An 88,018-nucleotide genomic window follows, 5' to 3' on the forward strand; every position below is an offset into this window, starting at 1 on the left:
AGCTGGCGGCGGCTGCGGCCCTACAATAGTCAAAGTCGTATGCATACTTCAGTGATCCAAAAAGTTGGATATAAGGCGTTGAAAAAGATCAGATTTCTCCGCATGAAGCGCGTGGGCGCAGGCCGGTACGACTGCAAGCGATGTACTGGGGATCGCTTCCCACAGTTTATGAATTTGGCTCCACGGATATGTCCGATCTCGATCGCCCCAAAGGACGAGAGTTTCCGGTTGGATTTGGGACAGGTTCTGTTCCCCTGACCAAGCTTGCATCGCGTCTAGACCGGCCTCCAGGGCCGGCAGCTTGGCTTGAGCGGCAATCGCGGCGCAGTGTTCATATCCGAGTGCAGCTTCGCGATCCAAAAACCAAGTTGCTGCGATCCGACGCGCGGTGGCCGCCGCGCCGTCTTCCGCGGCGCGCTTTTTACTTTGCTCAATGGTCTCGAACCGCCCCGGCAAAATACCAACCGCGCCGGTTGCGTAAAGGACAAGGCGGTTAATCCTTTCACTATCTCGCAAAGCAATTTCCTGAGCGATCATGCCGCCCATGGAGTGACCCAGCAGATGATATTTCTCGACGCCAAGGCCGCGGAGGTGCTGGACCACCCAATCTGCATATCCGTCAATACTGTTAATTGGCAGTAGATGGGCATTTGCTCCGAACCCGGGCAGGTCGACCGCAATCACATCTGCATGCCGCTGCAGGGTATCTCGACACCCATCCCATTGTGCGCTGCCCCCCATGAAACCATGAACAAGGACAAGGGGGGTCACTTTCGCTGACCTTGAACGATCCGATCAAGGATCATCGCGCAGAAGAGAATGGCAAAACCCGCGAGAATACCCTGACCCACATTGGCGTATTGCAGCGCCTCGAGAACGTCTTCACCCAGCCCTTTCGCGCCGATAAGCGAGGCCACCACTACCATGGCCAGCGACAGCATGATTGTCTGGTTGATACCCGCGCGAATGGAGGGGCTGGCGAGCGGCAGATCGACCTTAGTGAGAAGGTACCACTTGTTGGCGCCAAAACTGATCGCGGCTTCACGTACGCTCTCAGGAACACCGCGCAGGCCCAAAACTGTAAGGCGTACCACGGGTGTCCCGCCGAAGATCATGGTGACGATGACTGCCGCTGGCTTGCCAACCCCGAAAAAGGCAATCACAGGCACCATGAAGACAAAGGCAGGCATGGTCTGCATGAAATCCATGATTGGCTGGATGAAGGCGTAGAACCGCGGTCGACGCGCAGAGAACATGCCCAAAGGAATGCCAATCACGATGGAAAGCAGCGCCGCTGTGCCGAGAAGCGCCAAAGTGGTCATAGCTTTTTCCCAAAAGCCGAGAAGGCCCATATAGGCCAGAAAGGCGCCAGACCATATAGCCATGCGCAAACCAGCCGTGAGCCATGTCAACAGAACGATCAGCGCGGCCACCACGATCCAAGGGGTCTGAACCAACGCAACCTCCATGGCATCCAGCAACCAGCGAATGGCCGCGGTGAGCCCGTCAAAGAATGCCACACTGTTGGCGACGCACCAGGCGATAAATGCTTCTACGCTGTCAATACTGGCCAGGCGAATTGAGTTATCTGTCGGGAATTCGCTAAGAAATGAAAAACGGCCCGGGAAACTATAGTGGACCATTGCAGTCGCGACCAGCAGGATCATAAAACCTGCGCTGAAGACTATCTGGCTGACCGGCATGCCGGAGCGAATGGTGCGGTCTGAGAGCCAGTCAGAGAACCGGGCCTCCAGTGCCCAGTTGGCGGCCACAGCCTGGATGAGCTTGGCGACAAGCAAGATGACAACACCGGTCAGAGCAATCGATGGGCCTTGCGCGGCAAGCAACTCTGCCTCAGCGCGGAAGCCTTCTATATTGGCTTCCAGCCCTTCGATCTGGCGTTGAATGGCCGCGGCTCGATCCGAGCCGCTCTCTTGAGCTGCCGCAAGCTGCTGGTAGCGCAAATCGAGGGTACCTTCGATCGAGGTCACACGGGCTAGCGCGTCTGCTCCCAGATCTCCGAACAGGCCCCGCGCGATCTGCACAAAGCCGATCGCCTCGACGACAAGAAACGCCAATGCCCATGACCAAAGCCCGCGTGCGCCGAACCAGATCGGACCAAAGAGCCCGGCCATCACATTGAAGGTCGCTGTAAAGCGTGCGGAAGCCCCGATCTTGTCGAAATTGCGGATGTAGTAGTCGGGGCTTGTGCGCACAAAGGTGCGGATATTCTCGCGGCGTTCCTCGGCATAGGCCTGCGCGGCTTCGCTTTCTGTGTCTTCAAGGGGGTTCACACCAAGATCTTCGCTCATGACATTTCCGTCCCTTCAATCACGGTGCGCAACAGATCTGCGCGAGTGATGACACCTCTGTCCTCGCCACCTTCGGACACCAGAACCGGCCGTTCGTCGTCGATGGCTCGTGTAATTAAAGCAGAAAGTGTCTCGTTGTGGTCCACCCGGTCGATGTCAGCCGGCAGTGGGCCGTGCGTGGCGAGGTAGCTTTCCAAGGGCTGCATCGCCGCATGAGCATGCACCACCTTAAGGCGCGATATACCGGCCACGAAATCAGCGACGTAGTCATCAGCGGGATGCATCACAATGTCCTCAGCCGAGCCGATCTGCACCATCTTGCCGTCACGCATGATCGCAATCCGGTCCCCGATGCGGACGGCCTCATCCAGGTCGTGGGTGATGAAGATCGTTGTTTTCTTGAGGATCTTGGACAGCCGGATGAACTCGTCCTGCAACTGCCGTCGGATCAGAGGATCAAGTGCGGAAAATGGCTCATCCATCAACAGAACATCAGGGTTGGCCGCGAGCGCACGGGCAAGCCCCACACGTTGTTGCATGCCGCCAGAGAGTTCGTGAGCGAATTTCGACCCCCACGCTCCCAATTCGACAATGTCGAGAATGGCGGCCGCCTGCCGCATACGCTCGTTCTTGGCGACCTGTCGGATTTCCAGCGGCATTGCCACGTTGTCGAGGACCGAACGGTGGGGCATCAGAGCAAAATTCTGGAACACCATCCCGATTTTCCGGTTGCGGAAAGCCTGGAGGTCCTTTGTGCCGAGCGCCATGACGTCCGTGCCCTCGATCTCGATCTTGCCCGCCGTCGGTTCGAGCAGGCGATTGAAATGGCGCACGAGTGTGGATTTGCCGCTCCCTGATAGGCCCATGATACAGAAGATCTCACCGCGATTGACGTTGAGGCTGACATCGGCCACGCCCACCACCGCGTTGAATTCAGCAAGGACTTCAGCCTTGGTCAGCCCCCGCGCACGAATGGCTTCCAGAGCGGCCTCTGGTTTTGCCCCGAAGATTTTCCAGATATTGGAAATTTCGATTACAGTCTCGTCGCTCATCCGCCCACCCGTGCGTGCCTTTAAGTGGGGCAGCACCGCTAGGTGCTGCCCGTTGTTTTTTGGTCTGTTTCAGAGACCCAGCATCGCATCTACGCGCTCGGAATTGGCGTTAACCCATTCGGCCGCAACTTCCTCAGCATCGCGCCCATTGGCGCTGATCTCAAACGCAAGCGAGCTCACGTCATCGGCTGTCAGAGAGAAGTTCGCGAAGAATTCCGCAATCGCCGGCGAGCGATCCCCAAGCGAGTTGGACCAGGCGATCTGAACTTCCTTCAGAGCGTCCTTACTGGCTACCATCGACTTGTTATACCAGTCAGGATCGTCGGAGGGCTGCACCATGACGTATTTTTCAGGATCGTAAGTCGGTTCGGTCAGCATCACCACGTCAAACATGTACCAGACGGCATGCGGCTCATAGCAGTAGAAGGCATATCCTTCTTTTTTGGCGATACTGTCCTTGATGCGCGCGGTCTTCACAGCTTCTTCGGCGCGGATCGGATCTATGAAGTCCAACAGGCCATAGTCGCGCACCTTCACCTCGTTCACATTGGCCGAAGCCCAGCCGGGTGCACCGATCCACATCTCACCCTTGCCATTGCCATCGCTGTCCATCGCAGCCGCCACATCGGGGCGTCCAAGATCCGCGATGTCGGTGATATTCATCTCTGCGGCAAAGTCTTTGGAGACGCAGAAACCCTGATTGCCCTGATAGGGGTTCGATGACAACGTTACGGTGCCAGCACCATCAACATATTGCTTTGTGAAGGCCTCCTGATTAGGCAGCCATACATCAGGGTGCACATCGATATCACCCTTACCCTGATCCATCGCTTGAAAAATCGTGGCGTTGTTACCGGGCACATACTCCACCGTGCCGCCAATGCGGGTGGTCACGATCTCACCCAAGACATGGGCAATAGCCTGCGCTCCAGTCCAAGTGGGAACGCCGATCTTAACCTCTTCAGCGGCGAGTGGCGCGCCGAGAGCTGAAACCAAAGCCGCGCTGATCAAGTATTTTTTTAGTTTCATTTGATATCTCCTTGTTGGTTTGTTGTTTATTTTCAGGCCACGTAGCCAGGAAGTTCGAAAGTTTCGGGATAGCCAAACAGGGCTGCGCTTCCGCCGGTGTGCAGAAAGACGACATTGTCCATGCCGTCGAAATAGCCTTTGCGGGTTTGGTCAATGAGCCCATCCAACCCTTTACCCGAATAGACCGGGTCGAACAAAAGCCCTTCGGTTCGAGCCAACAGCTTGAGCGCGTCAATCATCCCTTTGGTCGGAAGACCATATCCTGCACCGACGTAGTCGCAATTTGCACGTACATTTTCTCGCGCAATGGGCGTGCCCGTCTCCATATACTCGACAGTGCGCACAGCCAGATCATGGACCATGCCTTCCTGTTTGTCTTTTGGGGCCCGCACGCCGATGCCCAAAAGGTGAATGTCGCTTTCCAGTGCGGCAAGACCGGCGACCAATCCGGCTTGCGTGCCGGAGCTGCCGGTCGCATGGACCAGCGCGTCGATTTTTAAGCCGGCATGGGCGGCCTGTTCGCATAACTCGCGCGCGCAATTCACGTAGCCCAAAGCCCCGATCGGGTTCGATCCACCGCCGGGAATGATGTAAGGGGTTTTGCCTTCTGTCTTCATCTGCGCGGCGCAGGCTTCCATCTCGGCATTCATGTCCGCACCACCGGGACGCTTGGAGACGCTGGCGCCATGCAAACGATCCAACAGGACATTTCCATTCAGAATATAGTTCGGATCATTGGAACCCGTACGATCCTCAAGAAGTATATGGCACGCAAGGCCAAGTTTTGCAGCCGCCGCTGCTGTTTGACGCGCGTGATTAGATTGCGTCGCCCCCTGCGTGATGATGGTATCTGCACCTTTCTGGACAGCGTCAGCCATCAGAAATTCCAGCTTACGAGTCTTGTTCCCACCCGACGAGAGGCCGGTGCAATCATCCCGTTTGACCCATAAACGCGGACCACCCAAAACCTCACTCAGGCGATCCATCGGCTCCAAAGGCGTAGGAAGATGACCAAGCGATACCCGGGGAAATCTCGCCAGCGTCAGCGATAGCTCCTTGCACAAGCTCAAAACCATCTCCGGCGCGACCATCGCGTCACCGCCGGTCATCTGAATTGTCTCAGCCACCACACTCTCCCTGCTTTTGCCTACAGCCAAACAGTTTCAAAAGAAAAAGAATAAAAACAGTGCATATTTCGCAGGCTGCCCATACATTTTCTTTGGGTGTTATGGAGGTGTGGATGAATATGCTGTGGTTTGACGATGTTCTGGCCCTTCTTGAAGAGCGGAACATGACACGGGCCGCGGCCCGCAGAAACATCACGCAACCCGCGTTCTCAAGGCGTATTCGCAGCTTTGAGGAGTGGCTGGGGATTGAAGTTCTCGATCGCAAATCGAACCGGGTCGAGATCAGTCCCGCACTGGCCTCGAATGAAGCCGAAATCCGCTCTTTGATCGCCAGATTAAATGACCTGCGCACAAAAATTGCGCAACATGGCCCCACCGTTTCGATTGTGACGATCGCCGCGACCCACGCATCGGTCGTCTCCACTTTCCCCGATATGGCATTGCGTGCACGTGCCGCGTTCAAGGGGCTCCGGTTTCGTCTTAGAACGGCCAATCTGAACGATTGTGTCACTCTGTTCCTGCGCGGCGATACCAACATGCTGCTATGTTACGAGGCGCAAACCGTCGCCCCAATGCCGTTCGGAGCAGGCATTTGTCGCGGCACTTGGGGTCACGACTACCTCATTCCGGTCATCGGTGGCGGATTGCGGTACGCAGTGCGCGGAAACGGTGACGTGCCTTTGGATACGCCGGCGATCGTCTATCCCGAAAACAGCTACTTTGGTGAGGCATTGAACAAGAGCAAACTTCCGTTCGGAACCGCCGATTTCAGTAAAAACCCCGTTTGCCAGACGGCTTTCTCGAGTGGAGCAAAGGAAATGATCCTGAACGGTCTCGGTATTGGTTGGCTGCCGTTCAGCATGGTGCACAAGGAAATTGAAAGCGGCGAGTTGATATCCCTACGCAACCAATTGGGTCAGGAAAAGCTCGACGTAGTGGTCTATGCCCACCACCAGACCGAGATAGCGAAAACGTTGCTTGATTTCTGGACAAACAAGCCGTCTTCAAAGTCTTGAGGCGATAAATCGCAAGCTCTGGCCAGAGACCAAGACAATCCGTTGGAACCGAATTTTGAGTGACGGAACCCTTCAAAATGAAGGCGTTGCCCTGTGCGTCTTGGCAGCAAGGGGGCCTGACCCTACCCCCACAAAGCGCGGAGAAGACCGTTTTCCTCAATTGTGCGGCGGATTGCGACTCGCTTGCATTTCCTGAACGCGGTCGGGCCAAGTTGACCTGATATAAGCCAGAATATCCCAAATCTCATTTTCGGTGAGTTCATCACTAAATCCCGGCATGCCGCTTGCAAAGCTAGTGACCCCACGTACGGCTAACGCTGCTTCGCCACCAAGTCGTGTGTACTCAAAAAGAAGCTGATTATCATGGTGCCAAGTGTGCCCTGTCTCATCATGCGGTGGTGCAGGCAGAACACCATTGTCATCAGGAGTCTGCCAATTTGGCTGTCCTTCCAGATTGATGCCATGGCAGGACGCGCAGTGTTCGCCGTAAAGAACACGCCCATTAGTCAAATCTCGGTCTTCCATTTCGTGGCTGGCAATTGCCTCGCTCGCAACGCCACATAGAGCCACTACCAGCATGCGTTTCATACGACTTCCACCCATGTTTTCATGCCAGCCGCCTGATGCCCCAGCATGTGACAGTGCAACAGCCATTTACCGGGATTGTCGAACACGCAAACGATTTCGCGCGTCTCACCAGGATTGATCAGCACCGTATCCCGGAAAGCACCTAAGCTACTGTCCACCCCGACTTCAAAGAAATGATGCCCGTGCAGATGGATGCCATGCGGGAAACGGGTGTCATTCACCAGACTTATGCGCGCCGTTTGGCCACGTTCAAACTTGTGGAGCGGCGTATCCGACAGGCCAGATTGTCCGTTGAACGCCCAAATGTCAGTTTGCGTGCTTACCGGACGGCTCATCGCCCCGCCTTGCATGGTGAGCGACAGGTCCACCGCATTGTCCAGATCTGGCTCCTTCCGCTCGTTTGGTGGCAGTGTGGGAATCGCGGACTGTTGCCGCGTGCTGTTTACCCCTTCAACCGGAATTTCACCCAACAGGTAAGGATCGTCGCGCGTTGGGAAAACAAAGGCGATGTGATCAGCTGATTTTACGTCAGCAATGATATCTAAGCGTTGAGCCGGTGAGAGAATAAGGTTCGAAACCTCTTGCGGGTCCGGCAGTGGCATGCCGTCGAACGCAACGATTTTGCCGTCGATGCCTTCAAGCTCAATTGGAAATATCCGGTCTGTTGCGACATTGATCAACCGCAAGCGCACGCGATCACCGAGCCGGACCGGCGTACTCGGTTCGACAAGCGCGCGGGCATAGTTACCCAACCGCCCTTGATGCGCCTGGTCGTGCCTGTTCTCAAAGCCGTCGACAAGCGCTCCGTCTTCGGTGATGCGCCAGTCGTCAATCATAACAATAAGATCGTGATCCACATCGGGTGGGGTTAGCTCCTCAACGATCAGCGGCCCGTAGAGACCTCTGGCGACCTGTTCCCAGGATCGGTTGTGGGAGTGATACCAGAACGTGCCAGCATCGGGTGCTCGAAAGCTGTATTCGAACTCAGCACCCTTCTCGACAACGTCTTGGGTCATCCCCGGCACGCCATCCATCGCATTTTCGATGCGCAGCCCGTGCCAATGCACCGCCGAGCCTTCACCAATCTGGTTCAGGAACCGAATATCAAGTGTATCACCCTGACGGGCGCGAAGCACCGGACCGGGCGTACTGCCATTAAAGCCAAGCATCGGAGTAGCCGGATCACCTTCGGGCAGAATTTGCGCATTGACCGGCTGTGCGACCAGTTCAAAGGGCGCTGATGCAAGAGCGATGCGCGGTGCCAGTGCCGCCGCGCATGTTGTGAACAGGAAGTCTCGCCTTTTCATAGAATGCCTCAATTCGGTAGGGTCAGAACGCTGGTGAGCGTCGCGGTGGCGACAAGCACCATCAGTATGACCGTAGTTTCGATTTCAATCGAGCGCGCCAGATGACGCGCCGCCTTATCGTCCCCTGCTTGCATAGCTGGAACGAAGCGGAGTTTGTTTGCGGCTGCCAACGTCAGGACCACGCCTAAAAGTGCGGTTTTGATCAGAAGGGTTTGCCCGTACCCGGTAGTCGTCAGCGCCCTCACATCGCCCAACAACATCCAAGCCATTATTAGCCCTGCCAAAATCATAGCAGGGACAATAACCGAAGCCATCTGCCCAAACCGATGGCCCAACTTTGCTGCGTTGCTCAGATATTCTGGCCGTGTCGACAGGGCGCGCAACGGTCCAAGGATGCCGATCCAAAACGCGACCCCTAAAAGGTGCAAGAGCAAGAGCAAGCGAACACCTATTGGTTCCAGTTCAGGAATATGCCCAATCTGCGCAAAGGACCACAGAGCGAGCAATCCCCCAAAGAGTGCGATCCATTGCCCGACAAAGGGAATAAACACTCCGGCAATGATTAGTATGGCCCCAGTGATCCGAAGAACGAGAACGTCGCCAACCGAGGTCTGCCACAACAGACCGAGCATTTCAGGATCGGTCATCCCATCGGCTCCGCCCGTCAGGGCAGCGCCGCGCAGCATGAAGCCAAGGACAGAGGCAACAAGCGCAAGCACCGCCAACAGCGCAACCTGAAGACGCATCCTATCGCTGAGAAGCGACACAAGGTCGGTGAAAGCAATCTGAGTGATCAAAAGCCCAGTCGAACCGCCAATACCGACATAGAGTATTAGCTTGGACAGTATTGCGCCTATACCCCAGATATCGGGCATACTCAGTCCACTGTAAATGTGAATTCACCCTGCATGACGTGCCCGTCCACACCCAAGCCCCGCCATTCAATTCGATAGATGCCTTCACCCATGCCTTGAAGCGGGAGCGCGAACGCGCGGCTAAAACTTGTCTGGTCTCCCAAGTCGAGCGTGATGGTATGCGCATCCTGATGGATCATGTTAACCTTTGTCAGGCGAATATCATCCGTGAAATTAAAGCTGATCTCAGAGGGCACCTCAGTAACTGTCGCGCCGTCTTCGGGTGTGGTGGTGTCCACTTTCGAATGGGCAAAAGCGCTTGTGGCAAGCGTGGAAATCAATGCAACTATGGTGAGCATTTTCATCGGCATGTTCCTCAGTTCATTCCATTGACGCACTGTATTCTGCCGACGTAGTCAATGACCATAGCCACGTCACCAAGGGTTGAGCTTTCACCAGATGCGTGTCACCAAGCCGTTGCTCACGGCCCGAATCTAACACTTCAAGTGAAAACCAATGCTGCGGGCACGCCGAAATTTGCAAGCACTATCCGCACTCAAAAATTTTGAATACGCGTAAGCTCTCCAATCGGAGAACAGGTGGCAGTGTTTCTGTTCTCAGCTTATTCTAAAAAACCCTCTTTCCGACCCCCCAACTTATCCCCTTATTACGCTTTCTTTTTGCGCGCGACTTGACGTAAAGCCGAAAAGGGCAATGCACCGATCTGGGCGTATGTAAAGTTATCGTTGAAATCAAGCGGACGGCCCAAATCAAAGCGCTCGCGAAAAACCGTTTTCAGCCAGTATTTTATCTCATTTTTGACGCTTCAGCTCCCACTCCGTATAGCTTTGTTGTTTGAAATTCCAATCGTGCTCTTGCTTTTCAGTGCTTTATGCCTGATATTTCTGTCATGACAGAAACTATCGACATGACGAAATCAAATGCTGCAAACCAGTTCATCCTGTATTGGGGCGACATGGGGAACCAGTGGGGTGTCAATCGTTCGGTGGCACAAATACACGCGCTTTTGTACCTCAGCTCCCGACCCCTTAACGCGGAACAGATTGCCGAATCTCTGGGCATTGCCCGATCCAATGTGTCCAACTCTCTAAAGGAATTGGTGAGCTGGCGGCTCATCCGTCGCGTTCCTGTACCGGGGGATCGGCGCGAGCATTACGAGGCCGAGGTAGATGTTTGGGAGATGGGAATCCGTATCGCTCAGGGGCGCAAAGAGCGCGAGATTGATCCCGCAACACAGGCTCTGCGCGCATGCGTTGCCCAAGCTGAAACCGAAAGCGGGTTGGACCCAATCACGCTGCAGCGGATGCAGGATATGCAAGAGTTCCTAACAACGGCCGACACATGGTTCCGCGACATGCTGACAGTGCCCCGTCCGAAGCTGATGATGTTGATGAAAATGGGAACCAAGGTTGTTTCCCTGCTCAGCCTTACCGGAGGCAAAAAGAGCCGCTAAAAAATTTGACCCTAAATTTCTCTTATGACGGAAATTACAGAATGCTCGAAATGAACGAAACCTCGACCGAGCTTGGAACAGAACCAATTCAACCGCAATTCAATACAGCCTGCGACCAGGACGACCGGTTCAAAAACCTACTGGGGGCTGCGGCATGGACCCGTTTGCCCAAAGCAATCCGGCGCAGATTCAGCAAACGGTTGCTGGGTGATGCCAGCCTTGCCTATCAGGGGCGCGTGAACCACATGCAGATGAACTTCGTTGGATGCGCTTTGGCCATTGTCCTGCGAGTTATCGGTGCACCGCTGCCTTTCGATCGCACCTCAGTCGGTCGCTCCGCCGTGGTGACCGTCACAGAAGATGCGGCAACGGACGGTCAATTTTGGATCCGGCAATATGGCCGGGCCAAAGGGTTTCCGCAGATGGTTGGCAGTTCCAAACGCTTTGCCGGACCAACCGGGTTGGAGGAATATATCGGCTTTGGGATCGGCATCTCGCTCAGACTCAAAAGCACACGGACCGGCCTCTACTTCGTCAGTGACCGGTATTTTCTGAAACTGAGGCAAAGACGGCTGTCTTTTCCGCGATGGGTATGCCCAGGGCGTCTGGTGGTCGGCCACGAAGAGCTTGGTGGCGGATATTTCCGATTCACCCTGGAACTGTCACATCCGTTGTTTGGCGCGTTGATCTGGCAAGATGCCACCTTTCGCGATGCGGAAATAATCCGGAGCATCAGGTCATGAAGGTCGTGATCATAGGGGGATACGGCGTTTTCGGATCTCTGACCGCCCGCTTGCTGGCGCGAGACGGACATCAGCTCTGGCTGGTGGGACGGCATCCCGAAAAGGGCCGCGCTCTGGCTCAGGACCTGAATGCGCAGACCTTAAAACTGGATGTCAGCGCAGCACCCGAGGCGCTGTTTGATCAGAAACCGGACGTGGTTATTGATGCCGCAGGACCGTTCCAGAACTACCGCGGCGACCCCTATACAATCCCAAAGCTTTGTATCGCCAATCGCTGCCACTATCTTGACCTGTCGGATAGCGCGACCTTCACACAAGGCATCGCAGCCTTGAACTCCGATGCCAAGGAGGCCGGTGTTTTTGTGTTATCAGGCGCGTCCAGCGTGCCCGGCCTGTCCTCGTGTATCGTCGCAGACCTGATCAAAGGTCTAGAAGACGTTGACACGATCGACATTGCAATCCTACCCGGCAACCGGGCACCGCGTGGCATGTCCGTTATCAAGAGCATCGTGAGCGGCGTCGGGCGTCCATATCAACAATGGCGTGATGGTGCCTGGCGGACGGCCATCGGATGGACGGATCGCAAACTGTATGAACTGGAGCCGGGTATGATCCGCGCTGGATACAGCGTCAACGTTCCCGACATAGCGCTTCTTCCAGACCTGACTGGCGCTCGGACCGTAACCTTCCGCGCTGGCCTTGAACTGCCGGTGATGAACGGGGCTCTCCGTCTTATGGCGCAGCTCAGGCAACACGCGTGGCTCGAATTACCAGAATGGGCCTATTTTTCACTCTACATGCTTTCGCAAGCGCTCTACCCCTTCGGGAGCGACTGTGGGGGCATGGAGGTGAGTGTTTCTGGCAAATGCAACGGACGAGGCGTAATCCGCAAGTGGAGGCTGATCGCCGAAGAAGGTCACGGTCCGTTTGTGCCCGGGATCATGTGCCGCACGATCCTACGAGAGTTGCCAAACATCAAGACCGGTGCGCGTCCGTGCCTGAACGAGGTTCCACGGCCCGTGGTTGAACACGCGATGGAAGATTTGCAGCTTCGCACCGGGGTGTTCGAACACCTAGATCCGAGAGACACTGAAGAGACGGTCGGAACCATAAATCGTACCCTTAGAAATCAGATGTGCCAAAGTACCGCCCAACGATAACCCCGCGCCGAACGGCTGAGAGTGCCAAGAATATATTTTCCGCGGGTTGCGAGATGAGTTGCAGCTGGAGCTCGAAGTCTGAACAGCCACGACAGATTTCGGCTTAATATTTGTTTTTAAATGGTTTTGAGATTGGCCTGTTGTCGTATTTCCAAGAGTTTTGGATCATAACACAACCAGTTGCTCGAGTTTCTTGAGGTTCGGGTCTAAGAAATGGATGATTTCGGCCGCTCCAGACTTTGCGAAAAAACCCGTTTTCCAGGTCCACAGGTCATTCAAAGATTGTCGCGGCTCAGTCGTATCGCAACTCAGTCGCCTTGCCCCGAAAGATCGTGTAAGCCATCACCGTGTATCCGGCGATCACCGGCAGAACAAAGACCGTCCCTATCAGAATGATGAACAGGCTTTCCGGAGCGCTTGCGGCTTCGTAAATCGTCAGTTGCTCGGGCACCACATAGGGATAGAAGCTGTAGGCCATCCCGAAAAACGCCAGTGTGAACAGAACGATGGACGCCGCGAAGGGAAACCAGGCCCAACTGTCGTTGCGGGTTGGCAAGTGACGCAAAGCATACCATAGCAAAGCGATCAGAATGCCCGACATGAGGGGCAGAGGCAGCAGCAGGAAGAACTCGGGGAAGGTGAACCATTTGTCAAAAATGCGCGGGCTGACCCAAGGGGTCGCCAGTGACACCGAACTGATGCCGATGATCAGCCCCCAGATGCCACCTTTGGCCCAGTCAACGGCTTTTTGCTGCAGCACCCCGTCGGTTTTGAGAATGACCCAGCAGGCCCCGATGAACGAATAGCCGACGGCCAGAAACACGGCAGTGATGGCGGCGAAAATCCAGGTGCCGAACGTGCTGTCCAGCCCCATGATGTATTTGCCCAGCATGAAGCCCTGCGCCAACGCCGTCATCACCGAACCGGCAAAGAACGCCATGTTCCAGCTGCGTTTGTGATGCGCCGGGGCTTTGACCCGGAATTCGAACGCGACACCGCGCAGGATCAGGCCAATCAGCATGATCGCCACCGGCAAATACAGCGAGGTCAGGATAACCCCATGTGCGGTTGGGAAGGCCACCAGAAGGATGCCGATGGCAAGCACCAACCACGTCTCGTTCGCGTCCCAGAACGGCCCGATCGAGGCAACCATTCGGTCCTTTTCGGCCTCATCGGCAAAAGGGAAAAGGATCCCAACGCCCAGATCAAAGCCGTCCAGAACCACGTAGACAAGGATTGAGAGCCCCATAAGCGCCGCAAAGGTCAGGGGCAGCCACTGTGTCGGATCACCAAAATAGGTCATGGTTCTTTACTCCGCTGGAACTGCTTTGGGGTATTTCGGATCTGGGCGGGAGGGTTGGTCGCCCTGCGCCGCCTTCCGCGCCAAATAGAACAGAACACCGATATAGGCGGTCAGAAGCAGGGCGTAGATCAGCAGGTAGGCTGCCAGTGTCGTTCCCACCATCGGCGCGGGGACATCAGCCACGGCTTGTTCAGTTGTCAGCACACCATGAACCAGCCACGGCTGACGGCCAATCTCGGTTGTGTACCACCCGGCCAGCGTTGCGACCCAACCCGAAAAGGCCATCGGGACCAATGCAATTTGCACGAGTTTTGGTACTCCCGCAGGACCGCGCCGCATGAACAGCAGTGTCGCCCAGCTGAGCAGCAGCATGACCATACCGGTACCAACCATGATGCGGAACGACCAGAAGACAGGCGCAACGGGCGGGTGCAGCACGGTGCCGTCCGCGGCGACAAAATCATTCAGGCCTGGCACCACACCCTCTGCCTTATGCGTCAGAATGATCGAAGCGAGGTTGGGGATGCTGACCTGATATTGGTTCTCACGCACGGTTTCGTCGGGAATGGCAAACAGCACCAGCGGTACGTTTGATTTGGTCTCCCAATTGCCCTCCATCGCGGCGACCTATTGGGGTTGGTATTCAAGCGTGTTCAGCCCGTGCATGTCGCCCATGAAAATCTGCACCGGGATCAACAACGCGCCCAGCCAGGCGCCGGTTTTGAAGGTTGCCCGCACGTCCTGCCCACGATCTCCGAGCAGCCAGCGGAAGGCCGAGAAGCCAAGCACCAAGAATGCCACCGTCAACCCGCTGGCCAGCAGCATATGGGCCAGTCGATACGGCATTGATGGGTTGAAGATAATTGCCGACCAATCGGTTGCAAAGGCAACGCCGTCCCGCATTTCGAACCCGGCAGGGGTGTGCATCCAGCTGTTCAGGACCAAAATCCAGAATGCAGACATAGTCGTTCCGAACGCCACGAGGAAAGTCGCGGTTGTGTGCAGCCAGTTGGGCACGCGTGAAAAGCCGAACAGCATGATTCCCAGGAAAACTGCCTCGAGGAAGAAAGCCGTCAGGATCTCATAAGCCAGCAACGGCCCGGCGATATTGCCCACGGTCTCCATAAAGCCGGGCCAATTTGTGCCAAACTGAAACGACATGGTGATGCCCGAGACCACACCCATCGCAAAGGACAGGGCGAAAACCTTCACCCAAAAGCGGTAGGCATCCATCCATTTGGTGTCTTTAGTTGCGTTGAAGCGCAGTTTGAAAAACAGCAGCACCCACCCCAATGCGATCGTGATCGTCGGGAAGAGGATGTGGAAAGATATGTTTGCCCCAAATTGAATGCGGGACAGCAGAAGCGCGTCCATTTTTCACCTGTAGAAGTCTTGCTTGAAACTCAGATAGGTGTGACCGATTTGGCGTTAAGGGATGTGCGACAGCCGGTCATGCGGCAGGGTGGCGCATGGTTTTGGTAGTCATGGATCCGATGGTCTGATCGGCCGGGATTTGATCAATCAACTTCGGCAACATGGGGGCATCCATTGACCCGCAGGTACATCCGCAGGATGCTACCGAGAGGAGGCCACATTGCTCATCGTGACCTCCACCGCCCTCACTTCAAGCGTTTCCTCGTAGACCCCTATAGGTATATTGCGCCAGATGCGGCGCTTTGTGCCGCCATGCTCGCGCCTGCTCCAACGCTTAAAAACTGACAAAAGACCAATCGGCGGCTGCTACGAGTGTTCGGTAGTTTGCAAGCAGCGGGTCTTTTCGCCTAGCTTCTTACCTATGCACAAATTTTGCTAGAAATCTTGTGAATTCCCCAGGCAGCCGAAACGCATCATAGCTGTGAGTGGCAGGTGTTTTCTGCATGTTTTTCTTATCGCTCAGCCAACTCAATTTTTCAATTCTCCTTGCTTCACCCAGAAACCGAGAGGTTCAATATTTTGACCGCAGAGGCCGGTATCAACTTTGAATTGTGAAAAGAAAACCAAGGCGGGGTTTTGAAAATACACACTTGGCTCAATGTGCCGTTGCGGACTTTCAAACAATCTGAACAGAGGCGTCTATCGAAGAGACTCGATGATTGGCCCGGATTGAGATGCATCGGTGAAAAACGGGGGTAGGAACAAATTCTCTTCTTCTTATGCGTGAAATGTGCAAAGTTTTAAGAACGATCAAGAATTAATCAAATTGAACATGACATAGGTCAATTTTTGGCCTGCGACAGTTCGATAAAGAGTTTGGTAAGTCTCGAGATCAACAGCGGACCGCAAGCCTATGAATAAGCTAGCCAGCCGCCGTGCCTTTCTGCGTGGCGCTCCGCTGCGCGAAGACCGGACAGCAATCATTCCGCCCGGCGCGGATCAGGACCACTTTTTTGAGTTGTGCGTCCAGTGCAATGATTGCGTCTCGGCTTGCCCCGAACACATCATCACCTTTGATCAGCAGGGCTGGCCTGTTGTCAGCCTTGATGCCTCACCCTGCACGTTCTGCGGCGCCTGCGCTGAGGCCTGTACGACCGGTGCTTTGAAACCCGAAAACCTGAGTGATTGGCCGTGGCGGGCCCATGTCACAGCAGGATGTCTTTCGATGAATGGCGTGACCTGCCGTGTGTGTCAGGACGCCTGCGACAGCAACGCGATTGGGTTCAAACTGTTGCTTGGGGGACGGTCGGAGCCCGCCGTTGACCAACAAGCCTGTACCGGTTGCGGCGCCTGCGCCAGCGCGTGTCCAGCAAATACAATCCGATTTAAGCGCCACGAAACACTCCCCCAGGAGAGCTTGCAATGAACATCTGCGGATGCCTTGTCCATGTCGCTCCCGACGTCGCGCAAACCGCCCAGGAGGCGATGCTAGGGTTTGACGGTGTCGAAATCCATGCCACTGCCGAAGATGGCCGTGTTGTCGTCGTGGTCGAGGACACGCCCGAAAAGTTGGCCTCCGAGACGATCATGGATCTGCACCAGATCCCGGGCGTGATCTCTCTGACCCTGACCTATCACCATTTCGAAGACCTCGCGGAGACACGTCCGCATCTTAACGCTTCCTGCCAGACCTGAAACCGGAGACCCATGCTATGACCATCTCTGAATCCCGCCGGACCTTCCTGAAATCAACTGCTGCCGCCGCGACCGCTTCGGCGGCTGGTCTTCCGCTGGCCACAGGCACAGCGCAGGCGCAAGTCGGCACGTCTGACATTCGTTGGGACAAGGCGGCGTGCCGGTTCTGCGGCACGGGTTGCTCGGTTCTGGTCGGCACCAAGGAAGGTCGTGTGGTGGCCACCCAGGGTGACCCGGACGCGCCTGTGAACCGGGGCCTGAACTGTATCAAAGGCTATTTCCTGTCCAAGATCATGTACGGCAAGGACCGTCTGACCACGCCCTTGCTGCGCAAGACCAATGGCGAATACGACAAGAACGGTGAATTCGAGCCGGTGAGTTGGGACGAAGCCTTCGACGTCATGGCCGCCAAGTGGAAAGAGGCACTTGCCAAGAAGGGTCCAACCAGCGTTGGCATGTTCGGCTCTGGCCAGTGGACCGTCTGGGAAGGCTATGCGGCTGCCAAGATGATGAAGGCCGGGTTCCGCTCGAACAACATCGACCCCAACGCGCGGCATTGCATGGCATCGGCCGTTGTAGGCTTTATGCGGACCTTCGGCATTGATGAGCCGATGGGTTGCTATGACGACTTTGAGCACGCGGACACTTTCGTGCTGTGGGGGTCGAACATGGCGGAGATGCACCCGATCCTGTGGTCGCGCCTGACCGATACGCGTCTGACCAAACCGGGTTCCGAGGTGCATGTGCTGTCCACTTTCGAACATCGCTCGTTCGAGCTGGCCGACAATGGGATGGTGTTCGCACCTCAGACCGATCTGGCGATCCTGAACTATATCGCCAATTACATCATCCAGAACGACGCGGTGAACGAAGACTTCGTCAAAAACCACGTCAACATCACCAAAACCGTCACCGATATCGGTTATGGCCTGCGCGACAACCATCCACTGCAGGAAGCGGCCGAGAACCCAAATGGCGGCAAGATGGAACCGATCAGCTTTGAGGAATATGCCGAGGCGGTTTCGAAATACACGCTGGAATACACGTCCGAGCTGTCGGGTGTGCCCGCCGACCAGCTGGAGCGTCTGGCCCAGCAATATGCCGACCCCAACCGTAAGGTCATGAGCCTGTGGACCATGGGCTTCAACCAGCACACACGCGGGTCGTGGGTGAATTCACTGATGTATAACGTGCACCTGCTGGTCGGGAAGATTTCCGAACCGGGCAACTCGCCGTTCTCGCTGACCGGTCAGCCGTCGGCCTGTGGCACCGCACGGGAGGTTGGCACCTTTGCCCACCGTCTGCCCGCCGACATGGTGGTTACGAACGACAAACACCGTGAGATTTGCGAGACCGCATGGAACATTCCTGCTGGCACCATCCCGGACAAACCCGGATTCCACGCTGTTCTACAGCACCGCAAGCTGAAGGATGGTGACCTGAACGCCTATTGGGTGCAGTGCAACAACAACATGCAGGCCGCGCCCAATATCAATGAGGAAGGCTTTCCCGGCTATCGCAACCCGGAAAACTTCATCACCGTGTCCGATCCTTATCCGACGGTTACAGCCGTGTCTGCCGACCTGATCCTTCCCACCGCCATGTGGGTCGAAAAGGAAGGCGCTTATGGCAACGCCGAGCGCCGCACCCAGTTCTGGCGGCAACAGGTGCAAGCGCCGGGTGAGGCGAAATCGGACCTCTGGCAGCTTATGGAATTCTCGAAACGCTTCTCCGTCGAAGAGGTTTGGGGCGAAGAGCTGCTAGCCACCATGCCCGAGCATCGCGGCAAGACTATGTATGACGTGCTCTATGCCAACGGCAAGATCGACCAGTTCCCGCTGTCCGAGACCGCTGAAGGGTTCCACAACGACGATGCGGAACACTTCGGTTACTATGTCCAGAAAGGCCTGTTCGAGGAGTATGCCGATTTCGGGCGTGGCCATGCGCACGATCTGGCACCGTTCGAAATGTACCACGAGGCGCGCGGTATGCGCTGGCCGGTCGTGGACGGCAAGGAAACGCTCTATCGCTTCCGCGAAGGCTATGACCCCTACGTGCCCGAAGGCGCGGGCGTGAAGTTCTATGGCAAGCCCGATGGCAAGGCTAGCATCATCTTTGCGCCCTACGAACCCGCCGCCGAAGAGCCCGATGAAGAATTTGATCTGTGGCTGTCCACGGGCCGCGTGCTGGAGCACTGGCACTCGGGCTCGATGACCCGCCGGGTGCCTGAACTACACCGCGCCTATCCGAACGCGGTTGTCTACATGCACCCGCAGGATGCCGAAGATCGGGGTCTGCGCCGTGGGCAAGAGATCGTTCTGTCCACCCGCCGCGGTGAGGTCACAAGCCGGGTCGAGACCCGCGGGCGCAACAAGGTGCCGCGCGGTCTCGTTTTCATGCCCTGGTTCGATGAGCATCAGCTGACCAACAAGTTGACGCTGGACGCAACCTGCCCGCTTTCGAAAGAGACTGACTTCAAGAAATGCGCCTGCAAGGTCGAGCGCGCTTAACCGGGAAGGATCGCAAAGGTTGTCCCCATGTCCCTGACCGGTACTCCTCTCTCGCCGCAACGGCGCCGATTCCTGCAGGATTCCGCGCGCGCGGCAGGTGGCTGTGTGGTCGCCGGGTCGTTGCTGGCCTGGTTGGCCCGCGACGCCCGCGCATTGCCGGCGGAAGCCTTGCGCCCACCCGGCGCATTGTCGGAGAAAGAGTTCCTGTCAGCCTGTATCCGCTGCGGGCTCTGCGTGCGGGACTGTCCTTACGATACCCTGAAACTAGCGGAACTTGGGGTCGATGCCGTTGCAACCGGCACGCCCTATTTCACCGCCCGCGATGTGCCGTGCGAGATGTGCGATGACATCCCCTGCGTCGCCGTTTGCCCCACCGGCGCGCTGGACCCGGGCTTGGACAATATCGACGACGCCAAAATGGGCGTTGCGGTTCTGGTCGATCAGGAAAACTGCCTGAACTTCCTCGGTCTGCGCTGCGATGTCTGTTACCGCGTCTGCCCCGTTATTGACGACGCAATCACGCTGGAAACCGCACACAACGCGCGTTCAGGCCACCATGCGATGTTCATTCCCACCGTCCATGCCGACCGCTGCACCGGCTGCGGTATGTGCGAGAAAAGCTGTGTTCTACCCGAAGCTGCGATCAAAATACTGCCCGCCCGATTGGCGCGCGGCAGCAGCGCGGACCACTATCGAAAGGGCTGGGAAGAAAAAGAAAGCCACGGCGGTCCGCTTGTGGACGGATTGATCGACCTACCCGACCGCCTGCCAGGGCCTGGCACAGACAATCTGGCCGCGCCGGGCGGCTTTGCGCCCTCCTATAACCTACCGGGGGCAGGCCAATGAGCGCTCACACTCATGTTCCGGTTGGTCAGGAAGCTATTGAGGCCAAAGGCTGGGTCGGTGCGCACAAGTTCCTGCTGCTGCGTCGGACAAGCCAACTGTTCTTTTTGGCGTTGTTTCTGCTGGGGCCATGGTTCGGTCTCTGGATCGTGCAGGGAACGTTGGCGGGGTCGCTGACCCTTGGCATTCTGCCCCTGACCGATCCGTTTGTGCTGCTGCAAAGCTTTGTGGCCGGGCATTGGCCGGAACTGACCGCCTTGATCGGCGGAATCATTGTTCTGGTCGCCTATGCGCTGATCGGCGGGCGCGTCTATTGTTCGTGGGTCTGTCCGATCAACCCGGTGACTGATGCCGCCAACTGGTTGCACCGCAAGCTGGACTTGCCTAAAGGCTGGCAACCCAAACGCACCACCCGTCTGTGGATACTGGCGACGGTCCTGATCGTCTCGGGCTTGACTGGCGTCATTGCGTGGGAGTTGGTCAATCCGATCACCATGCTGCATCGCGGACTGATTTTCGGCGCGGGCTTTGTCTGGGCGCTGATCGCTGCGATCTTCATTTTTGATCTGGTCGTCGCCCGTCACGGTTGGTGTGGCCATATCTGTCCCGTCGGCGCCTTCTATGGCCTGATCGGTAGTAAAAGCCTGCTGCGTGTCAGCGCCGCCAACCGGACCGCTTGCAATGATTGCATGGATTGCTACGCCGTCTGCCCGGAGAACCAGGTCATCTCGCCAGCGCTGAAAGGCAAACCGGACGCGACGCCGCTGATCCTGTCCCCCGATTGCTCGAATTGCGGCCGCTGCATCGATGTATGTGCGGTGGATGTCCTCAAGTTTACTCACCGGTTCGACGATCAGGTCGTCGCGCCTTTCGATCCTGTTCCCGCGTCCGATGCGGGCACGGCCAGACCAATCTAAGGGAGTGCACAGATGAACAAGCCAATCCTGACAGGCGTCGCCGCCCTGATCCCAGTCGTACTCCTCAGCGGGTTCGCCCTTGCGCAATCCGCACAAGTTGAGACCCTGCGAGGCGGCGAAGTGGATGAAACGGTCCCGCTGGATCAAGTCCACAAAACGATGGAAGGTCGTATTGTACGGAACTACCGGCAGCAGCCGCCGCTGATCCCACATTCTATCGAACAATACCAGATCGACACGCGGACCAACCAGTGCCTGTCCTGCCATGACTGGACAGTTGCGGGCGAACGCAACGCGCCCACCTTGTCGATGACCCACTATCTCGATCGCGACGGCAATGAGTTGGATCACATCGCAGGGACCCGGTATTTCTGCAATCAGTGCCACGTGCCGCAGGTAAATGCGCCTACCTTGGTCGATAACTTGTTTGAACCATCCCACAGCAACTAATCCAACGTATGACTGAAAGGAGCACCAAGATGGCAGACTCTCCTGAAAAACGCGGCTGGATCGGTCGCTTGTGGAACGCGTTCTGGACACCGGCTGTTTTGTTCAGTTCGGGTTTTTTGATCTTGGCCGGTTTTCTTGGGGGTATCCTGTTCTGGGGTGGCTTTCACTGGACGCTTGAACTGACCAATACCGAAGAATTCTGCGTTTCCTGCCATACGATGGAAACCAATCTGGGCGAATACCGCGAAACGATTCACTATAACAACCATTCGGGCGTGCGCGCGATCTGTTCGGATTGTCACGTGCCGGATGAGTGGAACCACAAGATCAAAGCCAAGATCATGGCCGTGAAAGATGTCTATCACGAACTCGCAGGCACAATCAGCACCCAAGAGAAATACGAGGATCACCGTCTGGCAATGGCCTCGGCCGTTTGGAAGAAGATGAAGGAATCCGACAGCCGCGAATGCCGGAACTGTCACAACTTCGACTATATGGACTTTACCTTGCAGGAAACACGCGCCGCTAGCGAGCACCAGCGTGCGATTGACACCGGAATGACATGTATCGACTGCCACCAGGGCATCGCTCACAGCCTGCCGCCGGGATATCTTGAGACCTATCAGGACATAGCCGAAGCGGTTGACGGCAAACCGCTGCACAAACAAGCGGCGGTGTCTGGCAATGACATCCAGTCCTTCCTCAACACCAGCGCCGATTAACAAGGGGTCAGAGATGTTAGATATACTTGGGACAATCGGTGGAAACATCCTCAGCCTGCCCGGCATTCTTGGGCTGGCGTTGGGGATGATGACCAGACAAATATGGCTGGGCGCGGCGCTGGGCGGGCTTGTCGGCGTGTTTGAAACACTGGTCTTTGCCGGTTTTCAATTTGCGCAAATCGAAGCTCTTGAGCTCGTGATTGCTATACTGGTTGGCGTGTGTGCGGGCGGTCTAGGGAGCCTTATCCGAATAAAAGGAACGCAAGTCAGACCATAGAGTCAGGATGCATTGATTTTCGATGCGCTGCATCATGCACGTCTTGGAACACGGAGCGATGGCATGAGCGATCTGATCCGGCGGAGCGACGAGCAGATGGCCAAGCTTTCCCATTTCTTCCCGAAGTCGCACGGCAGGCCACGGGTCGATGATGGAGATGATGGACAAGTGCTGAGCGAGATTTTCTTCATCAATCGTAGTGGAACACGATAGCGAGCCGCGCACGAGGTCTACGGTCCGCACAAGACGCTCTACAGTCGATGGAAACGTAGGAGCGAGGAAAGCACTTTTCCCAAATGATGGTCGACCCAGCTGTCGAACATGGCGAGGAATAAACCATGGTGATCCCCTTTCGGGACATCACTGCGCGATGCACTGCCAAGCAGTGATGTAAGATCATGTTTGGTAGGTTCAGGGATTGGATGCGCGTGGCGACACGTTATGATCGCCGCCAAAGTCTTCCTTTGTACAATCGCCCTCGCAGCGACAATCATTTTTAGGATTTGCATCCTGACCCTAGGTGTTGGGTCACAGGTTGTGATGCTGGACCTTGCGCCCTGTACTTAAAGTGGAAGGCCCCCTTGCGGCTCTTGGGGTTTTGGCGTTTCAGCTATTCCGGGTTCCACACGCTCTGAGAGTTGCACCTCTTGTTCGTCCTAACTTAAAGATAGTGGCGAAACCGGATCAGCGACGGGCGGATCAATTGAAAGACAAGACCAAAAACTTGCGCACGGCTGATCAGGGCGGAACGTCCGATGTTCAACTGCGTTTGCAAGATGCGGACATGAAGCTTTTGCAGGTATTTGCCCATGTCGTCGAGGCCGGAGGGCTATCCCCCGCGCAATATGGGCTGAACATGAGCTTGTCTGCCGTCAGCGCCGCAATCTCGAACCTGGAAACGCGGCTGGGCTTTCGCCTGTGTGACCGCGGACGCGGTGGGTTTCAGCTGACCGAAGGGGGGCTTCTTGTGTATCAGGAACTCCGCTCGCTCAGCGTTGCGATCGGGTCCTTCAACAAGTCGGTTCAAGCCTATACGAGCGACATGCAGGGTCAATTCAACATCGCGATGGACGATGCGATTCTGACCAATCTCTCGTGTCCGATCTACAAGGTGATCCAGAGGTTTGCCGCGCAAGCGCCGGAGATTTCGCTGAACATCGCCATAATGAGCGCCCCTCAGATGGAGCGCGCCTTGCTGAACAATGAACTCAACATTGCCATCGGGCCATTTCAGGAATTGTCCCCCTCGCTTCGCGCCGAAACAGTCTATGTCGAACAACAGCTGTTGTGCTGCGGGCGGTTGAACCCGATTTATGATCTGCATGACCCCGACGAAATCGAAAAGGCAGTGACCAAAGCGCAGTATTCCAAACGCAGCTTTGATGATCGCGACAGGCATCAGGCGCTTGGGCCTTTTACCTGCACCGCAACAGCGGCCACGATGGAGGCGATGCTAGCGATGGTCCTTAGCGGCCTTTACCTCGGCTACCTTCCCCGCCACGCCTGCGCGCCATGGATTGAGCGAGGTGAGCTGAAATCAGTTCTACCGCAGGTCTTTGCCTATGACACCGATATTCAGTTGGTCTCCCGCAAGGCCCACGGGGATAAACGTGTCGATTTGTTCCTGACAGCGCTGGCTGAAACTCAAAGCTGAGCGCCGTCACTTTTGCACCGCCATAAGTTCACTTCAGAAAAAATGGATTTTCTCGCGCCCGGTTTCTGACATGGTGTCCCGATGGCATCGAACGCAACGGCAGGACCCCTGACATGACGACCCCCGACAGCTATGTCTCGCTGCAAGAGATCATGAGCACCGCGCAGCGGATCGCGCCCATCGTGCGCAAGACACCCCTGGCGTTTTCTGAGGCCCTATCGGAGCGCGCAGGTTTTGAAATCTGGCTGAAGCTGGAGAACCTGCAAACCACAGGCAGCTTCAAACTGAGGGGGGCCTCAAACCGTATTCTGCAACTGACCGCCGAGGAACGCGCGCGCGGGATCATTGCTGTGTCCAGCGGCAATCACGGCAGGGCCGTGGCCTATCTGTCCAAACGTCTGGGGATCACGGCTCGTGTGGTTGTCTGCTCGCTTTGTCCGGAAAACAAGCGTCAGGCGATGCGCGACCTCGGGGCCGAGGTGATCGTGCATGGCGACACTCAGGACGAGGCGCAAGATCACGCGGATCGGCTGATGGAGCAGCACGGCTATACCTGGGCCGATCCGTTTGACGATCTGAACGTTATCGCGGGGCAAAGCACGATCGCGCTAGAAGCGCTGACCGACTTGCCCGATGCGGACATGATCATCGCGCCCTTGTCCGGGGGCGGTCTTTTGTCTGGCATTGCGCTGGCCACCAAGTCGATTTCACCCAATATCTCCGTTGTCGGGTCGTCGATGGAGGTCGAACCGGGCATGGTGCGCAGTCTTGAGGCGGGCAAACCGGTCCATGTCGAGGAATTCCCAAGCCTTGCCAGCAGCATCACGGGGGCAATCGGCCTGCGCAATCGCTATACCTTTCCGATCATTCGCGATTTCATGGATCGCGCCGTTCTGATCCCCGAGGACGCGCTGGTGCCTGAAATGGCCCGGTTTGCCGATAGCGAAGGCATGATTGTCGAGGGCGGTTCGATCACCTCGGTGATCGCAGCGCTCAGCCCTGAGGTGCGCGAGATGGCCCCCAAACGCGCCATCGTCGTCATCAGTGGCCGCAACATCGGCCTGCCGACGTTTCTGTCGGTGATCAAGGACGCAGGGGTCTGATCCCCACGTGGATGAAAGGGCATTCCCTGCCCGCGTCCCTCCCGCTAAGACACATCGGGGATTGCCCCGCACCGAAAGACCAAGGACTCCGTCATGACCGACACCTCAAAATCCGCAATCGTGCTGAACGCCTCAGACGTTGCCGCGCTTTTGCCCTCAGTTGACGCGCTGGCCGCGATGCGCGCGCTGTTTACCGAGCTTGGGCGCGGGCAAGCCGTGCAACCGTCACAAACCCTGACGCTGTTCCCCGAAGACAAGGGCGATTTCATCACCTATCTGGGGGCAAGCACCGGGGCCGATCTGTTTGGTGCCAAACTCTCGCCTTATCTGGTGCGCCCCGGCAAGCCCGTGATCACGGCATGGACAGTGCTCATGTCGATGGAAACCGGCCAACCCCTGATGCTGTGCGACTCCGGTGAGTTGACGACCGAACGCACCGCGGCCACGACCGCTTTGGCCGTCGACCACCTCGCCCGTCCTGAGGCAACGGTTCTGTCGATCATCGGCTCTGGCAAGGTGGCGCAAGCACATCTGAAACATGTGCTGGCCCTGCGCGACTGGAGCGTTATTCGCGTCTATTCCCCCAACCTTGCGCAAAACGCTGAACTGGCAACGCAGTGGCAGGCGACAGATAGCCGCGTCCAACTGGCCGACAGCGCGGAAGCCGCCGGTCAGGGCGCGGATGTCGTCATGCTCTGCACCTCGTCCGGTACGCCCGTGTTCGACACTGCGTCAGTGGCCGATGGAACATTGGTCAGTTCGATCAGCACCAATGTCGCCAACGCGCATGAGGTCGACCCGGCCTTCCTGACCACGGCCGAGGTCTATTGCGACTATCGCGCCACTACGCCCGGTTCGGCCGGAGAAATGAAAGTGGCGGCCGAGGCCGGTTGGCAACCCGACAACGTTCGTGGTGATCTGGCCGAATTGCAGGTTGAGGCCTGCGAGACGCCGTCAGGTGACAAACCGGTCTTCTTCCGCTCAATCGGGTTGGGGCTAGAGGACATCTTCATGGCCCGCGCCGTCTATGACGCGGCTTCGGCGTAACTGAAAGCAGGAGGAAAGACCCATGGACATCAAACCTTTCGGCGTCGAAATGTGGATGAATGAGTTCGAGACGAAATGCGACCTCAACCTCGCGGAAACCTGCGTGGAATCCATCACTCTGGGTGAGTTGTTCGAGATGGCCGGGCAGCATAACAGCATCCTGAACGACCTGTCAGCGATGAAGATGACCTATGGCGCGATCGAAGGCTCGGACCGGTTGCGCGATGCGATTTGCAGCCTGTACGAAAACCAGACACGCGAAAACATCCTGACCACGCATGGCACCATCGGGGCGAACTCGCTGGTGCATCAGACCCTCGTGGCGCGCGGGGATCACGTGATTTCGGTGATCCCGACCTATCAGCAGCACTACTCGATCCCCGAAAGCATTGGGGCCGAGATCGAGTTACTGCACCTGAAGCCCGAAAACGCGTTCCTGCCCGATCTGGATGAATTGCGCGCCATGGTCCGCCCCGACACGCGCCTGATCGCGATCAACAACCCGAACAACCCGACGGGCGCGTTGATGGACCGCGAAATGCTGGAACAGATCGTCGAGATCGCGCGCAGCGTCGGTGCGTGGCTGCTGTGTGATGAGGTCTATCGCGGTACCGATCAGACAGGGGATGGCTTCACGGCGGCAGTCGCTGATCTTTACGAAAAGGGGATCAGCACGGCGGGGATGTCCAAGGCTTATTCTCTGGCCGGTCTGCGCGTTGGCTGGATCGCGGGACCCAAGGACATGCTGCATGACGTGATGATCCACCGCGATTACAACACTATCTCGGTCGGTCAGGTCGATGAGCTACTGGCCGCTATGGCACTGGAAAATCGCGACAACATTCTGGATCGCGCGCAGCGGATAACCCGTGAAAACCTGCAGATCGTCGAAGACTGGATCGCGCAAGAGCCTCTGATCACGTGGGTCAAGCCGAAATCCGGCACCACGGCCTTGCTGAAATACGACCTGCCCATGTCCTCGCGTGAACTGTGCGTGACTTTGCTGAAAGAAGACGGCGTGATGCTGACCCCCGGCAGCGCCATGGATATGGAGGGCTGGCTGCGTCTGGGCTACACAAATCCCACAGCGGATCTGAAAGCGGGTCTGGACAAACTCTCGGGCTTTCTGGCCCGCCACAGCGCCGCCTAAGAGGGGCATAGATGATCCAGCTGGACAAGGCGCAGATTCAGGATCGGTTCGTTTTTTCAAAGGCCGTCGATGCGATCCGCGCGGCCTATGTTGCCGTCGCACAGGGACGGGTTCAGACCCCGCCAGTCACTTATCTGGGCTTCCCCGAGGCCGCCGGGGATTGCCACGTCAAATCCGGCCATATCGAGGGTGACGATACCTTCGTCATCAAGATCGCAACCGGGTTTTACGACAATCCCTCCATAGGCTTGCCCAGCTCGAACGGCATGAACATTGTCTTTTCGGCTAAAACTGGCGCGCCGGTGGCCTTTTTGCAGGACGAAGGCTGGCTGACCGATATCCGCACCGGTATCGGCGGGGCATTGGCGACGCAGGCGCTTGCGGTTGAGGGGTTTGAGCGAGTGCTAATTGTCGGCACCGGCTTGCAGGCGCGCCATCAGGCAAAGTGTCTGCAACAGTTAATCCCGGATCGACCTCTGTCGTTCCTGATCTGGGGGCGGTGCCCGGACAAGGCCAAGGCGGCAGCCGATGACCTGACCGCAATGGGGCTAAAGGCTGAACGGGTTGATGATCTGCCCTCGGCCAGCAAGACGGCGCAGGTCATCATCACGACAACACCCTCTCAGAGCTTTTTGATCGCAAACGACTGGGTGCAACCGGGCACGCATATCTCGGCCATCGGAGCGGACTGCCCCGGCAAACAGGAGCTTGAGGCTGATCTGATCGCACGCGCCGATCTGCTGGTTTGCGACTCACCCGAGCAATGTCTGGATCACGGAGAGTTCCAAACCCTTGCCAAGACCGGCCACCTGACCGAGGCCGATGTCACCACACTCGGGAACATTCTGTCCGGCGCTCATCTTGGCAGGCAATCGACTGATCAGATCACTATCGCGGATCTGACCGGGCTGGCGGCTCAGGACATTGCGATCTCAAGCGCGTTGCAAATAGAAACCGGGCAACTGTCCTAGCCAGCTTAGTCAAGGATGGCAACGGGCTGACCCAAGACTTCGGTGTCGGGGGTCACCCCAAGCCCAACACCTTCGGGTGGGGCAATGCGGCCATTTTCGCGAACGGGCCCATCCGGCGCAAGGCGGGGGCCGACATAGTGGCTGAGGTCACAGGTATTCATGATCCCGCGCGCCGGGGTCGAGGCCGCCAGATGCAACAGCGCAGCCGTAGTGATATCGCTGCCCCAGGTATCCTCGATACACATCTGCGTGCCCAGGGTCAGACACAGATCGCGGATCTGACGCATCGCGGACAGGCCGCTCATCTTGGACAGTTTCAACGCAACGGCCTGCATGCAACCCAACTGATGCGCCTGAAGGACCGAGGCGATATCCAAGGCGTTCTCGTCGATCTTCATCGGCAGACCGGTTGAGCGCTGCACGTGGGCGCATTCTTCCAGCGTCGCGCAGGGTTGCTCCAGCATCACATCCAGATGGGCCGCCGCACGCCCCACGCGGATCGCTGTCAACGCATCGCTGCCGCAGTTCCAATCGCCATAGACCAGCGGGCCGGGGCCGACGGCCTCACGCACTTTGGCCAGGCGTTCGACATCCGTTTGCCAGTCTGCATCTGCGCCCAGCTTGACCTGAAACTGGCGCATTCCTTTGTCAAAAGCGTCTCGCGCCATCCCGGCCATTTCATGCGGGGCAACGCAGGTGATCGAATGATAGAGCGGCATATCTTTGACCTGACGCCCGCCCAACAGTTTGTACAAGGGCAGACTTGCCACCTGCGCCGTCAGATCCCAAAGCGCCGTATCGATGGCCGATTTCGCATAGTCGTGGCCCGGAAGGTATGCGTTCAGTTTCTCCACCAAAGCCTCGGGTCCAACAGGATCGGCCCCGATCAAGACCGGGGCCAACTCGGTCACGGCCGGAACGACACCCTTGGCATAGGCCGGCAGATAATGAGGGATCGGGCAGACCTCCCCCCAGCCCTGCAAGCCTGTATCCGTATCAAGCCGCAGAACCACGGATGTCGTTGTATCGCAGGTTTTCCCATCCGCCATGTAGTAGGTTTCATGGCTGGTCAGAGGGACTTCCCAAACGGCAATGCGGGTGATCTTCAACTTAGACTTCCTTTTGGCGCAGAACTTGTTGAAGGGGCAGAAACGCGCGCCCTGCCCCCTTCGTATTTATGCCGGAACTGCGGCCGGAGCATCCGTTCTGGGACGCTCGGACTTCGGATCATAAGCCGCTTCGCCAAGGATACGCCCCTTGCGTGGGCAGCCGGCGATCACGACCTCGACCTCAGTGCCGGGGACATTCACATGCGGCTTGACGAAGGCAAAGGCGAGGATCTTGCCGACGCTATGACCATAAGCAACCGAAGCGGTCGCGCCCACGACCTCGCCGCCGATGCGGATTGCCTCACCCCCATGACCATCTTCGATGCCGTCTGGCTCGATTTCCAGATAGGCGCAGATCCAAGGCATTTGCCCGGCTTGGGCCTGTTCGGCGCTGGCGCGGGTGGCTTCAACCCCCAGATACTCTTTGTCCAGCTTGAAGAATCGGCTCACATTCGCCTCGGGCAAAGTGACCTCATTTGTCAGTTCTCCAGCGCCAGGGAAGGCTTTTTCCATCCGCAGACTGTTCATCGCGAACGAGCCGTAGTTCTCGATCCCGAATGCCTCTCCTGCGGCCCAAAGCGCGTTGTAGACGTCAACGCAAGCCTCATCCGGCATGTGGAATTCCCAGCCTAGTTCACCCGCATAGGACATTCGGAAGGCCCAGACCCTGTGCCCCGCGATGGTGATTTTCTGCGCCGACAGCCACCGGAAACCGGCATTGGACAGGTCGGCATCGGTGCATTTGGCCAGCACCTCGCGGGATTTTGGCCCGTTCAGGGACAAAGCCGACCAATCTTCGGAGAGCGTTTTGACGGAGACGGTCTCTCCCGCGAGGTTCTGGTTCAGGTGATCCACAAGGCGTTGCTCGAAGAACGCGGCGCAGACCAGATAGTAGCGATCTTCGGCCATGCGCACGATCGTGGTTTCAAGCTCAATCCGCCCTCTGCGGTTCAAGAAGTGCGTCAGCGTGATCGAACCGTCTTTCTGAGGCATCTTGTTCGCGGTCAGGCGATCCAGCAGCGCATGGGCATCCGGCCCCGAGACCTCAACCTTGGTGAAGGCGGTCACGTCCATGATCCCTACGCGCTCACGCACGGCCTGGCATTCCAGCGCAACCATCTTGAATACTTCGTTGCGGCGGAACGAGTAGTGGTCGCGCTGTTCCACGCCATTACGGGCAAACCAACGGGGACGTTCGTGGCCGAAAACCTCTTCGTAAACCGCACCTTTTTCCTTGAGGATCTCATATAGCGGAGACGGTTTGATCGGACGTCCCTCAAGACGGTTGAAATGCGGAAAGGGGATCTCGTGGCGCAGCTTGTAGTCTTCATGCGCCTTGACGACCTGCCAATCTTTCTTGGCGTAGCTGCCAAAGCGGCGCGGGTCATAGTCGCGCATGTTGATATCGGCGGCCCCGTGAACCATCCATTTCGCCAGTTCGCGGGTCAAACCCGGACCCCAGCCGATGCCGATCTGCGTGCCGCAGCAGCACCAGTAGTTCTTGACGCCCGGCGCCGGACCAACCATCGGGTTGCCATCGGGCGGGTGGCTGATTGCACCGTGCACTTCGCGGGTGATGCCCAACTCGGCAAAGATCGGCATCCGTTCCAGCGAGTTCTCCAACCACGGCATAACGCGGTCATAGTCGGCCTCAAAAAGCCAGTTCTCGTACTCCCATGGGCATTCATCGTGCCAGACAGAGTTCGAGTTCTCTTTCTCGTAGATCCCGATCAGGCCCTTCTTCTGCTCCATCCGGATATAGCCCGAGACCATCTTGTCATCGCGGATCACCGGCAGTTCCGTGTCCAGATCCTGAAATTCGGGCACATTCTCGGTGACAAAATAGTGGTGCGTCATCGAGGTCATGGGCAGTTGAAGATCCGACCATTCCCCCATTTGCCGCGCATAGGTGCCGCCTGCGTTGACCACATGTTCGCAGGTGATCGTGCCCTGTTCGGTCTCGACCACCCATTCGCCTGCATCGTTCTGCGTTATGTTGGTCGCGCGGCAGTGGCGGAAGATCTTCACGCCTTTCTGCCGCGCACCCGCCGCCATCGCCATAGTCACGTTCGAAGGGTCAACATGGCCATCATCGGGCGTATACAGCGCGCCTAGGACTCCATCGAGATTGTAGAACGGGTGCTTTTCGGCAATAAACTCGGGCCCCACCAGCTCAATATTGAAGCCAAGGGCGCGACCGACGGACAGTGTGTGGCGCAGCCAGTCCATCTCATCCTCGGTATAGGCCAGCCGGAACGAGCCGCAACCATGCCACGTGACGGCCTGTCCGGTCTCTTCTTCCAACGTTTTCGAATAGAGGCCGATATTGTAGTCGACCATCTTACCCAGCCCATAGGAGCTTGTGGAATGAGTGATCTGACCTGCCGCGTGCCAGGTCGAGCCGCTGGTCAGCTCGGCCTTTTCCAGGAGGATGGTCTCCTCTCCCCATCCTTCGTGGCCAAGGTGATAGGCTAGGCCACAGCCCATGACCCCGCCGCCAACAATGACGACCTTTGCGCGTTCGGGCAGTTCTTTCTTGGACATCGCAGGATTCCTGTTCCAGAGTCGCAGATTTCTGTGGATTTGATAATCAAACAAATGTACCACGGTCAACACATAACGACACAAATGAACGCTACCCAAGGCAAGCCCCTCGGTTTCCAAGTTGAGGATCTATCATGACCAAGCCGCTCACCCACTCGCTCGAGGCCCGCTACTACACCGATCCCGCCGTCTTCGAAGATGAGATGAACGGGCTGCTGGCGCGGACATGGCAATTCGCAGGACATGCGGCCGATATCCCGAATGTGGGCGACTATTTTGCCTTTCAGATTGCTGGTCAGAACTTGTTTGCCATTCGCGGCAGGGATGAGGTGGTGCGCACTTTCTACAACGTGTGTCAGCACCGCGCGCATGAGATGGTGACCGGAACCGGCAACACTCGGGTCGTGGTCTGCCCCTATCACCAATGGACGTATGAGCTGACGGGCGGGCTGCGCGCAGGGCCCAACATCAAGTCGGTCCCGGGCTTTGAACGGGAGAAAATCTGTCTGACCGAAGTTCGGACCGAGATTTTTCTCGGCTTCATCTTCGTCAATCTCGACAAAGATGCCGCCCCGATGGACGACTGGTATCCCGGCGTGCGCAAAGAAATTGCGGAATTCGTTCCGCAAATTGATGACCTCGCGCCGTTGGAATGGGTCGAGATTCCAGAGAATTGTAATTGGAAGGTCTCGGTCGAAAATTACTCGGAATGCTATCACTGTCCATCGAACCACCCGACCTTTGCCGAGGGCGTGGTGAAGCCGGAAACCTATGACATCCGGCCAGACAAGCAAGGCGGCTACGTGCTGCGCCACACCACCGAGTGTCAGGCGCTGGACAAGATGACCTATCCGATCGACCTGTCGGTGCCCCATGCCGGAGACTATCAATCGTGGTTCCTGTGGCCCATGTTCTCATTCCAGTGTTATCCGGGGAATGTGCTGAACACCTATCACTGGCGGGCCGAAACCGTGGACACATGCACCGTCTGGCGGGGCTGGTATACGGAAGGCGGCCATGAAAGCGATGTGATCCGAGGACTAGCCGTACAGGATCGCGAGACCACCGTGGCCGAGGATATTCGCTTGGTCGAATCCGTGTATCGCGGCCTCAAGTCCAAGGGCTATGTGCCCGGCCCACTGGTTCTGGACCCCAAATGCGGCGTTATGAGCGAACATTCCATCGCCCGGCTGCAACAATGGATGCGGGACGGCGTAGACAAACCCGCCTGACCTTAAACTCTTTTGGATTCCGTACGGTAGAACCTGCCACTGTGCAGGTTGACGTGCGACTCATTGCTTTTGAATTTGGATATAAAGGCAAGTCCCATCTGGCAGGAGACCCGTCTGCCGGATTGGCTGACCAATAGTCAACGGGTCGCATAATCACGAGGAAGACCTATGGATGACACCCTGTTCGAAACCGGGCTGAAGCAACGAAAATCGACCCTGGGCGCAGAATATGTGGAAAAGAACCTTGCGGCGGCCGATGACTTTACTCGCCCGTTTCAGGAGGCCATGACTGCCTGGTGCTGGGGCTTTGGCTGGGGCGACGACACAATTGACGCCAAAACGCGCTCGATGATGAACCTCGCCATGCTGGGTGCGTTGGGCAAAATGCACGAATGGGAAATCCACTGCAACGGCGCCCTGAACAATGGCGTCACCAAGGAGGAAATCCAGTCGATCATTCACGTGGTTGGAATCTATTGCGGTGTTCCTCAATCGCTTGAATGCTTCCGCGTCGCGCGCAAGGTGTTGGAGGAACGGGATCTACTATGACGCCCGCTTTGAAACAGCGATCAGAGGTGTCGATTCTCTCCACTGGCACCAGCGCAATCACGCTCGACCAGACGTCTTTGGCGCAACCGCGCACGGGGGCGGTTCAACATGAGACCATGTTGAAAACAAACAGCAATTCCCGGCAGAGCCGCCAAATGGATTTTGCGCGCCTGCGCGCCCAATTTCTCAGCTCTGCCCCCGGTTTATACAGCGCCGCAGCACAATTTGTTTCGCTGTTTCACCATCTTGGGTCTATTGTCTCAGGTATCGGTCAGACAAAAAGTCGGGCCATATAAAAAATGATCATCACAACAGGGAGAACATAAACCAATGATCAAAAAGTATCTGCTCTCAACGGCCTGCGCCGGTCTTGCCGCGTTCTCGGCATCACAAGCAGCGGCCGCGGATGAAATCACCGTCGCCTATTTCCTGGAATGGCCAATGCCGTTCCAATACGCCAAGGCCAACGGCACCTATGAAGAAGAGATGGGCGTCAAGATCAACTGGGTGTCCTTCGACACCGGGACTGCGATGTCGGCTGCTATGGCATCCGGTGACGTTCAGATCGCTGTAAGCCAAGGCGTTCCGCCCTTCGTTGTGGCCACATCAGCTGGTCAGGACCTGCAGGCCGTCGATGTTGCGGTTAGCTATTCGGACAATGACAACTGCGTCGTGGCCGAAGCGCTGGAAATCGACAAAACCAACGCCGGAGAGTTGAACGGCAAGAAAGTCGGTGTGCCGATCGGCACGGCCGCGCACTATGGGTTCCTGTCGCAGATGGCCCATTTCGGTGTGGATACCAGCTCGCTCGAGATCGTCGACATGGCACCCGCCGACGGCGCGGCAGCCTTTGCTCAGGGTAACCTGGACATGGTCTGCGGCTGGGGTGGCGCTCTGCGTCGTATGACTGAACATGGCAACGTATTGCTGACCGGAGCTGAGAAGGAAGAGCTTGGCATTCTGGTGTTCGACGTCACAAGCGCACCAACCGCGTTCATCGAGGAAGAGCCGGAACTGCTGTCCAAGTTCCTCAAAGTGACTGCTGACGCAAACGCGCAGTGGAACGCAGGTGAATCCAAAGACGAGATGCTGGCCGTGATCGCAAAGGATGCAGGTATGGACCTGGCCGATGCCGAGGCAACCATCGCGACCTTCACCTTCCCCTCCGCCGAAGAGCAGCTGTCTGACAAATGGCTGGGTGGTGGCGCGCATGAGTTCATGGGCGGCGTTGCCAATGTCTTTGTGGATGCGGGCAGCATCGACTCGGCGCTGGACTCCTATGAGGGCGCTGTAAACAGCGCGCCGCTGGCGGCCGCGTCCAACTAATACAACATACATATTCCGGGGGCCGGTCATCCGGCTGGCCTTCGGAAACAACTGCAGGAAGGAAACGGAATGCCTGAACTGGACATCATTGATTTGTCCATGCGCTTTGACTTGCCCAACGGTACCTCGGTGCAAGCCCTTCAGGACGTCACGCTCAGCCTAAAAGAAGGTGAGTTGGTCTCGGTCCTCGGGCCCTCGGGATGCGGCAAGACAACGTTGCTGAACATCGTCGCGGGCTTCCTTGCGCCCACCTCGGGCCGGGTCGAGCTAAATGGCCACGTGGTCGAAGGGCCAGACGCGGAACGCGGCATGGTGTTTCAGAAAGGCGCCTTGTTCGAATGGATGAACGTGCGCGAAAACGTGGAATTCGGCCCGCGCATGAAGGGCATGCCCAAGGAAGAGCGCGACAAGATCTCGGACCATCTTCTTGAGGTCGTCGGCCTTCAGGACTTCAAGGAAAAGGCCGTCTATGAGCTGTCGGGCGGTATGCAGCAGCGCGTGGCCCTGGCACGGTGTCTGGCGAATGAGCCTGACGTCATCCTGATGGATGAACCTTTGGGCGCGTTGGACGCGCTAACCCGGGAAAAGATGCAGGGGCTGGTCCTGAAACTCTGGAAAGAGACGGGCAAGACCATCATCCTGATCACCCACTCGGTCGAGGAGGCCCTGTTGCTAGGCGAGCGCCTGATCGTGATGGCCCCGCGTCCGGGGCGAATTCACAAGGAATACAATCTGCCTTTCGCGGAACGCGGCGTGAACGCCGACCTTCGCGATGTCAAAAAGTCCGAAGGTTTCGCCGAAACCCGAGATGAAATCCTATCGATGATCTGGGAAATGGAAGAAGAAATCATGGGCCGGACGGAGCAAGCATCATGATCGTACTTCTGTTTTATATCGGCCTGTTCGGCGGCGCGTTTTTGATCGTTCACCTGCTGCGCAAGGGCCTGCAAAGCCGTCAGGACTTTACCAGCCTGAAAACCGTGACCTTTGGCGATGAAAGCGCTGTGCGCGCGGATCGCGCAGCCTCGATCATCTCGATTCTGGTTATCTTCGTAATCTGGGCGGCATTCACAGGATCGAAACTGATCCCGCTACATGTTCCGGGGCCGTTTGTGGGGGAAACCCAATTCACCTACACGGTCGAGAATGCAGACGGCACGACTGATGACGCCACCGTCTTCATCCGCGTCCCACCCTTCGGAGAAGACGCCGAAGATTTCGAGGTTGATCCCGGTACGGGCTTCGCCAAAGACGATGCATTTGCTGCCCCAACCGGGCGGTCCTCGACCATCTTGTTTGACAAGAACGACGACGCCAAACGCGCAGATGGCGCAAAGATCATCGCGATCAATGGCAATCCGATCGGTCCTGACGCAAAAGTCAATGTTGGCGACGGCACTGTATCGCTGACCGGTAAGGGCGCCATCAGCTTTACGCCAGCACAGGGTTTGCAAATGAACCCAATCTGGCTGCCTGCGCCTGAAACGGTCGTTGCGCGTTTCTTCGAGATCGCCAATGAAGGCTATCAGAACTTCTCGCTCTGGCAGCATCTGGGTTGGTCGTTGCTGCGGGTCATCGCAGGCTTCATCGCAGGGGCCATCGTGGGCATTCCGCTAGGCTATGCGATGGGCTTGTCGGGCTGGTTCCGCGGTTGGTTCGACCCGATTGTCGAGTTCATGCGACCCGTCCCTCCGCTGGCGCTGATCCCGCTGGTCATCATCTGGTTCGGAATCTGGGAGACCGGCAAGATCGTTCTGCTGTTCCTTGCTGCCCTTTGGATCATGACCATTGCGGCCCGTGCGGGGGTTTCGGGGGTGAACATCTCCAAGATCCACGCGGCCTATTCGCTGGGTGCATCCAAATGGCAGATCATGCGTCATGTGATCGTCCCGAACTCTCTGCCCGAGATATTCACGGGTGCGCGAGTTGCGATGGGAGTCTGCTGGGGCACCGTTGTTGCGGCGGAACTGGTCGCAGCGCAGAAAGGGGCTGGTATGATGATCATCGCGGCTTCGAAATTCCAGCTGACCGACATCGTGATCATGGGCATCGTCCTGATTGGCATCATCGGCTACGGCATCGATATCCTGATGCGCAAAGCCGAGAACGTGCTAGTTCCATGGAAAGGTCGTAGCTGACCTAAAATACCAAAAACACCGGCAGATTGACCCGCTCGTCGATCTGCCGGTTTTTCTGTCCAAGCGTTTCTCTCGCCAACTACACAAGTTAGAGCGCAGATTGAAACCAACTGGCAACTGACGGTTGCAGCCCCTAGACTTGACCTAGAACCTGACTGTCCGCATTGCAGCGCCAGTCGCTATAGGCCGCCGTGGAGCTTCAATGCGTGTCACCGTTGGGATCGCTGTGTCAATGCTCGTCGCTTTGTCCATCGGCGTGTCAACCTTCATCGTGCATTCTCTGTGGTGGACAACGGCGCGGGACAACAGTCAGATGCTGGCCGCCGAGATCAACAGCCAGATCTCGAACACGGTCCGGATTGAGGTTGGCCTGACCCTCAGATCCGCCGAGGCTGCCTGGGCCGCAGTCCGGACGATCTTCATTCAAAACGTGATCGAGACACGTCAGGCCGACAAACGCGAATTTGTGTTTCTGTCTCAGCTGCAATCTCAACCAAATATCTCGTGGATCACCTTCGGCTGGCCCGATGGTAATTTCTTTGCGGCCCACCGGCTGGGGGATAGCGGGCTTGAGATGATCGAGATCGACGAGAACATTCACGACAGGAAGCTGCGCAGAGACCGCTATATCTTCATCCCTGGCGACATCCAGTTCGAAGAACGCAGCTTTGCCGAAACAGATTACGACCCGCGCGAACACCCCTGGTATGACAACTTCATCGACCGCGACACGCCAGATTGGATCGAAGTGCGCGATCTGCCAAACAGCGACAAGACGGTGTTTGCATATTCCGGCCCAATCGATGTACGTCGCCAACGGCAAGGCGTGCTGTCGGTTGCCATTGATACCGACCGCCTTTCCCGCTTTCTGGGCTCCCTGCGCCCCGGTGAGTTCGGTGCGGCCTTTATCCTCAGCGCCGATGGCAAGGTCATTGCCGTGCCCGATCCCAACGCGGACGAAATCACCCCCGCCCGCATGGGTGAGGGAGAGCTTTACGAAGTGGCGAAACTCTCGGGACAGAAACTGCTGACCGACGCAGACGGGGTCGTTGCGGGCACCCTGACGAAACGGATCGTCTACGACGACGTGGCTTATGCGGTCGCTTTGACACCGCTGGGTTTTTACGGTTGGCGTGTGGCGACGGTTATCCCGGAATCGGCCTTTCTGTCCGGGATCGACCGGACGCTGGTCAATCTGGTCTACATCCTGCTGGGCGTGGTGGCCTTGGCGACCATCGCCGCAATCTGGCTGGTGCGCCGGGTCGTTGCCAACCCGCTGTCACGCGTCGCTGAAGACCTCAGCCGGATTGAGCGGTTCGATGTCGAGCAGGTCTCACGTCGTCCCTCGCGTTTGGTCGAGCTTGAGAACCTCTCGGCTGCGACGGCGAGCATGGCGGCCGGGCTGTCGGCCTTTCGGAAATACGTGCCGACCGATCTGGTGAAAATGCTGGTCGCCGCAGGTGTAAAATCGCAACCCGGTGGCGAGACTAAGCAGATCTCGGTTCTGTTCTGCGATGTGTCTGGCTTCACCGGTCTGGCCGAGAAACACGGCCCAAAGGTCGTGGAACTGATGGAGCCGTTCTTCAATGCGGCCTCTTCAACGATTGAACGCCATGACGGGACGCTCGACAAGTTCATCGGCGACGCGGTGATGGCCTTCTGGGGTGCGCCAAGGCAGAATCCGAACCATGCAGAACACGCCTGCCGCGCGGCTTTGGAACTGGTGGAAGACATTGAAAACTCATCAGCCCTGCAAAGCCAGTCGGAAGAGGCTCTACATGTTCGGATCGGGTTGAACAGCGGTGAAGCGCTGGTTGGCAATATCGGGTCCGAGCATCGCCTGAACTACACCGCCATTGGCGACGTTGTGAACGTGGCCAGCCGGTTGGAGGGTGTTAACAAGACATACGGCACCGCGATCCTGATCGGCCCCGAAACCCGGCGCGAAGCGGGCGACGCGATCATTGCCCGTGAATTGGACACGATGGAGATCGCGGGCCGCACCGAGGAATTGGTCGTGTTTGAACTGATCGCAATGGCCGGCGACACGCCTGAACCGCCAGCTTGGATCGCGGCCTATGAATCTGGCCTGACCCATTTCCGGGCCGGGCGTTTTGCCCAGGCCATCGACGCGTTCAAATCTGCCGACACTCTACGCGGTGGCGACCCGGCATCAGTGGTGATGATCGAACGGGCGCAGGCCGCACTTTGACAGACCACATCACGAGGCCTGTCGTTTAAGGCCCTGAATGACGACCCCGCAGGATTGAATTAGCTTGTCCAACTCAGCGCCGTAATTCTCGGCGCCGCTTCGCAAAAGCCCCTCGACCGATTGTGCCTTGGCGGCCAATTCCGTCTCTCCAAAACTGGAGACGCTACCATAAACACGGTGAACGAGAAACTCGATCCGGTCCCTGTCACCCTGCCCCTGCGCTTTCTTAAGCTCGACATAACAATCTTCGAGCGACTCACGGAATGTCAGGAAAACCTGATCCAACTCTTCATTGCTCAGGAATTTCCTCAGGCGTTCTTTGGTGTCATCGGTGTTTGGAATATAGGATATCGCGGACGACGGCTGCCCGAGTGAGGCTCGCATGGCACCATACAGTACCCGCTCGTCCAAAGGTTTGGACACAACCGCATCAAAGCCAGCGTTCGTGTATTCATCCAGATCTTCGGGCATCACGTTGGCCGTCACGGCGATGGTCGTGATCGACTTGTCCAATCCCGCTTCCTTGGCAATCTGCTTCAGGTCACGGGCCAATTGAACGCCGGTCGTGTCGGGCAGTCGGATATCGGTCAGAATGCAATCGGTGTCATCTGGACGGAAGCGCGCAATCGCCTCTTTGCCGTTGGCCGCTGCGGTGACCGTGTGACCATCCCTCTCTAGCAGGCTTTTGAGGATCTCCATGCTGGTCGGGTCGTCCTCGATGATCAGAACATTTTGCTTCGTCCCGACCGTGGCTGCAAATCCTGCCATCTCGGATTGCGGGCTTGGTGCCGGAGCTGCGTGGAAGGGTACTTCGACCCGGAACACTGTCCCCTCGCCCAGATTGCTTTTGACCGACACCTGCCCGTTCAGCGTTGATACAAGCCCACGCACAATCGAAAGCCCCAGCCCGGTTCCACCTGTTTTGCGCGAGTCGATGTTCGAGGCCTGCGTGAAGGGTTCAAAGATATCTTTGACCTGATGTTCGGGCACACCAATCCCAGTATCGCTGACCGTAAAGGCCACCGACTGCTTTGATTGCTCAAAAGACAACGTGACTGAGCCTTCATTGGTGAACTTCACCGCGTTGCCTAGAAGGTTCAGCAGGATGTGCCGCAGGTGGCCGCTATTGCCGCTGAGATAAACGCCATCGTCAAACTGCGGGATGATCAACTGTACGTTCTTCGACCGAGCCAGCGGGCGCAAGACGGCCTCGAGGTCTTGCAGAACTTCGGACAGGTTGAAGGTGCGGAATTCGCGATCTTCGGGCTTTTCCTCAAGACGCGCGATGTTGAGGACATCGTCGATCAGATTGCGCATCGCAAGGCTCGAGCGTTCAATCTCATCCAGTCTCTGGTCCAGAGACTCGGGATCCTGCGGGGTCAATTTGATCAGGCGGATATTGCCCACGATGCCATTCAGAGGCGTGCGCAGCTCATGACTTGCGGTTGCCAGAAACTGGGATTTCGCCTCATTCGCCTTTTCCGCATCGTTGCGCGCCTTTTCCAGATAAACACTCTGCACGAAATTCGCTCGCAGTGTGCGCTCGGAAAAGAACTTGGCATAGAGACCGATCAGAACAGTGGAAGCCAAAACGAAGGAGGGGCCAATCCAGGTATCAATACCGCTGCTCAAGCTCGTTTTGTCGAACACCAGATAGTACGAGACTGGAACGAACAGCAAAAGTTGCAAAGCCGCCGAGTGGGAGAAGACGAAGGGCAGGAACACAGTGCCCGCAAGGCTGATCAGCGCAAATCGATACAGAAAATCCTTGGATTCATGATCCCCGGAGAAGGCGAAGGCGGCCCAGATTGCCAGATACATCATGGACCAGCCGGTAGAGATGATCACAGGCAAAGTACGCGCGGGAAGTTTGTGTGAGAAAAAGAACAGCCCGAAGATAAACGAGATGATGAACAGCCGTGCGCCCCAAACAGCCAGATCCTGACCCGAGAAGCTGCGGGAATGAAGAACAAAAACTTCGAGAAAAGCAAAGACGACATAGAAAGACGCACCAAACAGCAGCGCTGTGCGGAATTGCCCGCGTGTGGATTCGAAGTACCAATCGCGGTATTGGGCCTCGAACTTCTTGTCCAGAAAGTTCTGGGTGACCGCGTTGATCGGCTCATCATATATGAAGGCGCGGGGTTTCACTGTCGCGTCACCCCCAGTCGATAGCCCACCCCGTGGACCGTCACGATGATCTTTGGACCATCGCCGCCATCCGACAGCTTCCTGCGGATCTTGGCAACCAGAGCGTCAATTGTTCGCTCTCCGACGTCATGATCCGGCGACAGGGCGACCGCATCCAGCAGCACCGAGCGGGACAGCACCCGACCGTTCGCGTTGACGATGGCCATCAGCACGTCGAACTCGGCCCGTGTGACGGGTATGACCTCGTGCTGGGCGTTCCAGACCTGTCGACTGTCCAGATCAATCTCGATCTCTCCCAGCCGGACTTTGGTATCTTGACGGGGCATCTGAGCCTGGGGGTTTGTACGTCTGAGCACTGCGTTGATCCGGGACAAAAGCTCATCCGGGTCGAACGGCTTTGTCAGATAGTCGTCACCCCCGATGTCCAACCCGCTGATCTTGTCGCTCGCGCTATTGCGGGACGACACGAAGATGATCGGCGGATGTGCCGATTTCGCCCGCATCGAACGCGCAAGCACCAGACCGTCTTCATCCGGCAATCCGAGGTCCAGCAGCGCGATATCCACGGATTGGGACGCAAGCGTCGCGCGCGCATCCGCAACATTGGACGCCTGAAGAACATTGTAATGCGGTCGAAGGAGCGCGGACGTCAGAGCAAGCAATGACGGGTCGTCCTCTACCAACAATACGTTCAGCTTCTTCAACTCTGCGGTCCTACATGTCTGTTTCTAAACACAGCTTGGCACGTGTGAGTGTTTTCGTCCAAACCATCCCCACACTCTTTTTGGAATATGTTCAGCCACGGACACAAGCCTAGCGTGCGTAAGAACCGGGCCTGTTAACATCTGGTTAACATCTGCATCGCGGTTTGGTGACAATTTGATTTTAATCTCTGTTTCAACGTCCCGATTTGTTGGTGCAGTTATGTTGAATACATCTTTTGAAATTATTGAACCCATCGACGATCCCGAACTGTCTGAACTTCGGGCGCCATGCAGCAAGCATAGCACTCTGGCAGTCGTTGATATGGAGAGTAACGAACCGGCGGTCGTGAAGACCTTTCCGGTTCGCCCGACGATCATCCACCCTCAGCCGAGCGCATTGATCGACCAAACGTTCGAGGACAATATCGCCGAATGCGCGGCCGATGGTGAAAACAAAAGCCTGTTGGTCACGATCATGATGACCGATGTGGCGAACTCGACCGAGATCGTTGCGCGTCTGGGCGATGCCGAGTGGCGCGATGTCACGGATGCTCTGGATACGGCAGCGCTTGAAACCGTTGCAGAACACGAAGGCACACTTGTGAAACTGATGGGCGACGGCATGCTGGCGATCTTTCCTCGCCCCAGTGCCGCCATCGCCTGCGCTAAGGCCTTTCGGGTCACAGCAGACGCGCTTGGCCTAAAGCTTCGGGCCGGTATTCATTGTGGCGAGTGCTTGCGCACCACCAACGATGTGACAGGCATCGCAATCGCAATCGCGGCCCGTGTTCTCAGCCTGACACCCGGTGGGCAGACATGGGTTTCCAGCACCGTGCGCGATCTGGTTTTGGGCCTGGGGCTGGAGTTTCAGGAAATTGGACCCAAACAACTGAAAGGCCTGAGTGACGATTGGGTTCTGTATCAACTGGAGGATGACGACGAGACTTAGTCGCCTCCATAGTGTTTCTTGCCTCCCACCGGCTTGAGGGGGAACCGGGTCTCCGACCAGATTGGAACCGCGGTTCGCAGGTTAGGCACGAGGTAAAGAAAGTGATGCGCGGGTGAACGGTTTGTTAGGGTATTAGAGTGGTTTTTTATTGGTCCCGTTCACCCAGCGCAGCACAGTCCACAAAGGCCATGATCTTGCTTGCAGCGCCGATTTGAGCGGCGTGAACACGATCATCATGACAATGCCCAGCGAGAACAGACACCAGATCGCAGGCATTTCCGTAGGGCTATCGGTTGAGGCCCAGGCCAGCGTGGGCCCGATAAGCAGTTGAAACCCCGCGACTTTCCATGCGCCCAGAACGGCGGGCAGCAGAAACATCACCGTAAAATAGACCGGGAAGTTCAGATCATATTGCTGCCCAAGAATCGTTGCAGGCAGGCTTTCACCCAGATCATTCAGTGGCAAATGCCACCCTATGTGCCAGCTTTCCGCCTTCACACACAGATGATCGCTGCACAAAAGACGACCCGGTCGGCACGGGCCTGCCCACTCGAACGGATAAATTTGCAGCAACAGATACGCTCCAGTCACTGCGCCAAGACCTAAGACCACGGGCGCTATCATACCGCGTACATCCTTTGGGATGAAATACAAGGCGAGAATGCCGGTAAACAGCGGCTGAAAGGCGATATGTATATAGGCCAGCAACGCGGCGACCTGATTTTGGGGCAATGCGCATTGCCCCTCGACAGAATAGGAATAGCCCTGCAGCACCTCAATCGCGGTGAAATACACCAGCGGAGACCAAAGCAGCGGGCTCTCGCCTTGGCGTATGGCCTTGACGGTGGCGATCACCCCGACGGCGGCAATGGTATAGGACGCTGGCCCGCTCCAACACATTGTTATATCAATCCTTCAAACCACTCGTCTTGGGATCAGTATGCATTCGGTCAGCCCTCAAGAAAGCCTTTTTTCGGTCGACGACATTCTTGAGGATTTCGCGCGGTTCGACTTTCCCCTGAAAGACATCTGGCTTAGCGCAGCTCGGTTTCATTTCCAGAATCTCGACCCTGAAATCTGCGCCCTGCCCCCCGGCGCGCGCGCGCTGGAGATCGGCTGCGGGGCAGGTATCCTGCTGACCATGCTGCGCCAGCGGAACCCTAACATCACGCTGGACGCCATTGAGCCTTTCGCCGAAGGCTTCGCACCGATGGAGCATGTTCTGGATCACGCCGCCAAACTGGGCGGGGACATCCACCGCAGCACCTATGAGGCCTACACTCCGTCACAACCCTATCACCTGATCTACATGGTCAACGTGCTGGAGCATTTGCCGGATTGGCGGCATTTCCTGGATACGCTGCCGCGTTTTCTGGCCCCACAGGGCCGCTGCCTGATCCTGTGCCCTAATTACGGCTTCCCGTATGAGCCGCATTTCAACATCCCCGCGCTTCGCTCAAAGACCCTGACACGGCGATTGTTTCGAAAGCGGATCACATGGGTTGAGGACACCTACGAAGTTCATGGGTTGTGGAACAGCCTCAACTTCGTTCGTCTTGCCCAGATCAAACGCCACCTAAAAGGGTCAAGCCTGCGCCTGCGCGTGCGGTCTGAGATCACCGACCGCATGATCGACAGGTTCAGCGACGACCCGGTTTTTCAGGAACATATCGGAGTGTTCAACACGATCGGGCGCGGGGCACAGAAACTGGGCCTCACGCAGGTGGTCCGCGTTTGGCCATTCGAAAACATACAGCCCTATATGTTTCTGGAGCTGTCCCGAACCGACGCCTGAGCCGCGCACCTCAACGAATTTGGCGGAAATCCAAAGCCGTGCTAACGATTGGGGACGCCAAGCAATTTCATAGTCTCAATCATTTTCAGTGACGGTAATGAGTTCGATCAAGGTTCCGAAGGAATTTACAAAACCAGATGATGGGATGGCGTTCAAAGCGCTGGCGATCAGCGCGGGCGTCGTCGCTGCAGGGCTTGCTATCCCTGCCCTTTTTCCCGGGGCATGGCTTTCCCTGACCTTAGGTTCGTTTCTGTTTGGAGCCGGTATACTTAGGCTCTACTCCATTCAGCATGATTGTGGGCACTACAGCTTTTTCACAAACCGCACGTGGAATGATCTCCTTGGGAACCTCCTGTGCCTCTTTTCCGGGATCGCGCATAGCGTTCTGAGGTATAATCACAATTTGCATCACCAGCATCTGGGCAATCTGGATCACCGGGACGCCCACGAGGTCTATGTCATGACCCGGCGCGAATACGAAGCCGCGCCCCTGTCCAGGAAACTTTTCTACCGCGCCTATCGGCACCCCATCACATTGTTCCTGATCGGCCCGGTCCTGATCTACTTCGTCCAATACCGCTGGCCCCGAAACACGCGACGCGTCAGCGTCCGGGATGTTCTTTTGCAGAATTTCGCAATGTTCGCTTTTTGGGGCCTGATCATCACACTTCTTGGCTGGTGGAGTTTTTACGCCCTGATCCTTGGTAGCCTTCTTGCAGGCAGTTTCGGAATATTTGTCGTCTATGTCGGGCACAACTTCGAAGAAACCTATTGGCGGCAGTCGGGCGACAAAACCGCCCATGCAGCGGCTCTGCACGGTGCGAGTTCGCTCCGACTAGGACCGGTTGTGGATTTTGTTCTGCTGAATTTCGGTTTCCATGACCTGCATCACCTGAACGCCAAAATCCCCTGCTATCACCTCAAGGCCTGTAACGCCTCAATTGCGCAGGACTGGAACAGCGCGGCGATCGACGTCCGAGGCGCGCTGAGTTGCCTGAAATGGAGGCTGTGGGACGAGGATACCAATCGGATGATCCCCTTCCCTCATAGTCTGCGCCATGATCTCAGTCTGGACTGGCGCGGCCCGGCACCTTCGGCGGAGCTTTAGACCTGGCGCTACTGTGACGGCAGGCCGGTGTCGGGCATGGTGAAATCGTCCGGCAGGATCACGATATCCTTGGGGTCGACTGTCAGCCTCATCGACGTGGGCGAGGTCACCTCGACCACATTGTGGAAATGGGCGTCATAGTCTTCGGGCAGAAGCATGCGATCGTCCCGGTCCCTCGGGTCCGCGCGCAGCCAGGTATCGAACCCGGTCAAATCGTCGAATTCATCTGCGAAATAGTCATGCAGGCGCCGGAAGAGCTTGGGCCAGATTGCCAGATCCTGATAATTCGCAGGGGTTACTTCGAAGTCTTGACCGGGGGCCGACGCATCATCGGGATACAGGCCATTTCCAGTCGCGCGGGCCTGATCAGCAATCCCTCCGAGATGCTGCGCAAGAGATATCGGCAGCGTCAGGTAGAACAGTGGATAGGACTGACCAGCCTCCAGGCTGCGCGCGTTGAAGCTCAGATCCACGCGGTCCGGCATCAGTTTGAATACCTCACCGTCCGGTTCGGGCGCATCACCCGAGTAGACAAAGGCCACAATCCGGCCGTGGCCGTCCAGACCATTGGTCAGGATGTAGCCGCGAACCGGGTTGTTTTCGACCTGCTTCACCTTGTTGGGCTTGTCCTCCCAGAACACCACGTCTCCGAACCCGGCCCAATCCAATAGAAAATCGCGCGACGCCTCCGCAAGGTGTTTGTTCTGATGCGCGCTGCGGAAATGGGTTTCGAGCGAATCCAGCCCTTCAAAGCGCAGATTGATCATCCCACGCCCATTGAAGCCGGGCCGGGGCTGGCCCGAACGCCAAAGGTCCTGAACAAGCGACGGGTCATCTGGCTTGAATTTCAGAGTATCTCCGTCAGGTTCCGGGCCCTGCTTTGGAATGTCTGGGTAAAAAATATGAAACTCGCCCTTAATCAGCTTATAGGCCATTGCGCCCTCCGTAATTCATCAATCAACAATGATCGGATGGTGACGGCTGAGCGTAGTAGTTTCAAGTCAAAGCGACCCCAGAGCGTGGGTGCCTTAACCGCGCGGCAGGGCCATCACCTTGTCACGTGCCAGTGTACTCGCCTCGGCCCGATTCAGCGATAGCAACGTTTCTTCCGGCGTAAGACCCTTGGCCAGCGCTTTGACCCAAATCCGGCGCGCCGAGACGGGCGACCATGGCAGGGCCGCTTCGGACAACCACTGCCGCAACGGGGCGGGCAGGCTGTCAAAGACGGCCATGGGATCACCCGCGCGCTTCCTGCGACGCAAGCTGCTTTGCCCCAGACTTCCGGTCATGCAGCCTCTTCCGGGTCGGTGATCAGATCCAATACCAGTACGAGCCGGGTCTCGCCGGTGCCTTCGATCGGAGGGGAACGGTGCAAAAGGCCCGACCGCGGTGTTTCCGGCCAGCGTGTCCCGCGCAATAGGATCGGAGAACCGGTTTGCACCGTAAAGACACGTTTCGGCTCAGCGCCATCACGCGAAATGCCGTATTGCGTACCAGTGCCGCGATAAGTGCAGACCAGTCGCGCGGTGATGGCGTCGATATGGAACTTGCGGCAAGCGTTGGTCGTGACAACATCCAGCCGCAACCGCAAATAACGGGCCGAGACGAGATCTGAGAACACCTCTGCCAGTAAGGCGATATCCGCCTCCAGCCAATCCCGCTCAGGGCATGCTGGCAAACCGGACATGTCGCAAAGATGGCCGATTGTTTCGGCCACCTTGCCCAACGGAAGGATCACCCGCCCGTTCGGCAGGTCCTCGGGGTCAAGACTATTTAGCCAGCTTTGAACACTGGGCGGAGTTTGACGCCGCCAAAGTGCCGCGGCGCAACCCGGGTTGAGAAAGGTGCTCAGCGCCTCGGGCGTATCCGCAACGCCAACCCCAACGGCCGCACCGATCACGGTTTGGCGTACAACGCTCATGCCGCCGCCTCAGCCCGACGCCAGATCGGGAACGGGTCGGGATATTCGGGCAAATTGTCGGGGCCCAAAGCCGCAACGGCGGGTACGAGGCAGGCATCCAATCGCGCCCGAAGGGTCGGCCAGTCGATCCCCGCACCGATGAACACAATCTCTTGCCGGCGGTCTCCCCATGGTTCTTGCCAATGAGCCTGCATATAGGCGCGGGCGCTGTCATGGGTCGGTCGGCGTTCTTCCGGAACCGAAGCCCACCAAGTGCCCAAAGGCTGCACGCTAGAGAGCGCCCCGGCCAGCGAAAACTCAGCCACCCAATCGGGACGCGCAGAAATCCAGAAATGCCCCTTGGCCCGGATCACACCCGGCAGATCGCCGTTCAGAACCTCAAAGATACGCTCGGGCACGAAGGGCAGGCGCGCCCGGTAGACATAAGACGCAACACCATATTCTTCAGTCTCCGGCACGTGGTCGGCAAAACCATACAACTCCTTGGCCCACATGGGATGCTCATGGGCTTTATCGAAGTCAAACAGCCCGGTATCGAGAATTTTCTCAGCCGCCACAGCGGAGTGATTGACCTCGACGATCTCGGCATCCGCATTGAGGCTGCGGATGATCTTGCGGGCCGCGTCGACCTTTTTCGGCCCGGCATCGTCGACCTTGTTCAGGATCACGACATCGGCGAATTCGATCTGATCGGTCAGCAAATGGACGAGGGTGCGTTCGTCTTCCTCGCCCATGGTCTCACCGCGATCCTGCAGGAAGTCATGCGAGGAGAAATCCCCGAGCAGGTTTACCGCATCGACAACCGTCACCATCGTGTCCAGCCGTGCAACGTCGGACAGGCTGTCACCATACTCATCGCGGAAATCAAAGGTCGCAGCCACCGGCAGGGGTTCGGAAATACCCGTCGATTCAATCAGCAGATAGTCAAAGCGCCCCTCGGCCGCCAGTCGGCGGACCTCATCCAGCAGGTCATCGCGCAGGGTGCAGCAGATACAGCCGTTCGACATTTCAACCAGCGTCTCGTCCGTGCGGCTCAGCTCGGTATCGGCGCGCACGAGGTCGGCGTCGATATTCACCTCCGACATATCGTTCACGATCACCGCGACACGGCGACCTTCGCGGTTGTTGAGAACCCGGTTCAGCAATGTGGTCTTGCCAGCCCCAAGAAATCCGGAAAGCACCGTGACGGGAAGGCGCGTATCTGACATATGAGTCTCCATAGCTCTGGATGCGGTTCTTGTAACTTTCATAGTTACTAGATTAATGCAACAGCCAAAGTTACGTTGCCAGCAGGTTAGGAGAACCCCGTCATATGAAGCGCAATAGCCGCCTGTCACTTGCCCTGCATACGCTCAGCCACATGGCCGGAGAGCCGGACCGTGTGCGCACCTCAACCGAAATTGCCGACCATGCCGGAACCAACCCGGTTGTTGTGCGTCGTGTTTTGGGAAAACTACGTGCCGCCGGTTTGCTGACGTCCGAGAAAGGCCATGCCGGGGGGTGGCGTCTGGCCCGCGTGCCGAGCGAAATCACGCTAGCCGACGTCTACCTTGCGCTGGACGAGCGCCTTGTCGCAAGCGGCCTTGAAGATGAGGCGCCAACCTGTTCTGTCGAACACGCCCTGCAAAAACGCGTGCGCGGCGTTCTGGAAGAGATCGAGCAAAGCCTGGTGGAAAGACTGTCAGAAACGTCGATCAAAGAGGTCTGAGACAAGCTCCGGCCCGGGCGTCAGCCCAAACTCAAAGCCACCTGCGGCAGTAGAAAGGCATTTGTGTCGGGACCTCTCTCCCTCTTACTGCAAAATCGGGTAAGAGGCGGTGTGTAGAATATCAACAACCAGTACGACGCCGACGAACTCTTCGCGACTTCTGAAACCTCAGGCCGTATCAGCGTCAATGGGTACCGCGCGGGACAAAGAAGGGCTCGATCAGAAGGGTCTCACTGGCCTTAGCCGGTTCAGCCAGACGTTTTTCAAGCAAGGTGATCACATGTTCGACCGAAAGATCGATCGGATTGTTGATCGTGCTGAGATCGAACGCGGGCCACCCAGCCATTTCAATATCGTCAAAGCCCACAATTGAGAGTGTTTCGGGCACGTCCACGCCCAACTCCCGTGCCGCGGTCAATGCTCCGATGGCGCTGGCATCGTTGGCACAGATCAGCGCATCGAGGCTGTTTTCTCGCAGCAGTTTCTGCGCTGCCTCGTAACCAGACCCAACCGTGAAATCTCCGACCTCTTGCGCAATCAGGGACAATCCTGCCGCCGCCAAAGTGTTGACCACACCGGCCCTGCGATCATCTGAAGATCCGAACTCGGCCGCGCCCGCAATGAACCCGAACCGTGTGCGGCCCTTGTCCAACAAAACACGGGTCGCGAGGGTCATCCCCTCAGCATTCTTGCAGCACACATTGTCGATCCCCGCCGCCTCCACGATCCGGCCCGACGAGATCATGGGGACACCGAATTTGCTGCATTGCTCCACAAGCGCGCCGGGCATGCTGCCCCCGCGCAGAATCAGAGCATCCAGCGGATAGCGCAAAACCTGATCCATAGCTGATTCAGCGCTCTCTCCACTGCCATCAATCAGAATCGGCCACTTGTTCAGAGCGTTCAACTGCCCGACCAACCGGTTCACAAACTCCGAGTCGTAGGTGCTCCGCTTGTTGCCCACAAAGACCGCTACGAGGTGCGATCGCCCCCCCTTCAACCCCGCCGCCAACGCATTCGGTTGATACCCCATACGGTCGGCCATCCGCATGATTTTTGTACGTTTTTCCGCATCAAGGTAAGCGCCGGGCGTAAACGCACGGGACACGGCGGAACGGGATACGCCTGCCGCATCGGCAACCGCCTGCGCCGTAACGCGGCGCGGTCTTTCCAGTTGTTTTTTGCTTTCATCAACCACGCCCAAGCTGTCCATCTTTTTTGTCGAATTTGTCAATATTGCTAGAAATCTTTCATCGAACTGTCATACGTTAACAGTATGTGGTCACGTGTGCAGTTTGCGGACGCGTTCCACTGATGCGGGTCGGAGGCTGCGCGCGTAAAACGCCGCAGGGGAGCCTGCATGAAAACTGGCACATAGTGCCAACGGCCTTTTTGCTGCAAAGGGCCGACACCGAACCGGAGGATCGAAATGAACAATCTGAAGTTTTGCGCAACAGCTGCCGCGCTCGCGTTCACCGCGACCGCAGCTTTTGCAGAAACCGAAATCACTTGGTGGCATGCCCATGGCGGGCAGCTGGGTGAAACCGTCAACAAGGTTGCCGAGAAATTCAACGAGTCACAGGACGAGTACACAATCACTCCGATCTACAAGGGCAGCTACGAAGAAACGCTGACCGCCGGGATCGCTGCCTTCCGCGCGGGCGAGCAGCCCAACATCATGCAGGTGTTTGACGCAGGCGCCGCCACCGTGATCGCTGCCAAAGGCGCAACCGTTCCGGTTCAGGACCTGCTGGCTGAAAACGGCGTCGAATTCGACATCAACGATTACATCGCCGGCGTGCGTTATTTCTATGCCGACAGCGATGGCAAGATGATCGGGATGCCGTTCAACTCGTCGACCCCGATCCTGTATTACAATGTCGACGCTCTGGAAGCCGCAGGCGTGACCCCGCCGAAGACATGGGAAGAATTCCAGTCGACCACCGCACCGGCGCTGAAAGAGGCAGGCTACATCCCGCTCAGCCAGTCGCACCTGCCCTGGATCTTCACCGAGAACTTCATGTCGCGCCACAACCTGCCGTTTGCGACCAACAACAACGGCTATGACGGCATGGACACCGAGATCCTCGTCAACAACGACGCGATCAAGGCGCACTTCACCGCCGTGACCGAGTGGAAAGACAACGGCATGTTCGAATGGTATGGCACCGGTTGGGGTGACAACGCAAAACCGTTCGAAGAAGGCAAAGTTGCGATGTGGCTGGGCTCGTCCGGTTCCTTCGGCGGCCTGCTGCAGAAAGACCTGGGCTTTGAATTCAGCGCGGTTGAGCTGCCCTATTGGGAAGCTGTCACTGCTGAGCCGACCCAAACCTTCATCGGTGGCGCAGCTCTGTTCGCGATGTCGGGCAAGTCGGACGAGGAAAACAAGGCAACTGCCGAGTTCTTCCGCTTCCTGACCGCACCTGAGACACAGTATTTCTGGCACCAGGAAACCGGCTATGTCCCGATCACCGAGGCCGCTTATGAAGCCGCCAAGGCAGACGGCCACTATGACCGCTACCCTGCCGCCGAAGTTGGCGTAAACCAGCTGCAAGCCAAGGCCGGTGACAACACCAAGGGCTACCGCATGGGCTTCTACGTTCAGATCCGCGACATCATGAACCGCGAGTATGGCCGTATCCTGACCGGTGAGACCGACGTGGAAAGCGCTTTCCAGAACATTGAAGCCGAAGCCAACGAATTGCTGGCACGCTTCGCCAAGACTCAGGGCTAAGGTTCTGGGATCACCCCCAAGATGGTCGCGCCTTTGGGCGCGGCCATCCCCCATTTTGCAACTGGACTAACAATGAAACGCGCGGGCTTCGACACTATCTGGCTTCCTGTGGCGCTGCTGCTGCCGCAGCTCATGATCATCGCCATCTTCTTCTACTGGCCCGCTGGATGGGCGCTGCAATCGTCGTTCTTTTTGCAGGACCCGTTCGGGTTCGGCTCGACCTTTGTGGGGGCGGACAATTACACCTCATTGCTGGGCAATGATCAGTACAAACGCATCGCGTGGTTTACGGTTGTCTTCTCCATTCTGGTCACTTTCTTTTCACTGGCCATCGCGCTGTTGCTGGCGGTCAAGGCTGACAAGGTGATCCGAGGGGCGAGATCCTATCGCACCCTGCTGATGTGGGTCTACGCGATCGCACCCCCGGTAGCAGGGTTTCTGGGCATTCTGTTCTTTGATCAAAGCACCGGCCCCATGACCAAGTTCTTCGGGCTGTTCGGCTGGGAGTTCAAACTGGGCGTTGACTACAACGCCACCGCAACGGCAATGATCATCGTCGCGGTGTGGAAACAGATCCCGGTCAATTTCATCTTCTTCCTTTCGGGCCTGCAATCCATCCCACGCTCGGTCCGCGAGGCGGCCATGATCGACAACCGTTCATCCACGCGGCGGTTCTGGGATGTGACCTTTCCTCTGCTGGCCCCGACCGCGTTTTTCCTGCTGATCATCAACATCACCTATGCCTTGTTCGACACATTCGGCATCATCGACGCACTGATGAAGGGTGAGCCGGGCAACAACCCGATGACCCTTGTCTACAAGGTGTATCTGGATGGCTTCCGCGGCAACGACCTTGGCGGATCATCCGCGCAATCCGTTGTGTTGATGGCCCTTGTTCTGATCCTGACCGTCTTCCAGTTCCGGCTGGTGGAACGCCGGATTCACTATACCTGAGGGAGGATATCATGGCCGACACCACACTCGACACACCCGCCGTGACCCGCAAATCCCGCCGAATCCGCTGGGAAACGATCGGAGACCACTTTGTCCTCATCCTTGGGTCCTTGCTGATGATCCTACCGCCTCTGCTGGCGCTGACCACGGCCAGCCACGATGCGGTCACCATCCACCGCGAGGGCATCCAACTGGGCCTTGGCGACGACCTGGGCAAGAACTTCAACGCCGCCATGTTTGAAAAAGGCGGATTCACGCAGACAGTTGATGGAACCTTGATGCTGATGAACTCCTTCATTTTGGGCATCGGCTTTGCCGTGGGCAAGATCATCATCTCGATGATGGCCGCCTATGCCATCGTCTATTTCCGTCTGCGTTTTGCAACGCTGGCCTTCTGGGTGATCTTCACCACCCTGTTGCTGCCGCTTGAGGTCCGCATCCTGCCTTCCTACGAAGCGATCCAGAAACTGGGCCTGACCAACACCTATACCGGTCTGATCGTTCCCCTGATCGCATCTGCCACAGGCACGTTCTTCTTCCGGCAGTTCTTTATGTCCGTCCCCGAAGAACTGGCCGAGGCGGCCCGGATCGATGGCGCAGGGCCGTGGAAGTTCTTCATCGACATCCTCGTCCCGCTCAGCCGCACAATGATTGCAGCGATCTTCATCATCATGTTCGTCTTTGGCTGGAACCAGTACCTGTGGCCGACGCTGATCACGACGGATGAAAGCTTCTTCACGCTGGTCCGGGGCATCAAGCAGATCGTGCTGACCTACACCGACAGTCAGATCCCCGAGCATGGACAAGCGTTGGCGCTGGCCATTGTTGCGATGATCCCGCCGGTGGCGATCGTCATCTTCTTCCAGAATTGGTTCGTCAAGGGCCTCACAGAATCCGACAAATAAGGAATACGCGCATGGCTCAGGTATCATTAGAGGGCATCCGCAAGGTCTATCCTAACGGCTTCAAGGCCGTTCAGACCACTAGCTTCACCATTCAGGACGGCGAGTTTGTCGTTCTGGTCGGCCCTTCGGGATGCGGCAAATCCACTTTGTTGCGGATGATCGCGGGGCTTGAGGATATCACCGAAGGTACGCTGAAAATCGGCGACCGGGTGGTCAATGATGTGGACCCGGCGGATCGGGACATTGCGATGGTGTTCCAGAACTACGCCCTCTACCCGCATATGACGGTGCGCAAGAACATCGGGTATGGCCTGAAGAACCGCGGGACGCCCGCGTCCGAGATCGCCGCCAAGGTCGAAGACGCCGCCAAGATGCTGAACCTGACTGAATATCTGGACCGCAAACCGGCGCAATTGTCCGGTGGTCAACGCCAGCGCGTCGCCATGGGGCGCGCGGTGGTGCGCGACCCCGCCTTGTTCCTCTTTGATGAACCTCTTTCGAACCTCGATGCAAAGCTGCGCAACCAGATGCGGATCGAGATCAAAGCCCTGCAGCGTCGTCTTGGCACGACGGCAGTTTACGTAACCCATGACCAGGTCGAGGCGATGACGATGGCCGACAGGATCATCGTTTTGAACGCAGGCCGGATTGAGCAGATCGGTACCCCCTCCGAGATCTACCACAATCCGGCTTCTACCTTCGTCGCCTCGTTCATGGGTGCCCCACCCATGAACCTGATCGAGGCCGAAGCGTCAGACGGACAGGTCCGCCTCAACGGCTATGACGGGCTGATGCCCGCGCCACAGGCCGTCAGCGGCCCGGTGACCATGGGTGTACGTCCCGAGGATGTCGAACTGGATGAGAACGGATCCGTCTCGTTCCAGGTCGACATCCTCGAAGAACTTGGCGCGCATCGTCTGCTGCACGGCACACTTGCGGATCAGCCGTTTACCGTCATGGTCGGCAAGGACCATAGCGTGCACACGGGCGAGACCCGCATCACCCTGAAACACGACGCCCTACGCCTGTTCGACGTGGAAACGGGAAAAGTCCTTTGATCACACAAACTGTCGCGACTTTGCCCGCTGTCACATCTGACCAGCGGGCTGAAATCCTGGCCGCCCCGCGCACAACGCAGGCGCATCGCTCGCTGATGGCATCCTTGCTGGCTATGAACGCGCTGCAATTGGGCGGCGAGGCGACCGCAGCGCAACTGCCCGCGCAGATCACCGTCGCCGCCTGGAATGTTGAACGCTGCCTATTTCCCGAAGAGACTGCCGCGCATCTGGACCCGATTGCGCCAGATATCGTTCTGCTCTCCGAGGTCGATTGCGGCATGGCCCGCACCGCGCAACGACACACCACCGAAGAGGTCGCTCGCGCCCTTGGCATGACCTACGCCTTTGGCGTCGAGTTTCACGAGCTTGACCTGGGTGGCCCGACCGAGCGCGCCTTTTGCACCGATGATTTCAACACAACCGGCTGGCACGGCAACGCCGTTCTATCCTCGGTCCCGTTTGAGCGCACAGCTTTGATCCGATTGGACGACCACGGCCATTGGTTCACCCCCGAAAGCGGGGCAGCAGACCCTGAACAACCCCGGGTCGGCGGGCGCATGGCTATTGCCGCCGTTGTGCCAACCGAAAGGGGGCCGATCTGCGTGGTCTCCACGCATCTGGAAAGCAATTCCGCCGCTGAACACCGGCAAGTTCAGTTCGAACTTCTGCTACGGGAGATTGACGCCTTCGCCCCCGACATGCCAGTTCTGATCGGAGGAGATCTGAACACCGGCAACCACCTTCCCCCCGATTTCGACTGGCGCCGCGAAACCTTGTTCGCACTGGCCGAAGATCAGGGCTATTCGTGGGAGTTTACGGCCGAGGGCGACACGACCCGCCCCAGTCTGATTACGCCACACCCGGACCGAAAGATGAAACTGGATTGGCTGGCCGGGCGGGGTTTCACGCCCGCAGACAAAGGCGTGCTGAGTTCAATCTCGGCCACTGGCACACCGCTTTCTGACCATGACTGCGTGTGGACAAAGGCCGATATCTCCGCACGTTCTGACACATGATCCAATTCCGGTCGCAGTCTGGCACGCGTCTAAGCGTTTTGAAGACATGAGGGGCGCTTAGCCCCTCAACCCTCTGCGCGAGCGATGGGTTTTGGCGGATGCCTTCAAATGGTTTGCGACAATTCAAGCTGCCACACTGTGCAGGCGTCATACAATTTGAAAAACCGGATTGACGTGGCGCGACGCTTGAGGGAAGCCAAGGGGGCCATGACACTGCCCGCCCAACACCTCTCTTCCCTGGAAACGCGCTCCGATGAGTTCCTGATGGACGTGGTGGCCATGGACATCGGGTCTGCGACAGCGACTGCTGTGATCGCGAGGTTTGATCAATCTCGTTTTGAAGATGGCCTTTTCACGACGTTGGACGTCGACCGGCCGGATCGTTTGGACAGGGCCGTTGAAAAGAGAAAGGCCGAGTATCTGGCAGGCCGTGCCGTAGCCATGGCCGCTTTGGCGTCAACGGGGCATGCGTCGACGCAGATCGCCACAGGTCCCAACCGTGAGCCGATCTGGCCCGCAGGCGTCGCAGGTTCGATCACGCATTCAAAGGGGCGCTGTGCGGCGATTATCACCGATCAGCCCGGCACCTTGGTTGGCGTCGATATAGAGGACATCGCCGAAGGATCCTCACTGGATGCGATTTTCAAGGTCGCTTTGCAGCCCGAGGAAACCCGGCTGATCCGGGAAAGCGACGCGCAGGCGTTGAAGGCAACGCTTGTATTCTCGGCCAAAGAAACTCTCTACAAGGCCCTGTTCCCTGCGGTTCAACAGTTCTTTGGTTTTGACCATGCCGAACTCTACGGCGCGCCCAGTGAAACCGTCCTGAGGCTGCGGTTGACCAAATCGTTGAATAATACGGTCACGGCAGGGGCGGTCTTCGACGTTGGCTACCGACAACTGGACCGCAGCGTTATTACCTGGCTTATCACACCCACGCCTGCAGACTGAGCCTCGGCAGTCCGGCCAAGGCCTTGTCCTTCTAGTTCTTTGTCGCCGGATTGCACCTGCGACACACCCTCCGTTATTGGCCATGGCTCAAGCATATGCTGATCTCGACTGCGCAAAACCGACGGTCCTTACATTAAGCCGTAAACTCCAGCTTCAACCCCGGACGAGGCCATCTGGCCTTGTAGATTTTGCCCGTGCTGGAGGCGGTGATCCATATGTCCTGCATGTCCTCTCCGCCAAAACACATATTGGTCGTGAAGAGGTCGGGAATGGCGACATGTTCGGTCGACCCGTCAGGGCTGAACACTGTGATCCCGCCGTTGAAAATTGTCGCCACGCAGACCCGTCCGTCGGCCTCGACCTTGAGACTGTCGAGCCATTGATACCCCGGCAAGGTTTGCACCACCTGCCCCGGCATCCCCGGAATCGGACCGGGCTCGACTTGGCCCTTGCCGGTGATCTTCATTGCCCAAAGCCGCCCAAACACCGTGTCCGAGACATAGACGGTGCCGCCATCCGGCGACAGCCCGACCCCGTTGGGCATCGGAATCGTGGCAGCTTTGATCAGGGTCTTGCCGTCGATCGTGGCATAGTACAGCCCGCCATAACGCGTAGACTCTGCGTCCTCGATCCCGGTATCGGTGAACCAGAACCCGCCCTCCTTGTCGAAAACCAGATCGTCAGGCGCGATCAGCCCTTTCCCCTCATAGGAATCGAACAGCATCGTGACCTCTCCGGTCTCAAGATCGACCCGATGCACGGACCCACCCTTATAATGCGGGCGAATGGGGGCGGGAACAGTGATATCGTCGGGTCCGTAGGGCACGAAACTATAGACACCGCCATTGTTGCAGACATAGGCAGCGCCATCCGGTCCAATTGCCACGCCATTCGGGCCGCCGGGGATTTCGGCCACCACACTGACGGTGCCATCGACGGTCAGGCGCACGAGGGTCTGCTCTTTGATATCCACGAACAGGACCGAGCCATCATTCATCGCAACCGGACCTTCTGGAAAGCCCAGCCCGCTGCACATCTCATGTAGTTCCAACGCCATAGCCTCAACTCCCTGATTGCGCCGTGGCCCCGGTGGGGTCGGCCATTGCGGGCCAAGCCCGTCCTTTTCGCGGCGAACTGTGCTTGCAAATACAGGTTTTCGCAAGGCTTTTTCCAATTTGCTATGCGGGACAAGCCTCAACGGGTCGCAAAACGGCTGGCTTTTCCCAGCCCAGTTATCCTAAAACCCCTTACAACTAAAAAGCGATGAGGCGCATCGAATGGTATTCAAACTTGTGTCCTGCGATGGCGGGGGGATCAGGGGCTACCTGACCTGCCTGATCTTGCAAAGCCTGCAGGAGGAGACCGGCGTTCTGGACAAGGCCGACGGGTTCGCGGGGACCTCGACCGGTGGGCTGATCGCCGTGGCGCTTGCGGATGGCCGGACGCAAGGCAAAGATATGGGTCAGCTCATCGGCGAGCTTGCCGCGCATTACCGCGAAGATGCCGACAAGATTTTTCGTGAAAACGAACACAGCTTTCTGGACAAGGCACTGGATGAGGTGCTGCGGCGGTTCAAACTCGGCGGCGGCCCGGGCATCACCGCCTCGCAATACAATGCCACCGGGCTGGAGGAGATCGGGCGCAGTCTCGTGGGAGACCGCAAAGTCAATTCTCTTTCGCCGGATCTGGTTCTGGCGGTCAACACCGTATGCCTTCATCGCAGCGACAAGGTAGGGTGGTCGCCGTTTACTATCACCAACCAGACGCTGGGCTACGAAAAATGGCTGGATATGAGCGATGTCGGCCTGCTGGACGTCGCCATGGCAAGCTCGGCCGCGCCATCCTATTTCCCGCCGCATCAGATCATTTCTGACGGGGTGGACTATGGCTATTTCGCTGATGGCGGGGCCTTTGCCAACAACCCGGTGATGAACGGCATCAACGTGGCCATCGCGGCAGGCCGAGCCGAGGGTTTGGCACATATCGAGGCTCTGTCGATCGGCACCGGGCAACAGCCCACAGATATCTCGGAGGAGATGATCAAGAACCCCGACGACTGGGGCCTGTTGAAATGGTTCGGCATCACGTCGGGCGCGCCTCGGGGGGCTTTGATCGAACTGCTGCTGACCACATCGGCTGAGAACCAGCATTGGATGGCCCATCTTGTGCTGAAAGAGCGGATGGTGCGCCTGAACCCTTCGCTACCCAAGGTCGTGGGGCTGGCGACACACCGACCTGAATCCTACGATCTGATGGAGAAGGCATTCTACACCTGTCGGCAAAGTGAATACTGGACCCATGCCAAAGAGATGCTGAACAAATGGTAGCCGCCCTCAGTTTTGTGTGATCAAACAGTGGCTTCGCCGGGTTTTATGTATTCTTCCTGTTGCCTTTGCCCGACCAGTGTTTATGGTTAACGCCACATTTTTGGGGTAACTTCAGTTAACAGGTGGTCAAGTCATGAGCGATCCCGGCCTTGCCGAGAAGCTGGTAGAAGTTCTGCATCGTCCTGATGGTGATCTGGCCCTGCGCCCCGTTCACACAATCGGGATCAGTGCGACCGGCTATTTCAAGCCCACGCCCATCGCCCGGAATTTCTGCGCCGCGGATCACTTCACCAATGAAAAGACGGATGTGATTGTTCGGTTTTCGAACGGATCGGGCTGCGCTGTGGTGCATGACGGCTGGTCCGATGTCCGGGGGCTGGCGGTTCGGTTTCACCTGTCTGATGGCTCCGATACCGACCTGATCGCGATGAATCTGCCCGAGTTTTTCACCCAGACCCCCGAGACGTTTCTGGATTTCGCCGAAGCCGCCAAGCCCAAGCTCTACAATGGTCAGACCCCTTGGCAGAAAATCTGGAGCTACCTTCAGCTGATGCTGCCTGAACGCGACCCCTATCCGGGCGAGACGATCAGCCCGGACGAAGGTGCCATCGGGTTTGCCGACCGAAACGCCTATTCTCAGCTTGGTGTGTTACAAGCCGCCCAGATCGGAGCGCCGACCAGCTACGCGCGGGCGGCCTATCACGCCTGCCATACATTCATCGTGACCGGAGCCGAAGGCGTGCGCCGCTGGGTGCGGTTTTCGTGGCAACCCATCGCAGGTGTGCTGAACACCGACCCGGATGAGACACCGGTGGATGACTATCTGCAGGCTGAACTTAGGGAACGTCTCGCCAAGGAACCTGCGCGGTTTTCGCTAATGATGACAATCGGTGAGGTCGGAGACGATTTCAACAACTCCGCGCGCCCCTGGCCGCCTCATCGCAAGCGGATCTTGATGGGTATGCTGACGCTGAATGCGGTGCCCGAGGATCAGGTGGAACAGTCCGAAAAGCTCAGCTTCAATCCCGGTTTGCTGCCCCCCGGCATCGAGGCTTCGGATGATCCAGTGCTGAAAATGCGCATCGACTCGTACAAAATCTCAAGCGCTTGGCGCGGCGGGTCCCCCTGCCCGTTTTCGAAGGGGTAAGGTCATGACTCGTCAGAACAGTTGGTTCAATCGCTATGTCAACACCCTGCCGGATCGGGGATGGTTCAAGTTTCTGTCGCGCTACATCGTTGTGCCCTATTGGCACTGGCGCGACCCAAAGCCGAAACTGCCCGGTGGCCCGCGCCCCTCGCCGCAACCCAGCGAGAACGTGCAGCGCATGATGAACCTGATCATGCCACTGAAAGACCCCTCGCCCGCTGGACGTGCCCATGCTGCACTGGCCATCGCGCAAAATGTCGAAGAGATATTTGCAGGGCTCGACAATGTCGGAACGGTGCATTTCGCCCGGTTTCTGCTGATCGACGACAAGATCTGCATGATTTCGGTCTATGACGGCGATTTCAGCAACTACATTCGGGATTTCATCACCACCATCGGCAGTGTGTTCAACGACGTCATCTCGCTCGTGGACGGGGCGGAACACCTGATCCCGACCGAGCACAACGTCGAGGAGTTCATCGACTGGGTCCATGAACACGACCTGTTTCAGGCCCCCGATTTCCCGACCGACCTGTTCGGCCTTCAGGATGAGGCCAAAGGGCTGCCTCCGAACCAGCCGCCGCATCGTCTGGAAACCCTCCCGCGTGCGTTTGTTCTGCAACTCTACGCGAACCCTAACCTGTCGCTGGGGGGCGGTTATCGCGCCTATCCGGGCGTTTCCGCCGCGCAAGTGCGCCAAAAATTTGGACAAGGCTGGTGACTGCTAAACTCGATCTCGCCGACATTCAGGGCAACATCCTGCGCGGTTACCGCCGCGATCTGGTGCGCCATCTGTTTCTTGAAGTCACCGACCGCGCCGCGGCCCGCCAGTTTCTGGCAACCGCTATCGATGGCGGCAGTGACACCGTCCCCGAAATCACCCGAGGGGTGTTGTGGGAGGTCAAACCGCCCTTCTGTTTCAACATCGGCCTCACCTATGCCGGGCTGCGCGCCCTTGGCACTGCGCCCGAGGATCTGAAAACCTTCCCCAGCGAATTCATGCAGGGCATGACGAAACGCGCGATGAAACTGGGCGATTTCGGCACCAGCGCACCGGATCACTGGCCGGCTCCGTTTGATCAACCTGACCGGGTTCACATCATGGCGTCGGTCTATTCCGACGTCCTGGATCACCTCGACCTGGTCGAGAAACAGGTTGGCGCGGCCTTCACCATTCTGGGCAAACGCGACGGTCGCAATCTGGCCGACAGCAAGGTGTTCTTTGGCTATGTCGACGGTATTTCCCAGCCCCGGTTCGAACAGGTCTATGACCCCGAGCAAGCCGGTGTCGACGAGCCAATCGACCCACTTGGCACCGCCCTGCTGGGCTATCCCACACGGCAAGAGGGCGTGGTGTTTCGCGTCCCCTCGCCCAATGCGCTTGGTTTCAACGGGTCGTTTAATGCGTTCCGAGTTCTGGCGCAGGATGCAGCCGGTTTCGAGGCCTATCTGGACAAAGCCGCCGATGATCTGATGGATCACCCGGATCGCGACAAACTGGTCGATCCGAATAATCTGGATCGCATCGGCGAAGACCTGGATATCCACGGCGCGCTGCGCGAGGTCGTCGCGGCCCAGATGTGCGGGCGCTGGCGCAACGGCGTCCCCTATGAGCTGTCACCGGACGCTCAATGGCCCGAGCATGAAGTCTCACTGACCAATTTCAACTACAACGCCCACTCCCGCTGTCCCGCCGGCTCGCATCTACGGAGAGGCAACCCGCGTGGCGGTCGGATCGTGCAACGCATCGCCAATTACACGCGACGTCTGGTGCGGCGCGGCATGTCCTACGGCCCGGATTTCGACCCCCAAAACCCCGACACCGCCGAACGCGGCTTACTGGGCAGCTTCATCGGCGCCAATATCGGCGCGCAGTTCGAAGCGGTGATGTGCGACTGGATCAACCTCGGCCTGCACGACCCGTCAATCACAGGGGCCAATGACCCTCTGCTGGGGGCGAACACGCCGGAGACCAGCTGGTTCGACCTCAGCCTGCCCGATGGCGGCACGATCCGACTGCACGGCTTTCCCCGCCTGATCCATACACGCGGTGGTGCGTACACGTTCCTGCCAAGCCTGACGGCGATCAAATATCTGTCCGGATTGGCGAATTAGGCAAGGCTGAATATCTCGACCAACACCGCTATTCAGGCAGAGTCACAACCCTGCCCCCTGCGGCTTCGGCATCGGCGATGTCGTGCGTCACCAACAAAACCGGCAGCCGTGCCGCGCGGGCTCGGGTAAAGACGAGCTCCCGCATTCTGTCCCTAAGACCAACGTCGAGACGCGAGAAAGGCTCATCCAAAAGCAAGGCATCGGGCTCCGCCAGAAGCATCCGCATCAGAGCCACTCGGGCGCGCTGACCTCCGGACAGGGTCTCTGGATCGCGGGCTTCAAACCCGTCCAGCCCGATCTCGGACAGGGCGGCCTGAATGCGCGCGGCCCGGTCCGGGGTACGGGGCGGCAGGCCAAAGCCGACATTCTGACCAACAGACAGGTGTGGGAACAACAGGTGGTCCTGAAACAGGATCCCCACGCGCCGCTTCTGAGGCGGCAGGGCATTCAGAACCCGCCCATTCAACGCTATGCGCCCTTCAAGACAAAAGGCGGGCGACAAAGTTCCGGTGATCGCTGAAAGAATGGTGGATTTCCCAACCCCGGACGGCCCCATCAGGCTCAGAACCTCTCCGGGCGCAATGTCAGCTGATAGCTGCACCAGTCCTCTGCCATCGGCATGAGAGATCGAAAGCTGATCCAGTGAGAGGCCCTGTTCAATCATGGCGTAGTCCGCTTTTGTTGCGATAGACAATTCTGGGGATCATCAAGGCCAGCAGAAACGGCAGCCATGCCGTGAACGCCAGTGCGATGGTCCAGACCCCTATCGCACGGCGATCGCCGCCTGAGAACAGGGCCAGAGCCTCGGTCGTCAACGTGTTCAACCGCCCGCCCGAGGCCAGAAGAGTGGCCAGATATTGGCCGACTGACACCGCCATCCCCACCGCAAGCGCCGTCAAGATCGGAGCTAGCAACATTGGCAGCCGGATACGCCAGAGCACTCCAACCGGTCTCAGCCCCATAGCGGCCCCAATCGTGGCATAGCGGCGGTCGAGCGCGCGGTAGGGGCCCGCCATGGCCAGAAACACGTAGGGCAGAACGAAGACCAAATGGGTCAGGATCACGGGAAGGATGCCCTGTGCCGCTCCGATCTGGATCATCAGGATCTGCAGGCCCGGCAGGAAAGCAATCTGAGGCAGGATGAGCGGTAGGTACAATATAACCGTCCCGGTTCTGTTCATTGCACGCCCGGTGCGGAGTTCTGCGTTCAGGCAGCCGATCACCAGAACCAGGGCGATCAGTGCGGTGGCAAAGGCTAGTGCCAAGGTGACCAAGGTGACCTCTACCGCGTCCGGGCCGTGGCGCTCCCAGGCCATTAGGCTGAAGCTGCTCGGTAACGCGTCGGGAAACCTCCAACGTCCGGCGAAAGACCAGATGAGTTGGCTGATTAGCCCGCCAAACACCGCGACCCCAGCCGTGAGTGACACCACGAGGCCAAGGGTTCTGAGGATGGTGTCGCGCAAGCCCATGCCGCGCGTTCCGCTTTCCACACCACGGTTGATCAGCGCGGCCACGGCCCTTTCACCCCCCCGCCAGACCATGATGGCTGCGGCCACCAGCCCCAATTGAACCAACGCAGCCGCAGCAGCGGGTGCGCGCAGGGCCAAATCGGGGTCCGTCATCCAGCGCAGGATGAACATGGACAGCGTCGGCGGGCGCGACGGCCCCAATACCATTGCGACATCCACATTCGACATCGCGTAGGCCAAGACTGCATAGATCGGCAGCCGGATCTGCGTATAGAGCGCGGGCATCACGGCCAGAAACCACCCTCGGACCCTGCCGTAGCCCAGCACTTGCGTCACGCGCATCCGCTCGGCCGATTTGATCTGAGGCAGCGCGGCCAGCGACATCAGCAACAGGAACGGCAACTCTTTAATCATCAGCCCAGCAATCAAAGACCACCCGCCGGGGTCTTGCAGGATCAACACGTCGGGAGGGCGGGTCCATCCCGTCAGACCAGGCGAGATCAGACGCGCAATCCAGCCAGACGGCGCAATCAGGAACGCCAGCCCCAGCGCGGCTGCCGCATGGGGTACAGACAAAAGGGGCGACAGCAGCGCCTCGAGCCGCGAAAACGCGCGCGTGCCCTGCCAACCTGCGATCAGCAGAAAACACCCGATCAGCGCCCCAAGCGTTGAAAGGAAACCGGTTTTGAACGACAACCATAGGGCTTGGCCCACGCCGGGCTCTGCCCAGAGGCGCGCCCATGGATCAAACGAGAACCCGTTTTGCCCGTCCGGGCGCATGCCTCCGAAGGCCGGGAGGATCGTTCCCAAAAGCCCAGCTGCGATGGGACCCAGCAGCAACGCTATCGTCAGCGTCGGTGCCAGCCCCCATCGTTGGCCGGGGCTGAGGTCAGTTGCCAACGCCGTAACGCTCGGCCCAATCCGCTTCGATCCGGGTCATCCAACTTGGATGCGGCTCGGGCAAGGCTTGGCCAAGCTCAGCGGGCGAAAGGGTTGCCACGCCCAGCTCCAACGCGTCGAAGCCGGCGCGATCGTCAGCGGGCAGAGCGGCCATGTCCAGCACGGTGCTAAAGCCCAATACATCCGGGTCTTGCGCTCGCAGTTGCGCCTCGGGGCTCATCAGGAAATCTGCAACGACCATGGCACCCGCCTTGGCCGAGGCATTGTAGGGGATCGCAACAAAGCTGGCATTGCCCAGCGTTCCATCCTCTAGAACGAAAGTCCGCGCGCTTTCCGGCAGCTGTTGGTTGGCAATGGCCGTTGTCGCCTCACCCGGAGAGAAGCTGATCGCCATGTCGACCTCTCCATCATTGATCAGCTGCAGTTGGCTTGGCCCGGTTTGCGGATAGGCGCGACCTGCACGCCAGAGGTCCGGCGTGACATCCTGCAGCCAGTCCCACAGCGGCGCCGTCACCTGCGCATAGTCGTCACCAGCGGGCTGTTGCAGGATGGCCGGGTCTTCGACCAGTTCAATCAGCATCTGTTTCAGGAACGTCGTTCCCAGAAAGTCAGGGGGCTGAGGGAACGTGAACCGACCCGGGTTCGCAGCCGCCCATTCACGAATTGCCTCAGAGGATTTAGGCGGTTCGGGCAGAGCCTCGCTGTTATAGATGAACACGACCTGCGCCATGGCCCAAGGGCTTTCGAACCCCTCGGTCGGAACGGTGAAATCGGTAGTGACGGTCTTGCCTTCCACATCTACGAACCGCCAGTTGGGCAGAGCCTCAGCAAAGGGGCCGAACAAAAGATCTGCCTCTTTCATGGCACTGAAATTGGCACCGTTGATCCAGATCAGATCAATCGCTCCATCTTTGTCCTGACCCGCAGACTTCTCGGCAATCACCCGGCTGACCGCATCGGCCGTATCGGTGAGTTTCACATGCTCAAGCTTGACGCCATGCTCCTCTTCGACGCGGGTTCCGACCCATTCGATAAAATCGTTGATAGTGGTCGAACCACCCCATGCGTTCCAATAGACGGTCTGGCCATTGGCCTCATCCAGAACGTCCTGCCAGTTTGCGGGATCAGGTTCAGCCCATGCTGTTCCGGCCAGCGCCGCGCAGAGGGCAGCAAATAGATGTTTCATGGGTTTTCCTTGCGTTTATTCCGAGTGAGTGAAGACCTGCCGCGCCAACAGGATGCGCGAAATGGCGGTGACAAAGCAAACCGTGCCAAACGCCCATGCCATCGGGCCGAACCAGTTGGGCAGCAGGCAAATTGCGATGAAGAAGGCAATGGTTTCAGTGCCTTCCAGAAGACCACCAGTGAAGTAGAGCGACTTTGCACCGTGTTTCTGCGTCTTAAACCCGCGTTTTTCGGCCAGGATCGCATAACCCAGAAAGGTCGCGCCGTTAAAGTAGAAGCTGACCAGCAGCCATGCCCCGGCCATGGCATTTGCCGACGGGTCCGCCCAGACAAACGCCATGGGAATCGCGCCGTAGAACAGAAAGTCACAGGTGATATCGAGGTAGCCGCCAAAGTCGGTCTTTCGCCCAGCGCGCGCGATTGCCCCATCCAGACCATCCGCCAGACGCGACAACAGGATGAACAGGACGGCCAGAACCTGCAGACCCAGCACGATCGCCCCAGCGGCCAAGAGGCCGAAGCCCAGACCCGTCAGAGTCACAAGATCAGCCGAGACACCACGCGCCGCCAACCCCCGCCCAATCGCGTTCAGCGGCGGATCGATCAGAGGGCGGATGCGAGCATCAAGCATGGTTGGCCTCCGGGCTGCGGACAATTGGTACGGAGACGCAGCTTTCACATGCCGTGGCATCGGGCAGAATCGAAAAGAGAAGGCCGTTTTCCAACCTGAGTTGCCTCACTACCTATTTGCACGACATCCGCAGGATCGTGCCATTTTTCTTGGGTACGAATAAAGAACGATAGGGCGAAAGAAAAAAGGAATACCGTATCTTCACGCTGTTGTGTCATCTGCAACACGAGAAGATTGTGGCGTACCGGTTAGTAGGTGCGGCTTTTCGTTGATTTGATTATTTACCAACAATAATTTCAAATCATTGTAGCTAATTCACGCCTAGTTCGCGCCGAGGAAACATGCCCCGCCATTCAGCCTCCAAAGACCTGAACCTTAAAGGCTTGGAGTTGTTTCAGATCTGCGCCCAGAAAGGATCGCTTCAGGCCGCAGCTGAAGAGACCGGCCTGACCATCAGCACTGTCTCGCATCACTTGCGCAATCTCGAAGACCACCTTGGGGTCGAGCTGTTCAACCACTCGCGCAGGCCGATGGTTCTGACGCCAAAAGGGCAGGTCTTTCTGCGCAATATCAGCGATGCGCTCTATGCCATCCGTAATGCCAAGGCCGAAGCATCCGCCGGGAATATTGCCGAAGCGAGTTACCTCAGGATCGGCACGATCGAGGATTTCGACAGCGATATCATCCCTGAACTCGCCGTCTTTCTTTCGGGCCATATGCCGAGCAGCGATTTCATGTACCACACCGATTCCAGCCACGCTATTGTCGAGATGCTGCGCAACCGACATCTTGATCTGGGGATCACGACCACCCCAGAGGAACGGCTACGGGACCTACAGGATCGCCCGTTGTTACGAGACCCGTTTGTGGTCGTCCTCCCTCGGTTTAGCGAGAAATCCCTTTCGGACATTGTCGAAGGGCGCACCAAACTGCCGTTCTTGCGGTTTTCCGGCAATCTGATCATCGCCCGTCAGATCGAGTCCCAAATGCGGCGGCTGGGGCTTTCACCGCAGTCCAATTTCGAATGCAGCAACAACCAGACTTTGATGGCGATGGTCGCCGCAGGTGCGGGCTGGACCATCACCACCCCTTTGCTGTTCTCGCGTGCCAAAAGGTTTCACCCAAAACTCAGCATGCACAAGTTTCCGGGCAAAAGCTTTGCCCGCACCCTTGCGATTGTCTCTACACCCGATTGTTCGCGGTCCGTGTTGGACCTGATAGATGGCAAGATGCGCGCACTGATCCGAGATCACGCTTTGACTGCGCAATATGAGAAAACTCCGTGGCTGGCGGATAGCTTCAAACTGGTAGAATGATCAGATCAGAATTTTGAACCGAGACCGGATGGCCTCCTCCTGCTCAGGCGTGAGGTACGAGGGGTTGTGTTCGCGAAGAATCTCGCCCGCGCGAGCCCTTGCCCTACCCCATGCATCTTGCGCGCCATTTTCGGCCCATGTGCGCGGCTCAGCTCGATCAGCAAGTGTGGGGTAGAAGTAATCACGCTCCATCGCGGCATGAGTGTCCTGGCCACCCAAGAAGTGCCCATCGCCCAGAACGGCATCACAAATCGCATCGAACCCGAGGTTGTCGTCCGTCACCTCGACCCCGCGCAAGGCGCGATAGGTGTTGGAGTGCATCTCATCATCCAGCACGAAAGCCTCGAAACTGGCCCCCAACAGCGATGCAGTCATGCCAGAGCTTTCGTAGATCAAGTTTCCACCCGCCAAAGCCGCAGCCATGGAGGTTATGCCTTTCTCCATCCCATATTGCGCGTCTATGGCCTTGGCATCGGTCATCGAACAGGCCACGCCAGACGGCAAACCAAGCCAATTGGACAGCTGCGCCGACGCGGCATTCAACACCGCTGTCTCTCCGCTGCCGCCAGAAAATGCCCCAGTGCGCAGGTCGATGACCAAAGGCCAGTTCGAAAACACCATCGGAAAACCGGGCTGGATTGCGTGGACCATCAATAGGGCCGCTAAGGTTTCCGCCAGAGATTGCGCCAGAAACCCCGCCAAGGTCGCAGGCGCCGTTGCTCCGGCCTGCGCCGCCGTGATGCACGAGATCGGAATATTGTGTTTGATGCATGCGTAAGTGACATCCACCGCATCTTCGCCATAACGCATGGGCGATATCATCGGGCTGATATGCGCCTTCATGAACGGGCGTTTGGCAAACTCTCCGGGCCCTCCTGCGGCGATGTCCAGCATCTCGACTATCGGAGCGACATATTCGGCCAGCGTGAAGGACGTCGCCGTCGGTTTGGTGGTGTTCTTGAGCAGCGCGAAAACGGTGTTAACATCCAGATCATAGTTGTCCGGCACATCGGTCGCCACGCAGCAACGTGTGAACCAGCTGATATTCGCCAGCGTGTCCTGTAGCCGCGTAAAGGCATGCAGGTCCTTTAGGGTCGAAGGCCGATAGAGCGCACTTTCCATATCAAGCGTCTGCACCGCAGCGCCGCCGGTTCCGAAATACACTTTGTTGCCACCAACTTCGATCGACCTCTTGGGATCGCGGCCATGCAAGGTGAAGGTCTTTGCGGCTTGATCAATCGCCTCTTCGACGAGCTCAGGCGGGAAAAGAACGCGTCCTCTACCGTTGTCCACGGCACCCACGGCCAACAGATCGTTGTGCAGTCTCTCCGGCACCTCACCGATACCCAGTTTCTCAAGCAAGTCGAGGGCAGTATCATAGATGCGGCGCAGGTCGGCTTCGCTGAGCGGCTTATACATCCCACCGATCTGACCGGGCGGACATGGATCAAACGCGGGCTTGGCTGCCCGTTGTGCCAGACGCCCTTCGCGCCCACCTCGCTTGCTACGCTGTCCAGCCATTCCCAGTCCTTTGAAAAAGGGGGTTTGTGACATCAAGCAAGAGGAATTGTTGCCCGTGGCGCAAGATCATCTCTTTTACTTCGAAAAAATAGATTTCTAATTTTGATAACGTCTCAATATATCACTCTACAATTGCACATGGTGACAAACGGACTTCGTATGCGGGGCAAGCGAACTCCGGAGGCTCACCCGTCATGAAATCCCGTACCAAAGTTGTTGTCATCGGCGGCGGCATTGCTGGTTGCTCGGCGCTCTACCACTTGACGCAGGAAGGCTGGAGCGACGTGGTTCTGGTCGAGCGGAACGAGCTGACAAGTGGTACCACATGGCATTCGGCAGCGCAGGTGACAAATTTCGGCATGAACCAGACCATGGTCGGGCTGAAGACGCATTCGATCAACCTGTACAAAGAACTCTCCGAAAACCCCGAATATCCGATCAACTACCACCACGCCGATGGCGGCATCCGCCTGGCCAATACCGAGGCGCAGATGCAAGGCTATCGCCACTTCGCCTCGATGGCGCGCGGGATGGGGGTGCATTTTGAGGTGATCGATGCCGAGGAATGCGCCCGCCGGCACCCCTTGATCTCAACCACCAACTTGTTGGGTGGATTGTGGGACCCTCTGGACGGAGACATCGACCCGGCCCAGCTGTGTCAGGCGCTGGCCTATCACGCTCGCAAAGCTGGCGCCGAGGTCTATCGCAATACGCCGGTCACCGCGCTGACCCAACACAAGGATGACACTTGGACTGTGCATACGGAACATGGCGACATTGATTGTGACATCGTCGTCAATGCCTGTGGCTACCGCGTAAACGAAGTGGGCGCGATGATGGGGGTTCACCATCCCGTAGCCTCGATGGAGCATCAGTATTTCCTGACCGAAGACATCCCCGGTATTGCCAAAGCCGGTCACCGGATGCCTCTGCTGCGCTGCCCAATCAGCGATTATTACTGCCGTCAGGAAAAGGGTGGGCTGCTGGTCGGGTTCTATGAGCAGGATTGCAAAACTTGGGGCATGGACGGGATTGATCCGAACTTTGTGAATGCCCTCTGCCCGGACGATCTGGAGCGTGTCATGGACGTTCTTGCCGGAGCGTTTGAGCGTATGCCTGCTCTAGAAGAGACCGGCATTCGGTCCATAGTGAACGGGCCGATCACTTATACCATCGACGGAGCCCCGCTGGTGGGTCCGATCCCCGGCAAACGCAACGCCTTCTGCATCATCGGCCTGCGCGCGGGTCTGGGCGAAGGTGGCGGCCATGGCTGGCTGCTGGCGCAACAGATCGTGCATGGTGAAGCCTGTTATGACACATGGTGCCTCGATCCGCGGCGGTTCACCGGTCATACGAATGTGGAACTGACCTCACTGAAAGCTATCGAGGACTATCAGAACGAATTCCGGTTCCACTTCCCGCATGAACATCGCCCCGCCGGACGCCCGGCCAAGACGACCCCGCTGACGCCCGTACTGGCAGCAGAAGGGGCTGAGTTTACCGTTGTGAACGGGTGGGAGCGGATGGACTACATCAAGCCATCGCCCGATTTTCACCCGACCCTTACCTACAACTTTGACGAGGCGTTCGACATCGTCGCCGCCGACGTGAAGAACGTTCAGGAGAATGTTGGCCTGTGCGAAGTCAACGGCTTCAACCGGTTCGAGATCACCGGTACCGATCGCCACAGCTTCCTCGATCGTATGATCTGCGGCACGGTCACGAAGCGCGGCAGCCGCGTGGGTCTGGGCTACCTTCTGAACCACCACGGCATGGTCAAAGCTGAAGCCACCGTGGCAAACCTGCCTGCCTCGGATCGGGGGCCAGAGCGTGTGTGGTACGGCTCGGCTGCGGCCAGCGAATATCACGACATGGATTGGCTGACCCAGCACATTCGCAAGGATGAGGATGTTCAGATCCGCTCCTTGACCAATGACCAGACCATTCTGGTTCTGGCTGGCCCCAAGGCCCGCGATGTCCTGTCCTCCTGCGCGCGCGGCGACTGGTCGAAAGAGGCCTTCCCCTGGCTGTCCGTGCGCGAATGTTTCGTCGGGTTCGCCCCGGCCACGGTCATGGGTGTCAGCTTCTCGGGCGAGTTGGCCTATGAAATCCACGTCCCCAACGCCTCACTCTACGCGGCCTTTCTTGCCTTGCGCGCGGCGGGCGAGGCCCATGACATGAAGCTGTTTGGCGCGCGCGCGGTGGAATCCATGCGGATGGAAAAGGGTTTTCTGCATTGGAAATCCGACATTCTCACGGAATTCGACCCATATGAAACCGGCTTGGATCGGTTCGTAAACCTGAACAAAGGCGAGTTCATCGGCAAGGAGGCCCTGTCTGAACGCCACGCCAGCGGAAAGCGCAAGCAACTCGTGACGCTGCAGATCGACGCCACCCAAGCACCGGCTCATGGCGGGGCCTCATTGATGCAGGGCGACACTGTGGTGGGCACCGTCACCTCGGGCGATTGGGGTCATCGGGTCGGGCAGAACCTGGCCTACGCGTTCATTGATCCAGCGCTGGCGGGCGAAGGCACCCGTGTGCAGATCGACATGTGCGGCGATTTGATCGACGCGCAGGTCATCCCTGCCTCACCCTATGATCCTGAACACGTACGGATGCGCGCCTAGGCCGTTTCAACCCCGGCCAACAACTCACGAGCGAGGCGCATCTCAACCGTTTCATCCCCGCCCGAGATCGCCTCAGCCGCCGCCTGAAGCTCTGTTTTTGCAATCGCCGCGCAGTGAAACCGCTCGCAGGTTCGGGCGAAATCTATGGCCGTATGCAGGGCAAACATCCGCGCCCTCTGGTCCTGTGCGCGAGACAAAGCCTGCCGGAACTCCGCCTCGGCTGGACTGGTCGAGGATTTCGCCAGCGCAAAAACCCGGTCGGTTTCTGCCTGTGCCCACCCCTCGTTGGTCAAACGCTGATATTCACGCGCTTCCGCCAAAGCGGTCAACGCACCTTCATGGTCGCCCATGGCAAGCGTGACTTCGGCAATCAGTGTCATGAAGAACGGTTTGTGATTACCCGCTCCGCTGGCCCACCATGCTTCAGACGCCTTTCTCAGGTCGCGGATCGTTTCCGGGCCGGGGGATGCATAGGCCTTGACCCAGCTTCTCCAGACATTGGCTGTCAGTGTCATAAAGGTGAACGCGTGCTTGTTCGACAGCTCTTCCAGTTGCTCCACGGCCTGCGTCACAGCGTCCGGATCGCGGCGCAGTAGGTGCAGCATGCACAGGTAAGTCAGAGCCTGCGCAACGCTATGGGCATGTTCAAGGTCGCGGGCAGCCTCAACCGCCCGAGTCTGAATCTCCAACGCCTTGTCCGGCTCACCACGTATCCAGGTTGCGAGGCTCAGGAAGCAAGAGGTTATGGCCGCGTGGTCGGACCCATAGACATAGGCCAGATGCGCATCGCGTTCGGGGCGGTACAGCGCCAGCGCCTGTTCGAGATGCGTGTGGGCGGGGTCCAGCTCTCCGATATGAAACAGCACCGCGCCCATCGCCCGATGGGCTACCATCTGATGTTGCGTTTCGCCTGATGTGTCCGCCAAGTCCAGAAGTTGCCGCGCCACGACCCGCGCCAAATCATACTCACCCCGAACCAGGTGAAAGGAATAGAGGCCGTTGAGGACCGGGAACAAGTTCTCTGTCTCATCCATGCGTTCGCACAAGTCCCGTATCCGGGCATAGGTCGAACCGGTCTCATCTGCGGCGATACCTGCCGTCGAGCGCAGAACCCCTGCGCGCAGGGTCTGTATCTCGATCTCTCGCTTGTCACGCTCAGGACTGGTCGTCTGGTCGCCCAGCAGATCAAGCGCCAGGGACAGCTGCGTATTCGCCTCGGTATTGGCCGAGCGTTTGACGGCGCGCTGACCGGCCAGATAGCGACAGTCAATCGCCTCATCCACCATACCTGCAAGGGTATAGTGATGGGCCAGAACTTCGGGGCCTGCATCCTCGACCGCTGAGGTTTTCTGGTCCAGCGTCTTGGCGACCCGCGCGTGCAGAACCCGGCGTTCGGTTTTCAGAAGACTGTTATAGGCGGTGTCGCGGATCAGGGCGTGGCGATAGCTGAAGATCTGCAACGCATCATCGCCCGAGGTCGTGACGATGCCAGCCTCAACCAACAGGTCCAAACCGGACCGCAACACGGTGTCGCTAAAACGCGACACTTTCGAGATCAGCGGGTACGAGAATTGAGGCCCGATCACAGCCCCGATCTGCGCCACTTCCTTGGCCGAGCTCAGGCGGTCCAAACGTGCCATCAGCGCATCATGCAAGGCACTGGGAACCGAGCTTGCAGCAGAGGCCCCTCCGCTGGCGCGGGCGATTGGAGCATCGGGCATATCGCCGGATTCCAACAGATCCTTCGTCACCTCTTCTACGTAAAGCGGCACGCCATCGGATCGGGCCGCCACCAGTTCATACATGGCGTCGGGGATGTCCTGCCCTCGCGCTACCTCATTTGCGATGCGTTTAACGTCCTGAAAATCAAGCTGCCTGAGAACCACTTTTGTCAGGTTGGATTGCAACGCCCAACCTGGGTCAAACTCGGGCCGGAAGGTCATCACGACCATCACCGGAAGATCCCTAAGACGGTCCACAAGCCGATCCATTAGCGCCTTTGTCGTCGGATCGAGCCAATGCGCGTCCTCAAACAACAGCAAAACCGGCTTTTCCGATGCATGGGCTAGCAAATGGTCCAACAACATCTCATGTGTCTGATCCATGATCTGCTGCGGCGTCAGGGTCAGTGGCCCCAACCGATCCTCGAACGGGACCGACAATAGGGACGCAGCCAATCGCAGAACCTGATCTGAAGGGTCTTTCAAAACCGACGATATCTTCTCCAGCTTTGCCTCATCCGAGTCCTCAGATCGCAGGTCGGCAACATGGTGAAGCCGCCGGATGATCGGATAAAACGAGCTGGCAAAATGGTACGGCGAACACTGCAGTCGGATTTGCTCATGCGCGCCTTGAGGGGCTTTCTGCCGCAACTCCTCGATCAGTCGCGATTTCCCGATCCCCGGCTCTCCGGACACCAGCACGATTTGACCTTCGCCCTCACTGGCCAGCTTCCACTTGTCGCTCAGCGTCTCATATTCTGTCATGCGACCGATCAGAGGGCCGAGCGAGGCACCCTCAATGCGCCTGAAACGACTGTCCGTGTCGCGCGCGCCGATCACTTGCCACGCCTCAACTTCTTTCGTGAACCCCTTCAACTTGAAAGACCCTTGCAGCACATAGTCGAAGGCCCCACCGGCCAACTGATGGGTCCGAGGTGACACGATCATGGTGCCGGGTTCCGCCATCGCCTGAAGACGGGCGGCCAGATTGGGTGTCTCACCCATCGCGGTGCCGTCTTCGAACATCTTCTCACCGCGCAAATCGCCAACCACGACCAGACCGGTGGCGATCCCGATCCGCACCTGGAGTTTTGCGTGAGTGCGGATCTCAGGCACTTCACGGATGATACGCAACCCGGCGCGGATGGCACGCTCGGGGTCTTCTTCATGGGCGAGCGGAAACCCGAAGAACACCATGATCCCGTCGCCGTAATAGCTTGCAATCTGACCATCAAAATCCGCAACGGATGCCGCGCAGGTCTCTTTGAACAGCCGGAGAACCTCGGCCAGATCTTCGGGATCGACCCGCTGCGAAATCTCGGTCGAGCCGACCAGATCAATGAACATGACCGTCAGCTGACGGCGTTCGGCCACGATCGACGCGCCCAGTGCCGTGTTTTGAGGTCGGGGGGTGCCGTCAGTGGTTGCGCGCACCGCTTTCATGAACCGCCGCCGTGGCCCCAGAGGCAACCCAATGGTCACCAGATCTTCGTCGGTCAGCTCTGTCAGGTCGCCCAGCTCAATCTCATTGTCGGCGAAGGCGCTGGCGTATTTGGCCAGTCCGTGCTTGTTCAGCCAACGTTCGATTTCGGCCATTACATCCCTTCCACGGCTGCGGGCGTCCCCTCAAAAACTGAATGCAGTGAGGGTTGCCCATCGCTCGAACCTACGAAAACAAGGGGCTAGGGATTGGTCAAGGGCCTAGGCACCCGAAGGCATAGCCGTCACGCCCCGGCGTTGCAGATCAAGTCATCGCTCGCCAGATGGTCGATCAACGCGCGGACCCGCGTGGTCAGGCGTCGGTTCTGCGGGAAAAGTGCGGCCACAACGTAAGGTGTGACACGGTGTTCGGCGAACAGCTCGACCAATTCCCCGGACCTAAGGGCATCGGCCACCGTGTAGGCCGGGCATCTGGCAACGGCCACTCCTGCAGCGGCTAACCGCGCCGAGGCCGCAGGCGCATTGGCCTGAAGGCGACCATTGACGTGAACCACCACCTCGTTGCCATCGACATCAAACCGCCAGACCGCAGGGTCGCTCATATTGCCGTCCAGAATGCACTCATGCGTGGCCAGGGCACTTGGATGCGCGGGCACACCTGCACGTTCGAGATAGGCCGGAGACGCGCACACAATCAGCGGCATCGGCCCCAACCGGCGCATCTTGAGGGAACTGTCTCGTGTCGGCCCGATCCGGATCGCCAAATCCAAACCTTCTTCGATAATCGACACCCGACGGTCTGAAAGGTTGAGATCAATCTCGACCTCAGCGTGCTTTTCGACAAAAGCCGCCAGCGACGGGGCCAGCCGTAGTGAGCCGAACCCTGTCGGCGCGGAAATCCGTATCACACCGCGCAAAGAGGTCTGCGCATTGCGCACCGCCTCTTCCATTTCGTCAAACCCGTCCAAAAGCGGTTCGCACATCGCCAAGTAGGTCGTCCCCGCATCCGTCAGGGATACACTGCGGGTGGTTCGGTTCAGAAGCTGAACGCCCAGCGCCTCCTCCAGATCGGCCACGTATTTGCTGACCAGACGAGACGACCGCCCAAGCCGCTGGGCCGCCAATGTGAACGAGGCATTCTGCGCCACCAGCGCAAAGGCGCGCATTCGGTCGATCTTGTCCATATTATTGCGCCCTCCTAGGGCTTAATGATCCCCCAAAACTGCGCATTATCGCCCATGATGGCAAGCTGTATCTATAGCCGCAGAAGCAAATCCGCGCATGACAGGAGCTGACAAATGTCGAACGCAGTACGTATCCACCACTTCCCGAAATCCGGCCACGCGCACCGCGCTCTGGTCTTTGCCAAGTTGGCCGGTATCGCCCATGAGGCCGTTTTCGTCGATCTGGCCGCAGGCGCACATAAATCGCCTGAGTTTCTGGAGATGAACCCCAACGGGCAAGTCCCGGTGCTTGAGGATGGCGATGTTGTGGTCTCGGATTCCAACGCGATCCTGGTATACCTCGCCCGGCAATACGCGCCTGACTGGATGCCGACCGACGTGGTGGGCGAAGCGGCGGTGCAGCGCTGGTTGACCCTCGCCGCGGGTGAGATCGCATTCGGATCCGCCGCGGCGCGGTTGATCACGGTGTTCGGAGCACCTCTGGACGTCGATTTCGCGGCCGCGACCGCAGCCAAGGCAATGCAAAAGCTTGAACAGGGATTGGAAGGCCGCGACTGGCTGGTTGGCGACCGACCGACCATCGCAGATGTCGCCGTCTACTCCTACACCGCCCACGCACCCGAGGGGAACGTCTCGCTCGACCCCTATCCGAATGTGCGGGCATGGATCGCCCGGTTTGAGGCGCTGGATCGGTTCGAACCGATGCCTGCCACCGCCGTGGGCCTCGTCGCCTGAACGTTCGCGCCAGACACCCCATCGGAGACGTGCAATGACACAAGAAGCCCCCCGTCCCCCTCTGCCGCCCTTCACCCGCGAAACCGCGATTGAAAAAATCCGTCTAGCCGAAGACGGCTGGAATGGCCGCAACCCGGCCAAGGTCGCGCTGGCCTACACGCCGGACAGCAAATGGCGCAATCGGGCAGAATTCCCCGTTCGCCGCGCCGAGATCGAGGCGTTTCTGACCCGCAAATGGAACAAGGAACTGGACTATCGCCTAATCAAGGAACTCTGGGCCCATGACGGCAACCGGATCGCGGTGCGTTACGCCTATGAATACCGTGATGACAGCGGGCACTGGTTCCGGGCCTACGGCAACGAAAATTGGGAATTCGACGAGAATGGCTACATGGCCAACCGGTACGCCAGCATCAACGAACTGCCGATCACAGAGGATGATCGCAAGTTCCACTGGCCTCTGGGCCGCCGCCGGGACGACCATCCGGGGCTGAGCGATCTGGGCCTTTAAACATACACCAAGGAGTTAAGACGATGTCTGGCACGGATACTCCGTTTCACGCGGGCGAACTGGCGGCGCAAGTGCGGGCGGGTGCTGGCGATATAGCCCGCAGGGCCGCTCCGTACATTCGCGACCACTTGCCGGACCAGCATCGCGCCTTCTACCAGGCGCAGCCGTTTCTGGTGGCTGCGTCCAGCGATACAGAAGGCCGCGTATGGGCGACAATCATTGAAGGCGAGGACGGGTTCGTTCATTCGCCTGATCCCCGCAAATTGACCGTAGATACCGTGATCGACCAGCGTGATCCGTTGGCAGAAAGCCTGAGAAAAGGGGCTGATATCGGCGTAGTCGGCATCGAGCTGGCGACGCGCCGACGCAATAGGTTCAGCGGTCGGACCCGCCCAACCGGCACTGGTTTTGCAATCGACATCCGCCAGAGCTTCGGCAACTGCCCTCAGTACATCAATGAACGTGACTGGCGGCGGGTGGCCACCAATAATCCGGCAGAGGCGGTAGTCTCAGGCCGTCTCAACCCCGAACAGATCGCCCGTATTAGCGCCTCGGATACCCTGTTCATCGGGTCCGGTCGACATGGTCCGCAACAGACGGCGTCGAACGGGTTTGATGCCTCTCATCGCGGAGGGACACCCGGATTTGTCCGCGTGGTCGGCCCAAACCGTCTACGTATTCCAGACTATTCCGGAAACAATTTCTTCAACACGATTGGCAACCTGTTGGAGAACCCCCGCATCGGGCTGCTATTCGTCGATTTCACGACCGGAGGACTGCTGCATCTGTCCGGGCGGGCCGAGATCGACTGGGCTCCGGCCGAGGCGCGTGACCCCAACATTCTGCGCATGATCGACGTACAGGTCGACGCCGTGATTGACCGACCAAACGCGCTGGCTCTGAGATGGTCGGCTGAGCCGACCCCATCGAGACAGCTGGTCGTTACGGACAAGATTGCCGAGGCCGAGGGGATCACCTCATTTCACTTGCGACCTGCAAATGGAAGTTCACTTGCCGCTTTTGAGGCGGGGCAGCACCTGCCGATTGTGCTCAGCGTTCCGACGCATGACACCAAGCTGCGGCGGACATATACCCTGTCCGGCAACCCGGCCGACGACCACTACAGGATCACTGTCAAACGCGAACCGAATGGTGCTGCATCCCGCTTTCTGCACGACAAGGTGCAATTGGGCGACGTGATCGAGGCCAAACCGCCAGCCGGGGATTTCCTGATCCCGTCAGTAGACACGCCCCTTGTCCTCGTCAGCGCCGGCGTTGGCGTGACCCCGATGATCGCAATGTTGCATCAGACTGTGGCACAGCACCCTGACCGTCCGGTCTGGTTCATACATGCCGCGCGCAACGGACGGTTTCACGCGCTGCGCGGCGAAGTTGACGACCTGATTGCCACCAGCCCGATCGCACGGAAACGGATCTACTACAGCGCGCCTAAGGCCCAGGACGTGGCGGGGCAGGATTTTGACGTCAAAGGCCGGATCACAGCGCAGGCGTTGGTCGCATTGAATGCCGGTCCCAACGCTCAGTATTTGCTCTGCGGTCCGTTGGATTTCATGACCGACCTGAAATCCGGTCTTGAAGCGTTAGGGCTTGCGGAAAACCAGATCCATTTCGAGGTCTTTACCACCTGAGCGCGTCAGCGCCCACACTCTGATCCGACCATCCTGCAAGGCGTATTGATCGTTGTCACTGCCACGATTATCTATTTCAGATGATTGATAAAAACGGTAAACGTGTTGTTTTTTCGCGGTTCAAGGTCCTGGCGCTCTTCATAGCGGTGCTTTGGGTGATACAGGTTCTCAATTGGACGGTTGGGTACCGCCTGAACCTCGCGTTCGGGCTGATCCCAAGGCAGATCACCGGGTTGGACGGGATTTTTGGCATGCCACTCCTGCATGCCAGCTTTCCGCATCTCATTTCAAACACGCCTCCGCTGATCCTGATGGGGGCTTTGCTGGCGGCAACAGCAACACGGGCGCTGTTGGTCTTGAACGCCGTGATCATTGCCTTGGGCGGAGCGCTGGTCTGGCTGTTCGGAAATACGGCCATCCATATCGGCGCATCCGGGCTGGTGTTCGGGTGGTTCGGCTTTCTGGTCGCGCGGGGATTGGTTGATCGGTCGCCCGTGACCCTTGCCGTTGCCATGGTGGTTGGGGTGCTTTACGGATCAATCCTTTGGGGCGTTCTGCCCGGCCAGCCCGGCATCTCGTGGGAGGCGCATCTGTTCGGCGCAATCGCAGGCGTCGCTGCGGCCTTGCTCGTCCGAACCCATGTGCACGCCCCGCGGATTTTGAACGTGGACCAACCTTAAACAAGCACAGTGAGGCAAGGGGCCGATTGCGGATCGCTGACACCCCCTTGACGATAGGAATTGTCCGCACCAAAGGGTTTGTCACTAGCCCCTACGATATCTAAGTCTTCGAACAGGTCACGCAGAGCACCGGTCTGCGCGGCACCCGATCATAGTTCCTGCTATCGAAGCGCTGGAAAAAACCGCGGGCGATCCATGCGCCCGCGGAATAGGTCAGCCAGACCTACTGTGTTTTTGTCATCGCCGCACGTAGCAATTCCGGGCGATCCGATTGTGATGGCAGGAACACGGCCTGAGATCCGGCATCCAGCGCGGACAGGCTCGCATCATACCATTGCATCGCCAGATCGCGACGCTCTTGCACGCCGAAACCTTCGCGCAGGTGGTGGCCAATCAGCTCTCCATATGCTGGTTCACCCATGGCAACCAGCATCAAGGCCGAGCCTACGGCGCTGTCCATATTATCCTGACGGTAGCCCATCGCCAGACAGACCTTGCTGGTCGCGGCAAGGTCTTCAGGGCTGAGGCCAGAATCCAGAGCCAGCTTGCGCATCTGCGTTTCGGCATCGGCTTTCGACGTCAACGACAGCGATACAACCTGTGGCGCTAGCATCTCACCATAGGAGTCGCATTGCGCCGCTACTTGATCCGGTGTCAGGCCTTGAATGTCCTGCATCAAATCTTCACCCCGTGCCATGGCGTAGCTCCGCGCAAGACAGAACTGCTCGCTGAGGGCGAAATCGGGGTCCGACATGTTCGCCAGCGTGGTATAGCCGCCATTGGTCGAGGTTTGCAGCATCACCGCGCTACAACGGTTGGCCAGCGACGGGCCACCGGTACCGCCTGCAAACAGGCTCGGCAGGGCTGCAGTGGCCGTTTCGGTCACTTCAGGCTCGGGCGCCGGTTCAGCAGGTGCCGCCGTCGCAGTCACAGGCGCTACAGGTTGCGGCGCGGGTTGCGGAGCAGCGGCCACAGCCGTGCCAGTTTGGACTTGCCGACGATAGGCCATCAACAAAGGCTGACCGGAGAGCTGAGTGCTGGCCTGCCCGCCACTTGTGCCCCAGTAATAAGCCTGCATCAGGAAATCGCGCTGATAGGGTTGGAAATCATACCCGTTGACCGGGTACCCCATGGACGCCTGATACCGTTGGATTGCAGCTCGCGTGCCGCCGCCCACCTGACCATCAACCCGTCCGGCATTGTAGCCGAAATAGTTGAGCGCCGTTTGCGTCTGCGCCCCTTCCGAAGTAGATGGAATGCTTGGCCGATATGTCCGGGTGGTCGAGCGCTGCGCTTTCTTCTTTTGCTGATCTTTGCCGATTGCGTAGCCAACCACGCCTCCGACAACCGCGCCGCCAATGAAATCACCCGCATCTGCCCTGGCAATCTGAGGATTCGCGGTCGACAAAGCGAAGGTCAAACAAAGTGTTGCCAATAAACGAAAAATCATAAGTTACCTCCAAAACACAACAACAATTGGAGGAAATTATACCACAACGCCGTAAAGCATGCGCAAAAAAGGCGGATCAGTATCCTTGCAGATCGACCCGCCAGTAGATGCCGCCTCTGGATTCATGAAACCAGAGGCGGCACGCGTTGGTATCAGCCCCGTTGCCCCACATGGCGGCCCGCCCCTTGAGGGGTCGGCAGCTTGGCGTGATCTTCGGCAAAAGCGGTCAGTTTCGCGGCCACACCCTCGGTCGGCAGAGAGGTCTTGCGCGCGTTCAAATCCATATGCAGCAGCAGGGTTTCGACGGTGGCCGCGACCTCTCCATCCGGTCCGTACAGACGGTGGAACAGGTGCATTTTCTTGCCTTCGCCCCGCAGAACCTGCGTTGTGACGGTCAGACGATCCCCCGCATGCAATTCCGCGTGGTACTGCACGAAATTCTCGACCGTGAAATAGCTGTTGCCCGCCGCGATATAGTCTGCATCCGCGTCGATCATCAGCATGAAATTGTCCGACGCCTGGGCCGAGACCTCGATATAGTGGGCCTCGTTCATGTGGCCATTATAGTCTGTCCAGCTTTGCGGGATGACACGATCCACGGTGATCGGCAGATCATCACCTTCGGGGTCAGGCAACATCGCTTCATGCGCGTTCAGAACGCCGCCCGCACCGCTGCCGGTTTTCTTCAGCGCTCGCATCATCCCGATCAGGTTGTCATCGCGCAGACGCTCCAGTTCGCGGATCGACATATGGCCGGATTGCGCGTCCGACTGACCGGCGATCAGGTCGACCAGTTCATCGGTAAATTCCGGCACATCCATCAGCTTAGTCCAAGGCCATTGCAGGGCCGGGCCGAATTGCGCCATGAAGTGTTTCATCCCTGCCTCGCCACCCGCGACGCGGTAGGTTTCGAACAGACCCATCTGCGCCCAGCGGATACCAAACCCCATGCGGATCGCTTCGTCGATTTCTTCGGTCGTGGCGACGCCATCCTTGACGAGCCAAAGCGCCTCACGCCAGACAGCCTCGAGGAAACGGTCTGCGATATGCGCATCGATCTCTTTGCGGACGGTCAGCGGATACATACCGATGGACCGCAGGATATCAGACGCCTTGGCGCATGTGTCGGCAACCCCCACCAGCTCGACCAGAGGCAGCAGGTAGACGGGATTGAACGGGTGCGCGACGACGACACGACCGCCGTGTTCGTTCAGTTCAGAGGGTTTGAACCCCGAGGTCGAAGACCCGATCACCGCATCGGCAGGCGACAGCTTGTCGATCTGCGCGTGGATCTTGTGCTTGAGGTCCAAACGCTCGGGCACGCTTTCCTGAACCCACGCGGCGCCGGCCAAAGCCTCGCCCATATCGTCATGAAAAGTCAGAGTGCCCTCGGCTGGCAGCGCCTTGTCATAAAGGGCGGGCAAGGCGCGGCGGGCATTGGCCAACACCTCGCCGATTTTGCGCTCGGCTTCTGGGTCCGGGTCAAAGACCGATACGTTCCAGCCGTTCAGCAGAAAGCGGGCGACCCAGCCCCCGCCGATCACGCCGCCGCCGATGATGGTTGCTTTTTGTGTCATGGCGCGAGTGTCTCCGTATGGCCATCAATGGACAGAACCTGCCCCGAGATTTTGGTTCCCGCCTCTGAGGCAAGGAAATGAATGCTGTTCGCCACGTCCTGCGCCGTGACCCATGTTTTCATGGACACGCCGGTCACATAGGCGGCGCGCATGGTCTCAATGCTCTGACCATGGGCTGCAGCCTCGTTGGCCAACACACGCTCCATCCGGTCGCCTTCGACAGCACCGGGGCAGATCGCGTTGACGCGGATGCCAAAGGGACCAAGCTCCATCGCGAGGGTTTTGGTCAGACCGATCAGGGCCCATTTCGCCGCCGCATAGGGCGACCGCATCGGATAGCCCATGATCCCAGCAGTGGACGAGGTCATGACGATCAGGCCACTTTTTTGCGCCTTCATGACCCGCGCCGCCCAGCGGCAGGTCAGATACGAACCATTCACGTTGGTGGCGAGGCATTGCTGCCACGCGTCAAAGGCAAGGTCTTCGATCGGCCCGGCGGGGCCGCCGGTACCGGCATTGGCGCAGACCACATCAATGCCGCCCCATTCCGCCTCAACGGAACTCAGGAAGGCGTCCATGGCGGACTCCGAGGTGACATCGGCCACCACGGCGATACTGCCGGGATGCGCTTCGGCAAAGCTCTGAACCGCGGCAGGGTCTGCATCGCAGACCGCGACCCGTGATCCGTCTTGAATGAATTGCTCCGCAATGACGCGGCCAATGCCAGCCGCGCCTGCGGTTACAAGAACGCGCCTGTTCATTTCGCGACGGGAGCGCGCTTGGTCAAGCCCAGTTTCTCGCGCACGGCGTCCGGGCCGATGATCTTGGCGCCCATGTTCTCGATCACCGTCACGGCACGTTCGACCAGTTGCGCATTGGTGGCTAGAACGCCTTTTTCCAGAAACAGGTTGTCCTCAAGCCCGACGCGGACATTGCCGCCCGCCAGAACCGATTGCGCAACGTAGGGCATCTGATCGCGACCCAGCGAGAAGGCCGACCATGTCCAATCAGACGGCACCGCATTGACCATCGCCATGAAGGTGTTGATGTCGTTGGGGGCACCCCACGGGACACCCATACACAGTTGGACCAGAGCGTTGGGCTCCAGAATACCCTCTTTCACCAATTGCTTGGCGAACCATAGGTGGCCGGTGTCGAAGGCTTCGATCTCTGGTTTCACGCCAAGATCGGTCATCATCTGACCCATCGCCCGCAACATGCCGGGGGTGTTGGTCATCACATAGTCTGCCTCGGCGAAGTTCATTGTGCCACAGTCGAGCGTGCAGATCTCGGGCAGGCATTCGGCGATATGCGCCATCCGCTCTGTCGCGCCGATCATGTCAGTGGCCGCTTCATTGACCGGAAATGGGCTCTCGGTCGGGCCAAATACAATATCACCGCCCATACCGGCCGTCAGGTTCAGCACCACGTCGACCTCAGCATCGCGAATGCGGTCTGTCACCTCGCGGTACAGGCCCAAATCGCGCGACGGCACACCGGTTTCCGGGTCGCGTACGTGGCAATGCACAACGGCAGCCCCCGCCTTGGCCGCATCAATCGCCGAGTTGGCAATCTGCTCGGGCGAGCGCGGCACATGCGGAGACTTGTCCTGCGTCCCACCCGATCCGGTGATGGCACAGGTGATGAAAACTTCGCGGTTCATGGCAAGGGGCATAACTTTGTCCTTCGATCAGCAGGAATCGCGCCTTGGAAGGCGACTGAATGCGGCAACGCTACTTTCAAAACCTCGGAACAAACGATACATTTCTCGTCAGGAGGAATACTTTTGTCGTCATCCCCTCATGAGCATTTCGAGTTCCTGTTGCTGGACGGGTTTTCCAACATGGTTCTGGCCAGCGCGCTGGAGCCATTGCGAGACGTCAAGATGCGCGCGCTCTACGCCAGTCCGGGTTGGGAGATCACCAGCCTGAACGGCGAACCCGTGGAAAGCTCGAGCGAAATACAAGTTTCTCCCAATCGGGTCTTCGACCCAGCAAAATCGACCGGAACGCTGGTCATCGTGGCCGGTTACCGCGTCCGGCAGCAGATCAATAGAGAGCTTCTAGTTGCGATCCGACAGGCTGTTCGGACTGCCAAGCGCGTTCTGGCCCTTGATACCGCGGCTTGGATTTTAGCCGAAGCCGGAGTTCTGGACGGGCACCAAGCCACGATCCACTGGCAAGAGTTTGATGCCTTTCGCGAAAGCTTTCCCAAAGTGAACGTGTCCAGCGCCCGGTTTGTCCATTCTGGTCCGTTTCTAACCTGCGGAGGGGCCAGCACGGCGCTGGAACTAACCCTCGACCTGATACAGAGCCTGTTCGGGCCTGCTGCCGCATTTGATGCATCGAACATGTTCATATACGACCCCGCCCGCCAATCCGAGCTGAAGCGCGGTTCTCAACAATTGCAAGATCGTGGGTCGCCCAAACTGCTGGACGCCCTGAATGTCATTGCTGAAAACGTCGAGACGCCGCTGACGACATTTGAGCTGGCCGAACGCGTCTCGCTCTCCGAGCGCAGCCTCAGCCGCGCGTTTGCGGATGAACTGGGGATGACGACCGGCAAGTACTACAAGCTCTATCGTTTGCAACATGCACGCTATCTGGCGCAGGAAACACGCCTGAGTGTCGAACAGATCGCCCTGCGATGCGGGTTTTCCTGTTCGTCGGCCCTCGGGCGGTCGTTCACCCGTGAATTCGGCCGCCCGATCAGCGCCTTTCGCCCGCAAAACCGAAACGGGCCGTCCGATGGGACAGCCCGCTCCGTCTAACGTTTGGCAGATCACGCAGCAGCGATCTGACCTGCCTTTTCAACCAGCACCTCCGCCTGCCGGATCGAGGCATAGTCAATCAGCCGACCGTCCAGCGAGACAGCGCCCTTGCCTGCCGCCTCTGCATCGGCCATCGCGACGAGAATCCGCTTGGCCTTGTCCACCTCGGCATCCGAAGGCGACATGACCTCATTGGCCAGCGCGATCTGGCTGGGGTGAATGGCCCACTTGCCCTCACACCCCAGAACCGCTGCACGCTTTGCCGCCGCGCGATAGCCAGCGGGGTCTTGAAAATCACCGAACGGGCCGTCGATCGGGCGCAGGCCGTTTGCGCGCGCCGCAACAACCATACGCGCCAGCGCGTAGTGCCACATATCACCCCAATGGGTCATGCGGCCGCCCTCAGGATCCGCATCCGTCAGGACCGAATAATCCGGGTTCACACCGCCAATGATGGTTGTCCGCGCACGGGTCGAGGCCGCGTAGTCGGCAACGCCGAAATGCAGGCTTTCGTTGCGTTTCGACGCGGCAGCAATCTCGCTGACATTCTGCATGCCGAGCGCCGTTTCGATGATATGTTCGAACCCGATCCGCTTTTTGTAGCCTTTGGCGTCCTCGATCTGGGTGACCAGCATGTCGACGGCGTAAACATCCGCGGCGGTGCCGACCTTGGGGATCATGATCAGGTCCAGACGTTGACCGGCCTGTTCGACCACATCCACCACGTCGCGATACATGTAATGAGTATCCAGCCCGTTGATCCGTACCGACATGGTCTTGTTGCCCCAGTCGATGTCATTCAGGGCCTCGATGATGTTCGCTCTAGCCTGTTCTTTTTCGTCGGGCGCGACGGCGTCTTCCAGATCCAGGAAGATCACATCCACATCCGACTTGGCCGCTTTTTCAAACATGCCGGGCTGGCTGCCCGGAACAGCCAGTTCGCTGCGGTTCAGACGGGCCGGAGCCTGTTCGATTGGGTGAAAGCTCATGGTTTAGGGTCCTTGGTTTTACAGGTTCGGGTAGATAGGGAAGCGGGCGCAGAGGTCTGCGACTTCGGCTTTGACCTTGGCCTCGACGTCGGCATTGCCGTCTTCGCCATTGGCGGCGAGACCGTCGACCACTTCAATGATCCAATCCGCGATCTGGCGGAACTCGACCTCGCCGAAGCCGCGCGTGGTGCCAGCGGGTGAGCCCAGACGGATGCCCGAAGTGATGGTCGGCTTCTCAGGATCAAACGGCACGCCGTTCTTGTTGCAGGTGATATGCGCGCGGCCCAAGGCCTTCTCGGTCGCGTTGCCCTTCACGCCTTTGGGGCGCAGGT

At 58.2% G+C, this 88,018-nt stretch carries 78 protein-coding genes and 4 pseudogenes; 46 read left to right on the forward strand and 36 right to left on the reverse strand.

What is annotated here, in order from left to right; genetic code table 11:
* Positions 1-48 precede the first annotated feature (48 nt).
* The 5 genes from ACR0KL_RS06505 to cuyA all read right to left on the reverse strand — a co-directional run bounded on the left by ACR0KL_RS06505 (position 49) and on the right by cuyA (position 5,439).
* Positions 49-771: an alpha/beta fold hydrolase gene (locus tag ACR0KL_RS06505; RefSeq protein ID WP_170679814.1), complete on the reverse strand. Its 723-nt coding sequence runs from the start codon at positions 769-771 to the stop codon at positions 49-51.
* Positions 768-2,312 (reverse strand): ABC transporter permease subunit, encoded by a 1,545-nt coding sequence (locus tag ACR0KL_RS06510; protein WP_170679812.1) that lies wholly within the window; start codon positions 2,310-2,312, stop codon positions 768-770. Before ACR0KL_RS06510 ends, ACR0KL_RS06505 begins: the two co-directional genes overlap by 4 nt.
* Entirely contained in the window at positions 2,309-3,364 is a 1,056-nt protein-coding gene (locus ACR0KL_RS06515) for a betaine/proline/choline family ABC transporter ATP-binding protein (protein ID WP_170679811.1), read from the reverse strand. The genes ACR0KL_RS06510 and ACR0KL_RS06515 overlap by 4 nt, the downstream gene beginning before the upstream one ends.
* A gap of 69 nt (positions 3,365-3,433) precedes the next feature.
* The gene (locus ACR0KL_RS06520) at positions 3,434-4,393 is read right to left on the reverse strand and encodes an ABC transporter substrate-binding protein (protein WP_170377011.1); all 960 of its coding nucleotides are present in this window, start codon (positions 4,391-4,393) and stop codon (positions 3,434-3,436) included.
* 32 nt (positions 4,394-4,425) lie between these two features.
* Positions 4,426-5,439, reverse strand: a complete 1,014-nt coding sequence (gene cuyA / locus ACR0KL_RS06525; RefSeq protein WP_480555218.1) for a D-cysteate sulfo-lyase — start codon at positions 5,437-5,439, stop codon at positions 4,426-4,428.
* Between the two features lie 200 nt (positions 5,440-5,639).
* Between cuyA and ACR0KL_RS06530 the strand changes: the two genes are divergently transcribed.
* Positions 5,640-6,536 (forward strand): LysR family transcriptional regulator, encoded by an 897-nt coding sequence (locus tag ACR0KL_RS06530; protein ID WP_480776814.1) that lies wholly within the window; start codon positions 5,640-5,642, stop codon positions 6,534-6,536.
* Between the two features lie 156 nt (positions 6,537-6,692).
* Here ACR0KL_RS06530 and ACR0KL_RS06535 read toward each other — a convergent pair whose 3' ends face one another.
* The 4 genes from ACR0KL_RS06535 to ACR0KL_RS06550 are packed head-to-tail and all read right to left on the reverse strand — an operon-like array spanning position 6,693 to position 9,650.
* Positions 6,693-7,124 (reverse strand): c-type cytochrome, encoded by a 432-nt coding sequence (locus ACR0KL_RS06535; protein WP_480776794.1) that lies wholly within the window; start codon positions 7,122-7,124, stop codon positions 6,693-6,695.
* Positions 7,121-8,431 (reverse strand): multicopper oxidase family protein, encoded by a 1,311-nt coding sequence (locus ACR0KL_RS06540; protein ID WP_480776795.1) that lies wholly within the window; start codon positions 8,429-8,431, stop codon positions 7,121-7,123. The genes ACR0KL_RS06535 and ACR0KL_RS06540 overlap by 4 nt, the downstream gene beginning before the upstream one ends.
* Positions 8,432-8,439: 8 nt before the next feature.
* Entirely contained in the window at positions 8,440-9,306 is an 867-nt protein-coding gene (locus ACR0KL_RS06545; protein WP_170679802.1) for a CopD family protein, read from the reverse strand.
* 2 nt (positions 9,307-9,308) lie between these two features.
* Positions 9,309-9,650: a copper resistance CopC family protein gene (locus ACR0KL_RS06550; RefSeq protein WP_170679801.1), complete on the reverse strand. Its 342-nt coding sequence runs from the start codon at positions 9,648-9,650 to the stop codon at positions 9,309-9,311.
* 545 nt (positions 9,651-10,195) lie between these two features.
* Here ACR0KL_RS06550 and ACR0KL_RS06555 point away from each other — a divergent pair.
* Genes ACR0KL_RS06555 through ACR0KL_RS06565 form a run of 3 tightly spaced genes read left to right on the forward strand, consistent with a single transcriptional unit; the run spans position 10,196 to position 12,662 of the window.
* Entirely contained in the window at positions 10,196-10,759 is a 564-nt protein-coding gene (locus tag ACR0KL_RS06555) for a MarR family transcriptional regulator (protein WP_170679799.1), read from the forward strand.
* A 41-nt stretch (positions 10,760-10,800) separates the two neighbouring features.
* Positions 10,801-11,502, forward strand: a complete 702-nt coding sequence (locus tag ACR0KL_RS06560; protein WP_480776796.1) for a DUF4166 domain-containing protein — start codon at positions 10,801-10,803, stop codon at positions 11,500-11,502.
* Positions 11,499-12,662, forward strand: coding sequence for a saccharopine dehydrogenase family protein (locus ACR0KL_RS06565; RefSeq protein WP_480776797.1), 1,164 nt, complete (start codon positions 11,499-11,501; stop codon positions 12,660-12,662). Before ACR0KL_RS06560 ends, ACR0KL_RS06565 begins: the two co-directional genes overlap by 4 nt.
* A gap of 292 nt (positions 12,663-12,954) precedes the next feature.
* Here the strand turns inward: ACR0KL_RS06565 and ACR0KL_RS06570 are convergent, their stop codons facing one another.
* The 3 genes and pseudogenes from ACR0KL_RS06570 to ACR0KL_RS06580 form a co-directional block, all read right to left on the reverse strand.
* Positions 12,955-13,965: a cytochrome d ubiquinol oxidase subunit II gene (locus tag ACR0KL_RS06570; RefSeq protein ID WP_170679796.1), complete on the reverse strand. Its 1,011-nt coding sequence runs from the start codon at positions 13,963-13,965 to the stop codon at positions 12,955-12,957.
* A 6-nt stretch (positions 13,966-13,971) separates the two neighbouring features.
* Positions 13,972-15,339, reverse strand: a pseudogene (locus ACR0KL_RS06575) (cytochrome ubiquinol oxidase subunit I).
* A 106-nt stretch (positions 15,340-15,445) separates the two neighbouring features.
* Positions 15,446-15,669 (reverse strand): annotated as a pseudogene (locus ACR0KL_RS06580) (hypothetical protein); the annotation flags it as partial.
* Positions 15,670-16,252: 583 nt separating this feature from the next.
* On the opposite strand from ACR0KL_RS06580, the gene napF reads away from it, so the two are divergent.
* From napF to ACR0KL_RS06650, 14 genes and pseudogenes are all read left to right on the forward strand, one after another.
* Positions 16,253-16,765, forward strand: a complete 513-nt coding sequence (napF, locus tag ACR0KL_RS06585; protein ID WP_480776798.1) for a ferredoxin-type protein NapF — start codon at positions 16,253-16,255, stop codon at positions 16,763-16,765.
* Positions 16,762-17,034, forward strand: coding sequence for a chaperone NapD (locus tag ACR0KL_RS06590; RefSeq protein WP_170641165.1), 273 nt, complete (start codon positions 16,762-16,764; stop codon positions 17,032-17,034). The genes napF and ACR0KL_RS06590 overlap by 4 nt, the downstream gene beginning before the upstream one ends.
* 17 nt (positions 17,035-17,051) lie before the next feature.
* Positions 17,052-19,544: a nitrate reductase catalytic subunit NapA gene (gene napA / locus ACR0KL_RS06595; protein WP_170679792.1), complete on the forward strand. Its 2,493-nt coding sequence runs from the start codon at positions 17,052-17,054 to the stop codon at positions 19,542-19,544.
* Between the two features lie 27 nt (positions 19,545-19,571).
* Positions 19,572-20,390, forward strand: a complete 819-nt coding sequence (gene napG / locus ACR0KL_RS06600; protein ID WP_480776799.1) for a ferredoxin-type protein NapG — start codon at positions 19,572-19,574, stop codon at positions 20,388-20,390.
* Positions 20,387-21,304, forward strand: a complete 918-nt coding sequence (napH, locus tag ACR0KL_RS06605) for a quinol dehydrogenase ferredoxin subunit NapH (RefSeq protein WP_170679790.1) — start codon at positions 20,387-20,389, stop codon at positions 21,302-21,304. The genes napG and napH overlap by 4 nt, the downstream gene beginning before the upstream one ends.
* A gap of 12 nt (positions 21,305-21,316) precedes the next feature.
* Positions 21,317-21,754, forward strand: coding sequence for a nitrate reductase cytochrome c-type subunit (locus tag ACR0KL_RS06610; RefSeq protein WP_170376987.1), 438 nt, complete (start codon positions 21,317-21,319; stop codon positions 21,752-21,754).
* A 29-nt stretch (positions 21,755-21,783) separates the two neighbouring features.
* Positions 21,784-22,476: a NapC/NirT family cytochrome c gene (locus ACR0KL_RS06615; RefSeq protein ID WP_170679789.1), complete on the forward strand. Its 693-nt coding sequence runs from the start codon at positions 21,784-21,786 to the stop codon at positions 22,474-22,476.
* A 13-nt stretch (positions 22,477-22,489) separates the two neighbouring features.
* Positions 22,490-22,753, forward strand: coding sequence for a hypothetical protein (locus ACR0KL_RS06620; protein WP_170472389.1), 264 nt, complete (start codon positions 22,490-22,492; stop codon positions 22,751-22,753).
* Positions 22,754-22,816: 63 nt separating this feature from the next.
* Positions 22,817-23,085, forward strand: a pseudogene (locus ACR0KL_RS06625) (transposase); the annotation flags it as partial.
* 371 nt (positions 23,086-23,456) lie between these two features.
* Entirely contained in the window at positions 23,457-24,407 is a 951-nt protein-coding gene (locus tag ACR0KL_RS06630; protein WP_170679787.1) for a LysR family transcriptional regulator, read from the forward strand.
* Between the two features lie 113 nt (positions 24,408-24,520).
* A complete protein-coding gene (locus ACR0KL_RS06635; protein WP_170679785.1) occupies positions 24,521-25,510 on the forward strand; it encodes a pyridoxal-phosphate dependent enzyme in 990 nt (329 codons plus the stop codon).
* Positions 25,511-25,603: 93 nt separating this feature from the next.
* Entirely contained in the window at positions 25,604-26,557 is a 954-nt protein-coding gene (locus ACR0KL_RS06640) for an ornithine cyclodeaminase family protein (protein WP_480776800.1), read from the forward strand.
* Positions 26,558-26,579: 22 nt separating this feature from the next.
* A complete protein-coding gene (locus tag ACR0KL_RS06645; protein WP_480776801.1) occupies positions 26,580-27,707 on the forward strand; it encodes an aminotransferase in 1,128 nt (375 codons plus the stop codon).
* 11 nt (positions 27,708-27,718) lie between these two features.
* Positions 27,719-28,678 (forward strand): Rossmann-fold NAD(P)-binding domain-containing protein, encoded by a 960-nt coding sequence (locus ACR0KL_RS06650; protein ID WP_170679778.1) that lies wholly within the window; start codon positions 27,719-27,721, stop codon positions 28,676-28,678.
* A gap of 5 nt (positions 28,679-28,683) precedes the next feature.
* Here ACR0KL_RS06650 and ACR0KL_RS06655 read toward each other — a convergent pair whose 3' ends face one another.
* Together ACR0KL_RS06655 and ACR0KL_RS06660 are read right to left on the reverse strand one after the other, a co-directional pair.
* Complete coding sequence (locus tag ACR0KL_RS06655) at positions 28,684-29,787, reverse strand: enolase C-terminal domain-like protein (RefSeq protein WP_170679776.1); 1,104 nt, start codon at positions 29,785-29,787, stop codon at positions 28,684-28,686.
* Positions 29,788-29,853: 66 nt separating this feature from the next.
* Complete coding sequence (locus ACR0KL_RS06660; protein WP_170679774.1) at positions 29,854-32,331, reverse strand: FAD-dependent oxidoreductase; 2,478 nt, start codon at positions 32,329-32,331, stop codon at positions 29,854-29,856.
* A 134-nt stretch (positions 32,332-32,465) separates the two neighbouring features.
* On the opposite strand from ACR0KL_RS06660, the gene ACR0KL_RS06665 reads away from it, so the two are divergent.
* From ACR0KL_RS06665 to ACR0KL_RS06695, 7 genes are all read left to right on the forward strand, one after another.
* Entirely contained in the window at positions 32,466-33,563 is a 1,098-nt protein-coding gene (locus ACR0KL_RS06665; RefSeq protein WP_170679771.1) for an aromatic ring-hydroxylating oxygenase subunit alpha, read from the forward strand.
* A gap of 168 nt (positions 33,564-33,731) precedes the next feature.
* Complete coding sequence (locus ACR0KL_RS06670; protein WP_170376962.1) at positions 33,732-34,112, forward strand: carboxymuconolactone decarboxylase family protein; 381 nt, start codon at positions 33,732-33,734, stop codon at positions 34,110-34,112.
* Entirely contained in the window at positions 34,109-34,408 is a 300-nt protein-coding gene (locus ACR0KL_RS06675; protein WP_480776802.1) for a hypothetical protein, read from the forward strand. Before ACR0KL_RS06670 ends, ACR0KL_RS06675 begins: the two co-directional genes overlap by 4 nt.
* Positions 34,409-34,442: 34 nt before the next feature.
* On the forward strand, positions 34,443-35,438 hold the full coding sequence (locus ACR0KL_RS06680; protein ID WP_170376958.1) for an ABC transporter substrate-binding protein: 996 nt from the start codon (positions 34,443-34,445) through the stop codon (positions 35,436-35,438).
* Between the two features lie 69 nt (positions 35,439-35,507).
* Positions 35,508-36,314: a taurine ABC transporter ATP-binding protein gene (locus ACR0KL_RS06685; RefSeq protein WP_170376956.1), complete on the forward strand. Its 807-nt coding sequence runs from the start codon at positions 35,508-35,510 to the stop codon at positions 36,312-36,314.
* Positions 36,311-37,576: an ABC transporter permease gene (locus ACR0KL_RS06690; RefSeq protein ID WP_170376954.1), complete on the forward strand. Its 1,266-nt coding sequence runs from the start codon at positions 36,311-36,313 to the stop codon at positions 37,574-37,576. The genes ACR0KL_RS06685 and ACR0KL_RS06690 overlap by 4 nt, the downstream gene beginning before the upstream one ends.
* Positions 37,577-37,778: 202 nt before the next feature.
* Positions 37,779-39,788 carry an adenylate/guanylate cyclase domain-containing protein gene (locus ACR0KL_RS06695; protein WP_480776803.1) on the forward strand — a complete coding sequence of 670 codons (2,010 nt, stop codon included), beginning with the start codon at positions 37,779-37,781 and terminating at the stop codon, positions 39,786-39,788.
* Between the two features lie 9 nt (positions 39,789-39,797).
* Here ACR0KL_RS06695 and ACR0KL_RS06700 read toward each other — a convergent pair whose 3' ends face one another.
* Entirely contained in the window at positions 39,798-41,939 is a 2,142-nt protein-coding gene (locus tag ACR0KL_RS06700) for an ATP-binding protein (protein ID WP_170679765.1), read from the reverse strand.
* Positions 41,936-42,643, reverse strand: coding sequence for a response regulator transcription factor (locus ACR0KL_RS06705; protein WP_170679763.1), 708 nt, complete (start codon positions 42,641-42,643; stop codon positions 41,936-41,938). Before ACR0KL_RS06705 ends, ACR0KL_RS06700 begins: the two co-directional genes overlap by 4 nt.
* 322 nt (positions 42,644-42,965) lie before the next feature.
* Here ACR0KL_RS06705 and ACR0KL_RS06710 point away from each other — a divergent pair, with 322 nt between their 5' ends.
* Positions 42,966-43,592, forward strand: a complete 627-nt coding sequence (locus ACR0KL_RS06710; RefSeq protein ID WP_170679761.1) for an adenylate/guanylate cyclase domain-containing protein — start codon at positions 42,966-42,968, stop codon at positions 43,590-43,592.
* 132 nt (positions 43,593-43,724) lie between these two features.
* On the opposite strand, the gene ACR0KL_RS06715 is transcribed toward ACR0KL_RS06710, so the two are convergent.
* Positions 43,725-44,492 (reverse strand): DUF5765 domain-containing protein, encoded by a 768-nt coding sequence (locus ACR0KL_RS06715; protein WP_170679759.1) that lies wholly within the window; start codon positions 44,490-44,492, stop codon positions 43,725-43,727.
* A 40-nt stretch (positions 44,493-44,532) separates the two neighbouring features.
* On the opposite strand from ACR0KL_RS06715, the gene ACR0KL_RS06720 reads away from it, so the two are divergent.
* Both ACR0KL_RS06720 and ACR0KL_RS06725 read left to right on the forward strand, forming a co-directional pair.
* Positions 44,533-45,387 carry a class I SAM-dependent methyltransferase gene (locus ACR0KL_RS06720; protein ID WP_170679757.1) on the forward strand — a complete coding sequence of 285 codons (855 nt, stop codon included), beginning with the start codon at positions 44,533-44,535 and terminating at the stop codon, positions 45,385-45,387.
* A 97-nt stretch (positions 45,388-45,484) separates the two neighbouring features.
* Complete coding sequence (locus ACR0KL_RS06725; RefSeq protein WP_170679755.1) at positions 45,485-46,495, forward strand: fatty acid desaturase; 1,011 nt, start codon at positions 45,485-45,487, stop codon at positions 46,493-46,495.
* Between the two features lie 8 nt (positions 46,496-46,503).
* Here ACR0KL_RS06725 and ACR0KL_RS06730 read toward each other — a convergent pair whose 3' ends face one another.
* The 4 genes from ACR0KL_RS06730 to ACR0KL_RS06745 all read right to left on the reverse strand — a co-directional run bounded on the left by ACR0KL_RS06730 (position 46,504) and on the right by ACR0KL_RS06745 (position 49,624).
* A complete protein-coding gene (locus tag ACR0KL_RS06730) occupies positions 46,504-47,430 on the reverse strand; it encodes a hypothetical protein (RefSeq protein ID WP_170679754.1) in 927 nt (308 codons plus the stop codon).
* A gap of 93 nt (positions 47,431-47,523) precedes the next feature.
* Positions 47,524-47,784 carry a DUF6525 family protein gene (locus tag ACR0KL_RS06735; protein WP_170679752.1) on the reverse strand — a complete coding sequence of 87 codons (261 nt, stop codon included), beginning with the start codon at positions 47,782-47,784 and terminating at the stop codon, positions 47,524-47,526.
* The gene (locus ACR0KL_RS06740; protein ID WP_170679750.1) at positions 47,781-48,416 is read right to left on the reverse strand and encodes a DUF1826 domain-containing protein; all 636 of its coding nucleotides are present in this window, start codon (positions 48,414-48,416) and stop codon (positions 47,781-47,783) included. Before ACR0KL_RS06740 ends, ACR0KL_RS06735 begins: the two co-directional genes overlap by 4 nt.
* Complete coding sequence (locus ACR0KL_RS06745; RefSeq protein ID WP_480776804.1) at positions 48,413-49,624, reverse strand: GTP-binding protein; 1,212 nt, start codon at positions 49,622-49,624, stop codon at positions 48,413-48,415. The genes ACR0KL_RS06740 and ACR0KL_RS06745 overlap by 4 nt, the downstream gene beginning before the upstream one ends.
* Positions 49,625-49,728: 104 nt before the next feature.
* Between ACR0KL_RS06745 and ACR0KL_RS06750 the strand changes: the two genes are divergently transcribed.
* Positions 49,729-50,124, forward strand: coding sequence for an Rrf2 family transcriptional regulator (locus tag ACR0KL_RS06750; protein ID WP_170679746.1), 396 nt, complete (start codon positions 49,729-49,731; stop codon positions 50,122-50,124).
* Between the two features lie 184 nt (positions 50,125-50,308).
* Here ACR0KL_RS06750 and ACR0KL_RS06755 read toward each other — a convergent pair whose 3' ends face one another.
* Positions 50,309-51,337 (reverse strand): LacI family DNA-binding transcriptional regulator, encoded by a 1,029-nt coding sequence (locus ACR0KL_RS06755; RefSeq protein WP_170679744.1) that lies wholly within the window; start codon positions 51,335-51,337, stop codon positions 50,309-50,311.
* Between the two features lie 216 nt (positions 51,338-51,553).
* Between ACR0KL_RS06755 and ACR0KL_RS06760 the strand changes: the two genes are divergently transcribed.
* The 6 genes from ACR0KL_RS06760 to ACR0KL_RS06785 all read left to right on the forward strand — a co-directional run bounded on the left by ACR0KL_RS06760 (position 51,554) and on the right by ACR0KL_RS06785 (position 57,739).
* Positions 51,554-52,858 (forward strand): extracellular solute-binding protein, encoded by a 1,305-nt coding sequence (locus ACR0KL_RS06760; RefSeq protein ID WP_170376927.1) that lies wholly within the window; start codon positions 51,554-51,556, stop codon positions 52,856-52,858.
* A gap of 72 nt (positions 52,859-52,930) precedes the next feature.
* Positions 52,931-53,812 (forward strand): ABC transporter permease subunit, encoded by an 882-nt coding sequence (locus ACR0KL_RS06765; protein ID WP_170376925.1) that lies wholly within the window; start codon positions 52,931-52,933, stop codon positions 53,810-53,812.
* Positions 53,813-53,823: 11 nt separating this feature from the next.
* On the forward strand, positions 53,824-54,717 hold the full coding sequence (locus ACR0KL_RS06770) for an ABC transporter permease subunit (protein WP_170640327.1): 894 nt from the start codon (positions 53,824-53,826) through the stop codon (positions 54,715-54,717).
* 11 nt (positions 54,718-54,728) lie between these two features.
* Positions 54,729-55,775: an ABC transporter ATP-binding protein gene (locus tag ACR0KL_RS06775; protein ID WP_170376921.1), complete on the forward strand. Its 1,047-nt coding sequence runs from the start codon at positions 54,729-54,731 to the stop codon at positions 55,773-55,775.
* On the forward strand, positions 55,775-56,791 hold the full coding sequence (locus tag ACR0KL_RS06780) for an endonuclease/exonuclease/phosphatase family protein (RefSeq protein WP_170679991.1): 1,017 nt from the start codon (positions 55,775-55,777) through the stop codon (positions 56,789-56,791). The genes ACR0KL_RS06775 and ACR0KL_RS06780 overlap by 1 nt, the downstream gene beginning before the upstream one ends.
* Before the next feature lie 207 nt (positions 56,792-56,998).
* On the forward strand, positions 56,999-57,739 hold the full coding sequence (locus ACR0KL_RS06785; RefSeq protein ID WP_170679740.1) for a 4'-phosphopantetheinyl transferase superfamily protein: 741 nt from the start codon (positions 56,999-57,001) through the stop codon (positions 57,737-57,739).
* 133 nt (positions 57,740-57,872) lie between these two features.
* On the opposite strand, the gene ACR0KL_RS06790 is transcribed toward ACR0KL_RS06785, so the two are convergent.
* The gene (locus ACR0KL_RS06790) at positions 57,873-58,796 is read right to left on the reverse strand and encodes an SMP-30/gluconolactonase/LRE family protein (protein ID WP_170679738.1); all 924 of its coding nucleotides are present in this window, start codon (positions 58,794-58,796) and stop codon (positions 57,873-57,875) included.
* Between the two features lie 220 nt (positions 58,797-59,016).
* On the opposite strand from ACR0KL_RS06790, the gene ACR0KL_RS06795 reads away from it, so the two are divergent.
* The 4 genes from ACR0KL_RS06795 (at position 59,017) to ACR0KL_RS06810 (ending at position 63,328) form a co-directional block, all read left to right on the forward strand.
* Complete coding sequence (locus ACR0KL_RS06795) at positions 59,017-60,066, forward strand: patatin-like phospholipase family protein (protein WP_170679736.1); 1,050 nt, start codon at positions 59,017-59,019, stop codon at positions 60,064-60,066.
* A gap of 133 nt (positions 60,067-60,199) precedes the next feature.
* The gene (locus ACR0KL_RS06800) at positions 60,200-61,213 is read left to right on the forward strand and encodes a catalase (RefSeq protein ID WP_170679734.1); all 1,014 of its coding nucleotides are present in this window, start codon (positions 60,200-60,202) and stop codon (positions 61,211-61,213) included.
* 4 nt (positions 61,214-61,217) lie between these two features.
* Positions 61,218-61,934 (forward strand): hypothetical protein, encoded by a 717-nt coding sequence (locus tag ACR0KL_RS06805; RefSeq protein WP_170376913.1) that lies wholly within the window; start codon positions 61,218-61,220, stop codon positions 61,932-61,934.
* Positions 61,931-63,328: a Dyp-type peroxidase gene (locus ACR0KL_RS06810; RefSeq protein WP_480776805.1), complete on the forward strand. Its 1,398-nt coding sequence runs from the start codon at positions 61,931-61,933 to the stop codon at positions 63,326-63,328. Before ACR0KL_RS06805 ends, ACR0KL_RS06810 begins: the two co-directional genes overlap by 4 nt.
* A gap of 28 nt (positions 63,329-63,356) precedes the next feature.
* Here ACR0KL_RS06810 and ACR0KL_RS06815 read toward each other — a convergent pair whose 3' ends face one another.
* Genes ACR0KL_RS06815 through ACR0KL_RS06830 form a run of 4 tightly spaced genes read right to left on the reverse strand, consistent with a single transcriptional unit; the run spans position 63,357 to position 67,513 of the window.
* Positions 63,357-63,989: an ATP-binding cassette domain-containing protein gene (locus tag ACR0KL_RS06815; RefSeq protein WP_170679989.1), complete on the reverse strand. Its 633-nt coding sequence runs from the start codon at positions 63,987-63,989 to the stop codon at positions 63,357-63,359.
* The gene (locus ACR0KL_RS06820) at positions 63,985-65,697 is read right to left on the reverse strand and encodes an ABC transporter permease (RefSeq protein WP_480555210.1); all 1,713 of its coding nucleotides are present in this window, start codon (positions 65,695-65,697) and stop codon (positions 63,985-63,987) included. The genes ACR0KL_RS06815 and ACR0KL_RS06820 overlap by 5 nt, the downstream gene beginning before the upstream one ends.
* Positions 65,687-66,883, reverse strand: a complete 1,197-nt coding sequence (locus ACR0KL_RS06825; protein ID WP_170679729.1) for an ABC transporter substrate-binding protein — start codon at positions 66,881-66,883, stop codon at positions 65,687-65,689. The genes ACR0KL_RS06820 and ACR0KL_RS06825 overlap by 11 nt, the downstream gene beginning before the upstream one ends.
* A gap of 15 nt (positions 66,884-66,898) precedes the next feature.
* Positions 66,899-67,513 (reverse strand): CDP-alcohol phosphatidyltransferase family protein, encoded by a 615-nt coding sequence (locus ACR0KL_RS06830; RefSeq protein WP_170679727.1) that lies wholly within the window; start codon positions 67,511-67,513, stop codon positions 66,899-66,901.
* 341 nt (positions 67,514-67,854) lie between these two features.
* On the opposite strand from ACR0KL_RS06830, the gene ACR0KL_RS06835 reads away from it, so the two are divergent.
* Positions 67,855-68,829, forward strand: a complete 975-nt coding sequence (locus tag ACR0KL_RS06835) for a LysR family transcriptional regulator (protein WP_170679725.1) — start codon at positions 67,855-67,857, stop codon at positions 68,827-68,829.
* On the opposite strand, the gene ACR0KL_RS06840 is transcribed toward ACR0KL_RS06835, so the two are convergent.
* The gene (locus tag ACR0KL_RS06840; RefSeq protein WP_170679723.1) at positions 68,830-70,350 is read right to left on the reverse strand and encodes a trimethylamine methyltransferase family protein; all 1,521 of its coding nucleotides are present in this window, start codon (positions 70,348-70,350) and stop codon (positions 68,830-68,832) included.
* A 194-nt stretch (positions 70,351-70,544) separates the two neighbouring features.
* Between ACR0KL_RS06840 and ACR0KL_RS06845 the strand changes: the two genes are divergently transcribed.
* Complete coding sequence (locus tag ACR0KL_RS06845) at positions 70,545-72,980, forward strand: GcvT family protein (RefSeq protein WP_170679721.1); 2,436 nt, start codon at positions 70,545-70,547, stop codon at positions 72,978-72,980.
* On the opposite strand, the gene ACR0KL_RS06850 is transcribed toward ACR0KL_RS06845, so the two are convergent.
* Entirely contained in the window at positions 72,977-76,297 is a 3,321-nt protein-coding gene (locus ACR0KL_RS06850) for an adenylate/guanylate cyclase domain-containing protein (protein WP_480776806.1), read from the reverse strand. The genes ACR0KL_RS06845 and ACR0KL_RS06850 overlap by 4 nt on opposite strands.
* 128 nt (positions 76,298-76,425) lie before the next feature.
* Complete coding sequence (locus tag ACR0KL_RS06855) at positions 76,426-77,325, reverse strand: LysR family transcriptional regulator (RefSeq protein ID WP_480776807.1); 900 nt, start codon at positions 77,323-77,325, stop codon at positions 76,426-76,428.
* Positions 77,326-77,439: 114 nt separating this feature from the next.
* Here ACR0KL_RS06855 and ACR0KL_RS06860 point away from each other — a divergent pair, with 114 nt between their 5' ends.
* The 4 genes from ACR0KL_RS06860 to ACR0KL_RS06875 all read left to right on the forward strand — a co-directional run bounded on the left by ACR0KL_RS06860 (position 77,440) and on the right by ACR0KL_RS06875 (position 80,900).
* Positions 77,440-78,060, forward strand: coding sequence for a glutathione S-transferase family protein (locus ACR0KL_RS06860; RefSeq protein WP_480776808.1), 621 nt, complete (start codon positions 77,440-77,442; stop codon positions 78,058-78,060).
* 34 nt (positions 78,061-78,094) lie between these two features.
* Positions 78,095-78,571 (forward strand): nuclear transport factor 2 family protein, encoded by a 477-nt coding sequence (locus ACR0KL_RS06865; protein WP_480776809.1) that lies wholly within the window; start codon positions 78,095-78,097, stop codon positions 78,569-78,571.
* A gap of 23 nt (positions 78,572-78,594) precedes the next feature.
* Complete coding sequence (locus ACR0KL_RS06870; protein ID WP_480776810.1) at positions 78,595-80,220, forward strand: FAD-binding oxidoreductase; 1,626 nt, start codon at positions 78,595-78,597, stop codon at positions 80,218-80,220.
* Between the two features lie 155 nt (positions 80,221-80,375).
* A complete protein-coding gene (locus ACR0KL_RS06875; protein WP_480555214.1) occupies positions 80,376-80,900 on the forward strand; it encodes a rhomboid family intramembrane serine protease in 525 nt (174 codons plus the stop codon).
* A gap of 223 nt (positions 80,901-81,123) precedes the next feature.
* On the opposite strand, the gene ACR0KL_RS06880 is transcribed toward ACR0KL_RS06875, so the two are convergent.
* The 4 genes from ACR0KL_RS06880 to bcoG form a co-directional block, all read right to left on the reverse strand.
* Positions 81,124-82,350, reverse strand: coding sequence for a peptidoglycan-binding domain-containing protein (locus ACR0KL_RS06880; protein WP_480776811.1), 1,227 nt, complete (start codon positions 82,348-82,350; stop codon positions 81,124-81,126).
* A 152-nt stretch (positions 82,351-82,502) separates the two neighbouring features.
* Positions 82,503-83,927: a carnitine 3-dehydrogenase gene (locus ACR0KL_RS06885; protein WP_480776812.1), complete on the reverse strand. Its 1,425-nt coding sequence runs from the start codon at positions 83,925-83,927 to the stop codon at positions 82,503-82,505.
* Positions 83,924-84,688: an SDR family oxidoreductase gene (locus ACR0KL_RS06890; protein WP_480776813.1), complete on the reverse strand. Its 765-nt coding sequence runs from the start codon at positions 84,686-84,688 to the stop codon at positions 83,924-83,926. The genes ACR0KL_RS06885 and ACR0KL_RS06890 overlap by 4 nt, the downstream gene beginning before the upstream one ends.
* Complete coding sequence (gene bcoG, locus ACR0KL_RS06895; RefSeq protein ID WP_170679700.1) at positions 84,685-85,602, reverse strand: 3-dehydrocarnitine:acetyl-CoA trimethylamine transferase BcoG; 918 nt, start codon at positions 85,600-85,602, stop codon at positions 84,685-84,687. Before bcoG ends, ACR0KL_RS06890 begins: the two co-directional genes overlap by 4 nt.
* Before the next feature lie 111 nt (positions 85,603-85,713).
* Here bcoG and ACR0KL_RS06900 point away from each other — a divergent pair, with 111 nt between their 5' ends.
* The gene (locus ACR0KL_RS06900) at positions 85,714-86,697 is read left to right on the forward strand and encodes a GlxA family transcriptional regulator (RefSeq protein WP_170679698.1); all 984 of its coding nucleotides are present in this window, start codon (positions 85,714-85,716) and stop codon (positions 86,695-86,697) included.
* An 11-nt stretch (positions 86,698-86,708) separates the two neighbouring features.
* On the opposite strand, the gene ACR0KL_RS06905 is transcribed toward ACR0KL_RS06900, so the two are convergent.
* Complete coding sequence (locus ACR0KL_RS06905) at positions 86,709-87,686, reverse strand: HpcH/HpaI aldolase/citrate lyase family protein (protein ID WP_170641072.1); 978 nt, start codon at positions 87,684-87,686, stop codon at positions 86,709-86,711.
* Positions 87,687-87,704: 18 nt separating this feature from the next.
* Positions 87,705-88,018: pseudogene (gene glyA / locus ACR0KL_RS06910) on the reverse strand (serine hydroxymethyltransferase); the annotation flags it as partial.

The organism is Ruegeria sp. C8, from assembly GCF_056537565.1.

Excerpts from the sequence above, each read along its gene's own strand:
- ACR0KL_RS06710 (WP_170679761.1), top strand. The coding sequence starts at position 42,966 with ATGGAGAGTAACGAACCGGCGGTCGTGAAGACCTTTCCGGTTCGCCCG.
- ACR0KL_RS06555 (WP_170679799.1), top strand. The coding sequence starts at position 10,196 with ATGACAGAAACTATCGACATGACGAAATCAAATGCTGCAAACCAGTTC.
- ACR0KL_RS06685 (WP_170376956.1), top strand. The coding sequence starts at position 35,508 with ATGCCTGAACTGGACATCATTGATTTGTCCATGCGCTTTGACTTGCCC.
- ACR0KL_RS06650 (WP_170679778.1), top strand. The coding sequence starts at position 27,719 with ATGATCCAGCTGGACAAGGCGCAGATTCAGGATCGGTTCGTTTTTTCA.
- ACR0KL_RS06770 (WP_170640327.1), top strand. The coding sequence starts at position 53,824 with ATGGCCGACACCACACTCGACACACCCGCCGTGACCCGCAAATCCCGC.
- napH (WP_170679790.1), top strand. The coding sequence starts at position 20,387 with ATGAGCGCTCACACTCATGTTCCGGTTGGTCAGGAAGCTATTGAGGCC.
- ACR0KL_RS06680 (WP_170376958.1), top strand. The coding sequence starts at position 34,443 with ATGATCAAAAAGTATCTGCTCTCAACGGCCTGCGCCGGTCTTGCCGCG.
- ACR0KL_RS06825 (WP_170679729.1), bottom strand. The coding sequence starts at position 66,883 with ATGAAACATCTATTTGCTGCCCTCTGCGCGGCGCTGGCCGGAACAGCA.
- ACR0KL_RS06775 (WP_170376921.1), top strand. The coding sequence starts at position 54,729 with ATGGCTCAGGTATCATTAGAGGGCATCCGCAAGGTCTATCCTAACGGC.
- ACR0KL_RS06860 (WP_480776808.1), top strand. The coding sequence starts at position 77,440 with ATGTCGAACGCAGTACGTATCCACCACTTCCCGAAATCCGGCCACGCG.
- ACR0KL_RS06890 (WP_480776813.1), bottom strand. The coding sequence starts at position 84,688 with ATGAACAGGCGCGTTCTTGTAACCGCAGGCGCGGCTGGCATTGGCCGC.
- ACR0KL_RS06565 (WP_480776797.1), top strand. The coding sequence starts at position 11,499 with ATGAAGGTCGTGATCATAGGGGGATACGGCGTTTTCGGATCTCTGACC.
- ACR0KL_RS06530 (WP_480776814.1), top strand. The coding sequence starts at position 5,640 with ATGCTGTGGTTTGACGATGTTCTGGCCCTTCTTGAAGAGCGGAACATG.
- ACR0KL_RS06730 (WP_170679754.1), bottom strand. The coding sequence starts at position 47,430 with ATGGCCTATAAGCTGATTAAGGGCGAGTTTCATATTTTTTACCCAGAC.
- ACR0KL_RS06615 (WP_170679789.1), top strand. The coding sequence starts at position 21,784 with ATGGCAGACTCTCCTGAAAAACGCGGCTGGATCGGTCGCTTGTGGAAC.
- ACR0KL_RS06690 (WP_170376954.1), top strand. The coding sequence starts at position 36,311 with ATGATCGTACTTCTGTTTTATATCGGCCTGTTCGGCGGCGCGTTTTTG.
- ACR0KL_RS06845 (WP_170679721.1), top strand. The coding sequence starts at position 70,545 with ATGAAATCCCGTACCAAAGTTGTTGTCATCGGCGGCGGCATTGCTGGT.
- ACR0KL_RS06610 (WP_170376987.1), top strand. The coding sequence starts at position 21,317 with ATGAACAAGCCAATCCTGACAGGCGTCGCCGCCCTGATCCCAGTCGTA.
- ACR0KL_RS06550 (WP_170679801.1), bottom strand. The coding sequence starts at position 9,650 with ATGAAAATGCTCACCATAGTTGCATTGATTTCCACGCTTGCCACAAGC.
- ACR0KL_RS06735 (WP_170679752.1), bottom strand. The coding sequence starts at position 47,784 with ATGACCGGAAGTCTGGGGCAAAGCAGCTTGCGTCGCAGGAAGCGCGCG.
- ACR0KL_RS06835 (WP_170679725.1), top strand. The coding sequence starts at position 67,855 with ATGCCCCGCCATTCAGCCTCCAAAGACCTGAACCTTAAAGGCTTGGAG.
- ACR0KL_RS06850 (WP_480776806.1), bottom strand. The coding sequence starts at position 76,297 with ATGGCCGAAATCGAACGTTGGCTGAACAAGCACGGACTGGCCAAATAC.
- ACR0KL_RS06855 (WP_480776807.1), bottom strand. The coding sequence starts at position 77,325 with ATGGACAAGATCGACCGAATGCGCGCCTTTGCGCTGGTGGCGCAGAAT.
- ACR0KL_RS06740 (WP_170679750.1), bottom strand. The coding sequence starts at position 48,416 with ATGAGCGTTGTACGCCAAACCGTGATCGGTGCGGCCGTTGGGGTTGGC.
- ACR0KL_RS06800 (WP_170679734.1), top strand. The coding sequence starts at position 60,200 with ATGAGCGATCCCGGCCTTGCCGAGAAGCTGGTAGAAGTTCTGCATCGT.
- ACR0KL_RS06645 (WP_480776801.1), top strand. The coding sequence starts at position 26,580 with ATGGACATCAAACCTTTCGGCGTCGAAATGTGGATGAATGAGTTCGAG.
- ACR0KL_RS06870 (WP_480776810.1), top strand. The coding sequence starts at position 78,595 with ATGTCTGGCACGGATACTCCGTTTCACGCGGGCGAACTGGCGGCGCAA.
- ACR0KL_RS06540 (WP_480776795.1), bottom strand. The coding sequence starts at position 8,431 with ATGAAAAGGCGAGACTTCCTGTTCACAACATGCGCGGCGGCACTGGCA.
- ACR0KL_RS06880 (WP_480776811.1), bottom strand. The coding sequence starts at position 82,350 with ATGATTTTTCGTTTATTGGCAACACTTTGTTTGACCTTCGCTTTGTCG.
- ACR0KL_RS06715 (WP_170679759.1), bottom strand. The coding sequence starts at position 44,492 with ATGTGTTGGAGCGGGCCAGCGTCCTATACCATTGCCGCCGTCGGGGTG.
- ACR0KL_RS06840 (WP_170679723.1), bottom strand. The coding sequence starts at position 70,350 with ATGGCTGGACAGCGTAGCAAGCGAGGTGGGCGCGAAGGGCGTCTGGCA.
- ACR0KL_RS06545 (WP_170679802.1), bottom strand. The coding sequence starts at position 9,306 with ATGCCCGATATCTGGGGTATAGGCGCAATACTGTCCAAGCTAATACTC.
- ACR0KL_RS06640 (WP_480776800.1), top strand. The coding sequence starts at position 25,604 with ATGACCGACACCTCAAAATCCGCAATCGTGCTGAACGCCTCAGACGTT.
- ACR0KL_RS06620 (WP_170472389.1), top strand. The coding sequence starts at position 22,490 with ATGTTAGATATACTTGGGACAATCGGTGGAAACATCCTCAGCCTGCCC.
- ACR0KL_RS06560 (WP_480776796.1), top strand. The coding sequence starts at position 10,801 with ATGCTCGAAATGAACGAAACCTCGACCGAGCTTGGAACAGAACCAATT.
- napF (WP_480776798.1), top strand. The coding sequence starts at position 16,253 with ATGAATAAGCTAGCCAGCCGCCGTGCCTTTCTGCGTGGCGCTCCGCTG.
- ACR0KL_RS06515 (WP_170679811.1), bottom strand. The coding sequence starts at position 3,364 with ATGAGCGACGAGACTGTAATCGAAATTTCCAATATCTGGAAAATCTTC.
- ACR0KL_RS06660 (WP_170679774.1), bottom strand. The coding sequence starts at position 32,331 with ATGTCCAAGAAAGAACTGCCCGAACGCGCAAAGGTCGTCATTGTTGGC.
- ACR0KL_RS06745 (WP_480776804.1), bottom strand. The coding sequence starts at position 49,624 with ATGTCAGATACGCGCCTTCCCGTCACGGTGCTTTCCGGATTTCTTGGG.
- ACR0KL_RS06805 (WP_170376913.1), top strand. The coding sequence starts at position 61,218 with ATGACTCGTCAGAACAGTTGGTTCAATCGCTATGTCAACACCCTGCCG.
- ACR0KL_RS06535 (WP_480776794.1), bottom strand. The coding sequence starts at position 7,124 with ATGAAACGCATGCTGGTAGTGGCTCTATGTGGCGTTGCGAGCGAGGCA.
- ACR0KL_RS06520 (WP_170377011.1), bottom strand. The coding sequence starts at position 4,393 with ATGAAACTAAAAAAATACTTGATCAGCGCGGCTTTGGTTTCAGCTCTC.
- ACR0KL_RS06765 (WP_170376925.1), top strand. The coding sequence starts at position 52,931 with ATGAAACGCGCGGGCTTCGACACTATCTGGCTTCCTGTGGCGCTGCTG.
- ACR0KL_RS06720 (WP_170679757.1), top strand. The coding sequence starts at position 44,533 with ATGCATTCGGTCAGCCCTCAAGAAAGCCTTTTTTCGGTCGACGACATT.
- bcoG (WP_170679700.1), bottom strand. The coding sequence starts at position 85,602 with ATGCCCCTTGCCATGAACCGCGAAGTTTTCATCACCTGTGCCATCACC.
- ACR0KL_RS06675 (WP_480776802.1), top strand. The coding sequence starts at position 34,109 with ATGACGCCCGCTTTGAAACAGCGATCAGAGGTGTCGATTCTCTCCACT.
- ACR0KL_RS06695 (WP_480776803.1), top strand. The coding sequence starts at position 37,779 with ATGCGTGTCACCGTTGGGATCGCTGTGTCAATGCTCGTCGCTTTGTCC.
- ACR0KL_RS06795 (WP_170679736.1), top strand. The coding sequence starts at position 59,017 with ATGGTATTCAAACTTGTGTCCTGCGATGGCGGGGGGATCAGGGGCTAC.
- ACR0KL_RS06665 (WP_170679771.1), top strand. The coding sequence starts at position 32,466 with ATGACCAAGCCGCTCACCCACTCGCTCGAGGCCCGCTACTACACCGAT.
- napA (WP_170679792.1), top strand. The coding sequence starts at position 17,052 with ATGACCATCTCTGAATCCCGCCGGACCTTCCTGAAATCAACTGCTGCC.
- ACR0KL_RS06760 (WP_170376927.1), top strand. The coding sequence starts at position 51,554 with ATGAACAATCTGAAGTTTTGCGCAACAGCTGCCGCGCTCGCGTTCACC.
- ACR0KL_RS06510 (WP_170679812.1), bottom strand. The coding sequence starts at position 2,312 with ATGAGCGAAGATCTTGGTGTGAACCCCCTTGAAGACACAGAAAGCGAA.
- ACR0KL_RS06885 (WP_480776812.1), bottom strand. The coding sequence starts at position 83,927 with ATGACACAAAAAGCAACCATCATCGGCGGCGGCGTGATCGGCGGGGGC.
- ACR0KL_RS06670 (WP_170376962.1), top strand. The coding sequence starts at position 33,732 with ATGGATGACACCCTGTTCGAAACCGGGCTGAAGCAACGAAAATCGACC.
- ACR0KL_RS06635 (WP_170679785.1), top strand. The coding sequence starts at position 24,521 with ATGACGACCCCCGACAGCTATGTCTCGCTGCAAGAGATCATGAGCACC.
- napG (WP_480776799.1), top strand. The coding sequence starts at position 19,572 with ATGTCCCTGACCGGTACTCCTCTCTCGCCGCAACGGCGCCGATTCCTG.
- ACR0KL_RS06790 (WP_170679738.1), bottom strand. The coding sequence starts at position 58,796 with ATGGCGTTGGAACTACATGAGATGTGCAGCGGGCTGGGCTTTCCAGAA.
- ACR0KL_RS06755 (WP_170679744.1), bottom strand. The coding sequence starts at position 51,337 with ATGGACAGCTTGGGCGTGGTTGATGAAAGCAAAAAACAACTGGAAAGA.
- ACR0KL_RS06590 (WP_170641165.1), top strand. The coding sequence starts at position 16,762 with ATGAACATCTGCGGATGCCTTGTCCATGTCGCTCCCGACGTCGCGCAA.
- ACR0KL_RS06830 (WP_170679727.1), bottom strand. The coding sequence starts at position 67,513 with ATGCTTGATGCTCGCATCCGCCCTCTGATCGATCCGCCGCTGAACGCG.
- ACR0KL_RS06785 (WP_170679740.1), top strand. The coding sequence starts at position 56,999 with ATGACACTGCCCGCCCAACACCTCTCTTCCCTGGAAACGCGCTCCGAT.
- ACR0KL_RS06865 (WP_480776809.1), top strand. The coding sequence starts at position 78,095 with ATGACACAAGAAGCCCCCCGTCCCCCTCTGCCGCCCTTCACCCGCGAA.
- ACR0KL_RS06750 (WP_170679746.1), top strand. The coding sequence starts at position 49,729 with ATGAAGCGCAATAGCCGCCTGTCACTTGCCCTGCATACGCTCAGCCAC.
- ACR0KL_RS06570 (WP_170679796.1), bottom strand. The coding sequence starts at position 13,965 with ATGACCTATTTTGGTGATCCGACACAGTGGCTGCCCCTGACCTTTGCG.
- ACR0KL_RS06725 (WP_170679755.1), top strand. The coding sequence starts at position 45,485 with ATGAGTTCGATCAAGGTTCCGAAGGAATTTACAAAACCAGATGATGGG.
- ACR0KL_RS06905 (WP_170641072.1), bottom strand. The coding sequence starts at position 87,686 with ATGAGCTTTCACCCAATCGAACAGGCTCCGGCCCGTCTGAACCGCAGC.